This window comes from Streptomyces sp. NPDC107528 (assembly GCF_055639295.1).
The window spans coordinates 279,684-393,720 of sequence record NZ_JBVKAV010000008.1 but is presented as its reverse complement, the minus strand read 5'-3'; the positions used below and the strand labels follow the sequence as shown (position 1 = coordinate 393,720).

At 71.0% G+C, this 114,037-nt stretch carries 96 protein-coding genes, 1 tRNA gene and 3 pseudogenes (1 of these 100 running past the window's edge); 47 read left to right on the top strand and 53 right to left on the bottom strand.

What is annotated here, in order from left to right:
• Positions 1-1,784, bottom strand: the 5' portion of a protein-coding gene (locus ACZ7L5_RS26725) for a TIGR03767 family metallophosphoesterase (protein WP_471519387.1). The gene continues 4 nt to the left of window position 1, outside the view; only the first 1,784 of its 1,788 coding nucleotides appear in the window; it begins with the start codon at positions 1,782-1,784; its stop codon lies beyond the left edge, outside the window.
• A 232-nt stretch (positions 1,785-2,016) separates the two neighbouring features.
• Entirely contained in the window at positions 2,017-2,475 is a 459-nt protein-coding gene (locus ACZ7L5_RS26720) for an NUDIX hydrolase (RefSeq protein ID WP_471519385.1), read from the bottom strand.
• A 225-nt stretch (positions 2,476-2,700) separates the two neighbouring features.
• Here ACZ7L5_RS26720 and ACZ7L5_RS26715 point away from each other — a divergent pair, with 225 nt between their 5' ends.
• A complete protein-coding gene (locus ACZ7L5_RS26715) occupies positions 2,701-5,982 on the top strand; it encodes a S8 family serine peptidase (RefSeq protein WP_471519384.1) in 3,282 nt (1,093 codons plus the stop codon).
• 69 nt (positions 5,983-6,051) lie between these two features.
• Here the strand turns inward: ACZ7L5_RS26715 and ACZ7L5_RS26710 are convergent, their stop codons facing one another.
• Together ACZ7L5_RS26710 and ACZ7L5_RS26705 are read right to left on the bottom strand one after the other, a co-directional pair.
• Positions 6,052-6,828, bottom strand: a complete 777-nt coding sequence (locus ACZ7L5_RS26710) for a hypothetical protein (RefSeq protein ID WP_471519382.1) — start codon at positions 6,826-6,828, stop codon at positions 6,052-6,054.
• Between the two features lies 1 nt (position 6,829).
• Positions 6,830-7,378: an RNA polymerase sigma factor gene (locus ACZ7L5_RS26705; RefSeq protein ID WP_471519380.1), complete on the bottom strand. Its 549-nt coding sequence runs from the start codon at positions 7,376-7,378 to the stop codon at positions 6,830-6,832.
• 341 nt (positions 7,379-7,719) lie between these two features.
• On the opposite strand from ACZ7L5_RS26705, the gene ACZ7L5_RS26700 reads away from it, so the two are divergent.
• Entirely contained in the window at positions 7,720-8,736 is a 1,017-nt protein-coding gene (locus ACZ7L5_RS26700; RefSeq protein WP_328881610.1) for an aspartate-semialdehyde dehydrogenase, read from the top strand.
• Positions 8,737-8,811: 75 nt separating this feature from the next.
• On the opposite strand, the gene ACZ7L5_RS26695 is transcribed toward ACZ7L5_RS26700, so the two are convergent.
• From ACZ7L5_RS26695 to ACZ7L5_RS26685, 3 genes are all read right to left on the bottom strand, one after another.
• Positions 8,812-9,159, bottom strand: a complete 348-nt coding sequence (locus ACZ7L5_RS26695; RefSeq protein WP_362382133.1) for a type II toxin-antitoxin system PemK/MazF family toxin — start codon at positions 9,157-9,159, stop codon at positions 8,812-8,814.
• Positions 9,146-9,376: a ribbon-helix-helix domain-containing protein gene (locus ACZ7L5_RS26690; protein WP_471519377.1), complete on the bottom strand. Its 231-nt coding sequence runs from the start codon at positions 9,374-9,376 to the stop codon at positions 9,146-9,148. The genes ACZ7L5_RS26695 and ACZ7L5_RS26690 overlap by 14 nt, the downstream gene beginning before the upstream one ends.
• Before the next feature lie 68 nt (positions 9,377-9,444).
• Positions 9,445-9,918, bottom strand: a complete 474-nt coding sequence (locus ACZ7L5_RS26685) for a DUF1203 domain-containing protein (protein WP_471519375.1) — start codon at positions 9,916-9,918, stop codon at positions 9,445-9,447.
• A 112-nt stretch (positions 9,919-10,030) separates the two neighbouring features.
• Here ACZ7L5_RS26685 and pepN point away from each other — a divergent pair, with 112 nt between their 5' ends.
• Entirely contained in the window at positions 10,031-12,640 is a 2,610-nt protein-coding gene (gene pepN / locus ACZ7L5_RS26680; protein WP_471519374.1) for an aminopeptidase N, read from the top strand.
• Between the two features lie 104 nt (positions 12,641-12,744).
• On the opposite strand, the gene ACZ7L5_RS26675 is transcribed toward pepN, so the two are convergent.
• The 3 genes from ACZ7L5_RS26675 to ACZ7L5_RS26665 form a co-directional block, all read right to left on the bottom strand.
• On the bottom strand, positions 12,745-13,647 hold the full coding sequence (locus tag ACZ7L5_RS26675; RefSeq protein WP_471519372.1) for a LysR family transcriptional regulator: 903 nt from the start codon (positions 13,645-13,647) through the stop codon (positions 12,745-12,747).
• Positions 13,648-13,661: 14 nt separating this feature from the next.
• On the bottom strand, positions 13,662-14,606 hold the full coding sequence (locus ACZ7L5_RS26670) for a DMT family transporter (protein ID WP_471519370.1): 945 nt from the start codon (positions 14,604-14,606) through the stop codon (positions 13,662-13,664).
• 133 nt (positions 14,607-14,739) lie between these two features.
• Positions 14,740-16,203 carry an FAD-dependent monooxygenase gene (locus ACZ7L5_RS26665; RefSeq protein ID WP_471519368.1) on the bottom strand — a complete coding sequence of 488 codons (1,464 nt, stop codon included), beginning with the start codon at positions 16,201-16,203 and terminating at the stop codon, positions 14,740-14,742.
• Positions 16,204-16,358: 155 nt separating this feature from the next.
• Between ACZ7L5_RS26665 and ACZ7L5_RS26660 the strand changes: the two genes are divergently transcribed.
• On the top strand, positions 16,359-16,955 hold the full coding sequence (locus tag ACZ7L5_RS26660) for a TetR/AcrR family transcriptional regulator (protein ID WP_363041168.1): 597 nt from the start codon (positions 16,359-16,361) through the stop codon (positions 16,953-16,955).
• Between the two features lie 136 nt (positions 16,956-17,091).
• On the opposite strand, the gene ACZ7L5_RS26655 is transcribed toward ACZ7L5_RS26660, so the two are convergent.
• The 3 genes from ACZ7L5_RS26655 to ACZ7L5_RS26645 form a co-directional block, all read right to left on the bottom strand.
• Positions 17,092-17,349: a hypothetical protein gene (locus ACZ7L5_RS26655; RefSeq protein ID WP_328881601.1), complete on the bottom strand. Its 258-nt coding sequence runs from the start codon at positions 17,347-17,349 to the stop codon at positions 17,092-17,094.
• A gap of 105 nt (positions 17,350-17,454) precedes the next feature.
• Complete coding sequence (gene malQ / locus ACZ7L5_RS26650; protein WP_471519365.1) at positions 17,455-19,590, bottom strand: 4-alpha-glucanotransferase; 2,136 nt, start codon at positions 19,588-19,590, stop codon at positions 17,455-17,457.
• The gene (locus ACZ7L5_RS26645) at positions 19,591-19,869 is read right to left on the bottom strand and encodes a hypothetical protein (protein ID WP_471519363.1); all 279 of its coding nucleotides are present in this window, start codon (positions 19,867-19,869) and stop codon (positions 19,591-19,593) included.
• A gap of 197 nt (positions 19,870-20,066) precedes the next feature.
• On the opposite strand from ACZ7L5_RS26645, the gene ACZ7L5_RS26640 reads away from it, so the two are divergent.
• From ACZ7L5_RS26640 to ACZ7L5_RS26630, 3 genes are read left to right on the top strand one after another with little or no spacing between them, the layout of a single operon-like run.
• Complete coding sequence (locus tag ACZ7L5_RS26640; protein WP_471519361.1) at positions 20,067-20,600, top strand: PadR family transcriptional regulator; 534 nt, start codon at positions 20,067-20,069, stop codon at positions 20,598-20,600.
• Positions 20,597-21,295 (top strand): ABC transporter ATP-binding protein, encoded by a 699-nt coding sequence (locus ACZ7L5_RS26635; protein WP_471519359.1) that lies wholly within the window; start codon positions 20,597-20,599, stop codon positions 21,293-21,295. The genes ACZ7L5_RS26640 and ACZ7L5_RS26635 overlap by 4 nt, the downstream gene beginning before the upstream one ends.
• Positions 21,292-22,659 carry an ABC transporter permease gene (locus ACZ7L5_RS26630; protein ID WP_471519357.1) on the top strand — a complete coding sequence of 456 codons (1,368 nt, stop codon included), beginning with the start codon at positions 21,292-21,294 and terminating at the stop codon, positions 22,657-22,659. Before ACZ7L5_RS26635 ends, ACZ7L5_RS26630 begins: the two co-directional genes overlap by 4 nt.
• 104 nt (positions 22,660-22,763) lie before the next feature.
• Here ACZ7L5_RS26630 and ACZ7L5_RS26625 read toward each other — a convergent pair whose 3' ends face one another.
• On the bottom strand, positions 22,764-23,300 hold the full coding sequence (locus ACZ7L5_RS26625) for an HNH endonuclease (RefSeq protein WP_031476758.1): 537 nt from the start codon (positions 23,298-23,300) through the stop codon (positions 22,764-22,766).
• A gap of 317 nt (positions 23,301-23,617) precedes the next feature.
• On the opposite strand from ACZ7L5_RS26625, the gene ACZ7L5_RS26620 reads away from it, so the two are divergent.
• The 11 genes from ACZ7L5_RS26620 to ACZ7L5_RS26570 all read left to right on the top strand — a co-directional run bounded on the left by ACZ7L5_RS26620 (position 23,618) and on the right by ACZ7L5_RS26570 (position 37,501).
• On the top strand, positions 23,618-24,712 hold the full coding sequence (locus ACZ7L5_RS26620; RefSeq protein ID WP_363041156.1) for a mechanosensitive ion channel family protein: 1,095 nt from the start codon (positions 23,618-23,620) through the stop codon (positions 24,710-24,712).
• 189 nt (positions 24,713-24,901) lie between these two features.
• The gene (locus ACZ7L5_RS26615; RefSeq protein WP_471519501.1) at positions 24,902-26,167 is read left to right on the top strand and encodes an MFS transporter; all 1,266 of its coding nucleotides are present in this window, start codon (positions 24,902-24,904) and stop codon (positions 26,165-26,167) included.
• 160 nt (positions 26,168-26,327) lie between these two features.
• Positions 26,328-27,539, top strand: coding sequence for an ROK family transcriptional regulator (locus tag ACZ7L5_RS26610; RefSeq protein WP_471519355.1), 1,212 nt, complete (start codon positions 26,328-26,330; stop codon positions 27,537-27,539).
• Between the two features lie 134 nt (positions 27,540-27,673).
• Positions 27,674-29,011, top strand: a complete 1,338-nt coding sequence (locus ACZ7L5_RS26605) for an ABC transporter substrate-binding protein (protein WP_471519499.1) — start codon at positions 27,674-27,676, stop codon at positions 29,009-29,011.
• Between the two features lie 8 nt (positions 29,012-29,019).
• Positions 29,020-29,961 carry a carbohydrate ABC transporter permease gene (locus tag ACZ7L5_RS26600; protein ID WP_328881594.1) on the top strand — a complete coding sequence of 314 codons (942 nt, stop codon included), beginning with the start codon at positions 29,020-29,022 and terminating at the stop codon, positions 29,959-29,961.
• A gap of 2 nt (positions 29,962-29,963) precedes the next feature.
• Positions 29,964-30,854, top strand: a complete 891-nt coding sequence (locus ACZ7L5_RS26595; RefSeq protein WP_471519353.1) for a carbohydrate ABC transporter permease — start codon at positions 29,964-29,966, stop codon at positions 30,852-30,854.
• An 87-nt stretch (positions 30,855-30,941) separates the two neighbouring features.
• The gene (locus ACZ7L5_RS26590; protein WP_471519351.1) at positions 30,942-32,207 is read left to right on the top strand and encodes a 6-phospho-beta-glucosidase; all 1,266 of its coding nucleotides are present in this window, start codon (positions 30,942-30,944) and stop codon (positions 32,205-32,207) included.
• Entirely contained in the window at positions 32,198-33,169 is a 972-nt protein-coding gene (locus ACZ7L5_RS26585; RefSeq protein ID WP_471519349.1) for an N-acetylglucosamine kinase, read from the top strand. The genes ACZ7L5_RS26590 and ACZ7L5_RS26585 overlap by 10 nt, the downstream gene beginning before the upstream one ends.
• Before the next feature lie 323 nt (positions 33,170-33,492).
• Positions 33,493-34,977, top strand: coding sequence for a hypothetical protein (locus ACZ7L5_RS26580; RefSeq protein ID WP_471519347.1), 1,485 nt, complete (start codon positions 33,493-33,495; stop codon positions 34,975-34,977).
• Between the two features lie 14 nt (positions 34,978-34,991).
• Positions 34,992-36,068: a glutamate ABC transporter substrate-binding protein gene (locus ACZ7L5_RS26575; RefSeq protein WP_471519345.1), complete on the top strand. Its 1,077-nt coding sequence runs from the start codon at positions 34,992-34,994 to the stop codon at positions 36,066-36,068.
• 101 nt (positions 36,069-36,169) lie between these two features.
• A complete protein-coding gene (locus ACZ7L5_RS26570) occupies positions 36,170-37,501 on the top strand; it encodes a coiled-coil domain-containing protein (protein ID WP_467481047.1) in 1,332 nt (443 codons plus the stop codon).
• A gap of 45 nt (positions 37,502-37,546) precedes the next feature.
• On the opposite strand, the gene ACZ7L5_RS26565 is transcribed toward ACZ7L5_RS26570, so the two are convergent.
• Complete coding sequence (locus tag ACZ7L5_RS26565; protein ID WP_469407926.1) at positions 37,547-37,867, bottom strand: hypothetical protein; 321 nt, start codon at positions 37,865-37,867, stop codon at positions 37,547-37,549.
• Here ACZ7L5_RS26565 and ACZ7L5_RS26560 point away from each other — a divergent pair.
• The 4 genes from ACZ7L5_RS26560 (at position 37,842) to ACZ7L5_RS26545 (ending at position 44,685) form a co-directional block, all read left to right on the top strand.
• Complete coding sequence (locus ACZ7L5_RS26560; protein WP_471519343.1) at positions 37,842-40,058, top strand: serine/threonine-protein kinase; 2,217 nt, start codon at positions 37,842-37,844, stop codon at positions 40,056-40,058. The genes ACZ7L5_RS26565 and ACZ7L5_RS26560 overlap by 26 nt on opposite strands.
• A gap of 3 nt (positions 40,059-40,061) precedes the next feature.
• On the top strand, positions 40,062-41,663 hold the full coding sequence (locus ACZ7L5_RS26555) for a PP2C family serine/threonine-protein phosphatase (RefSeq protein WP_471519341.1): 1,602 nt from the start codon (positions 40,062-40,064) through the stop codon (positions 41,661-41,663).
• Positions 41,664-41,759: 96 nt separating this feature from the next.
• Positions 41,760-43,106 carry a vWA domain-containing protein gene (locus ACZ7L5_RS26550; protein ID WP_471519339.1) on the top strand — a complete coding sequence of 449 codons (1,347 nt, stop codon included), beginning with the start codon at positions 41,760-41,762 and terminating at the stop codon, positions 43,104-43,106.
• Positions 43,107-43,209: 103 nt separating this feature from the next.
• Entirely contained in the window at positions 43,210-44,685 is a 1,476-nt protein-coding gene (locus tag ACZ7L5_RS26545; RefSeq protein ID WP_471519337.1) for an FHA domain-containing protein, read from the top strand.
• A 102-nt stretch (positions 44,686-44,787) separates the two neighbouring features.
• Here the strand turns inward: ACZ7L5_RS26545 and ACZ7L5_RS26540 are convergent, their stop codons facing one another.
• Positions 44,788-45,774, bottom strand: coding sequence for a methyltransferase domain-containing protein (locus ACZ7L5_RS26540; protein WP_471519335.1), 987 nt, complete (start codon positions 45,772-45,774; stop codon positions 44,788-44,790).
• A 142-nt stretch (positions 45,775-45,916) separates the two neighbouring features.
• On the opposite strand from ACZ7L5_RS26540, the gene ACZ7L5_RS26535 reads away from it, so the two are divergent.
• Complete coding sequence (locus tag ACZ7L5_RS26535) at positions 45,917-46,321, top strand: globin (protein ID WP_328427595.1); 405 nt, start codon at positions 45,917-45,919, stop codon at positions 46,319-46,321.
• Positions 46,322-46,329: 8 nt separating this feature from the next.
• Here the strand turns inward: ACZ7L5_RS26535 and ACZ7L5_RS26530 are convergent, their stop codons facing one another.
• Genes ACZ7L5_RS26530 through ettA form a run of 3 tightly spaced genes read right to left on the bottom strand, consistent with a single transcriptional unit; the run spans position 46,330 to position 49,094 of the window.
• Entirely contained in the window at positions 46,330-46,998 is a 669-nt protein-coding gene (locus tag ACZ7L5_RS26530) for a DUF8185 domain-containing protein (RefSeq protein ID WP_363042581.1), read from the bottom strand.
• Positions 46,995-47,423 carry an acyl-CoA thioesterase gene (locus ACZ7L5_RS26525; RefSeq protein WP_363050329.1) on the bottom strand — a complete coding sequence of 143 codons (429 nt, stop codon included), beginning with the start codon at positions 47,421-47,423 and terminating at the stop codon, positions 46,995-46,997. Before ACZ7L5_RS26525 ends, ACZ7L5_RS26530 begins: the two co-directional genes overlap by 4 nt.
• 6 nt (positions 47,424-47,429) lie before the next feature.
• Complete coding sequence (gene ettA / locus ACZ7L5_RS26520) at positions 47,430-49,094, bottom strand: energy-dependent translational throttle protein EttA (RefSeq protein WP_328881580.1); 1,665 nt, start codon at positions 49,092-49,094, stop codon at positions 47,430-47,432.
• A gap of 354 nt (positions 49,095-49,448) precedes the next feature.
• Between ettA and ACZ7L5_RS26515 the strand changes: the two genes are divergently transcribed.
• A complete protein-coding gene (locus ACZ7L5_RS26515) occupies positions 49,449-49,733 on the top strand; it encodes a hypothetical protein (RefSeq protein ID WP_391395417.1) in 285 nt (94 codons plus the stop codon).
• 282 nt (positions 49,734-50,015) lie between these two features.
• On the opposite strand, the gene ACZ7L5_RS26510 is transcribed toward ACZ7L5_RS26515, so the two are convergent.
• From ACZ7L5_RS26510 to ACZ7L5_RS26495, 4 genes are all read right to left on the bottom strand, one after another.
• A complete protein-coding gene (locus ACZ7L5_RS26510; protein WP_471519332.1) occupies positions 50,016-51,434 on the bottom strand; it encodes a Cys-Gln thioester bond-forming surface protein in 1,419 nt (472 codons plus the stop codon).
• Positions 51,435-51,696: 262 nt separating this feature from the next.
• The gene (locus ACZ7L5_RS26505) at positions 51,697-52,215 is read right to left on the bottom strand and encodes a single-stranded DNA-binding protein (RefSeq protein ID WP_471519330.1); all 519 of its coding nucleotides are present in this window, start codon (positions 52,213-52,215) and stop codon (positions 51,697-51,699) included.
• A 316-nt stretch (positions 52,216-52,531) separates the two neighbouring features.
• Complete coding sequence (locus tag ACZ7L5_RS26500; protein ID WP_471519497.1) at positions 52,532-54,703, bottom strand: YfjP family GTPase; 2,172 nt, start codon at positions 54,701-54,703, stop codon at positions 52,532-52,534.
• Between the two features lie 354 nt (positions 54,704-55,057).
• Positions 55,058-56,665 (bottom strand): dynamin family protein, encoded by a 1,608-nt coding sequence (locus ACZ7L5_RS26495; RefSeq protein WP_471519328.1) that lies wholly within the window; start codon positions 56,663-56,665, stop codon positions 55,058-55,060.
• Positions 56,666-56,989: 324 nt separating this feature from the next.
• On the opposite strand from ACZ7L5_RS26495, the gene ACZ7L5_RS26490 reads away from it, so the two are divergent.
• Positions 56,990-57,062, top strand: a tRNA-Arg gene (locus tag ACZ7L5_RS26490).
• 178 nt (positions 57,063-57,240) lie between these two features.
• Here the strand turns inward: ACZ7L5_RS26490 and ACZ7L5_RS26485 are convergent.
• Positions 57,241-58,650 (bottom strand): tyrosine-type recombinase/integrase, encoded by a 1,410-nt coding sequence (locus ACZ7L5_RS26485; protein WP_471519326.1) that lies wholly within the window; start codon positions 58,648-58,650, stop codon positions 57,241-57,243.
• On the opposite strand from ACZ7L5_RS26485, the pseudogene ACZ7L5_RS26480 reads away from it, so the two are divergent.
• Positions 58,621-58,842, top strand: a pseudogene (locus ACZ7L5_RS26480) (UTRA domain-containing protein); the annotation flags it as partial. The gene ACZ7L5_RS26485 and the pseudogene ACZ7L5_RS26480 sit on opposite strands and share 30 nt — an antisense overlap.
• 50 nt (positions 58,843-58,892) lie before the next feature.
• Positions 58,893-59,090 (top strand): hypothetical protein, encoded by a 198-nt coding sequence (locus ACZ7L5_RS26475; protein ID WP_471519324.1) that lies wholly within the window; start codon positions 58,893-58,895, stop codon positions 59,088-59,090.
• A gap of 156 nt (positions 59,091-59,246) precedes the next feature.
• On the opposite strand, the gene ACZ7L5_RS26470 is transcribed toward ACZ7L5_RS26475, so the two are convergent.
• From ACZ7L5_RS26470 to ACZ7L5_RS26460, 3 genes are read right to left on the bottom strand one after another with little or no spacing between them, the layout of a single operon-like run.
• A complete protein-coding gene (locus ACZ7L5_RS26470) occupies positions 59,247-59,771 on the bottom strand; it encodes a WXG100 family type VII secretion target (RefSeq protein ID WP_471519322.1) in 525 nt (174 codons plus the stop codon).
• A 20-nt stretch (positions 59,772-59,791) separates the two neighbouring features.
• Positions 59,792-60,262, bottom strand: a complete 471-nt coding sequence (locus ACZ7L5_RS26465) for a hypothetical protein (protein WP_471519320.1) — start codon at positions 60,260-60,262, stop codon at positions 59,792-59,794.
• Between the two features lie 58 nt (positions 60,263-60,320).
• Complete coding sequence (locus ACZ7L5_RS26460) at positions 60,321-61,994, bottom strand: alpha/beta hydrolase (protein WP_471519318.1); 1,674 nt, start codon at positions 61,992-61,994, stop codon at positions 60,321-60,323.
• Between the two features lie 185 nt (positions 61,995-62,179).
• On the opposite strand from ACZ7L5_RS26460, the pseudogene ACZ7L5_RS26455 reads away from it, so the two are divergent.
• Together ACZ7L5_RS26455 and ACZ7L5_RS26450 are read left to right on the top strand one after the other, a co-directional pair.
• Positions 62,180-62,272, top strand: a pseudogene (locus ACZ7L5_RS26455) (GntR family transcriptional regulator); the annotation flags it as partial.
• 107 nt (positions 62,273-62,379) lie between these two features.
• Positions 62,380-62,577, top strand: coding sequence for a hypothetical protein (locus ACZ7L5_RS26450; RefSeq protein ID WP_471519316.1), 198 nt, complete (start codon positions 62,380-62,382; stop codon positions 62,575-62,577).
• A gap of 200 nt (positions 62,578-62,777) precedes the next feature.
• On the opposite strand, the gene ACZ7L5_RS26445 is transcribed toward ACZ7L5_RS26450, so the two are convergent.
• The 5 genes from ACZ7L5_RS26445 to ACZ7L5_RS26425 all read right to left on the bottom strand — a co-directional run bounded on the left by ACZ7L5_RS26445 (position 62,778) and on the right by ACZ7L5_RS26425 (position 67,171).
• Complete coding sequence (locus ACZ7L5_RS26445) at positions 62,778-63,275, bottom strand: pyridoxamine 5'-phosphate oxidase family protein (protein WP_363042595.1); 498 nt, start codon at positions 63,273-63,275, stop codon at positions 62,778-62,780.
• A 28-nt stretch (positions 63,276-63,303) separates the two neighbouring features.
• A complete protein-coding gene (locus tag ACZ7L5_RS26440; protein WP_471519314.1) occupies positions 63,304-63,744 on the bottom strand; it encodes a VOC family protein in 441 nt (146 codons plus the stop codon).
• Positions 63,745-64,289: 545 nt separating this feature from the next.
• The gene (locus tag ACZ7L5_RS26435; RefSeq protein ID WP_471519312.1) at positions 64,290-65,153 is read right to left on the bottom strand and encodes an enoyl-CoA hydratase/isomerase family protein; all 864 of its coding nucleotides are present in this window, start codon (positions 65,151-65,153) and stop codon (positions 64,290-64,292) included.
• A 64-nt stretch (positions 65,154-65,217) separates the two neighbouring features.
• Complete coding sequence (locus tag ACZ7L5_RS26430; RefSeq protein WP_471519310.1) at positions 65,218-66,189, bottom strand: SDR family NAD(P)-dependent oxidoreductase; 972 nt, start codon at positions 66,187-66,189, stop codon at positions 65,218-65,220.
• A 25-nt stretch (positions 66,190-66,214) separates the two neighbouring features.
• A complete protein-coding gene (locus ACZ7L5_RS26425; protein WP_471519308.1) occupies positions 66,215-67,171 on the bottom strand; it encodes an NAD-dependent epimerase/dehydratase family protein in 957 nt (318 codons plus the stop codon).
• A gap of 182 nt (positions 67,172-67,353) precedes the next feature.
• Between ACZ7L5_RS26425 and ACZ7L5_RS26420 the strand changes: the two genes are divergently transcribed.
• Complete coding sequence (locus ACZ7L5_RS26420) at positions 67,354-68,313, top strand: D-2-hydroxyacid dehydrogenase family protein (RefSeq protein ID WP_471519306.1); 960 nt, start codon at positions 67,354-67,356, stop codon at positions 68,311-68,313.
• Positions 68,314-68,322: 9 nt separating this feature from the next.
• Here the strand turns inward: ACZ7L5_RS26420 and ACZ7L5_RS26415 are convergent, their stop codons facing one another.
• The 5 genes from ACZ7L5_RS26415 to ACZ7L5_RS26395 form a co-directional block, all read right to left on the bottom strand.
• On the bottom strand, positions 68,323-68,925 hold the full coding sequence (locus ACZ7L5_RS26415) for a DUF2087 domain-containing protein (RefSeq protein ID WP_471519304.1): 603 nt from the start codon (positions 68,923-68,925) through the stop codon (positions 68,323-68,325).
• 59 nt (positions 68,926-68,984) lie between these two features.
• Positions 68,985-69,845, bottom strand: coding sequence for a tyrosinase family protein (locus ACZ7L5_RS26410; RefSeq protein ID WP_471519302.1), 861 nt, complete (start codon positions 69,843-69,845; stop codon positions 68,985-68,987).
• Complete coding sequence (locus ACZ7L5_RS26405) at positions 69,829-70,326, bottom strand: tyrosinase family oxidase copper chaperone (RefSeq protein WP_467481112.1); 498 nt, start codon at positions 70,324-70,326, stop codon at positions 69,829-69,831. Before ACZ7L5_RS26405 ends, ACZ7L5_RS26410 begins: the two co-directional genes overlap by 17 nt.
• A gap of 90 nt (positions 70,327-70,416) precedes the next feature.
• A complete protein-coding gene (locus ACZ7L5_RS26400) occupies positions 70,417-71,001 on the bottom strand; it encodes a vitamin K epoxide reductase family protein (RefSeq protein WP_471519496.1) in 585 nt (194 codons plus the stop codon).
• Positions 71,002-71,147: 146 nt separating this feature from the next.
• Positions 71,148-71,870, bottom strand: coding sequence for a glycoside hydrolase family 16 protein (locus ACZ7L5_RS26395; RefSeq protein ID WP_471519300.1), 723 nt, complete (start codon positions 71,868-71,870; stop codon positions 71,148-71,150).
• Between the two features lie 413 nt (positions 71,871-72,283).
• On the opposite strand from ACZ7L5_RS26395, the gene ACZ7L5_RS26390 reads away from it, so the two are divergent.
• The 4 genes from ACZ7L5_RS26390 (at position 72,284) to ACZ7L5_RS26375 (ending at position 74,088) form a co-directional block, all read left to right on the top strand.
• Entirely contained in the window at positions 72,284-72,553 is a 270-nt protein-coding gene (locus tag ACZ7L5_RS26390) for a hypothetical protein (protein ID WP_328881559.1), read from the top strand.
• Positions 72,554-72,985: 432 nt separating this feature from the next.
• A complete protein-coding gene (locus tag ACZ7L5_RS26385) occupies positions 72,986-73,324 on the top strand; it encodes a hypothetical protein (protein ID WP_363042612.1) in 339 nt (112 codons plus the stop codon).
• A 61-nt stretch (positions 73,325-73,385) separates the two neighbouring features.
• Positions 73,386-73,706, top strand: coding sequence for a hypothetical protein (locus tag ACZ7L5_RS26380; protein WP_362382697.1), 321 nt, complete (start codon positions 73,386-73,388; stop codon positions 73,704-73,706).
• Between the two features lie 61 nt (positions 73,707-73,767).
• On the top strand, positions 73,768-74,088 hold the full coding sequence (locus ACZ7L5_RS26375) for a hypothetical protein (protein WP_471519298.1): 321 nt from the start codon (positions 73,768-73,770) through the stop codon (positions 74,086-74,088).
• Positions 74,089-74,420: 332 nt separating this feature from the next.
• Here the strand turns inward: ACZ7L5_RS26375 and ACZ7L5_RS26370 are convergent, their stop codons facing one another.
• Positions 74,421-74,729 (bottom strand): hypothetical protein, encoded by a 309-nt coding sequence (locus tag ACZ7L5_RS26370; RefSeq protein ID WP_471519296.1) that lies wholly within the window; start codon positions 74,727-74,729, stop codon positions 74,421-74,423.
• Positions 74,730-75,049: 320 nt separating this feature from the next.
• On the opposite strand from ACZ7L5_RS26370, the gene ACZ7L5_RS26365 reads away from it, so the two are divergent.
• The 8 genes from ACZ7L5_RS26365 to ACZ7L5_RS26330 are packed head-to-tail and all read left to right on the top strand — an operon-like array spanning position 75,050 to position 84,510.
• Positions 75,050-76,189: a glycosyltransferase gene (locus ACZ7L5_RS26365; RefSeq protein WP_471519294.1), complete on the top strand. Its 1,140-nt coding sequence runs from the start codon at positions 75,050-75,052 to the stop codon at positions 76,187-76,189.
• Positions 76,186-77,649, top strand: coding sequence for an exopolysaccharide biosynthesis polyprenyl glycosylphosphotransferase (locus ACZ7L5_RS26360; protein WP_471519292.1), 1,464 nt, complete (start codon positions 76,186-76,188; stop codon positions 77,647-77,649). The genes ACZ7L5_RS26365 and ACZ7L5_RS26360 overlap by 4 nt, the downstream gene beginning before the upstream one ends.
• Positions 77,650-77,655: 6 nt before the next feature.
• Entirely contained in the window at positions 77,656-78,990 is a 1,335-nt protein-coding gene (locus ACZ7L5_RS26355) for an O-antigen ligase family protein (RefSeq protein ID WP_471519290.1), read from the top strand.
• Positions 78,987-80,768, top strand: coding sequence for a lipid II flippase MurJ (locus tag ACZ7L5_RS26350; protein ID WP_471519289.1), 1,782 nt, complete (start codon positions 78,987-78,989; stop codon positions 80,766-80,768). The genes ACZ7L5_RS26355 and ACZ7L5_RS26350 overlap by 4 nt, the downstream gene beginning before the upstream one ends.
• Complete coding sequence (locus ACZ7L5_RS26345; RefSeq protein WP_471519287.1) at positions 80,758-81,549, top strand: polysaccharide deacetylase family protein; 792 nt, start codon at positions 80,758-80,760, stop codon at positions 81,547-81,549. The genes ACZ7L5_RS26350 and ACZ7L5_RS26345 overlap by 11 nt, the downstream gene beginning before the upstream one ends.
• Positions 81,546-82,688, top strand: coding sequence for a glycosyltransferase (locus tag ACZ7L5_RS26340; protein ID WP_383246138.1), 1,143 nt, complete (start codon positions 81,546-81,548; stop codon positions 82,686-82,688). Before ACZ7L5_RS26345 ends, ACZ7L5_RS26340 begins: the two co-directional genes overlap by 4 nt.
• The gene (locus ACZ7L5_RS26335; RefSeq protein ID WP_328881549.1) at positions 82,685-83,362 is read left to right on the top strand and encodes a YveK family protein; all 678 of its coding nucleotides are present in this window, start codon (positions 82,685-82,687) and stop codon (positions 83,360-83,362) included. Before ACZ7L5_RS26340 ends, ACZ7L5_RS26335 begins: the two co-directional genes overlap by 4 nt.
• Positions 83,359-84,510 carry a GNAT family N-acetyltransferase gene (locus ACZ7L5_RS26330; protein ID WP_471519285.1) on the top strand — a complete coding sequence of 384 codons (1,152 nt, stop codon included), beginning with the start codon at positions 83,359-83,361 and terminating at the stop codon, positions 84,508-84,510. The genes ACZ7L5_RS26335 and ACZ7L5_RS26330 overlap by 4 nt, the downstream gene beginning before the upstream one ends.
• Positions 84,511-84,543: 33 nt before the next feature.
• Here ACZ7L5_RS26330 and ACZ7L5_RS26325 read toward each other — a convergent pair whose 3' ends face one another.
• The 10 genes and pseudogenes from ACZ7L5_RS26325 to iolC all read right to left on the bottom strand — a co-directional run bounded on the left by ACZ7L5_RS26325 (position 84,544) and on the right by iolC (position 99,685).
• On the bottom strand, positions 84,544-86,469 hold the full coding sequence (locus tag ACZ7L5_RS26325; protein ID WP_471519283.1) for an AMP-dependent synthetase/ligase: 1,926 nt from the start codon (positions 86,467-86,469) through the stop codon (positions 84,544-84,546).
• A 346-nt stretch (positions 86,470-86,815) separates the two neighbouring features.
• Positions 86,816-88,378, bottom strand: coding sequence for a vWA domain-containing protein (locus ACZ7L5_RS26320; protein WP_471519281.1), 1,563 nt, complete (start codon positions 88,376-88,378; stop codon positions 86,816-86,818).
• A gap of 147 nt (positions 88,379-88,525) precedes the next feature.
• Positions 88,526-89,389, bottom strand: coding sequence for an ABC transporter permease (locus ACZ7L5_RS26315; RefSeq protein ID WP_328881545.1), 864 nt, complete (start codon positions 89,387-89,389; stop codon positions 88,526-88,528).
• Entirely contained in the window at positions 89,386-92,037 is a 2,652-nt protein-coding gene (locus tag ACZ7L5_RS26310; RefSeq protein ID WP_471519279.1) for a CocE/NonD family hydrolase, read from the bottom strand. Before ACZ7L5_RS26310 ends, ACZ7L5_RS26315 begins: the two co-directional genes overlap by 4 nt.
• Positions 92,038-92,168: 131 nt before the next feature.
• Positions 92,169-93,566 (bottom strand): APC family permease, encoded by a 1,398-nt coding sequence (locus tag ACZ7L5_RS26305; RefSeq protein WP_471519277.1) that lies wholly within the window; start codon positions 93,564-93,566, stop codon positions 92,169-92,171.
• A gap of 217 nt (positions 93,567-93,783) precedes the next feature.
• Positions 93,784-95,286: a CoA-acylating methylmalonate-semialdehyde dehydrogenase gene (mmsA, locus tag ACZ7L5_RS26300; protein ID WP_471519275.1), complete on the bottom strand. Its 1,503-nt coding sequence runs from the start codon at positions 95,284-95,286 to the stop codon at positions 93,784-93,786.
• 14 nt (positions 95,287-95,300) lie between these two features.
• On the bottom strand, positions 95,301-97,184 hold the full coding sequence (iolD, locus tag ACZ7L5_RS26295; RefSeq protein ID WP_471519273.1) for a 3D-(3,5/4)-trihydroxycyclohexane-1,2-dione acylhydrolase (decyclizing): 1,884 nt from the start codon (positions 97,182-97,184) through the stop codon (positions 95,301-95,303).
• Between the two features lie 272 nt (positions 97,185-97,456).
• Positions 97,457-97,825: pseudogene (locus ACZ7L5_RS26290) on the bottom strand (5-deoxy-glucuronate isomerase); the annotation flags it as partial.
• 7 nt (positions 97,826-97,832) lie between these two features.
• The gene (locus ACZ7L5_RS26285) at positions 97,833-98,723 is read right to left on the bottom strand and encodes a Cgl0159 family (beta/alpha)8-fold protein (RefSeq protein ID WP_471519271.1); all 891 of its coding nucleotides are present in this window, start codon (positions 98,721-98,723) and stop codon (positions 97,833-97,835) included.
• On the bottom strand, positions 98,720-99,685 hold the full coding sequence (iolC, locus tag ACZ7L5_RS26280; protein WP_471519269.1) for a 5-dehydro-2-deoxygluconokinase: 966 nt from the start codon (positions 99,683-99,685) through the stop codon (positions 98,720-98,722). Before iolC ends, ACZ7L5_RS26285 begins: the two co-directional genes overlap by 4 nt.
• Before the next feature lie 425 nt (positions 99,686-100,110).
• Between iolC and ACZ7L5_RS26275 the strand changes: the two genes are divergently transcribed.
• Positions 100,111-100,311, top strand: coding sequence for a helix-turn-helix transcriptional regulator (locus ACZ7L5_RS26275; protein ID WP_362382724.1), 201 nt, complete (start codon positions 100,111-100,113; stop codon positions 100,309-100,311).
• 70 nt (positions 100,312-100,381) lie between these two features.
• Entirely contained in the window at positions 100,382-101,020 is a 639-nt protein-coding gene (locus ACZ7L5_RS26270) for a GNAT family N-acetyltransferase (RefSeq protein WP_471519267.1), read from the top strand.
• On the opposite strand, the gene ACZ7L5_RS26265 is transcribed toward ACZ7L5_RS26270, so the two are convergent.
• Together ACZ7L5_RS26265 and ACZ7L5_RS26260 are read right to left on the bottom strand one after the other, a co-directional pair.
• Positions 101,001-102,044 (bottom strand): zinc-dependent alcohol dehydrogenase family protein, encoded by a 1,044-nt coding sequence (locus ACZ7L5_RS26265; RefSeq protein WP_471519265.1) that lies wholly within the window; start codon positions 102,042-102,044, stop codon positions 101,001-101,003. The genes ACZ7L5_RS26270 and ACZ7L5_RS26265 overlap by 20 nt on opposite strands.
• Before the next feature lie 98 nt (positions 102,045-102,142).
• Positions 102,143-104,488 carry an MMPL family transporter gene (locus tag ACZ7L5_RS26260; RefSeq protein WP_471519263.1) on the bottom strand — a complete coding sequence of 782 codons (2,346 nt, stop codon included), beginning with the start codon at positions 104,486-104,488 and terminating at the stop codon, positions 102,143-102,145.
• Positions 104,489-104,650: 162 nt separating this feature from the next.
• On the opposite strand from ACZ7L5_RS26260, the gene ACZ7L5_RS26255 reads away from it, so the two are divergent.
• From ACZ7L5_RS26255 to ACZ7L5_RS26245, 3 genes are all read left to right on the top strand, one after another.
• The gene (locus ACZ7L5_RS26255; RefSeq protein WP_471519261.1) at positions 104,651-105,334 is read left to right on the top strand and encodes a TetR/AcrR family transcriptional regulator; all 684 of its coding nucleotides are present in this window, start codon (positions 104,651-104,653) and stop codon (positions 105,332-105,334) included.
• Positions 105,335-105,674: 340 nt separating this feature from the next.
• The gene (locus tag ACZ7L5_RS26250) at positions 105,675-105,914 is read left to right on the top strand and encodes a heavy-metal-associated domain-containing protein (protein ID WP_362382733.1); all 240 of its coding nucleotides are present in this window, start codon (positions 105,675-105,677) and stop codon (positions 105,912-105,914) included.
• Between the two features lie 8 nt (positions 105,915-105,922).
• Positions 105,923-108,184, top strand: coding sequence for a heavy metal translocating P-type ATPase (locus ACZ7L5_RS26245; RefSeq protein ID WP_471519259.1), 2,262 nt, complete (start codon positions 105,923-105,925; stop codon positions 108,182-108,184).
• Positions 108,185-109,721: 1,537 nt separating this feature from the next.
• Here ACZ7L5_RS26245 and ACZ7L5_RS26240 read toward each other — a convergent pair.
• The 3 genes from ACZ7L5_RS26240 to ACZ7L5_RS26230 all read right to left on the bottom strand — a co-directional run bounded on the left by ACZ7L5_RS26240 (position 109,722) and on the right by ACZ7L5_RS26230 (position 113,979).
• A complete protein-coding gene (locus ACZ7L5_RS26240) occupies positions 109,722-111,011 on the bottom strand; it encodes a citrate synthase (protein ID WP_214335589.1) in 1,290 nt (429 codons plus the stop codon).
• A 264-nt stretch (positions 111,012-111,275) separates the two neighbouring features.
• Entirely contained in the window at positions 111,276-113,531 is a 2,256-nt protein-coding gene (gene recD2 / locus ACZ7L5_RS26235) for an SF1B family DNA helicase RecD2 (RefSeq protein ID WP_471519257.1), read from the bottom strand.
• An 82-nt stretch (positions 113,532-113,613) separates the two neighbouring features.
• Positions 113,614-113,979, bottom strand: a complete 366-nt coding sequence (locus ACZ7L5_RS26230) for a cupin domain-containing protein (RefSeq protein ID WP_328881529.1) — start codon at positions 113,977-113,979, stop codon at positions 113,614-113,616.
• Positions 113,980-114,037 lie beyond the last annotated feature (58 nt).

Below are 114,037 nucleotides of genomic sequence, written 5' to 3'. Positions count from 1 at the left end.
GCCTTCTTCAGGACCAGTTCCGTGTTGCGGTCCCCCCGCTCGCCCGCCAGCGTCGACCGCGCGCCGGGGGCGTTGAGGGACAGCTCGCGGTAGAGGGCGGCCAGGCCCGTCTGGGAGAGGTCCGTGAAGTCGGTGGCGTGCGGGGCCGAGGACTCGATGAGGGTGGTGAACAGCGAGATCGTGCCGTCCTTGTTGTCCACCACCTCGATGATCCGGGCGAGTTGGGGGAAGTCGACGTGGGAGGCGGTGGAGATCTCCCAGAAGGAGCGGCCGCCGGAGGCGGAGTGCGGGGTGATGACGTTCTTGTGGATGTGGCCGTTCACCCAGGCCAGGACATTGCGGTGCCCGCCCAGCAGCTTGACCAGCTCGGCGCCGCCCACGCGCCGCTCGCTCGGACGGGCCGGGTCACGGCGGAGGTTGCCCATCGTCTTGCTGGTGTGGTGGCTGAAGATGATCGCGTACGAGTCCTTGTTCTCCCGCAGCGTCCTGTCCAGCCAGTTGAACTGGGCCGCCCCGATGGACCCTTCGTAGTGGCCGCCCGGGTCGGTGGTGTCGAGGCTGATGCCGATGACGTCGTCGGCGATGCGGAAGCTGTAGTACTGGGTGCCCGCGTCCAGGTTGGCCGTCGAGTAGCCGTGGCCGACGGGGCCGTGGCCGCGGAAGGCGGGGTCCAGGTGGGCCCGCACGTAGTCCTTCGGCGTGAACGGCGCCCGCTTCTCGTCCGGGGTGACCGAGCGCATCGAGCGGGCGTGGGCCTTGAGGAAGTCCTTGAAGACGGTGCCCCGCGGGTCCTTGTCCTGCTTGAGGGAGTCCTGGAGCTTCTTGGCGTCCGCGGCGGAGACGTTCATCAGCTTCTTGCCGCCGACGGCCAGGTCGGTCAGGTAGGAGTCGCTGTGCGAGGCGTACGTGCCGAGCGGCATCGCGTCGTGGTTGCCGACCGTCGAGTACCACGGGATGTTCAGACCGGGGCTGCGCGTCTCGCGGATCGCGGCGGCGAGGAAGCCCTCGATGTGCGGGAAGCCGACCTGCTTGTCGGCGTCGCGAACGCTGTCGTCGGCCTGCCAGTACAGCTTCAGGCCGCTGTTCTGGACGCCCTCGTACTGCCGCGGGTCACCGGTGTTCGGGGTGACGCGGCCGCCGCTCATCACCGTGAGGAACCACTCCAGCTCGGACTTGCAGTTGTTGTCCGTGTTGTCGCCGGTGGTCATCGCGAAGTGGAGCGGGGCGCCGGTGACGGGACCGCCCCGCAGGGCGTTGAGCCGCTCGACCAGCGCCACCGCGCCGGGCACGGTCAGCGCCTCCTGCGGCCGCCAGGCGTGCACGTCCGTGGAGCGCAGGTACTCCAGCCGCAGCGGGTGCTGGGCGTCGATCAGGTGCAGGTCGGTGAGCTGCACGAAGGCGGCGAGCGCCGTACGCCGCTTCGCGCGGTCCGCCTTGGGGGCAGCCAGGTCGTCACGGACGACGCGGCGCCAGCCGGGGCCGTCACCGAGCCGGCGGTAGCCGGGGGTACCGCGCGGGGTGGCGACATTGGCCAGCGTGGTGCCCCGCGTGTACGGAGCGAGCGCGACCGGCAGCTTGCGGGAGGCACCGACCGGCGCCTCGGCCGCGGCGTTGCCCGCACCGGCGCCCTGCGCGCTCGCGGGGCCCGCCGTGGTGGCGGCCTCGCTGTCGGTGGGCCGCAGGGTGTAACCGACCCCCGCGGAGAGGGTCACCGCACCGGTGGCGGCGAGCAGAGTACGGCGGTGGACCCCAGCGGAGCTGGCGACAGAGCGTATGCGCGACATGGCGCGATCTCCCCGAGTGCGAACGCGTCGGCAGTGGTCACGGGGCGCCCGCCGAAGCGAACATCCCGCTCACTGTGGATCGTTGGCACCGGGAATGACCTGCGCATGAACAGGGCGGCAACGCGCAACGCCGATCACCGTACGTGGATCTTGGGACACCCTCCGCGTTCACGGCCGCTCCTCGAACGGCCGGGACGCGGTCACTCCGTGTTCATCTTGCGGGGTAGTGAAGCTATTTGCCCGCGCCCTGGATGCGCCCCGCCGCCGGCCGCTCGCGCCACAGCGCCAGTCCCTTGTCGACCATGGAGACGCGAGTCAGGTCCGGGACGTCGTCCAGGGGATGCCAGGCCGCCATGTCGGTGGAGCCGTCGGCCTCGTAGCGCAGGTCGCCGCCGGTGACGCGGGCCTCGTAGACGAGGCGGACGCCGTGGTGGTCGACGTCGCGGCCGAAGCGCGCCGGGAAGACGCGGTGGGCGGAGTCGAGGCCGAGGAGGCCGGTCGGTTCGACGAGGTAGCCGGTCTCCTCCTCCACCTCCCGCACGACCGTGTCGTAGGGGTCCTCGCCGTGCTCCATGCCGCCGCCGGGCAGCACCCATTCGAAGCCGCCGCCGGGGGCCGGGGACCGGGCGAGGAGGAGTTGTCCGTCACGCACGCATATGGCGTAGGCCGCCACCCTCAACTTCTTCTGCACGTAGGGACATTAGAGGCGCGAGGCCCGGATCGGCAGGCGATTTTCCGGCTTGCGGGCGACTTGCCGCTTAAGACCCTTGCATCCCAAATGAACAGGGGGTTTCCCCCATTCCTCCATTGCGATTGGGTCAACTCTTCCCAAACATCCTTCCCTTGCGTAAGGCTGTGCGGTCGTCCGGGTTCACATACCGGACGGCCCATGCTCCTTTACCTACAAGGGATGCCGATGACCCTCACCCCCCAGCGCGAACCCAAGCCGGGCGCGAGACGCGCGGCCCGCATAGCCGTGGCCGCAGGTCTCGTCGCCGCGCTGTCCGCAGCCGGGCCGATACCCATGGCCATGGCCGGGGACCCCGCGCCCGCCGCGGACCCGAGCGTCAAGTCCGCGCACGACAAGCTCGGTTCGGACGACGCCGACCTGCTCGCCGAGGCGAAGTCCGACGGCGACAAGAACGTCACGATGATGATCGCGACCGCGCCCGGCCAGACCGAGAAGGTCGCCGAGCAGCTGGACGCGGTCGGCTCTGTGGGCCGTACCTACGACAAGCTCGGCTATGTCCGCGCGACCGTCCCCACCGGCAAGGCCGACTCGGCCATCGCCGCGGCGACGAAGCTCTCCTCGGTGCACGGCATCGACCTGCGCGAGGAGATACCCCTGGACGACCCCGCCGTCGACACGAAGAAGTCGACGGCCGCCGCCACCTCCTACTCGGCCCCGTCGAAGAGCACCCCGGCCGAGAACCCGTACAACCCGTCCTTCGAGACGGGCTCCGTCGACTTCGTGAAGAAGAACCCGAAGGCGGACGGCCGCGGCATCACCATCGGCATCCTCGACAGCGGCATCGACCTCGCCCACCCGGCGCTGCAGAAGACCACCACCGGCGAGCGCAAGATCGTCGACTGGGTCACCGCCACCGACCCGCTCGTCGACAACGACCGCACCTGGCGCCCGATGGTGACCTCCGTCTCCGGGCCCACGTTCAGCTACAGCGGCAAGACCTGGACCGCACCGGCCGGTTCCTACCAGGTCAGCACCTTCCTGGAGTCGTACACCACCGGCGGCGACGCGGCGGGCGACGCCAACCGTGACGGCGACAAGACGGACTCGTGGGGCGTGCTCTACGACGCCGCGAACGGCACGGTCCGGGTCGACCTCAACAACAACAACGACTTCGGTGACGACACCCCGATGAAGCCGTACAAGGACGGCTTCCAGATCGGGTACTTCGGCACCGACAACCCGGCCACCGACGTCGCCGAGCGGCAGCCGTTCGTCGTGCAGATCCGCAAGGACGTGCCGATGGACCCGCTGGGCGGCGACTGGGTCGGCCAGAAGCGCGACTTCGTCAACATCGGCGTCATCGAGTCCGAGCACGGCACCCACGTCGCCGGCATCACCGCCGCGAACGGCCTGTTCGGCGGGAAGATGAACGGCCAGGCCCCCGGCGCCAAGCTCGTCGCGTCCCGTGCCTGCACCTGGACCGGCGGCTGCACCAACGTCGCGCTCACCGAGGGCATGATCGACCTCGTCGTCAACCGTGGCGTCGACATCGTCAACATGTCCATCGGCGGTCTGCCGGCGCTCAACGACGGCAACAACGCCCGCGCCGAGCTGTACACGCGCCTGATCGACACCTACGGCGTCCAGCTCGTGATCTCGGCCGGCAACTCCGGCCCCGGCGCGAACACCATCGGTGACCCGGCGCTGGCCGCCAAGGTCATCTCGGTCGGCGCGACCGTCTCCCGTCAGACCTGGGCCGCCAACTACGGCTCGGTCGTGGAGAAGAAGTACGCGATGATGCCGTTCTCCTCGCGCGGTCCGCGTGAGGACGGCGGCTTCACCCCGACGCTGTCGGCGCCGGGTGCCGCGATCAACACCATCCAGACGTGGCTGCCGGGCGCACCGGTCGCCGAGGCGGGCTACACCCTCCCGGCCGGCTACGGCATGCTCCAGGGCACCTCGATGGCGTCCCCGCAGGCCGCGGGCGCGTCCGCGCTGCTGCTGTCGGCCGCCAAGCAGAAGGGCATCGCCCTCACCCCGGCGAAGCTGCGCACCGCGCTGACCTCGACCGCCGACCACATCAAGGGTGTTCAGGCGTACGAGGAGGGGGCCGGCCTCATCAACGTCCCCGACGCCTGGGACTCCATCCGTGACGGCGCGACCGCCCACGAGTACACGGTGAAGGCACCGGTCGACACCGCGATCGACCAGTTCCTGAAGACCCCGGGCTTCGGCACGGGCGTCTACGACCGCGAGGGCGGCCTCAAGGCCGGGCAGAAGAAGACGTACGACGTCACGATCACCCGTACGTCCGGCGCGGACAAGGCGATCCGGCACGAGCTGCACTTCGAGAACAACGCCGGGGGCACCTTCAAGATCGTCGGCTCCGACGAGATCAGCCTCGGCCTGAACAAGCCGGTCACCGTCAAGGTCGCCGCGAAGTCCTCCTCGGCGGGCATCAAGAGCGCGATCCTGGAGGTCGACGACCCGCGCACCGAGGGCATCGACAAGCTGGTCCTCAACACGGTCGTGGTCTCGGCGCCGGTCAAGTACACCTACTCGGCGGCCGGTTCGACGCAGCGCAACAGCACCAAGTCGTACTTCGTGACCGTCCCCGAGGGCGCGAAGTCGCTGGAGGTCGCGATCGGCGGGCTCAAGGACAAGAGCCAGACCCGGTTCATCGCCATCCACCCGTACGGCACCCCGTCGGACAACACCGGCACCCCGTACTGCTACAACAACTACCTCGACGGCAACGGCTGCAAGCCGGACGTGCGTTCCTACGCCGACCCGCAGGCCGGCGTCTGGGAGATCGAGGTCGAGGCGCGCCGTACGTCGCCGCTGCTCGACAATCCGTTCAAGCTGGACGTCACCGTCCTCGGCGCGGCCTTCGACCCGGAGACCGTGACCGTCCCCGAGGCCAAGGTCGGCACCCCGGCCGCCGCCTCCTGGAAGGTGACCAACAAGTACGCAGCGATCGACGGCAAGCTGGCCGGCGGCCCGCTCGGCTCGTCGAAGGCGGCCCGTCCGACCATCGCCGAGGGCGCCACGCAGACCACCACGGTCGAGGTGCCCGAGGGCGCCACCTCGCTCGACGTCTCCATCGGCAACGTCTCCGACGCTGCCGCGGACCTCGACCTGACCGTCTACGACGCGGCCGGCACCGAGGTCGGCAGCTCCGCCGACGGCGACTCGGAGGAGTCGGTCTCGATCGCGAAGCCGGCCGCCGGGAAGTACAGCATCGAGGTCATCGGCTACTCGGTGCCGAGCGGTTCGACGGCGTACGACTACCTGGACGTGTTCTTCTCCGCCGCGCTCGGCACCGTCACGGTGGACGGGTCGCCGGTGAAGCTCGGTACGGGTGCCACGGCCACGGTCGGCGGCAGCGTCACCGCGCTGGCGCCCGCGCCGGAGGGCCGTGAGTTCTTCGGTCAGGTCCAGCTGCTCAACACCCGTGGCACGGTCGCGGGCCTGGGCAACGTGAAGATCGAGAAGGTCACGCCGTAGTGGCGTAGTACGGCTCCGCCGCAGTGGCGGTGAGGGCGGGCGTCCGGTTCGGGCGCCCGCCCTTCGTCGTCAGCAGGTGAGTCCCCGCGACTCCGCCAGCGACCCGGTGATCCAGGCCCGTTCGGGGACGATGTTCTTCTCGCCGACGGCCCAGAAGTCGGGCTGGAGGGCGCCCTGCGGGATGCCGATGAGCACCTGGTCGCCCTCGCGCAGGCCCGGTACGAGGTTCTCGTCGACCACGAAGGCCAGCTCCTGCTCGCCCTTGTCCGGCTTGTAGTAGCGGGTCATGTGCAGGGTGACACGGACCGACCCCGTACCGGCGAGCTGTTCGACGGAGGTGGCCCTCCCCTCGGCCACCACACGGGAACAGGCGAGGTAGCGGGGGCTGCCGAAGGCGGAGTCGGCGTCAGCGGAGGCCTCGTCCTTCGCGGCGCTGCCGGAGTCCGCTCCCGAGCTCGCGGTGTCGCCGCCCCCGGCCTGGGTCAGCAGCCAGCCCATGCCGGCCAGCACGGACGCGGCGGCGGCCACGGCGAGGCTGCCGAGGGCGACGGTGACCACGCGGCGCCGGGTGCGGGAGGGCTGTCGTACGGGGGCAGGTGCCGGCGCGTACTCGGGCGCCGGTGCCGGGGGCACCGGCTCGGCGAGGGCGTGCCCGATGATCCCCAACTGCTCGCGCAGCAGCGCCACATCGGCCGCCGCGGACCGCTGCTCCGCCATGAAGGCGGCGTCCGCGCGGGCCTCGTCGGTGAGCGGGTCGCCGGTGATCGCGGCCATCAGGGCGTCGACACCGCCGCGGCCGTCGTCGTAGCCGTCGCGACCGGTGCGGTCTTCGTTCTCGGCGGTCACGTCACACCACCTCGTCCTCGTGCAGGCGGGCGCGCAGAGCCCGTACCGCCGTGTGCAGCCTGCTCTTGACCGTGCCCTCCGGGATGCCGAGCTCCTCGGCGATGTCACGGACCGGCAGGTCACCGTAGAAGCGCAGGACCAGGACCTGACGCTGGGTGTCGGGCAGTTCGTCCAGGCCCCGGGCGACGGCGAGGGAGAGCAGGCTGGTGTCCTCGCCGGAGGGGTGTTCGAGCTGGCGCAGGGAGGCGAGCCGCTCCCCGAGCCGCTCCTGGCGCTTCTTGGCCCGGTGCCAGTCCATGGCGAGGTTGGAGGCGACGACCGCCGCCCACGCCGACACGTCCCGCGGCGCCTCGCGGCCGCTGGCGGCCCGCTCCAGCAGCCGCAGACGGACCTGCTGCACCCCGTCCGGCAGGTCCGTCTGCGGCACTCCGCCCAGTGCGAGCACGGCCCGCACCCGGCGTTCCTGGGCCGCGTCCAGCGGATCGTCCGGTACGTCCCGGACGGCACCGCCCCCCTGGTCGCGGCGGGCCCTTCTGCGCAGCACAGCCACCCCTCCCCTCCCCGTGTGGTGACTTTGACGCCGTGGTGCGCCAAAACGTTCGGCCGGCTGCCCGGCAATTTTTCGGCGCCGGACGGAGTTGTACGTCACACCGCCGCGTAGCCCGGTCGCCGGTGGGCAGGCGAGCTTGCGGCGCCGGGCGGCCGTAGGACGAATTTCTCCAGCTCAGCATGGGCGTGAGCCGTAGGACCGGTGCCGCACCCGGTGCCCGTCGCGTCCCATTGGCCGGTCATCCATGCCAAACAATTGGACAGGCGGGCCGAGGCTGACCGCATGATGGAAACGCCTCGGCCATGCAGCAGTCACAGACAAGCCACGTAGAAGGAGTCGCCGTGAGGGTCGGAATCGTCGGAGCCACCGGTCAGGTCGGCACGGTCATGCGCAGGATCCTCAAGGAGCGCGACTTCCCGGTCACCGAGCTGCGCCTGTTCGCCTCGGCCCGCTCGGCAGGCTCGGTGCTCGACGGCGTGACCGTGGAGGACGCGTCGACGGCCGACTACACCGGCCTGGACATCGTCCTGTTCTCGGCGGGCGGCTCGACCTCGAAGGCCCTCGCCCCGAAGGTGGCCTCGCAGGGTGCCGTCGTGATCGACAACTCCTCGGCCTGGCGGCGCGACCCCGAGGTCCCGCTGGTCGTCTCCGAGGTGAACCCGCACGCGATCACCGACCGCCCCAAGGGCATCATCGCCAACCCGAACTGCACGACGATGGCCGCGATGCCGGTGCTGAAGCCGCTGCACGCCGAGGCCGGCCTCGAGGCGCTGGTCGTCGCCACGTACCAGGCGGTGTCGGGCTCGGGTCTGGCCGGCGTCGACGAGCTGTTCGAGCAGGTCAAGAAGGTCGGCGACGACGCGCCCAAGCTGACCCACGACGGCTCGGCGGCGGAGTTCCCCGAGCCGCACAAGTACGTCGCGCCGATCGCGTACAACGTCCTGCCGCTGGCCGGTTCGATCGTCGACGACGGTCTGCACGAGACCGACGAGGAGCAGAAGCTCCGTCACGAGTCCCGCAAGATCCTTGAGGCCCCGGAGCTGAAGGTCTCCGGCACCTGCGTGCGTGTCCCGGTCTTCTCCGGTCACTCCCTCCAGGTCAACGCCCGCTTCGCCCGCCCGATCAGCGTGGAGCGCGCCAAGGAGCTGCTGGCCGGCGCCCCCGGCGTCGCCCTCTCCGACGTCCCGACCCCGCTGCAGGCGGCCGGCCAGGACCCGTCGTTCGTCGGCCGCATCCGTGCCGACGAGACGGTCGAGCACGGTCTCGCCCTCTTCCTCTCCAACGACAACCTCCGCAAGGGCGCCGCGCTGAACGCGGTGCAGATCGCGGAGCTGGTGGCGGCGGAGCTGAAGGGCTGACGCCCGGTTCTACGTCGAGAGGGGCGCCCACCGGTGGACGGTGGGCGCCCCTCTCGCTGCGCTCGGACGCTGTGCTCAGAGCTCCAGATGCAGTCGGAGTGCCGCATCGATCTGGGCCATGCGCTGACGGGGTACCGCCCCGATCTGCCGCAGCAGTCGCTCCCCGGCCAGGGCGCGGACCTGCTCGCACTGCACCTTGGAGTCCTTGAGGAGGCCGCCCTCACCCGCGGGAAGCAGCACCTGGAACGGGAAGACGCGGGAGGTGTTCGTGGTCAGGGGAACCAGGGTCACGACGCCTCGCCCGGTGCGCTGCACCGCCGCGTTGGCACCGTCGTTCGAGACGATCACCGCCGGACGTGCCTTGTTGGCCTCGCTGCCGCGCACCGGCTCGTAGTCGACGAGGTAGATGTCACCGCGCTTCATCGGTCAGCCCGTCCCCCGAGAACTGGTCCCAGAACCCGGCGTCCTCGCTGCCGTCCCACTCGGCGAACGCCTCCGTGTACTCCTGCTCCAGGTGAGCCCGTCGCAGCAGCTCGATGGCGTCGTGAATCACCGCGGACCGGGAGTCCGCCGATTTCCTCGCGACGTACTCGTCGACGAACGCAACATCCTCCTGGGGAAGACTCACACTGATCTTCATACCCTGAGCATAGCAAGTGGTGATAAATGTTGCTACCACTAGTACTACCAGGAGTACTACTTCAGTACCTACCCCTTGCGCACCTCATAGAGGAAGCACCCGTACTCCACGGCCCGGACATGAACGAACGCCACCTCGGAGTCGGCGAACGCCTCCGCGAACGCCGCCTCGAAGTCCCCCGGCTCCACCAGCCGTCCCCCGACGATCCGCCCGTCGCCCGAGTAGCGGCGGACGGTCCGGTGGGCGTTGGCGAAGGGCAGCGCGTCCCCGTCCGGACCCGCGCACTCCTCGGCGTGGATGAACACCGGCCCCTGCTCGTCGTAGGCCCCGGGATCGACCCCGTGCTCCGCCGCCCGGCGCCGCTGCGGGGCGTACGAGACGAGGGCGATTCGCTCGCCGGGGGCGCTGCGGCGCAGGCAGCAGCGCAGGGGCGCCCCGCCTTCCTCGTCGGTCACGGGAACCGTCCGGCGTCCCGCGTCGTCAGCAGAGCGAAGCTCCTTCAGGGCCGTCGGATCGATGGGGTGTGCCAGATAGGTCGTCATGCCCCCAGCGTCACGCGTGTGCGCCCCGCCCACCGGCGGTAAACGGACATCGCGCTCCGTGCAGGTCCCATGGAAGGATGACCGAACCCACACATATCGAGGAGATGACCGCGTGCCTGGCACAAACCTGACTCGCGAAGAGGCGCAGCAGCGGGCGAAGCTGCTGACCGTTGACTCGTACGAGATCGATCTCGACCTCTCCGGCGCGCAGGAGGGCGGTACCTACAGGTCCGTGACCACGGTGCGCTTCGATGTCGCGGATGGGGGCACCTCCCGCTCGAGCGAAGCCGAGAGTGGGGGAGGCGCCGACTCCTTCATCGACCTCGTGGCCCCGGCCGTCCACGAGGTGACTCTCAACGGCGACGCGCTCGACGCGGACGAGGTCTTCAAGGACTCCCGCATCGCACTGTCCGGCCTGCTGGAGGGTCGCAACGTCCTGCGGGTCGTCGCCGACTGCGCGTACACCAACACCGGCGAGGGCCTGCACCGGTTCGTCGACCCGGTCGACCAGCAGGCGTACCTGTACACCCAGTTCGAGGTCCCGGACGCCCGCCGCGTCTTCGCTTCCTTCGAGCAGCCCGACCTGAAGGCCACCTTCCAGTTCACCGTGAAGGCCCCCGAGGGCTGGACGGTAATCTCCAACTCGCCCACCCCGGAGCCCCAGGACAACGTCTGGTCCTTCGAGCCGACGCCGCGTATCTCGACGTACATCACGGCGCTCATCGTCGGCCCGTACCACTCCGTGCACAGCGTCTACGAGAAGGACGGCCAGTCCGTCCCGCTCGGCATCTACTGCCGCCCCTCGCTCGCCGAGTACCTCGACTCGGACGCGATCTTCGAAGTGACCCGGCAGGGCTTCGACTGGTTCCAGGAGAAGTTCGACTACGCGTACCCGTTCAAGAAGTACGACCAGCTGTTCGTGCCGGAGTTCAACGCGGGCGCGATGGAGAACGCGGGCGCGGTGACCATCCGCGACCAGTACGTCTTCCGGTCCAAGGTGACGGGCGCGGCGTACGAGGGGCGCGCGGAGACCATCCTGCACGAGCTGGCCCACATGTGGTTCGGCGACCTGGTCACCATGGAGTGGTGGAACGACCTGTGGCTGAACGAGTCGTTCGCCACCTACACCTCCATCGCCTGCCAGGCGCACGCCCCCGAGTCGCGCTGGCCGCAGGCGTGGACGACGTTCGCCAACCAGATGAAGACGTGGGCGTACCGCCAGGACCAGCTGCCGTCGACGCACCCGATCATGGCGGAGATCCGCGACCTGGACGACGTGCTCGTCAACTTCGACGGCATCACCTACGCCAAGGGCGCCTCGGTCCTCAAGCAGCTCGTGGCGTACGTCGGACAGGACGAGTTCTTCCGCGGCGTCCAGGCGTACTTCAAGCGGCACGCGTTCGGCAACACGCGCCTGTCCGACCTGCTGGGCGCCCTGGAGGAGACCTCCGGCCGCGACCTGAAGGCCTGGTCGAAGCAGTGGCTGCAGACGGCGGGCATCAACATCCTGCGTCCCGAGATCGAGACGGACACCGCCGGTGTGATCACGTCCTTCGCCATCCGCCAGGAGGCCCCGGCGCTGCCCCCCGGCGCCAAGGGCGAGCCCACGCTGCGCCCGCACCGCATCGCGGTGGGCCTGTACAACCTGGACGCCGGCTCCGGCAAGCTGGTGCGCGACGAGCGCCTCGAACTGGACGTGGACGGCGAACTCACCGCCGTGCCGCAGCTGTCGGGCACCCGCCGTCCGGACGTGGTCCTCCTCAACGACGACGACCTGTCGTACGCGAAGGTCCGCCTGGACGAGGAGTCCCTCGCGTTCGTGACGGACCACCTCGGCGACTTCGACGCCTCCCTCCCGCGGGCCCTGTGCTGGGCGTCGTCCTGGGACATGACGCGCGACGCCGAGCTCGCCACCCGCGACTACCTCTCCCTTGTCCTGTCGGGCATCGGCAAGGAGTCCGACATCGGTGTCGTGCAGTCGCTGCAGCGCCAGGTGAAGCTGGCGATCGAGCTGTACGCGGCCCCGGGCACCCGCGAGGCCCTGCTGACCCGCTGGACCGACGCCACGCTGGCCCATCTGCGTGCCGCCGAGGCCGGCAGCGACCACCAGCTGGCGTGGGCACGGGCGTTCGCGGCCACGGCCCGTACGCCGGAGCAGCTCGACCTGCTGGAGGGCCTGCTCGACGGCTCCCAGACGATCGAGGGGCTGGCCGTCGACACGGAGCTGCGCTGGGCGTTCGTCCAGCGCCTGGCGGCCGTGGGCCGCTTCGACGAGGCGGAGATCGCGGGCGAGTACGAGCGGGACAAGACGGCCGCCGGCGAGCGCCACGCCGTCACGGCTCGTGCAGCCCGCCCGACCGCGGAGGCCAAGGCCGAGGCCTGGTCGTCGGTCATCGACTCCGACAAGCTGCCGAACGCCCTCCAGGAAGCGGTCATCGGCGGCTTCGTCCAGACCGACCAGCGCGAGCTGCTGGCCCCCTACGCGGACACGTTCTTCGAGGTGGTGAAGGACATCTGGGACGCCCGTTCCCACGAGATCGCCCAGCAGATCGCCATCGGCCTCTACCCGACGATCCAGGTCTCCGAGGACACCCTCCGCAAGACGGACGCCTGGCTGACCTCGGCCGAGCCGAACGCGGCCCTGCGACGCCTGATCTCCGAGTCCCGGGCGGGCGTTGAGCGTGCGCTGAAGGCGCAGGCCGCGGACGCAGCGGCGGAGTAGTAACCGTCGTCGTACGTACGCCCCAGGGGGCGCCCGGTGCAACACCGGGCGCCCCCTGTTCGTCCCGTTGAGCTTGCCGCGAACGTCCCGCCACGAGCCGCCCCTCAACCAAGCCCCGCGGCGACGGCCTCCAGAGCCGACAGCACCCTCCCCACCGCAGCCCCCGACTCGCTCCCCCTGCGCACCGCGGCCACCACATGCCGCACCGGCCGCTGCTCCCCCACCTCCCGCATCACGACCCCGCCCCTGGCCACCGCGGCCATCCGCGGCACCAGCGCCACCCCCATCCCCGCCTCCACCATGGCCAGGATCGCCGTCCACCCGGCGGCGGAGTGCCCCTGCCTGGGGCTGAACCCGGCCGCCTCACACGCCCCGCGCGTGATGTCCGACCACGGCCCGCTTCCCCCGAAGATCCACTCCTCCGCGGCGAGATCGGCGAGCCGCACCTCCTCGGCCCGCGCCAGCCGGTGGCCCCGGGGCAGGGCGACGTCCAGCGGGTCCGCGAGCAGCGGCACCCTGGTGAAGCGCACGTCGCCCACCGTCGGCGCCTGCGCCGCGAGCGACAGGGCGAGGTCCACCTCCCCGCCGGCCAGCAGCTCGTACGCCTCCTGCGCCTCGGCCTCGCGCACCCGTACGGTCACCCCGGGATGCGTCTCCCGCAATGCCCGCACAGCCGGTACGACCAGCGCCGGCACGGCCGTGGAGAAGGCGCCCACCCGCACCTCCCCGACCTCACCGTGCACATACGCCGCCAACTCGGCGTCCGCCCGCTCCAGTTGCTCGAACACGGCCTCGGCGTGCCGCAGCACCAGCCGGGCCGCGTCCGTCAGCCGCACTCGCCGGCCCTGTGCCTCCAGCAACGGCACCCCGACCTGCCTGGCCAGATTCGTCAGCTGCTGCGACACCGCCGACGGCGTCATGCGCAGCGCCTCGGCCGTCGCCGTCACGGTGCCCCGCTCCCGCAGGGTCCGCAGGATCTGCAGCTTCCGGATGTCCCACTCGACCATGGCGGCAACCTACGTCACCGCCGCGCTGCCGCCCCCAGGACGACTCCGCCGAGGATCAGCCCCATGCACAGCACCTGTGTCCAGCCGGTCGCCTCGCCGAGGACCGCCCAGGACAGCAGGGCCACGCACACCGGCTGGAGGTAGTAGACGACCCCGGCACGGCTCGGGCCGACCAGGGCGATCGCCCGGTTCCAGGCGAAGAAGGCGACGGCGGAGGAGGCGACCCCCACGTAGAGGATCGGCAGGACCGTGCCGGGGGTGGGCTCGAAACCGCCCTGCACCGCCAGGCTCGCCCCCTGCGCGGGCACCAGCAGGGCGGTACCCACCAGGAACGTCGTGAACAGGAAGGCCGCACCGCCCAGTTCGGCCGGCCGCCGCCGCAACAGGCCGCTGTACGACCCGAAACAGCAGGCAGCTGCCACCATCCACAGATCCCCGGCCGAGAACCCCGCCCCGCCCGCACCACTGCCGATCAGCAGCACGACCCCCGCACAGGCCACCAGCAGCCCCACCACCCGGCGCGCACCGAGCCGTACCCCCGCGGCCCGCTCGGACACCGCCATCAGCACCGGCGAAGCAGCCATGATCATGCCCATGTTGGCGGCGGGAGTGGTCAACCCGGCCTGGTTGACGAGGGTGTTGTAGGTGCTGACGCCGAGCAGCGAGGCGAGGAGCACGTAGCCGAGGTGCCGGCGGATCAGCTTCCGCTGCCGCCAGGCCTGCCGGGCGCCGAACGGAGCCACCGCGACCAACGCCACCAGCCACCGCCAGAACGCGTGCTGCACCGGCGGCACGCTGTCGTGCAGCGCCCGTGAGGTGACGAAGCTGCCGGACCAGACGACTGTGGCGAGAGCGGCGAGCGCGACCCCGAGGGCGGCGGCCGTCCTCGGGGTCGGGGTGGTGGAAGGGAATGCGGAAGGGGATGTCGTACGGGCGGTCCGCTTCAGGACTGCGGGCACAGAGGTCCTTTCGATGGGCGGTGACGATGACGGGTCCACCGTCGCAGCGCGCCACCCGTCACGTCCATCGAAACTTTTCGACCATTTCTTTCAGGAGAACTGAAAGGTACAGCGGGTCGCGCGAGGGCTCCGCTCACCCCACGTGCCCGGCGACCGCCGCCTCGACCGCCCCCGCGTGGGTGCCGTCCGCCGCCCACGCCACGTACCCGTCCGGTCGCACCAGCATGGCCGTACGGCGGTCGCTCGCCCAACGCGCCACGGTGAGCCGGTCCTTACGGCCGCTCCGCACCTCGGGCACCTCCCCGCCCCGCGGGAGGATCAGCACGAACCGCCCACCCCGCAGAGCCTCGTACAGGCGGCCGCTCCCCAAGGCCACATCCGGGACGCGGGAGCCGGCCAGGCGGTGGGAGCCGCGCGGGGCGGCGTACTGGTACCCGATGCCGGAGATCTGGGCCAGGGCCTTCGTCCGGGCAGGCCGGGCGGCGTTGACGAAGGCGGAGAACAGGGCCCGTACGGCACGCAGTGCCGGGCTCTGCGCCCGGGCCAGCCGGACCAGCCCGCCGCTGCTGCGCAGCACCGCCTTGCCGACGGGGTGACGTTCGGCCTGGTAGGTGTCCAGCAGGCACATGGGCCGGTGGCCGTTGATGACCGCGGCGAGTTTCCAGCCGAGGTTGGCCGCGTCCTGCAGGCCGGTGTTCATGCCCTGCCCGCCGGCCGGCGAGTGGACGTGCGCGGCGTCGCCGGCGAGGAAGACCCGCCCGACCCGGTACCGCGGCGCCTGCCGCTCGTCGCTGTGGAAGCGGGACAGCCAGCGCGCGTCATGCATGCCGTAGTCGGTGCCGAGGGCGCGGCGGGTGACCTCCTTGACCTCGGCGAGGTCGAGCGCAACGTCGTCGGGGACCTCGTGGCGGCGGTTCCAGCCCATGACGCGGTACCAGCCGTCGCCGAAGGACGCGATCATCGCGAAGGAGTCGCCGGCGCCGTTGACGGTGAGCACGCTCGCGGGCCGCTCGGCGAGCCGGACGTCCGCCAGGAACAGGGACTTGATGACGGAGACCCCGGGGAAGGGCAGGCCGATCGCCTGGCGTACGGCGCTTCGGTGGCCGTCCGCGCCGACGACGTAAGCCGCGCGGTGCGTGACGACCGCCCCGTCAGGACCGCGTACATCGAGGTCGACCCCGTCGTCGTCCTGCCGCAGCCCCACGACCTCGCTCTCGAAGAGGAACTCGACCCCGAGCTCGCGCGCCCGCCGCTCCAGCAGCCGCTCCACCTCGTACTGCGGGGTGATGAGCAGGAACGGGAAGCGCGACGGCAGCGTGCCCAGGTCGAGGGAGAGGCGGCGGAACAGGCGCAGCTCGGTGATGGTGCTGCCGGTGGCGATCAGCTCGTCGGCGAGGTTGCGGGCGTCGAGCTGTTCCAGGGTGCGGGCGTGCACGCCGAAGGCGCGGGAGAGGTTGCTGATGCCGTGCGGGCGCCGCTCGACGAGAGTGACGCGCACGCCTGCGGCGGCGAGGTCGCCCGCGAGGAGGAGGCCGGTGGGGCCGGAGCCGACGACGAGGACGGGGCGGGTGGAGCCGGTGCCGTTCGTGGCGCTCATGCGGGCCTCCTGAAGCCAACACCTGTGGGTCAACGCTTACTGGTCAACACTTGTTGGTCAACACTTGTTGGCAACCGTAGAACCGCCCCTCAAGTATGTCAACACTTGTTGGCCTACACTCGTTGGCATACGATTGTTGGCATACACTCGTTGGCATGACGCAGAGCAGCCCCGACGACTCCGCCCCCACCCCCGCCCCGCGCCGCTCCGAGGCCACGCGCACGGCGATCCTCGACGCGGCCCGCGAGCGCTTCGCGGCAGACGGTTACGAGCGCGCGACCATCCGCGCGATCGCCAAGCACGCGAACATCGACCCGTCGATGGTGATGCGCTACTACGGCAACAAGGAGGGACTCTTCGCGGCGGCCGTCGCCATCGATCTGAAGCTGCCGGAACCGGCGTCGCTGTCCCGCGACGACGTCGGCCGGGCGCTCGTGACCCACTTCCTGGCCATGTGGGAGGAGAACGAGGTGCTCACGGCCCTGCTGCGGGTCGGTGCGACCAATCAAGCCGGGGCAGAGCGCATGCAGGGCATCTTCGCGGACCAGCTGCTGCCGGTCGCCCGTCGGGTGTGCCCCGATCCCGAGCAGGCCCCGGCGCGGGCCGCGCTGGCGTCGTCACAGCTGCTCGGGCTGGCGCTCACGCGCTACGTCCTGCGGTTCCCGCCCGCCGTGGCGCTGGCGCCCGAGGAGATCGTGGCCTGGCTGGCGCCCACGGTGCAGCGCTATCTGACCGCGCCGTACCCGGCGTGACAGTCACCCGCACCGGCCCCGCACCGGCCCGGGAACGCACCGAGGGCGCCGGCCTCGTCGTACGTACGGCGGATGCGCGTACGCAGGACGGGGCCGGCGCCCTCGACAAAAGCGGGGTCGGCCGGAACCGCGCGGATCAGGCCTTCGCCTTGGCCTTCACCTTCGGCCGGCGGTCCGTGGAGCGGTCCAGGACCATCACGAGGCCCGCGATGACCGCGAACAGCACGATCGGGGCCAGAACGAACAGGCCCAGCGTCTCGATGACGCTCAGGCCCTGACCGGGGTCGTCGCCGTCGTCACGCGTGAGCGCGAGCGCGGGGGACGACATGAGCAGCATCATCAGCGTCGTACCGGCAGCCAGGGCGCCGGCGCGCAGGGCGTTCTTCTTGTCCACGGGGCCAAAAGTACCGAACGCCGCCGGGGGACGCGCGTCCGGGGGGTGCCGTAAGGAGCACCCGGCACCGCGGACGACGGACGCCGCAGTGCCTGACCGTGCCGGTCAGCCGTGCCGGCGTGCGTCTTCCCGCAGCACCTCCACCAACGCCCGCATCCGGGGCGACGCCGCCAGTTCCTCCAGCGTCATCGGCCTCCCCCGGGCGTCCGCGATCGGCAGCCGCCAGTTCGGGTACTGGTCCCAGGTGCCCGGCAGGTTCTGCGGGCGGCGGTCGCCCACGCCGTCGGGGAGCCAGACGCCGACCATGCGGGCCGGGGTGCGCAGCAGGAAACGGTGGACGGCCTGGATCTCGGCCTCCTCCTCCGAGGCGCAGTGCCCGCCGTGCGTGCCGTGCGTCAGCCCGAGGCGGGACAGCAGCTCCAGCCACTCGCCGGTGTCGGCCGCCGCTTCCGCGCGCTCCTGCTCCAGGGGGCGGGTCAACAGGCCGAGGCTGTCGCGCAGTTCGACGTGCTCGCCGGTGAGGCGGGCCGCGGTGGACGGCAGGTCGTGCGTGGTGGCGGTGGCGAGGCAGTCGGCGCGCCAGGTCTCCGGCGCCAGGGGGCGGCCGTCGCCGTCCCAGTCCCGTTCGAACCACAGCACCGAGGTGCCGAGCACGCCCCGCGAGCGCAGCGCCTCCCGCACACCGGGCTCGACCGTGCCGAGGTCCTCCCCGATCACCACCGCTCCGGCCCGGGAGGCCTCCAGCACCAGGATGGCGAGCATGGCTTCGGCGTCGTAACGGACGTACGTGCCCTCCGTCGGCGCATGCCCCTGCGGCACCCACCAGAGCCGGAACAGCCCCATGACGTGGTCGATCCGCAGCGCGCCCGCGTAACGGAAGAGCGCCCGCAGCAGACGGCGATACGGCTCGTACCCCGACTCGGCCAGCCGGTCCGGCCGCCAGGGCGGCAGCCCCCAGTCCTGGCCGCGGGCGTTGAAGGCGTCCGGCGGGGCGCCCACCGACATCCCGGCCGCGAAGTACTCCTGCTGCGCCCAGGCGTCCGCGCCGTCGGGATGCACCCCGACCGCGAGGTCGTGCACGATCCCGACCGGCATCCCCGCCTCCCGCGCGATCCGCTGGGCGGCGGTCAGCTGGGTGTCGGTGAGCCAGGCGAGCCGGCAGTGGAAGTCGACCCGGTCCATCAACTCGCCCCGTGCTCGGCCGGTTTCGGGCGAGCGCGGGTCCCGCAACCCCTGCGGCCACCGCCGCCAGTCCGGGCCGTGCACCTCGGCCAGCGCGCACCACGTGGCGTGGTCCTCCAGCGCCTGGCCTTCCTGCGCGAGGAAGTCGACGTAGGCGGCCCGCCGCCCGGGCCCGAGCGGCACCTCGCGCACCAGTTCCAGCGCCTCCCGCTTCGCCTCCCACACGGCGTCCCGGTCGATCAACTCCCCCTTCTCCAGCACCGCTTCCCGCAGCCGCCCGGCCCGCTCCAGCAGGGCCCGGACGCGCTCGGGGTCCTCGACGTGGGCGAACTCGGGCACGTCCTCGACCCGCAGATGCACCGGGTCGGGGAAGCGGCGGGAGGACGGGCGGTAGGGCGACGGGTCGGTCGGGGCTCCGGGTACGGCCGCGTGCAACGGGTTGACCTGCACGAATCCGGCGCCGAGCGCCCGGCCCGCCCAGGCGGCGAGCTCACCGAGGTCGCCCAGGTCGCCCATGCCCCAGGAGTGGCGGGAGAGGAGGGAGTAGAGCTGGACGAGAAGGCCGTACGAACGTGCGGTGGGCGTGGGCAGCCGGGGCGGGGCGACGACCAGGTGGCTGGTCGCCGTACGGCCGTCCGGTGTGGTGACGGTCAACCGGTGGACACCGGGCGGGAGTTGGTCGGCGGCGGGGAGCCGGTCGACGGCGGCGCGGGTGTCGCCCTGCTCGGTCTCGATGTGCAGCCGGGTGCCGGACGGCAGCGCGGCCGGCGCCAGGGGCTCGGCGCCGGGCCGGCACACCACTGTCGGCGGCAGCAGCCGCTCGCGCAGCTCGCGTTCCCGCGCGGCCAGCTCGGCACCGACGGACGCGGGCGTGCTCGCGTCGACGTCGAGGGCGGCCAGGGCGAGGGTGAGTGCGGTGGCGGAGGCCGCGACCGTGCGGTCGGCGGACGGCTGGTAGGAGGTGGCGACGCCGTGCAGCTCGGCGAGCCGCGACAGGTCGTCGGAGGGAAGGTCCTCGGGGCCCTCGGCTGGGGCTTCGGCCGACCGCTGTCCTGTCATCTACGGCCTCGTGGAGTCCATGTCCATGTCCATACCGATGTCCATACCCATGTCCCAGGTCGCTGCCTCACTCGTCAGCGGTGCCGCGTCCGCGAGCGGCGGTTCGCTGGTGAGGGGCTCGGCGTCGCGCAGGGGCGGTTCGCTGGTCAGCGGGGCCTCGGTGCAGGCGCCCTCGGAGCTGAAGATACAGGCGTACATCTCGGGTTCGGTGAGGGCGCCTTCGTACATCTCGGGCTCGCTGGGCGCCTCGGGTTTGGAAAGGGCCGATGCAGTGGCCACGGGGGCCTCCTCTTCGAGTACGGCGTGCGGGTTACCGCCGTCCCTACCCAGCGGGCGCGGCAACAGACGTATACCGACGAACAACGTGCCTCTCATCACATTCTGTTCCGCACATTCTGTTCCGCTCCTGCGGTTTCCCGGGCTTTCTTGCTGATCACTATTCACTCAGTACATGTACTCAGTACATAATGCTCGTCATGAGCACCCGCCACATCCTGTTGGGGCTGCTCGCCACGGGTCCGAGCCATGGCTACGACCTCAAGCGACGCCACGACGAACGCTTCCCGCAGGCCCGTCCGCTGGCCTACGGGCAGGTCTACACGACCTTGCAGCGGCTGGTCCGCGACGGACTCGCCGAGGTCGACGGCACCGACTCGGACGGCGGCCCGGAGCGGACCATGTACCGCGCGACGGAACAGGGCGCACACGAACTGGCCCAGTGGGCCGGGGAGATCGCGCCGCCCGCGCCGTTCGTGACGAACGAGATCTTCGCCAGGGTCGTCGTGTCGATCCTGTCCGGCGGCGACCCCGACGCCTATCTGCGCGCCCAGCGTGCCGCCCACATGGAGCGGATGCGGCAGCTCACGGCGGTCAAGACCGCGCCGGGCTCCGATCTCGCGACCGTGCTCTCGGCTGACTACGCCCTCAACCACCTCGACGCCGACCTCCGTTGGATGACGACCACGGCGGCCCGGCTCACCACTCTGACCGCGGAGGTCGACGCAGTATGAGCAACCCAGGGGGAAGCCCGGTGCCGCTTCTTGCGGCCCGTGACCTCGTGAAGGCGCACGGCAGGACCGAGGCCCTGCGCGGCGCCTCCGTCGAACTGCGGCCCGGTGAGATCCTCGCCGTCACCGGCGTCAGCGGAAGCGGAAAGTCAACGCTGCTGCACTGTCTGTCCGGCATCGTCCGCCCGGACACCGGCTCGGTGACGTACGACGGGGAGCGGCTGGACCAGTTGCCCGAGCAGCGGCTGAGCGAGCTGCGGCGTACGGAGTTCGGCGTGGTCTTCCAGTTCGGGCAGCTGATCCCCGAGCTGACGGCCCTGGACAATGTCGCGCTGCCGCTGCTGCTCGCGGGTGCCCGCCGGCCAGCGGCGCAGGCGCAGGCCGGCGAGTGGCTGGAGCGGTTCGGGGTGCGCGGGCAGGAGGAGCTGCGGCCCGGCGAGCTGAGCGGCGGCCAGGCCCAGCGGGTGGCCCTGGCGCGGGCCCTGGTCACCGGCCCGAGGATCGTCTTCGCGGACGAGCCGACCGGAGCGCTGGATTCGCTGGCGGGCGAACAGGTGATGACGGCCCTGACGCACACGGCCCGCGAGTCGGGCACGGCGGTGCTGCTCATCACGCACGACGCCCAGGTGGCGGCGTACGCGGACCGCGAGGTACGGCTGGCCGACGGCACCGTGACGCCGCTGGGGGTGGCGGCATGAGGAACCGGCGGACCCGCCTGAGCACCGACCTCCGGCTGGCCTGGCTGCTCACCCGGGGGTCCGACCGGCGGGAGTGGTGGCGGGTCCTGCTGACGGCGGTGGGGGCGGCGGGTGCGACCGGGATCGGGCTGGCGGTCGCCACGCTCGCCGCGCTGGACGGGCAGTACTCGGTGTCCTTCGGTGCCGGGCTCCTCAACCAGCCCAGCGACCGGCAGGGCGTGATCGTCGCACTGCTGATGCTGCTGGTGCCGGTGCTCGGGTTCCTCGGGCAGTGCGCCCGCGTGGGCGCGGTGCACCGCGACCGGCGCCTGGCCGCACTGCGGCTCGCGGGGGCCGCGCCCGCCCAGGTGCGGCGGATCGCGGCCCTGGAGGCGGGGCTGGCCTGTCTGGCCGGCTCGGCCGTGGCCACCGTCTTCTGCGTCCTCCTGCTGCTGCGCGTGTGGCAGGCCCCCGAACCCTTGGCATGGCTCGGCATCGCCCTGGTCGCCGTGACCGTCCCGGCGCTGGGCGCCGCCGTGAGCGCGCTGTCGCTACGGCGTGTGGTGTCCTCACCGCTGGGCCGGCTACGGCGGGTACGGCCGACGCGGGGTCCGGGGCTGGCGTTCGTGGCGCTCACCGGGCTGCTGGCGGCCACGGCGCTGCTCACCGGCCTGGCCACGGTCTACGGCGACTCCCTCGACCACGCCCTCGTCCCGCTGACGGTGCTCACCGCGAGCCTGCTGACCGGCGTCTCGGCGGTGTGGCTGGCGGGCTGGGCGTCCGGGCGGCTGGGCACCGCGCTCGCCGCCCGCGCCCAGCGCCCGGCGCTGCTGATCGCGGCGGAGCGGCTGCGTGACGACCCGTGGGCGGCGGCCCGTACCCATGCGGCGGTGCTGCTGGTGACGGTCGTGGGCACGGCCTTCGTCGGTATCCGCGAGGTGCTGACGCAGTTCGTGAACAGCAGCGACGATCTCGCCGAGTACGACTCCTACTACACCACCGGCCTCGACCTCTCCGGCGCCGCGATCCTCGTCGCGCTGGTGCTGACCCTGTCGGGCCTGGCCGTGGGCACCGCCGAGTCGCTGGTCACCCGGCGCCGGGGACTGGCCGCGCAGGCCGCGGCGGGCGTGCCGCATGGCGTGCTGGGCCGGGCGCTGCTCCTGGAGACCGCGCTGCCGCTGGCACCGGCGGTGCTGCTGGCGGGCGCGGGCGGCACGGCGATCCATATGGGCTGGGCCGGCATGCTCGACGACGCCGCCGTGGGCGTACCGCTGGTGCCCGTCCTGGTGCCGGTCGCCGTCTACGCCGCCTGTCTGCTGGCCGCGGCCACGTCCCTGCCGTTGCTGCGGCGCACGGTGCGGCCGGCGGAACTGCGGTACGTGTGAGAAACGGCCGTGCGGCCGCGTGAACGGACGGCCCCGGGGGGCACGGGGGACCCTCGGGGCCGGACGCCGGCCGCCGCACACCAGGTATGCGAAGGCCCGGGTCGTCAGGCGGAGATGCCGTCGATCCGGGCCATGGCGTCCTCGGCGCCGTACGGTTGCAAGTACGGCAGCCAGCGTGGGTCCCTATGCCCGGTGCCGATGATGCGCCAGGCGAGACCGGTGGGTGGAGCGGGTTTGTGGCGCAGCCGCCAGCCGATTTCGAACAGATGTCGGTCGGCCTTCACGTGGTTGCAGCGGCGGCAGGACGCCACCACGTTGTCCCAGACGTGCTTGCCCCCGCGGCTGCGCGGAATGACATGGTCGACGCTGGTTGCGACGCCACCGCAGTACATGCACCGGCCCCCGTCGCGCGCGAAGAGCGCCCTGCGGGTAAGAGGAACGGGCCCCCGATAGGGAACCCGGACGAATCGCTTGAGCCGGACCACGCTGGGTGCGGGGACTGTGACGGTTGCGCTGTGCATAAAGGCGCCGGACTCCTCGAGGCATACGGCCTTGTTCTCGAGGACGAGGACGAGCGCGCGGCGGAGCGGTACGACGCCGAGCGGCTCGTACGACGCGTTGAGGACCAGGACATGCGGCACGGATGCCTCCTTGGGCGTCGGCGGCGCGTGGCTCGCGCCGGGACGATCTGTAGTCAGTCTCCCCTCTCGCCTGGTGAAAGCGCCACCATGTCCCGGTAACGGGCTGAGAGTGTTTTCGACCACATCTGATTCATCCCCTGGGCGATGAACGGTTCATCCCACCAGTTCATCCCCACGTGGGCACGATTCCTCCCTCGAACATGGCGACGATCCACACACGATGCCCCGTTAGTGTGGTGAGCCTGCCCCGCCGGTGACCCTTTCGTGACCTTGACCAGCTACCGACGGGGCGGGCCGCTGCACTGGAGGTACCTGCCGTGTCCCTGTCCGCCGTCCTACTGGCCGCCGGCCCTACGCCGTCGCCGACCCCCTCGGGGACGACCACCCCGGCGGTTCCCACGATCAAAGACGCTCACGAGAGTGCGACCCAGGCCGCGACCTGGGTCGAGCAGAACTGGTCGACGTGGCTCGCGATAGGCCTGAGGGTCCTGCTGATCCTGGCCATCGCGGCGGTGCTGAGAGTGGTGATCCGGCGGGCGATCACCAAGCTCATCGACCGGATGAACCGCACCGCCCAGGCGGTGGACGGCACGGCCCTCGGCGGTCTGCTCGTCAATGTCGAGCGCCGCCGTCAGCGCTCGCAGGCGATCGGCTCGGTGCTGCGTTCGGTGGCCAGCTTCGTGATCATGGGCACGGCCGCCCTGATGGTCCTGTCCGCCTTCGAGATCAACCTCGCCCCGCTGCTGGCCTCCGCCGGTGTCGCGGGCGTCGCGATCGGTTTCGGTGCCCGCAACCTGGTCACGGACTTCCTCTCCGGCGTCTTCATGATCCTGGAGGACCAGTACGGCGTCGGCGACACGATCGACGCGGGCGTCGCCTCCGGCGAGGTCATCGAGGTCGGCCTGCGCGTGACCAAGCTGCGCGGCGACAACGGCGAGATCTGGTACGTCCGCAACGGCGAGGTCAAGCGCATCGGCAACCTGTCCCAGGGGTGGTCGACGGCCGGCGTCGACGTCACCGTCCGCTCCTCCGAGGACCTGGACAAGGTCAGGAGCACCATCGGCGACGTCGCCGAGCGCATGAGCAAGGAAGAGCCCTGGAACGAGCTCCTCTGGGGCCCGATCGAGGTCCTCGGCCTGGACAGCGTGCTGCTGGACTCGATGGTCGTACGCGTCTCGGCGAAGACGATGCCGGGCAAGTCCCTGACCGTCGAACGCGAACTGCGCTGGCGCATCAAGCTCGCCTTCGACGCCGCCGACATCCCGATCGTCGGCCGCGCCCCCCTCGCGCTGGACGCGGAGCCCACGGCGGACCCGACGGCGGGCATGGCGGCCCCCTCGGCCTACGCCAGCACCACCTCGCCACAGTCCGTGGCAGCGACCCCGCTCGCGCCGCCCAGCGTGACGAAGTAGCCGCAGCCGGTCATACGACGAAGGGGGCGCCCGCAACTGCCGGGCGCCCCCTTCGCGATGCGCAGGACATCTAGGGCCACGGCGTTTGCGCAGGTGCACAACGGTCGGTTGTGACCGCGCGGGCCGCCGGTTGTTTGATCCGCGCGATCGCCGCTCGCTTTGATGGCCTCCGTCGACGGAGGGCTGGGCATGGCGGGCGGGCGGGCGTTGGGGCGGCGCTTCGGGTGGCTGTGGGCGGCGTACGCGGTCAGCGCGTTCGGGACACGGCTGGCCTTCGACGCCTTCGCGTTGATCGCGGTCGTCGTACTGCACGCCGGGGCGACCGAGGTCGCGCTGCTGGCGGCGTCGGGCCTCGCGGTGGGGGCGGTGGTGGCGGTGCCGCTCGGGGCGTGGGTGGAGTTCCGCCGGAAGCGGCCGGTGATGATCGCGGCGGATCTGATCCGGTGCGCTGCGTTGCTGAGCATCCCCGCCGCGTTCGCGCTCGACGGGCTGGGGCTCGGCCAGTTGCTGGTGGTGTCGGTGGTGGTCGCCGCGGCGGACATCACGTTCGGCGCGGCGAGCGGGGCGTATCTGAAGTCCCTGGTGCCGCCGGAGGACCTGCTCGTGGCGAACGGCCGCTTCGAGGCCACGACCTGGACGACCACCGCACTCGGCCCGCCGCTCGGCGGGTTCGCGGTCGGCGCGTTCGGCCCGATGACGACCGTGCTGGTGGACGCGGTCAGCTATCTGTTGTCGGCCCTGGGGATCCGGGCGATCGGCGGTGAGGAAGGGCAACAGAGCCAGAGCCAGGAGACGCAACGACAGCGGCAGCCCGGCCCCGACACCCCCTCCGGGCTGCGGATGAGCGACCTCCAGGCCGGCTGGCGGCACATCCTCGGGCACCCCACCCTGCGCCCGCTGTTCCTCAACACGGTCCTGGTCAACGCCCTGATCATGGCCCCGGCGCCGCTGCTCGCCGTCCTGATGCTCGGTCAACTCGGCTTTCCCCCTTGGCAGTACGGCCTCGCCTTCGCCGTGCCGTGTCTGGGCGGCCTGCTGGGCTCGCGCCTGTCCCGGCGCCTGGTCGCCCGGCACGGCCGGCGCCGGGTGCTCCTGACCGCGGGCACCCTGCGCGCGATCTGGCCCGTGGGCCTGGCCTTCATCGGGCCGGGCACGCCGGGCCTCCTCCTCGTCATGGCCGTGGAGTTCGGCCTGATCACCTGCATCGGCGTCTTCAACCCGGTGCTCGCCACCACCCGCCTCGACCGGACCCCGCAGGACCGCACCACCCGCACCCTGACGGCGTGGTCGATCACCGGCAAGACGGCGACCGCGGCCGCGACGGCACTGTGGGGCCTGCTGGCCGCGCTGACCGGCACGCGCGCGGCGATCGCCCTCGCCGGGGTCCTGCTGCTGGCGACGCCGCTCCTGCTCCCGCGGCGCGAGCCGGCGGCCGACCGCAGCGCCCTCACGTAACGACTCGGTTGCCTGCCGGACCAGCTCTCTTGACGCCGCCTTCCTGCCGGGCTTACTTTCCTCGGCAGCAGATAGGAAACTTTCCTAACAGTGATCCTGGATGGACTTCCCTCGTAGATCGCTGAGAAGCTGGTCAGCCGAAAGGCAGGTGTCGACCCCCATGGCAGGAACCGCCGGTACGCCGGGCACCCCGCGCGTCCTGCGCGCCATGAACGACCGTGCCGCCCTGGACCTCCTCCTGGAGCACGGGCCGCTGTCCCGCACGCGGATCGGCAAGCTCACCGGCCTGTCCAAGCCGACCGCCTCCCAGCTGCTGGCCCGCCTGGAGGCCGCCGGCCTCGTCCTGGCGACCGGCACCACGGAGGGCCGACCCGGCCCGGGCGCCCAGCTGTACGAGGTCAACCCGGCCGCCGCGTACGCCGCGGGGCTCGACGTCACCCCCGAACGCATCCTCGCCGCCGTCGCCGACGTCACGGGCCGCACGGTCGGGTCGTACGAACTGCCCACCCCCGGCAGGCGCCCGGCCCAGCCCGTCGTCCGGCAGGTCACCGACGCCCTGGACGGCGCGGTGAAGGCGGCGGGCCTCGCCCGCGACGACGTCCACCGGCTCGTCATCGGCACCCCCGGCGCCTTCGACCCCAACACGGGCCGACTGCGCTACGCCTCCCACCTCCCCGGCTGGCACACCCCCGCGCTCCTGGACGAGCTCGCCGCGGCCCTGCCGATGCCGGTCGAGTACGAGAACGACGTCAACCTCGCGGCGGTGGCCGAGCAGCGGCTCGGCGCGGCCCGCGGCCACGAGGACTTCGTGCTGCTGTGGAACGAGGGGGGCCTGGGCGCCGCTCTGATCCTCGGCGGCCGGCTGCACCGCGGCTGGACCGGCGGCGCGGGCGAGGTGGGTTTCCTGCCGGTTCCCGGCACCCCCCTGGTCCGGCAGGTCGCCAAAGCCAACAGTGGCGGCTACCAGGAGCTGGCCGGTTCGCAGGCGATCCCCCGGCTGGCCCGCGAACTCGGCATCGGCGGCATCCCGTCGACGCCGTACGCCGAGGCCGCAGCCACCCTCGTCGAACGGGCCGCCACCGAGGACACCGTCCTGCACCGGCTGCTCCTCCACACCTACGCGACCCGGCTGGCCACCGGTCTCGCCTCCCTGGTCTCCGTCCTCGACCCCGAACTCATCGTCCTCAGCGGCGCCTCCCTCACCTCCGGCGGGGAGGTGCTGCGCGCCCTCGTCCAGTCCGAGCTGGAGGAACTGGCCGCGGCCCGCCCCAAGCTGGTCGTCGGCGACGTACGTGAACACCCGGTGCTGCGGGGCGCGTTGGAGAGCGCGCTCGCGACCACACGCGACGAGGTCTTCGACACCGCCCGCTGACGGCCCCGCTCCCCCGGCCCACTCCTCCTCGGCACCTCCTCCTCCGCACCTCCTGACCCACCCCCCGCCTTCCCTCACCCACCCCGTTCCCGCCCTTGGGAGACCTCGCCATGCCCGGAAAGTCCTGGAACGTCATACCCTCACCCACCCGCAAGGCAGCCGCCGCCCTCGCCGCCACCGCCTCCCTGGCCCTCCTCGCCACGGCCTGTACCGGCCAGTCGGAGTCCGCCGCCAGCGACGACCCCAACGCCAAGACGACGATCACCTTCTGGCACGGCTGGAGCGCACCCGCCGAGGCCAAGGCGATCCAGGAGAACGTCGACCGCTTCGAGAAGGCCCACCCGAACATCACGGTGAAGATCGTCGGCAACATCAACGACGACAAGCTCAACCAGGCCCTGCGCGCGGGCGGTTCCAGCGGCCCCGACGTGGTGTCGTCGTTCACGACCTCCAACATCGGCAAGTTCTGCTCCTCGGGCGCCTTCCTCGACCTGAAGCCCTTCATCGAGAAGTCGAAGCTCGACCTCGACAAGCTCATCCCGAAGCCGATGCTCGACTACACCCAGTTCGAGGGCACCCGCTGCGCACTGCCCCTGCTGGGCGACGCCTACGGCCTCTATTACAACAAGGACGCCTTCGAGAAGGCGGGCATCAAGTCCCCGCCGAAGACCTGGTCGGAGTTCGCGACGGTCGCCAAGAAGCTGACCGAGGCCAAGGGCGACAGCTACGAGCAGCTCGGCTTCATGCCGACCTACCACGGCTACGAGACGGTCGTGGACCACTACATGTCCCAGTGGGACCACACCTACTTCGACAAGGACGGCAAGTCCAACATCGCCAAGGACCCGGCCTTCGCCGAGATGTTCACGTACCAGAAGAAGCTCATCGACGACCTCGGCGGCTTCGCGAAGCTGGAGAAGTACCGCAACACCTTCGGTGACGAGTGGGGCGCCAAGCACCCGTTCCAGACCGGCCAGGTGGCCATGCAGCTCGACGGCGAGTGGCGCCTGGGCATGACCCAGCAGGCCGGCGTCGACTTCGAGGTCGGCACCGCCCCGATGCCCGTCGCCGACGACGAGGCCGACGAGTACGGCAAGGGCTTCCTCTCCGGCACGATCATCGGCATCGCCCCGCAGAGCAAGAAGCAGAACGCGGCCTGGGAGCTGGTGAAGTACCTGACGACCGACACCGAGGCAGTCGTCTCCTTCGCCAACGCCATCCACAACGTGCCCTCCACGTTCGCGGCCCTGAAGTCGCCCGATCTGAAGGTCGACCCCGGCTTCAAGACGTTCCTGGACATCGCCCAGAACAAGCACTCGAACACCCCTCCGGCCTCCGTCAACGGCTCGACGTACCAGACGACCCTTCAGGACTTCGGCTACCAGTACGAGTCCGGCAAGGTGAAGGACCTGAAGGCCGGTCTGGAGAAGACCGCCGAGCAGATCGACACCGACATCGAGCAGGCGAAGTAGCGCCGTCGATGTCCACGCACACGCTCCGCGCGAAGCGCCGCAGGTCGGCGCTTCGAACGGTGGCCTTCCTGTCACCGTGGCTCATAGGTTTCGGCGTCTTCTTCGCCTACCCGCTGGTGTCCACCGTGTACTTCTCCTTCATGAAGTACGACGGCTTCGGCACACCGGTCTTCCGCGGCCTGGGCAACTGGGCCTACGTCTTCAACGACTACCCGATGTTCTGGCCGGCGCTGCGCAACACGCTCTGGCTGGTGCTGGTGATGGTGACCTGCCGGGTGGTGTTCGGCCTCGGCATCGGTCTGCTCATCACGAAGATCAAGACCGGCGCGGGCGTCTTCCGCACCCTCTTCTACCTGCCGTACCTCGCCCCGCCGGTCGCCGCGACGCTGGCCTTCGTCTTCCTCCTCAACCCCGGCACCGGCCCGGTCAACTCGGTCCTCGACGGCCTGGGCCTGCCGACCCCCGGCTGGTTCACGGACCCCGCCTGGTCCAAGCCGGCCCTCACCGCGCTCGCGCTGTGGGGCGTGGGCGACCTCATGGTCATCTTCATGGCCGCGCTGCTCGACGTACCGAAGGAGCAGTACGAGGCGGCGGAGCTGGACGGCACATCCGCCTGGCAGCGGTTCCGCTACGTCACCCTGCCGAACATCTCGCCGATCGTGATGTTCGCCGTCGTCACGGGTGTCATCCAGACAATGCAGTACTACACGCAGCCTCTGGTCGCCGGAAAGGTCGCCTCCGGCATCATCGGCGGCTCCGGCCAGCAGTTCGAACCGGGCTACCCCGACAAGTCGACCCTGACCCTCCCCCAGCTCGTCTACAACCTCGGCTTCCAGCGCTTCGACTACGGCTCTGCCTGCGTGGTCGCCCTCGTGCTGTTCGCCCTCGCCATGGCCTTCACCGCGCTGCTGATGCGGCGCCGGGGCGGACTGATCCAGGCAGGTGACTGACCATGACCCAAGTACTGGACAAACCGGTGCAGTTGGAGGCCCCGACCATCGCCGAGCGCACGGCACGCCGCCGGGCACTCCTGGAATGGATAGCGATCCACTCCCTCGGCCTCGCGGCCGCGCTCTTCTTCACCCTGCCGTTCGTGTTCGTCGTCCTGACCTCGCTGATGAGCGACCAGCAGACGCTCACCCGCGACCTGATCCCGGACACCTGGGAGTGGAGCAACTACACCAAGGTCTTCGACACCCCCGGCTTCCTGACCTGGTGGAAGAACACCCTGCTCTACGCGGGCCTGGGCACGCTCCTCACCGTCGTCTCGTCGATCCCGGTGGCGTACGCGCTCGCCAAGTTCCGCTTCCGGGGCCGAAATCTGTCCCTGATGCTGGTCATCTCGATGATGATGCTGCCGCCCCAGGTGGTCATCATCCCGATGTACCTGTTCTGGGCGAAGCAGCTGGACCTCTCGGGGACCCTCTGGCCGCTGATCATCCCGATGGCCTTCGGCGACGCGTTCTCGATCTTCCTCCTGCGTCAGTTCCTGATGACGATCCCGAACGAGTACCTGGACGCGGCCAGGGTGGACGGCTGCGGCGAACTGCGCACGCTCCTTCGGGTCGTCCTCCCCGTGGCGAAGCCGGGCATAGCCGCCGTGGCCCTCTTCCAGTTCTTCTACGCGTGGAACGACTACTTCGGGCCCCAGATCTACGCGTCCGAGAACCCCGGCGCCTGGACGCTCTCCTACGGCCTGGAGTCGTTCAAGGGCGCGCACCACACCGACTGGAACCTGACCATGGCCGCGACCGTGCTGGTCATGGCCCCCGTGATCCTCGTGTTCTTCTTCGCGCAGAAGGCGTTCGTCGAGGGCGTCACGCTCACCGGAGTCAAGGGTTGAACCATTCATGCAGCATCTCCCCTGGGGACAACCCCCGGACCCCCGGCCGATCACCGTCACCCACACCCTGAAGCGAGGCATCTCGCAGTGAAACTCACCGTGGTCGGCGGAGGCTCGACCTACACGCCCGAACTCATCGACGGCTTCGCCCGCCTCCGGGACACCCTCCCGATCGAGGAACTGGTCCTGATGGACCCGGCGAAGGACCGCTTGGAACTCGTGGGTGGCCTGGCCCGCCGCATCTTCACGCGCCAGGCACACAACGGCAGGATCACCACCACGACAGACCTCGACACGGCGGTGGACGGCGCCGACGCAGTCCTCCTCCAACTCCGTGTCGGCGGCCAGGCGGCCCGCGAGCAGGACGAGACCTGGCCCCTGGAGTGCGGCTGCGTCGGCCAGGAGACAACGGGCGCCGGCGGCCTGGCGAAGGCCCTGCGCACGGTCCCCGTCGTCCTCGACATCGCGGACCGCGTCCGCCGCACCAACCCCACCGCCTGGATCATCGACTTCACCAACCCGGTCGGCATCGTGACCCGGGCCCTGCTCCAGGAGGGCCACCGGGCGGTCGGCCTGTGCAACGTGGCGATCGGCTTCCAGCGCAAGTTCGCGGCCATGCTCGACGTCCCCGCCTCCGAGATCCACCTGGACCACGTGGGCCTCAACCACCTCACCTGGGAGACGGCCGTACGCCTGGGCGGCCCCGAGGGCGAGAACGTCCTGCCGGGACTCCTGACCGACCACGGCGACACGATCGCCGCCGACCTGCACCTCCCCCGCCCCCTCCTGAACCGCCTGACCGCGGTCCCGTCGTACTACCTGCGCTACTACTACGCACACGACGAGGTCGTACGGGAACTGCGCACCAAGCCGTCCAGGGCCGCGGAAGTCGCGGAAATGGAACGCCAGTTGCTGAGCCTGTACGCCGACCCGTCCCTGGACGAGAAGCCGGAGCTGCTCGCCAAGCGGGGCGGCGCCTACTACTCCGAGGCAGCCGTCGACCTGGCGGCAGCCCTCCTCGGCGGATCAGGCAGCCCCTACCAGGTGGTCAACACCCTCAACAACGGCACGCTGCCCTTCCTCCCCGACGACGCGGTGATCGAAGTACAGGCAGCGGTGGGCGCGAAGGGCGCGGCCCCCCTCGCCGTACCGACCGTGGACCCGCTGTACGCCGGCCTGATGGCCCAGGTGACGGCCTACGAGCACCTGGCCCTCGAAGCGGCGCTGCACGGCAGCCGCGACCGAGTCTTCAAAGCCCTGCTCTCCCACCCCCTGATCGGCCAGTACGAGTACGCCGAAGCCCTCACCGACCAACTGATCGCACACAACCGGGAGCATCTCGCGTGGGCATGACCGCACGTGTCCTCGCCGTAGACGCGGGCAACAGCAAGACCGACGTGGCAGTGGTGGCCGCCGACGGAACCGTGCTGGCCACGGCCCGCGGCGGCGGCTTCCGCCCACCCACGGTCGGCGTGGAGCCGGCGATGGACACCCTGGCCGCAGCCGTCGAGCAGGCCCTCACCGCAGCGGGCGTGACGTCCGCCGACCACGTCTCGGCCTGCCTGGCCAACGCCGACCTCCCGGTCGAGGAGGAACAACTGACCGCAGCCCTTCACGCGCGCGCGTGGGGCACGACCGTCGAGGTCCGCAACGACACCTTCGCGATCCTGCGCGCGGGCGTGCCGGAACCCCGGGGCGTTGCCGTCGTCTGCGGCGCCGGCATCAACTGCGTCGGCATGCGCCCCGACGGCCGTACCGCCCGCTTCCCGGCACTGGGCCGCATCTCCGGCGACTGGGGAGGCGGCTGGGGTCTGGCGGAGGAAGCCCTGTGGCACGCGGCACGCGCGGAGGACGGCCGAGGAGCGCCTACGACGCTGACGCACACGCTCCCCGCCCACTTCGGCCTGCCCACCATGTACGCCCTGATCGAGGCCCTGCACCTCGAACACATCGCCCCCGCCCGCCGCCACGAGCTGGCCCCGGTCCTCTTCACCACCGCGGCGGCCGGTGACCCGATCGCCCGCGAGATCGTGGACCGCCTCGCCGACGAAGTGGTCACCATGGCGACGGTCGCCCTGACCCGGCTGGACCTGCTGGAGGAGTCGACCCCGGTGCTCCTGGGAGGAGGCGTACTGGCTGCCCGCCACGCCCAACTGATCGACGCCATCAACGACTTGCTCGCCACCCGTGCCCCCAAGGCCGTCCCGAACGTGGTCACGGCCAGCCCCGTACTGGGCGCGGCCCTGCTGGGCCTGGACGCGGTGGGGGCACTCCCGGAGGTACATGTCCGACTCCGTCACCACTTCGAGCCGTAGGCTCCGCCCCAGTCCCTCGCCCCCGCCGCCCCTACCCTTCCCGTCCTCCAGGGGCTCCGCCCCTTCAACCCCGCCAGGGGGCTCCGCCCCCTGGACCCCATCGGCCCGAACGGCCTCGTCCTCAAACGCCGGACGGGCTTGAACCTGGAACCGAACAGATTCCCCCGGCGTATTCATGGGCAGGGGGCTCGTGCACAGCGGTTTCGGTGTGCCGGAATTTCGGGATCCGCGCTGCGATCCGGTCAAGATCCAGCGAAGGCCGGTGCGGATGTCGGTCCCGGCAGCGATACTTGCGGCACGGATGGCCACGGGGGAGGTCAGCAGTGACACAGACGCCGAAGAGCAGCACGGCACCACCACCGGGCAACGACCCGGCACACGGCGCGCCCACCATGCCGTCCGTGCCACCCCAGTCCACACCCCCGGCACCCCTGGCACCCCCCGCGGCCAACGGCCGCCCCATCCCGCCGGCAACAGCCACACCACCCCGCCGCACCGCCTTCGCCGAGGGCCTGGACCAACTCCGCGCAGCCGCCACCACCGAACCGGGCCGCCTCCGCATCATCGGCGCCCTCCTCGCCGCCCTCGTCGTCGCCTTCGGCGCAGTAGCCGCCTGGCAGATGACCGACCGCGCATCGGCAGCCGACGACGTCCTCAACCGCAGCCAACCGCTGAGCTCGGACGCGGCCGACATCTACCGCTCCCTGGCGGACGCCAACACCGCAGCCGCCAGCGGCTACCTCGCGGGCCTGCAGGAGAAGCCCGCCATGCGCGAGGGCTACGAAAAGGACATCCGCACAGCCGCAGCCAAACTCGTCACGGCCGCAGCCAACTCCGAACCGGGCTCCCCCTCGGCGAAAACCATCGCGGACCTCAGCAGACTCCTCCCGGAGTACAAGGGCCTCGTGGAAACAGCCAGGGCCAACAACCGCCAGGGCTACCCCGTCGGCGGCGCATACCTGCGCGCCGCGAACGAGATGATGCAGCAGAACATGCTGCCCAGGGCCGAGAAGCTGTACCAGACGGAGAACCAACGCCTGAGCGACGACTACGCGGACGCGAAGTCGTTCCCCTGGGCCGCCGCAGGCCTCGGCATCGTCGCCCTCGCCGCTCTCACCTGGGCCCAGCGCCGCAACTACCGGCGCACCAACAGGGTCCTGAACCACGGCCTCGTCACGGCCACGGCCGCCGCGACGGTGGTCCTGCTGTGGCTCGCCGTCAGCCACATGGTCGCCCGGGCAGGCCTCAACGACTCCTACGACCACGGCGTCCGTTCCCTGAACGTCCTGCACGAGGCCCGCATCGCCTCACTCACGGCCCGCAGCGACGAGAACCTGACCCTGGTCCGCCGCGGCGCCGACACGAAGACCCTCGGCGACGACACGGTCGTGGACGCGTACGAGTGGGGCTACGACCAGCAGATCAGTCAACTGGGCAAGGCACTGAACCGAGCCGAGGACCTCGCGGACGACTCGACCGGCAAGAAGCCCGTCCAGGACGCGAACAGCTTCATGAAGGTCTGGAAGGACCGCCACGACGTCGCCCGTGACGACAACAACAGCGGCAACTACCAGGCCGCCCGCGATCGCGTCATCGGCGCCGCGAAGGAGCCGACGAGCGTGTGCTTCGACAACGTCGACAAGGCCCTCGCGGCAGCGCTCGCGCACGAACAGACCGAGTTCAAGCAGGCCGCGAGCGACGGCCGTGACTCGCTGACGGGCCTGCCGACCGGCGCCGCGGTCCTCGCGGTCCTGGGCGCGGCCGGCGCGGTCCTCGGCATCGGCCGCAGGCTGTCGGAGTACAGGTGAGAGGGGGCACGGCGATGAACGCACGCGATGGCTCGGGTTTCCCCCGGGCCGCGACCGGCCCATGGCAGAGCCTGCGCACCGGCCTGCGCGGCTGGGGCGGCGTAGGCGCGATGGCGCTCCTCGTCGCCCTGACGGTGACCTTCGCCCTGCTGCTGCCCCTGGCACAGCTCCGCGGCGGCGAGGACGTCCCGGCCACCGGGAGCCAGGGCCTCGCCCGGGTCAGCCAGGCGAAGGCGGAGGACTGCGAGAACCCGCAGGACCAGAGCCTCTCCCCGTCCGGCGGTAACGACGGCACCCCGACCGTCGACGCCATCAAGGCCCGTAAGGACCGCCGCCTGATCGTCGGCGTCGACACCAACAGCTACCGCTGGGGCTACCTCGACCCGAACAACCCCTCAGGCGAGCTGGAGGGCTTCGACATCGACCTGGTCCACCGGATCGCCGAGGACATCCTCGGCGACGGCGACGCGGTGCAGTTCAAGGCCATCCCGACCAGCCGCCGTGTCGAGGCGATCCAGAAGGGCGAGGTCGACATGGTGGTCCGCACCATGACGATCAACTGCGACCGCATCGGGCAAGTCGCCTTCTCCGCCCCGTACTTCGTCACCGGCCAGCAGGTCCTGGCCCCCAAGACCTCGAAGATCACCGGGTTCGACAACACCCTGGCCGACAGGAAGGTGTGTTCGGCGCAGGGATCCACCGCGTACGACAACCTGGAAGCAGGCCGGAAGTCCGGCGACCTTCCCGACTCCACCGACATCACGACCACCGTCCCCAACCAGCTCGACTGCCTGGTGAAGTTGCAGCTCGGCGAGGTCGACGCGGTCGTCACGGACGGCGCGCTCGCGGCCAGTCAGGCCGCGCAGGACCCGACGGTGGAACTCAAGGGCGGCCTGTTCACGGACGAGTACTACGGCGTGGCGATGAAACTGGGCTCCGACGATCTGGTACGCCAGGTCAACCGGACCCTGGAGAACTACGTCGAGGACGGCGGCTGGAAGGCGTCGTACGAGAAGTGGCTGCATCCGACCATGGACCAGGGTGACAAGAAGTCGGCGTCGGCGACCCCTCCCGACGCGAAGTACAAGTGACCGACCATCAACTGACGCACGATTGACGGGAACAGACGGAACGCAGCGAACAGACCGAACAGACCGATCCGACGGAACACGACAGCAGCGAGAGGTGATCGATGGGCGTCACGGACCCCGCCGGGCCGGTGATGGACCGGGACGAGGTGGACCGTGCGCTGGCGCGGCTCGGCGCGGAGCACGAGGCGATCGAGACCTCGCTCCTCGCGCTGCAGGACCACGCGGGCCGCCGACTTCTCGAGGGCGCCGAGCTCACAGGCGTCACCAATGAGCGGTGGACGACCGCGGAGGCGTCGATAACGCTGCTGTGGGCGTATTTCGACGCGTACACGGACGCGTTGCGCTCCGCCCGCGAGATCCGTTCCCGGCGCCGCTGGTCCAGCCGCGACGACCTGGTGGAGCTGACGGAACTGCTGCGCGGCGAGTCGGTGACCCTGGCGGGCTCGGCGACCGCCACGGCCAACGCACCGACCCTGCACGGCGGTTCGGGCAAGCTCAGCGAACAGTTCACGCTCGTCACGCTCGTGGACCGGATGAACGAGCTGTACGCGACGTCGCTGGACATGGTCGTCGCCGCCGACGCGGTGTGGTCGGCGCTGCCCGCCCGGATCGATTTACTGGCCGCGGAGCTCCAGCGCACCCGCCGGCTCGCACACTCCGTCGGCGTACGCCCCGGCGAGCACCCGGCGGGCGACGACCTGGAGCGCATCACACGCACGCTCACCAAGCTGCGCTCGGAGGTGGTGTCCGACCCGCTCGCGTACTGGATCCCCACGCAGGGGAGTTCGGCGCCGGGCGGCGGCAAGCCCGACACCACGGTCTACGACCGCGAGGCGCGCGCCCTGGAGGACGTACGCCGTGAGATCGACGCGGTGTTGACGGTCCGCCAGGACGCCGAGCAGCGGCTGGTGAGACTGCGTGACGTGCTGTCGCGCGCGGACCGCACGCTCGCCGAGGCGCGCACCGCGCGTGGCGAGGTGCTGGCGAAGATCGCCGCCACGGAGGTGCCGGTCGTCAGCGGCCCGCCGACCGTGCTGCAGGAGCAGCTGGCGACCGCCGCCGAGTACCGCAGACACGCCCAGTGGCACCGCCTGTCCCCGCTCCTGGAGTCCCTGGAGCAGAAGGCGGAGGACGAACTGCTGCGCGCCCGCGAGTCGTTGACCGCGGTCACCGCGCCGCTGGCGGTCCGCGCCGAGCTGCGGGGCCGCCTCGACGCGTACAAGGCGAAGGTGGCCCGGCACGGCCTGGCGGAGGACAAGTTCCTCATCGAGCGCTACGACGCGGCCCGCCGCATGCTGTGGAGCGCGCCCTGCGACCTGCGCGTCGCCGAGCAGGCCGTGCTGCGTTACCAGCAGGCGGCCGCCGAGCAGCTCGGCAGCGGGCGGGTGCCGGGGCCGCGCGCGCCCGAGGACCGGAGGGGGCCGGGATCATGAGGGTCAGGGGGGTGTCGTCGTCATGAGTCAGCCACAGCAGAGCTGTCAGCGACCGGACTGCGGCGGAGCGTACGAGGACGTGGGCGGCGGTGAGCTGTACTGCGACACCTGCGGGCTCGCCCCGGTCGTCTCGGCGACCGGCACGGTCGGCTCGCCGCCCACCGGGGTGACGGCCGGCGGCAAGGCGTCGCGCGGGTCGGCGGGCAGCGGCAGCTCCCGCTCCAGCAGCCGCGGCAGCTCCCGCTCGTCGTCCCGTACGTCGTCCCAGTCGTCGAAGTCCCGGCGCTCGGTGTCGGGACGGCTGTCGCGTTCGCTGTCGGGCCGTTCCACGGGCCGCTCGGTGTCGGTGCGCAGCTCCGGTTCCACGTCCGGCTCCAGTGGCCGCGGGCGGCTCGGTGTCGGCCTGGTCCAGGTCCCGGACGTGCCGCGCCCCGACCCGCGCGCGATGGTGCTGGAGAACCCGGAGGTGCCCGAGCGCAAGCGGTTCTGCTCCCGCTCGGACTGCGGCGCACCCGTCGGCCGGGCCCGCGGCGACCGGCCGGGCCGTACGGAGGGCTTCTGCACGAAGTGCGGCCACCCGTACTCCTTCGTCCCGAAGCTGAAGTCCGGCGACATCGTGCACGGCCAGTACGAGGTCGCGGGCTGTCTGGCGCACGGCGGCCTCGGCTGGGTCTACCTCGCCGTGGACCGCGCGGTCTCCGACCGCTGGGTGGTGCTCAAGGGCCTGCTCGACACCGGCGACCAGGACGCGATGGCGGCGGCGATCTCCGAGCGGCGCTTCCTCGCGGAGATCGAGCACGCCAACATCGTGCGGATCTACAACTTCGTCGAGCACCTCGACCAGCGCACCGGCTCCCTCGACGGCTACATCGTGATGGAGTACGTCGGCGGCAAGTCGCTGAAGGAGATCGCCAATTCACGCCGCACCGCGACGGGCAAGCGGGACCCGCTGCCCGTGGAGCAGGCCTGCGCATACGGCATCGAGGCGCTGGAGGCCCTCGGCCACCTGCACAGCCGCAACCTCCTGTACTGCGACTTCAAGGTCGACAACGCCATCCAGACCGAGGACCAGCTCAAGCTGATCGACATGGGCGCGGTGCGCAGGATGGACGACGAGGAATCGGCCATCTACGGCACGGTGGGCTACCAGGCGCCCGAGGTCGCGGACGTCGGCCCGTCGGTGGCCTCGGACCTGTACACGGTCGCCCGCACGCTCGCCGTCCTGACCTTCGACTTCCAGGGCTATACGAACGTCTACGCCGACTCACTGCCCGACCCCGACAACATCGAGGTCTTCCACCGGTACGAGTCCTTCTACCGTCTCCTGGTCCGCGCCACGGACCCCGACCCGGCCCGCCGCTTCGCCTCCGCCCAGGAGATGACGGAGCAGCTCACCGGCGTGCTGCGCGAGGTCGTCTCCCTGCAGACAGGCCGCGCGAGGCCCGCCCTGTCGACGCTGTTCGGCCCCGAAGTACGGGTCACGGACACCGAGTTGTTCCCCAAGCCGGCCGGGGAGGTCTCGCGGTTGGGGGCGCGGGTGGCACCCGCCGGGAAGGGGGCCGCCGCCCTCGCCGGCGCCCCCGCGAACGCGCCGGCCGCGGGCGCCGGCATCGTGCGGTTCGTCGACGCCCCCGTCGCCGCCCTCGCGCTGCCGGTCCCCCACGTCGACCCCGCCGACCCCAACGCCGGTTTCCTCGCCGGTCTGATGACCACCGCGCCGGCCGAGCTGCTCGGCGCCCTCGCCGCCGCGCCGGCGCCGTCGGCGGAGACACGGCTGCGGCAGGTGCGGGCCTGGCTGGAGAACGGCGACACCCGCACCGCGCACGAACAGCTGCTGGAGCTGGAGGACGAGCGGCCCGACGACTGGCGGGTCGTCTGGTACCGCGGCGTGGCGGCGCTCGGCACCGGCGACCACGAAGGCGCCGCGCTCGCCTTCGACGCGATCTACGACGCCTTCCCCGGCGAACCCGCCCCCAAGCTGGCCCTGGGCCTGTGCGCGGAGGTGCTGGGCCAGCTGGACAACGCCGCCGAGTACTACCGCCTGGTGTGGTCCACCGACCCGAGCTATGTGAGCGCGGCCTTCGGTCTCGCCCGCGTCCAGCTCGCGACCGGCGACCGCCGCGGCGCGGTCGGAACCCTGGAGTCGGTTCCGGAAAGCTCCATTCACTACACGGCCGCACGCGTGGCGGCCGTCCGCGCCCGGCTGCGTCAACGCACGGCGGCCGCCGCTGACGTACCGTTCCTGGACGACCTGACCGCCGCCGCGGGCCAGGTCGAGGCGCTGGACGCGTATGGTCTGGACCCGGCGCGCCGGGAGCAGTTGTCGGCGGAAGTCCTCGGTTGCGCGCTGGACTGGATACTCTCCGGTGGCCAGGGTTCCGCCCCGCCTGCCGCCGCCGGAGGACGGACGCTGCTCGGCAGCGGCCTGGACGAGCGGGGACTGCGTTTCGGCCTGGAGCGTTCGTACCGCACGCTGGCCCGGCTCGCGCGGGGCGGCGAGGAGAGGATCGACCTGGTGGAACGTGCCAACCGTTACCGCCCCCGGACGTGGGTGTAGTTGATGTCGCAGATGCCCCAGCTGTCCGCCTGCCCGAGCTGCGAATGGCCGCTCGAGTCGGGTGACCGTTTCTGCGGTGCGTGCGGATATGACCTGTCCGCCGTGCCCGAACGGCCGGACGACCATCCGACCATCGCCATGAACGGCTCGGTGCCGCCGCCCGCCACGGGCGCGCCCGGCGCGGACTGGCCCGTCGCCGCACCGGACGGTGCCGCCCCCGAGGCCGCCCATCTGCCGACGGACCTCCCCGGCACCGACTCCGGCGGCCGCGACCTGCCCCCGGGCACGCCGCCGCCCCCGCAGGTGCCGCCGGCTGCGACCGCTCCCGACGCCGCGCACGGCACACCGGGCGTCCCGGCGCCGGGCAACCACGGCATCCCGGGCGCCTCGCCGGCCCCCGACCACCAGGCACAGCCCGGCCACCACGCCTCACCCGGCCACCCGGCCGTCCCGGCCCCGGGCGGCCCCGCCGTGCCCAGCGGCCCGCAGACGCCCGCCGCCCCGGCCGGCCCACCGCCCTCGCCGGGCTCCCCCGACGCCCCGGCCTCCGGCGTCCGTTTCGACCGGCCTCCGGGGCCCGACGAGTACGCCCCCGCGGAGTCCGCCGGGTACGCTCCCGAGCCGGACGAGTACGCGCTGCAGGCGCCCGACCCGCGCGTGTCCCCCGCCGCGCCGACCCCGCCCGAGGGCACCAAGGTGTGCGTGGCGTGCCGCGCGGGCCGCGTCGACCACGACGGGTACTGCGAGAACTGCGGGCACGCCCAGCCGCGCGAGCGCGACCACATGGAGCAGGACGCCGGCCCCGTCGCCGCCGTCAGCGACCGCGGCCTGCGCCACCACCGCAACGAGGACGCGTTCGCCGTCGGCTGCACGGCGCTGCCCGACGGCCGGCCCGCGGTCCTGGCGATCGTCTGCGACGGCGTGTCCTCGGCGACCCGTCCCGACGACGCCTCGATGGCCGCGTCCCGGGCCGCGAGCGAGTCGCTGCTGGCCGCCCTGCCACGCGGCGCACACCCGCAGCAGGCCATGCACGACGCGATCATCGCCGCCTCCAACGCGGTCAACGCGCTCGCCAACGAGCCGGCCACGGCCCGCGAGCAAGCCCCGCACCAGAACGCGCCGGCCTGCACCTTCGTCGGCGCCATCGTCACCGCGGGTCTGCTGGTCGTCGGCTGGGTCGGCGACAGCCGCGCCTACTGGGTCCCGGTGGACCGCAGCACCCCCCCGGCCCGGCTCACCGAGGACGACTCCTGGGCCGCGCAGATGGTCGCCGCGGGTCTGATGAACGAGGCCGAGGCGTACGCCGACGAGCGCGCCCACGCCATCACGGGCTGGCTCGGCGCGGACGCCTACGAACTGGAGCCGCACACCGCTTCCTTCAAGCCGGACCGGCCGGGTGTGGTGGTGGTGTGCACGGACGGCCTGTGGAACTACGCGGAGGCGGCCGACGACATGGCCGACGTCGTGCCTCTCGACGCCGCCGCGCGCCCCCTGCACAGCGCCCAGGTCCTCGTCGGACACGCGCTCGACGGCGGGGGCCACGACAACGTAACAGTGGCCGTCCTGCCGTTCCCGGCGCCGCCGATGGGGGCAGGATCGGCCTGAGGCCGACTGCGGGGACGGCCTCATCGGACCGGAGGGGACCGGTCCGTCGACAGCCATGGCCCCACCAGGGGGTTCTTTAGGGGGATTTGAGAACGTATGGCCAACTTCTCGAAATCAAATGTGCCGCAGTTCTCGGTGGACGTGTACCAGAACGAGTACCTCCCGGAGGGCGGTCGCGAAGTCAACGCGATCGTCACCGTGACCGCGACCGGCGGCGGCACCGTCGGCAGCGCGGTCGCCGCGCCCCACCTCTACTCGCCGGGGCAGGGCCCGTCCGCGGGTGTGGCGATCATGGTCGACTGCTCGGGCTCGATGGACTACCCGCCGACCAAGATGCGCAACGCCCGCGACGCCACGGCCGCCGCGATCGACACCCTGCGCGACGGCGTGCACTTCGCGGTGATCGACGGCACGCACGTGGCCAAGGAGGTCTACCCGGGCGGCGGCCGTCTGGCGGTCGCCGACGCCACCACTCGCGACCAGGCCAAACAGGCCCTGCGCAGGCTCAGTGCGGGCGGCGGAACGGCCATCGGCACCTGGCTGCGGCTCGCCGACCGCCTGCTGTCCTCGGCCGACGTCGCCATCCGGCACGGCATCCTGCTCACCGACGGCCGCAACGAGCACGAGTCGCCTCAGGACCTCAAAGCCGCCCTCGACGCCTGCGCCGGACGCTTCACCTGTGACGCCCGTGGCGTGGGCACCGACTGGGAAGTGAAAGAAGTCACAGCCATCGCCTCGGCGCTGCTCGGCAGCTCCGACATCGTCGCCGATCCGGCCGGTCTCGCCGCCGACTTCACGCAGATGATGGAGACCGCGATGGGCAAGGAGGTCGCGGACGTCGCCCTGCGGGTGTGGACGCCGGTGGGCACGACCATCAAGTTCGTGAAGCAAGTCGCGCCGACCGTGGAGGACTTGACCGACCGCCGCGCCGAGGCCGGCCCGCGCGCCGGTGACTACCCCACCGGCTCCTGGGGCGACGAGTCCCGTGACTACCACGTATGCGTCGAGGTGCCCGCCGCCGGCCTCGGCCAGGAGATGCTCGCCGCCCGGGCCTCCCTGGTCATCCCGCAGTCCGACGGCACCGCACAGAACTTGGGCGCGCAAGGTCTCGTACGGGCCGTGTGGACCGACGACATGGTCGCCTCGACCTCGATCAACCCCCAGGTCGCCCACTACACCGGCCAGGCCGAACTGGCACAAGTCATCCAACAAGGTCTCGATCTTCGCAAGTCGGGCGATATCGATGGAGCAACGGCCAAACTGGGTCGCGCCGTTCAGCTCGCCGGCGCCTCCGGAAATGCCGATACGGCGAAACTCCTTGCGAAGGTGGTGGACGTGGTCGACGCCGCGGCGGGTACTGTGCGACTGAAGGCGAAGGTCGCGGAGGCCGACGAGATGACTCTCGAGACACGGTCCACAAAGACTGTTCGTGTAAAGAAGTGACCTAGCAGGACCCAGCAGGACCCTGAAAAGGATCGAGCCTGACCCCTTGGGGTTGGAGAAATCCGGTCGTGAGCGGCCGGAAAGGAGAGGGGGAAGCGCCGACATGCCGACCTGCCCGAACGGACACCAGTCGGGTTCCGACGACTGGTGCGAGGTCTGCGGTCACCGCATGGCCGGTGCCGTACCTCCGCCCCCTCCGCCGCCGCCCCCGCCCGGTGGCGGCTACGGCTTCCCGCCGCCCGGCGGCCCTGCTCCCGGTGGTCCGTTCGGCGGCCCGAACGCCGGCCAGCCCGGCGGCCCGCCGCATCCTTCCGCCGTACCGGAGCCGGAGCTGTGCCCGCAGTGCCGTACGCCCCGTGAGGGCGGTGCGCCGTTCTGCGAGGAGTGCCGGTGGAACTTCCTGACCAACACGGCGACTTCGTACACCCCCGCAGCCCCGCGCCCCCCGGCGCCCGGCGGCCCGGGCCTGCCCTCGCACTTCCAGCAGCAGTCGGGGCCCCCGCCGTCGTTCGGCGGCGGTGACTCGTACGACTACCAGGGCTCGCGTCCGTCCCAGATGAACCGCCCGGCCGAGCCGATCCCGCCGTTCGGCGCGGAGCCTGCGGGACCGGGCGGACATGGCGGACCTGGCGCCCCGGGTGGTCCCGGCGGACCTGGCCCCGGTGGCCAGGGCGGTCCCGCAGGCCCCGGTGGTCCCGGCGGTATGGGTGGCCCCGGTCCTGGTCAGGGCTACGGCGGCCCCGGCGGCTTCGGTCCCGGCCCGGGCGGCCCAGGTGCCACCAACCCCGGTCCCGGTGGCCCTGGCGGTCACGGCGGACCCGGCGGCCCGGGCGGCAACGGCCCCTCCGTCTTCGGTGACCCCGCGCGGCAGGTTCCGCCGCCGCCCGGTGGCCCGGGCGCGACCAGCGGTGGTCCGCAGGCCTTCCAGCAGGCAAGCCCGTCCGCTCCGCCGGCCCCGCCCGGGTTCCCGCAGGAGACGAACCGCCCGCCGCAGGGCGGCCCGGCCTTCGGCGGCGGTGACGACGACTGGGTGATCTCACCGCCCTCGTCGGGTCCCGGCGCTCCGGGTGGACCGGGCGCTCCCGGTGGCCCCGCTCAGGGCGGCTACGGCTACCCGCAGCCCGGCGCCACCCAGGCCCCGCCGCCGGGTCAGGGCTACCCGCCGCAGCAGCCGACGACCTGGCTGGCCACGATCGGCCCGGACCGCGAGTACTTCATGGCGATGATGCAGCGCTCCGGCCCCGAGGCCGCGGGCCTGAACCTGCCCGCGTACTCGCCCGAGCAGCAGCGCACGCTCACCGGCAACCAGGTCACCATCGGCCGCCGCCGCCACTCCACCGGCGAATCCCCCGACATCGACCTGTCGGTGCCGCCGGAGGACCCGGGTGTCTCCCACCAGCACGCGGTCCTGGTCCAGCAGCCCGACGGCACCTGGGCGGTCGTCGACCAGAACTCGACGAACGGCACCACGGTGAACGGCTCCGAGGAGCCGATCCAGCCCTTCGTGCCGGTGCCACTGCAGGACGGCGACCGGGTGCACGTGGGTGCGTGGACGACGATCACGGTCCGGCGCGGCTAGCCGGAACACCATCGTCCGGCTCCGGACGCGGCTCGATCTTGAGTCCGGGAGGGGGCGGTCGTACGGCGGGAAAGTGCCGTACGACCGCCCCCTCCCGGCGTTTCAGCCGGGCAGCGGCCAGGCGTACGGCCCCTCCGGGTCGTCCAGCCAGGCCCACTCGTGCTCGCCGCGCACGGTGATCCCGTACCGCTCCCGCTGCGGCTGCCCCTCGCGCTCCCACAGCGCGTACGCCTCCTGTGGATCGAGGCTGCCGCGGGTCAGGGCCAGCAGGAAGCGAAACAGCTCGTCCTCCCGGGCCCGGCGCGGCAGCCCGGCCACGGGCGAGGACTCCGGCTCGGTCCGGATCCCGCCGCGCAGCGGCACGAAGTACGCGGGCGTGTGCAGGAAGCGCCCTTCGGCGTGCTCGGCGTCCTGGACGGTGAGGGCGAGCAGTCCGGTGGCGAGCGGGGTCAGGATGCGGGCCCCGGGGCGGCACTGGGCGAGCCAGGCGCGCGGGATCGACGGCAGCGCGCAGGTCGCGATGATGCGGTCGAAGGGTGCGCGCTCGGGCACGCCGCGCGCCCCGTCGCCCGTGACGACGACGGGGTGGTATCCGGCCGCCGTCAGGTGCCGGCGGGCCGACTCGGTGATCTCCGGCTCCAGGTCGATGCTGGTGACGAGGTCGTCATCGCCGAGCCGGCGCGCGAGCAGGGCGGCGTTGAAGCCCGTGCCGGCGCCGATCTCCAGGACGCTGTCGCCGTCCGTCACCTCCAGCGCGACCAGCATCATCGCCATCAGGGACGGCTGGCTGCTGGAGGAGAGCAGCTCGCCGTCGCGCAGCCGGGTGGCGAGGGGGGTGTCCGCGTACGCGCCGCGCATCCACCGCTCTCGCGCGGCCGGGTCGGGGCTCTGGCCCCAGCGGCGTTCGTAGCCGCCGGCGACGCCGACGTAGTAGTACGGCACGAACAGATGGCGTGGCACGGCCGCGAAGACGTCCCGCCACCGCGGGTCCTCGCTCCATGCCCCGTCGGCCTCGATCGTGCGCACCAGCGCGGCCCGCGCCGAGGCGGCGAGGTCGTCCAGGTCGTTGTCGAGAGCGTGCGCGCTCATACGTCCACTGTCCTGCGCCAGGCGCCGCGAGGCGAGCACACCGCCGGACGATCCGGTACGCGTCACCCGGGGCGCCCTGCCCTTCACGACCGCTGGTCCTAAGCCTCAGGTCCTCCGTCTGCGCGTCTGAGACCATGGACGGGTGAATGAGATTCGGCGCGGCACGCTTCAGGAGCAGACCTTTTACGAGCAGGTCGGCGGGGAGGAGACCTTCCGCCGCCTCGTCCACCGTTTCTACCAGGGCGTCGCTGAGGACCCCCTGCTCAAGCCCATGTACCCCGAGGAGGACCTGGGCCCGGCCGAGGAGCGCCTCACGCTGTTCCTGATCCAGTACTGGGGCGGCCCGACGACGTACAGCGAGAACCGCGGGCACCCCCGCCTGCGCATGCGCCACGCCCCGTTCACCGTCGACCGCGCGGCCCACGACGCGTGGCTGAAGCACATGCGGGACGCCGTCGACGAGCTCGGCCTCTCCGAGGAGCACGAGCGGACGCTGTGGAACTACCTGACGTACGCGGCGGCTTCGATGGTGAACACCGCGGGCTGAGCCGACTGTCAGCGAACGCTGACATCCAGGGTGCCGAGTCCCGCCCGCCGTACGGCGATCGACCCGTACGGCGTGCGCAACCTCAGCCACGCACCGGACGAGAGCAGGGCCAGCTCCCTGGTGGCGCGCAGGAATCCCAACGACTGGGCCGCGTGCACGGCACGCACCGGCAGATGGGTGTCCCCGACGGTCCGGGACCAGATCTCCCGCCCGACCCGGTCGAGTTCGGCCCGGGTGCGCTGCTCGGCCGCCAGCTCCTGGGTACGCGACCGGAACTCCGCGACACCCGCACCGACCATCGCCCGCAGGGCATCGGGCTCGGGCAGCCCCGGCACCGCCCGCCATCCGCCGCGCGGCGGGAGCACCCCGGCCCACGGCGGCCCGGTCACGGCCCCCGGCACGACCGCGGTGGCCGCCGACTCGTCGACGGACTCCAGGAGTTCACCCGCGGAGACGGTCACGTCCAGGGTGACGTCGAGCCCGTTCTCATACGGTTTCGCGAGCCGTGCCGTGCGGATCGCCAGCACCTCGAAGGACGGTGGCCGTCCGAAGACGGCGAGCGCGGTGCCGGCCGCCTGCAGGCGCACCGCGGCTCCACGGTCGTAGTGGAGCAGCCGGGAGAGGAAGGCCGCGAGATCCGCCGCCTCCCCCTCGTCGGCGAGGTGGAGCACCGTCATGCGGCGACGGCCTCCTCCTCGTCGTCCTTGTCTTTCGCGTCGTCCGTGTACTCGCGGAGGAACTCCTTCTCCTCCGCGGTGAGCCGGCGCGGCCGTTCCGCCTCGAAGTCGAACGGCACGACCACGGTCGAGGCCCGGACATAGACCAGGTCGTCGTCCTTCACCTCGTAGGTGATGGTGAAGGACGCGGCCCTGATCTCACTGACCCACAGCTCTATGTCCACCGGGTGGTGCCGGTGGACGAGCTGCCGCTTGTAGTCGATCTCGTGGCGCGCCACCACCGACCCCTGCTTGAAGTCCTTCTCCGGACGGAACAGGAAGTCGATGCGGGCTTCCTCCAGGTAGCGGACGAAGACCGCGTTGTTGACGTGTCCGTACGCGTCCATGTCGGACCAGCGCAGGGGGCAACGGTAGATGTGGCGCAAGATCGATCAGCCCCGGGTCAGCTTCTTGTAGGTGGCGCGGTGCGGACGTGTGGCGTCCGCGCCGAGCCGCTCGACCTTGTTCTTCTCGTACGACTCGAAGTTGCCCTCGAACCAGAACCACTTGGACTCGCCCTCGTAGGCGAGGATGTGCGTGGCGACCCGGTCGAGGAACCAGCGGTCGTGGGAGACGACCACGGCCGCGCCCGGGAACTCCAGCAGCGCGTTCTCAAGACTCGACAGCGTCTCGACGTCCAGGTCGTTCGTCGGCTCGTCGAGGAGCAGCAGGTTGCCGCCCTGCTTGAGGGTGAGCGCGAGGTTGAGGCGGTTGCGCTCACCACCGGAGAGGACGCCGGCCGCCTTCTGCTGGTCGGGGCCCTTGAAGCCGAAGGCCGAGACGTACGCCCGCGAGGGCATCTCGACCTGGCCGACGTTGATGTAGTCGAGCTCGTCGGAGACCACGGCCCACAGGCTCTTCTTCGGGTCGATGTTCTCGCGGCTCTGGTCGACGTACGAGATCTTGACGGTGTCGCCGACCTTGATGCTGCCGGAGTCGGGCGTCTCCAGACCCTGGATCATCTTGAAGAGGGTGGTCTTGCCGGCGCCGTTGGGGCCGATGACACCGACGATCCCGTTACGCGGAAGCGTGAACGAAAGGTCATCGATGAGAACCTTCTCGCCGAAGGCCTTGCTGAGGTTGTTGACCTCCACGACGATGCTGCCCAGACGCGGGCCCGGCGGGATCTGGATCTCCTCGAAGTCCAGCTTCCGCATCTTGTCGGCCTCGGCGGCCATCTCCTCGTAGCGAGCGAGACGCGCCTTGGACTTGGCCTGACGCCCCTTGGCGTTGGACCGCACCCACTCCAGCTCTTCCTTGAGCCGCTTGGCGCGCTTGGCGTCCTTCTGGCCCTCGACCTTGAGACGGGTCTGCTTGGTCTCCAGGTACTTGGAGTAGTTGCCCTCGTAGCCGTGGAGCCGGCCGCGGTCGACCTCGCAGATCCAGCCGGCCACGTTGTCGAGGAAGTACCTGTCGTGGGTCACGGCCACGATGGTGCCCTCGTACTTGGCGAGGTGCTGCTCCAGCCAGTTCACGGACTCGGCGTCGAGGTGGTTGGTGGGCTCGTCGAGCAGCAGCAGGTCAGGTGCTTCCAGCAGCAGCTTGCACAGCGCGACGCGGCGCTTCTCACCACCGGAGAGGTTGACGACGGGCCAGTCACCGGCCGGGCACCCGAGCGCGTCCATGGCCTGCTCGAGCTGGGCGTCGAGGTCCCACGCGTTGGCGTGGTCGAGGTCCTCCTGGAGCTTGCCCATCTCTTCGAGCAGCGCGTCGGAGTAGTCGGTGGCCATCAGCTCGGCGATCTCGTTGAACCGGTCGAGCTTGCCCTTGACCTCGGCGACACCCTCCTGGACGTTCTCCAGGACGGTCTTCTCCTCGTTCAGCTTGGGCTCCTGCATCAGGATGCCCACGGTGTACCCGGGCGACAGGAACGCCTCACCGTTCGACGGCTGCTCCAGCCCCGCCATGATCTTCAGAATCGTCGACTTACCGGCGCCGTTCGGGCCGACGACGCCGATCTTCGCTCCGGGGAGGAAGTTCAGGGTGACGTCGTCGAGAATCACCTTGTCGCCGTGCGCCTTGCGCGCCTTGCGCATGGTGTAAATGAACTCAGCCAAGAGAAACCGTCCGGCAGCTTGAAATCAGGCAGTGGGCAGATACACCCCATCTTGCCGGATCGCCACCCCTCGGGGGAAACCCGTATCGCCGATGGGCCCTGACCTGGACTTTCGTCGCCGAGGGTCTCCGGCCGGGTGCCGAGCCGCGCGGGCGAGCTGACAGAAGCTCAGCGGGCGGTGCCGGCGCCGCAATTGCCGAGCCGTGGCGAGTTCGGGCGTCCGGGTGGGCGCACCCGCGTGCCGATATCGGCGTGCCGCCGGGACATATAGGAATTTTTCACATTAACCTCCCGTAACTGTACGGAGTCGATCTTTAACGGATCGCACCCACCACCTCACTCCATCGGAGAAGACATGCACAACCTTCGCAAGGCTGCCGTCGTGGCCGTCGCCATCGGCACCGTCGGACTCCTGGGCGCCGGCACCGCCACCGCCGACGGCCACGGCGGCAAGGGCGGGGACAAGGTCAGCGTCCTGCAGAGCTCGAACTGCAAGTCGCACGACCTGAACGTCGACGTCCTCGGCCAGGTCGGCATTCTCAACGGCGCGCTGGGCAACGCGCTCAACGGCGAGGGCGACACGGGCGCGCAGGCCACCCACATCGGCTCGACCATGGGCTGCGACAACAGCGCCTGGTAGACCGAGTCCGAGACGAGGTCTTCTCGCCACGTCTCACGCAGGGATGCCGGCGGGTGCGAATCGGTGCCCCATGGCGAGACCTACCGGTGGAGTACGGGCCGTGACAGACGGCCCATGGGTTGTTCCGCCGACGGCAGCGCACCCCCAGGCACCCCGTGAAACAGTCAGGGGCTTGATCCAGCGAAGTGGATCAAGCCCCTGATCTGGTGTTCTGTGATCTGGTGGTGTGTCGAGGTGTCCGGGCGGGGCGGCAACCAGGCGCCGGCCGGCCGGCCGCCTGCCTCAGTCCTGCGTCGGCAGCTGCTTCTTCCGTACGACGATCAGCGCCGCGCCACCGATCACGACCAGGCCGATGGCGATGCCCGTGATCAGGGGAGTCATCGCGGAGCCGCCGGTCGCGGCGAGGTTGGTGTCGTCGGTCGCCGTGCCGACCGTGGCGGGGCTCGGCTCGGCGAGGGTCTGGGTCAGCGCGCCCGCCGCCTCGGCCTCACCCATCTGCGTCATGCAGTCGAGCACTCCGGTGAACCGCTTCTCGAAGCCGCCCGGCCCCTGGATGGTGAAGTCGTACGCCTGGTCCTCCTGGAGCGGGACCGTCACCGTCCGTGACTCGCCGGCCGGAATGCTGTGCTCGACCCCGAGCAGCTCAAAGGTGAACGCCTCGGCGCCCTCGTTGGCGGCGGTGATGTCGACGCCGCCCTTGTCGCAGTTCTCCGTGGCGGAGAGCGCCGGTATCGCTCCGGTCTTCGCCCAGCTCGCGCTCGCCGTCGCCGAGACGGTCGACTCGCTGGAGCCGGCCAGGATCTGCGTCTGGCTGCGGCTCTCGGCGGCGAAGGCACGTCCCACCGGCACGGTGGTCGAGGCCTGCACGGTCAGCTCGGCCTGGCCGGCCGCCGCGTTCTCGGGGACCTCGAAGAACACCTGACCGCCGTCGGCCGCGGATGTGACGGCCTTGCCGTCCTTGTCCACGATCCGCACCCCGCTGGTGGCGGCGTCCGCCGGGGGCGTCAGCGTCACGCCGTCCGCGTCGGTGTGCACCGTCACCGGACCGAGCCGCTCACCGGGGTGGCCGGAGACCGCGGGCGGGTCGAGCCGCAGGGACGACCGGGGCTCCCCCACACCCCGCGCGCTCCTCTCCAGGTAGTCCGCGAGCTGCTCGGCCTGCGGGTCGACGGCGTCGACGTCCGCACCGTCCGAGTAGCGCCAGATGGCCACCTGCGTGCCGGCCGCCGCGTCCTGCTCGGTGAGGCCGCCCTTGACGCCCGCCTTGCCCGCGAGGGCGGCGAGATCGTTCACCTGCGGGTAGGAGTTCTGCAGGATCCAGCGGATCCTGCCCGCGTCCTTGTTGGCGCCCAGCGAGGTGCCGCTCCAGGGCGTCTCGTGATATCTGGCGTCGCGCTGCGTGGGGTTGTGGATGTCGACGCAGTACGTCTGCAGCATGCCGCCGCCGTCGACGGACATCTCGAACAGGCCGGCCGAGATCTCCTGGTCACCGGAGTCGGCGTGGACGACAGCGCCGCCGTAGGTCTTGAGGCCACCTATGGTCGCGGTCGCCCCGCCCTGGCTCCAGGCTGCCCCGTCGGCCGCGGCTGTGCCGGCACCGGCAACCACCGAGGCGGCGACCAGCCCGGACACCAGGGTCGAGACGGCCAGTCGAGCCGCCCCGCGCCCGCGCACCGACAGCGCAGAGAACGCAGCAAACACAGAATTCCCCTTCGAGCAGGACCCGTTGACGTGGGGGGCACGGTCCCACCAGCAGAAGCTTCAAGCCCCGAGAGCTATGTCCGGCATCCTAGGTACGCCGCGCACCACGCTTCCCTGTGATCCCGTCGGCGGCCCGATCCGACTCGGAATCGTTATCGCCAAGATCCCCTGCGAGCAGGGCTTATCGACAAATCCACCGGGGTCGTTCGGAACGCATTCGCCGATAAGCCGCACTTCGGTCAGCCTCTGCAAGTGACTGACGTCACGTCACCGCCACTGCCTCCTGGGCCTGTTGAGAGTCGGCCTGTTGGGAGTCCACGTCGGCGGGTGGTGTCTCCCACTCGGGCTCGGGTTCGGACAGCGCGGATGCGGATCCAGATACAGATGCGGAGCCGGCAGCCGAGACCCTGGCTCCCGCCTCCGGCCTGAGGGCGCGCCGGAAGGCCGACGTGCCGCGCGCAAGGTCGTGGCCGATCGCCGTCGCGTCGATGTCGGCCGAGGTCCAGCTCTGCCCCTCGCGTACGTCCGAGCGCACCTTCAGCCGGCCCTGCACCACGACGGGATCGCCCACGTTCAGCGATCCGGCGGCGTTCGTGGCGAGCTGGCGATTGGCCCACACCGTGAAGAAGTTGGTGTGCCCGTCGGTCCACTCGTTCTTCCCGCGGTCCAGGTAGCGCGAGGTCACCGCCAGCCGGAAGCGCGCGGACGGTCCCGTCGTCAGCTCCCGGTACACCGGCTGTGTCGCCACGTTGCCCACTGCGCAGATGATCGTCTCGTTCATCTCGATCCCTCCCCTCGCCCGGCCTCTCCCGCCGGGCGGACACGCGTACGGGCCCGTCCCGTACGGCTGCGTCCGACCGTCCTTCGCGATCGCCGCGAAGCCAGACTGCCTCCGTCGGGCCGAGCCCGCTGAGCCCTGTGGATCACCGCGTGCCTGTGGACAACTCCGCCACCCGAACGGGTGATCGCCGCACCCACCAGCCCCGGTGCCGACCGGGTCCGCGGTTCTCATGGGGCTCATGGGACTCGTGGGGCTCATGGGGCTCGCGGCCGCCCGAGGGTCACCCTGGCCCCCTCCACAGCCGTCGCTGCTCAGGTCACCTCCCGGCGGACCCCACCCCCATCACGCGCCCGTACTGCTCCCGGACCTCCCGGTACCGCAGCAGCTCCGAGGCCACCGGATCCAGTACCCGGGCCCGCCCGCACCCGGCCGCCGCCTCCCGCAACCGCCGTTCCGCCTCCAGGCCGTACCGCCGTGCCGGCCCCCGGGCCGCCATCCGGCAGCCCCACTCGACGAACGGGCCGCCGACGATTCCGGCCGTCATCAGCAGCACCGGTACGCCCAGGTTGGGCGCCATCACCCCGACGATCTGTCCCACCAGCCAGAGCCCGCCGATGACCTGAAGGATCGTCATGGACGCCTGCACCAGGACGGCCGCCGGCCACCAGCCCGGCCGCGGCGGCCGCCCGGGCGGCAGTCCCGCACGCGCGGCCAGCTCGTCCAGCGCCTCCGGCAGCCCCTGAGCGCCTCGTACGGCCGACTCGCGCACCGCCTGCGCCCACGGTGTGGGCAGCCCGGCCGACGCCCGGTCGGCGACCGTACGCACCGCCTGTTCGACGCGCTGCCGCGCGGTGGCCTCCTCGTCCGTCTGCGTCCGCACGGACAGACGTCCCGTCGTGGGCTCGCCCCGGTCCTGGTACCAGCGCCACAGCCGCAGCCAAGGCGTCCCGCACGCGCGGTTGGCGTTGCGCAGCCATGCCCGTTCGGCGGCCTCGCCCGCGGCGGTGGCGCCGATCGCGTCCGCGAGGCGCGCGGAGAACTCGTCGCGCGCCTCCTCGCTGAGCCCGGTCCGCCGCCGCGCGGCGTACACGGGCCGCAGCCGCCACCCTGCGGCGTCCACGTCGGCCGAGATCCGGCGCGCGGCCGACCCGCGTTCCGCCACGAACTGGCCCAGCGCCTCACGCAGTTCGCCGACGCCCTCGCCGGTGAGAGCGGACAGCGCAAGCACGATGGCGCCCGGTTCGCCGTGCTCGCCCAGCGCGATGCCGTCCTCGTCGAGCAGCCGTCGCAGGTCGTCGAGGACCTGGTCGGTGGCCTCTCCGGGCAGCCGGTCGACCTGGTTGAGGACGACGAACATGATCTCGGCGTGTCCCGCCATGGGCCGCAGATAGCGCTCGTGCAGGACCGCGTCGGCGTACTTCTCGGGGTCGACCACCCAGATGACGGCGTCGACGAGCCCCAGGACGCGGTCGACCTGCTCACGGTGCTGCACGGCGGCCGAGTCGTGGTCGGGCAGATCGACCAGGACTAGCCCGCGCAACTGCCCGTCCGCAGCCGCGTTCTGCGCGGGACGCCGCCGCAGCCGCGGTGGGATGCCGAGCCGCTCGATGAGGCCGACCGCGCCGTCGCTCCAGCTGCAGGCGAGGGGTGAGGCGGTCGTCGGGCGCCGTACGCCCGTCTCCGAGATGGTCACCCCGGCGAGCGCGTTGAACAGCTGCGACTTGCCGCTGCCCGTGGCGCCCGCGATGGCGACGACGGTGTGCTGCCCGGAGAGCCTGCGCCGTGCCGCCGCCTCGTCGAGCACCCGGCCCGCCTCGGAGAGCGTCTTGTTGTCGAGCCGGGTGCGCGAGAGCCCGACCAGTTCGCGCAGCGCGTCGAGCCGGGACCGCAATGCCCCGTCGTACGCGAGCGGCGTCACGACCTGCGCCCCGGAGGCGCGGGGTTCCACAGCGACGGGTTGTTCCGGAGCGGCGTTCTCATTCACCCGCCTTGCGATCAGCCCGTCGTCCCAGGGAGTCGCGGAGTCCGTACCGGAGGAGGGGTCGGTGCGGGCGGCGTCCGACCGCGCGGAGGAGTCCACCCGAGAGGCGGAATCGGCACGAGGAGCGGGATCCGTACGCGCGGGAGAGTCCTTACGGGACGGGGGCTTCGTGCGGGACGGGGGCTCCGTGCGGGACGACGGGGGCTCCGTACGTGCCGAGGAATCCGTACGCGCCGAGGAATCCGTACGTCGGGACGTGCCGCCGCTCTTACGGCCGCCCGGGTCGGAGGCAGCGCCACGCGCCGGCGTGTCACCGTCCCTGCGGCCCCCCGCGTCACGGCTCCCCTCACGCGCGGGCGCGACACCGCCCTCACGGGCGCCGGAGTCCGGGGCGTCCTCACACGCGGGCGGGCCGCTCTCCTTGCGGCCGCCGCGATCGGCCGCGCCCCCACGCGCGTGCGCGTCAACGTCCTTACGCCCCCCGGGCTCGGGGACACTCACCCGCATCTGTGCCTCACCATCCTCACGGCCGCCGGAGTCGAGGGCCCCCTCGCGCGCGGGCGTGTCACTGTCCGTCAGGTCCTCCACGCGCGCGTGGCCGTCGTCCGCCCGGCCGTCCCACTTAGCGAGCTTCCTCCAGAGCATGCTTCGGTTCTCCGGCTCCTCGACGGCTGCGGGACCCTCGCCCTCTGCGGGCGCTCCCGCCGCCTGATCGCCCTCCGCGGGCAGGCGGTTCCCGGAAACGCCCTCCAGAGGGACGTTCGCCGGGGTGCTGTTCTCGCGCACGGCGGGCCCCGTGGCGCCGTCCTTCTGCTGATCGGCGTGTTCCGTGTGGTCCTGGTCAGTGACGGCAGTCACCGGTCACCTCTCCTTCTGCAGTACGGACAGCGCGGCGATGAGTTCGGCCTGGGGTTCCGGATGAACCTCCAGGGCGTCGAGCGGGGCGAGCCGTCGCTCGCGTTCGTTGTGCATGACCCGGTCCAGGTGCTCGGTGAGCAGCCGCCCGGCCCGGTCGCGCAGCCGCAGCGCGCCGTGCGCGCCGATCCGTTCGGCGAGCCCCTCCCCCGCCGAACGCGCCCGGCGTCCGCCCAGCAGGGCGGTGGCGACGAGGGCGGTGACGACCTCGGAATCGGGGGCGACGCTGCGGTCGAGGACGCTCACCTCGTCCTCCGCGTACTCCTCGAGTTCCCGGCGCCAGCGCCGTACGGCCATACCGATGCGGTGTTCTACGCTCGCCGGCCGTGGGTCGCGGCCCGTCAGTTCGGGGGCCGCGGCGGCCGGTTCGCGCCGCCAGGCGTCGTCGACGCGCTCGTCGGCGGCGGTGACGGCGCACAGCAGGAGCGTGCTCAGGCTCTCCACCAGCGACTCCAGCAGCTCGCTGGCGGAGCAGTCGAGCGGGAAGGCACGCCAGCGCTTCAGCGCGTCACCGGCGAGCACGGCACCGGCCTGTAGCCGGCTCCGTACGCGCGCGTACTCGCTGTCGTACGCACTGTCCACGGCGCCGGTGAGCCGTAGCGCTGCCGCGTACTGGGCGGCGGCGGCGTTCGCCAGCTCGGGCATGCGGACCTTGAGCGAGTCGAGCAGACCGTTGGCCGTCCGGATGATGGCGTGTTCCCGTGCCCCCGGGTCCTGGGCCTGCTGGCTGAGCCAGGTGCGCAGCGGTGCCACCGCCGTCGCCGGCAGCAGCCCGCCGCCCCAGGCCGACTCGGGCAGCTCGGGCACGGTGAAGCGGGGGATGTGACCGAGGCCGGCCTTGGTGAGGAGCGCGCCGTACTGCCGGGACACCTCGGAGACGACCTGATGCGGAACCCTGTCCAGAACGGTCACCAGGGTGGCGTCGTACTCCTTGGCTGTGCGCAGCAGATGCCAGGGGACGGCGTCGGCGTACCGGGCGGCCGTCGTGACCATCACCCAGATGTCGGCCGCGCAGATCAGCTGAGCCGCGAGGGCTCGGTTGTCCGCGATCAGGGAGTCGATGTCGGGCGCGTCGAGCAGGGCGAGCCCGGGCGGCAGCGTGTCGGCGGTCTCGAGCCGCAGCACGCGCGCGGCATCGTCGCCCGGCGCCATCAGCTCCTCCGCCGGATCCTGATCGGGCATCCACACGCGCGTGAGGTCGGGCAGCACCCTCACCCCGCTGAACCAGTGATGGTCGTCCGGATGACAGACCAGCACGGGATTTCGCGTGGTCGGCCGCAGCACTCCCGCTTCGGTCACGCGCCGGCCCACGATCGAGTTGACGAGCGTCGACTTGCCGGCCCCGGTCGATCCGCCCACCACGGCAAGCAACGGCGCTTCGGGCTCTCTCAAGCGGGGCACCAAATAGTCGTCGAGCTGTGCGAGCAGTTCGTCGCGGTTGGCACGCGCGCGTGGCGCCCCCGCCAGGGGCAGCGGGAAGCGTGCGGCCGCGACACGGTCGCGCAGGGCGGAAAGTGCGTCGAGCAGCTGAGGCCGTACGTCCAAGGTCACCACATGCGAAGAATGCCCAATTTTAGGGGAATTCTGAAGCATATGAGCATGTCTGCGCGCCGACGGGACACAAGGGATGGAAGGGACGACTGGGACACAGGCACAGTCCAGGCATAACGAGTGCACAACACCCGGGGCGCGAGAGGCCAAAAGCGGTGCACGATTCGTACCTGCCTGCGATTATCAGGACCGCTTCACCGAACCTCCACATCGAGCCACGGAGGCGAAGCAACAGGGACACGGACGCGGGAGCCCTATCCTTGTCCCCGGCAACGTCACGGAATCAGCCCACACCCGGGCGCACCACGACCGAGGCCACCACAACCGGCCCCCGTAGCTCAGTGGATAGAGCAGGCGCCTTCTAAGCGCTTGGCCGCAGGTTCGAGTCCTGCCGGGGGCGCCCAGTCTCCGCCCTCCTTCGGGAGGGCGTTTTTGCTGTTCAGAGCACATGTCAGCTGTCACGACGAAGCCCCGGGCGCCCTCTTTATGATCAAGGGAAGACTCCGGGGCTGTCCGGCTGTCACCGGGTTTTCGCGGGTGGTCGTGTCGAATACGTGTCGAAGTTCTGGGCCTCGGCGTCAGCCGATGGACGGCCGCTCGGGGAGATCTCCGGCAGCTTCGAGCCGCCTCTTCAGGTCCGGCAGCTGGCCCTCGATGCATCGGGCGTAGGTCGCCAGGAGCACAGCCACGCTGTTCCCGGCCCAGTCGGCCACCTGGGCGGGCGGGATCCCGTCGTTCAGCCACTTCGTCAGGCGCGTGTTCCGGTTGTCGTAGACGCGCCGTCCGGTGGGCGACTCGAAGACGTGCGGGGGCAGTACGGCCTTACGTGCGCTGCGCCACGCCCTACGGATGACGGAGCCAGCGAGGACGCCGCCCGACTCGCCTTGGAACAGCAGGTCCCCCGGCTTGAGCTTTTCGTCCTCGATGTGCTGCCGAAGGATGCGTGTCAGGGCAGGATGCCCTGGCACAGTCCGTGTCTCGCCCTCCGCACGGCCCTTCAGGTCCCGTTGCTCGTGGATCTCCCCCGTATCGGTCCACTGCTTCCCGACCTCGGGGGTCGCGGTGTGGATCAGCAGCTCGCACCACTGGTCGTCAGCGTCGGGCTCGGGCAGGGACACGTCCTCCACCCGCATGGCTACGGCTTCCTCGGGCCGGGGGCCGCAGTAGTACAGCGTGGCGAAGAAGGCGTGAAGTCGCTCGCCGCCGCGCGGCCGGCGCCGTATCCAGTCGAGGATGGCGGCCGCCTGCTCGGGATTCAGCAGAGACCGCTTGTCCACGGCGTGCGTGGTCTTTACGGCGGCCGTCGACTCCTTGCCCTTGGGAAGGGGATTGGCCCGCAGAATGCGCCGCCGGATCGCGTGCTTCATGGCGACGTTGAGGATCCGGCGGTTGCGCTTGCGGGACCAGGCCGCCGCTTGCTTGCCGTCGAGGCGCGTGTCGATGGCGCGCAGGACCTGGTCGACCTTCTCCGGGTCCTCCCAGGCCGAGACGGGCAGGGCGTTCCGCTCGACCCATCGGAGGATGGCGACGACGTCTCGGGGCGCGTCGGGGCGTCGGTTCGTGTTGAACGCCCACTCACGTAGAGCGGTGCGCACGGCGGCAGGCGCGAACTGGGTGGGCTTGGCTCGCAGTAAGGCGACGGTCGTCGCAGTCAGGGTCTTGGCGATGTTCTTACGGCTGTTGCCGCCCAGCTGAGGCCAACGGGCATCCACATACTCGACGGCGAACTTGTACCAGCTCATGGCAGCCGACTTGGAACGGTGGGACACCGGAAGCCCAGTGGCCACGACGAACGCCTCGCCCTTGCCCGTGGCCCGGATGAGTTCGGAGCGGAAACCCTCTGCGAGCGCGACGGTGTCGAAGGGCTCACGCCAGCCCTTCCCCGCGACCACCCAGCGCACGGTGTACGTCGTCTTCCGGGCGCCCTTGTAGGTGAGGATCTTGTAGACCTTGACGTCGTGGCCGCGATCGGTGTCACCGTCAGCCACGCCGTGGAGCAACCGGAGCCGAGGGAGGCGACCGCCGATGAGGCGTCACTCCTTGGCATCCAGAAGGCCGCACTCGTGACGCACGTCCGGCGGACGTACTACAGCGACCAGGGGCGGCCCGTGGAGACGGCGGACATCGTGGTGCCCGCCGCTCACTGCGAGATCGTCTACGAGATCCCCATCAGTCGCTAGCAGGACGGCCCCGCGTCAGGTCGTAGCTCCTCCGCTCGTTTCGTGACCGCATGCGCAACGAGCGGCACGACGAGCAGCTTTCAGATGCGGAGTTGGAGCTGTTCCTCCAGTACCTCCACAGATTCGCGAACCACGACCTTGACCTCTACGCCCTCATACAGGTTGGAGACCCCGAGCACCCCGCCTGCGTGTCCATCAGCAGGACGCCAGAAGCGGGCGTCGACCCCTCGGCCTACCGGCGGCCGTGAACCGGCTCCGAGCCGTGTCGAATGTGTGGTGACGGCAGTGGCTCTGAAACCACGTTCCGAAAAGAAGCCCTGCCAGACGCTAGTTCCTGATAGTCGCTCATACAGACGCGACTGCCGATTGCGGCGGGTCTGTGACGGTGAGGCAGGAGTGTCGAGTCAGCCGAAGTCGTTCGTGCCGGGAGTGGGGCGAGTACTGATGGTCTCGTCGTACGTCGGCATAGTGGTGCCGTACGAGGTCCGCGGGTCCAGTGGTCCCGCGCCGGACCCCCGGCCCACTGGTTGGACGCCCGGGGCGCTGCCCGGATGCCCGAGCGCATGGCGCTCGCCCGTACCCGGGCGCAGAACCGCGGGCATTTCACCGGAGGTGGCCTGTGTCGCGGTGCCGGTCTTCTCGAAGTCCTGGGACGTCCGCTGGTCGTTCCATTCGTGGCCGTCCGCCGACGACCTGAGGTTGTCCCTGCCGGCCTGGAGGCGGGAGTGCAGACCGTCGAGAGCCGGTTTCCAGCTGGTGGCGATCTCTGTCAAAGCGGCGCCGATCGACCAGCCAGTGAGCGAGTTGCCCGCGGTCCTCGATTCCCTGATGGCCCTGTCGGCCGGTCCCTTCATGGTTTGGGATACACCGTCGCAGGCGCCGGCGGACGCACGCAGTTCGGCCGGGTCGACGTTGGTGCTCTGAGACACGTCCAGTTCCTCTCAATCGGTCAGAACTGCTGCTGCTTTGCTCCGGGTGGGAGCATGCAGGGAGTGCGTACGGAGAAAGAGAGCGCTTGGGGCTTCGTCTTGCCGGAGCCGACGGTCTCGGCCGTCACGCGATAGGAGTTCTCCTTGTTGTCGGCCCTGAACACCGCCGACTCATAGGCGTCCTTGAACTCCCGGTATCCCGTGACCTCGTACCCCTGCTTGGAGAGCTTCTGACGGAGCGTATTTACTACGCGCGTGTGCTCCGTGACGGGCGCCGGGGAGTTGACGTAGTAGAAGAGGCTGTACCGGCCGTCCTCGGCCACCTCGTCGTTCGCCCCGATGCAGGCCTCGAAGTGCACCTTGGCCGTCGAGGGGGTGAGCTCGACCTCGGTGATCCTGGCCATGTACTCGGTGTAGTCCTGGGCCCACTTCAGCGCGGCGTCCTTTTCCATCCGCGGCAGCGGGGTGTTCGCGTCGTCACTCTGGGACACACAACCTCCAGTTGAAAGCAGAACTGCGGAGACAGCGAGCAGCGTCCGGAGGAAGGGCCTACAGACCAGGGACGACATAGGCGTCCGGTGGCATCTCCGAGCCCTGCTTCGGAACCTCTGTGGGCTGCCTGCCTGCAATGATCGCTCCCTGGTTGTCGAGGGACTCGCTGGGTCCGTACGGCCCGCTGTCCCAATAGCCGCTATGGCCGTGGGTGTCGACCTCGAAGTTGTTGCCACCGAAGCCTCCAAGCGTCGGGTCACGGCCGAGGGTGTAGTCGGAGGTGTTGTTGGCGACAGCGTCGTCCTCCGCTGTACCGACCCACACGTGCTCGGGATCCATCTGCAGATCCTCGGCCTCGTCCACTGTCATCCCAGGACTACCGACTGCGACCACGTCGTCCGCGCCCAGGCCGGAGCCTCCGGCTGCGGCAGCACCCACGACTGTGGAGCCGTAGCTGTGTCCGATAACGGTGGTGTGACTCGGCGATCCGTCATGCGCGGCATGCGAGCCCGCCACGAACTGCCGCAGGTCAGGAGCGGCGTCCTCGGCTCGCCCGGTTCCACCGACACTGGTGAAGTCGGTCGCGGACGCCTCGGGGGCGTCGTAGCCGAGCCAGGTGATCATCGCCACGCTCTCGCCGTTGGACCGGCTCTCCGCCGCCGACTGAAGCCTGTCGATGCGCTCGAGCTGACCGGGTACGGCGTCCATGTTCGTGTTGGTGCCTGGCACCAGGATGCCGGTGTGCGCGGCCGTGTCCGGGTTGCCCATGGCGATGATGGCCCGTCCGTCGTCCTTGGAGTCGTAGCCGAGGAGGTACAGCTCCTTGCCCTTGGGCGCGGCATCCGCGGCTTCGAGCCGGTCGTTCAGCACCTGGAGGTTGCTCAGGCGCCTGTTGACGGTTTCATCGGTGTCCCCCGGGAACCCTTCGTCCCAGTTGCCCTCCTGGATCAGATTCATTTCCTGGGCGAGGCCCGTGCGATTGGCGTCGTCGCGCACGTCCGACGGCAGACCGTCGGTCGCTCCGATCTGCCTCGGATAGAGCGTGGTGTAGGTCTGACGCTCCTCGGGGCTGAGGGCCTTCCACCAGTCGGCGGCAGCCTTCGGGTCGTCCGAGGGGATCTGCGGGGCCTGCACACCCACAGCTTTCATCGCGTTCTTGACGTCCCGGGCGGATTCCGCCGCCGCGTCGCGGCTGAGCGGATCGGTGAGAATGTCGCCGTTCAGCTCGGCGAGGGCCCTCGCGCCGTCGTTACTGGCCTTGTGCGCGGCAGCCAGGGCCTCGTCGATGGCGGCGCGGTGCCCCCCGAGCAGGGAGCTGCGGTCCGCGATGATCTGCTGTGCGTCGGGGTCCTGGCGTGGAAGGCCCGAGGTCGTCGGATCGCTGACCCACCCGTCGTTGTCGACGTCGAAACCGTCCTGCTCCGCACGCCGCACCGCGTTACGGAGGTCGGTCTGGGACTGCTCCATCCAGAACCTTGTGGTGTTCAGGACCTCGGCGATGGCCATGGCCTCCGTCTCGACCACACCGATGCGCGTCTCGACGTCCTCCAAGTAGAAGAGGGCCGCGTCGGCGTCATCGCCCTTCCAGGACTGGTGCAGCGGCCCGGTGACCTGTCGGCGGTGGCGGTCGGTGAGCGAGTCCATGGTCGTCGAGAGCCCGCGCCAGGACTTGACCGCGGCTTCCAGGTCGGAGAAGTCCTGCTTCATCAGCCGGGAGAAGTCAGAAGCCACGTCGGCTCCCGCTCGGCCGGCCCGAGAGCCCCGCAGAGCATGGTAAGCCAACCCAACTAGGCATATGGCAACCCCCGTTGCTACTCATTCATGAGTTCGAGGCGCTCAGCCTAGCCGACGTCTTCTCGCCCTAGGCCGTTGCTTCTGGATCACCTCGTATCGAGTGGCAAGGCCCTGCCACTGCAATGAAAGCCGTAGGCAGGCAAGGGGGTTGGGAGAGCCGGGCCGACGCCAAGGTGCCGGCTCCGGCAGACATCACAGCGCGGCTCGGCGTCGCCGCCGACCCGGCATCGCTTCTGGGTATCCAGGAAGCCGCTCATCCCATCAACCGCTAGCAGGAAAGCCCTGCATCAGGTCGTAGCTCCTCCGCTCGTATCGTGACCGCATGCGCAACGAGAGGCACGACGAGCGGCTTTCGGATGCGGAGTTGGAGCTGTTCCTCCAGTACCTCCACAGATTCGCGAACCACGACCTTGACCTCTACGCCCTCATACAGGTTGGAGACCCCGAGCACCCCGCCTACGTGTCCATCAGCAGGACGCCAGAAGCGGGTGTCGACCCTTCGACCTATCGGCGGCCGTGAACCGGCTCCGAGCCGTGTCGAATGTGTGTCGACGGCAGGTGGCGAGCTGTGAGCGGAAGGCGGATCTGCCCAGGTCAATTACCGACCCCCGGCGATCGCACCAAGCGCCTTCTAAGCCTTGGCCGCAGGTTCGAGTCCTGCCGGGGGCGCCCAGTCTCCGCCCTCCTTCGGGAGGGCGTTTTTGCTGTTCAAGACGGGATTCAGGCGCCCTGGCGCTCGGCCCGCCGCCGGGCCAGCTCTTCGACCGCGGTCGGCAGCGTCGTCTCGAAATCGATCAGCTTGGCCCAGGTCGGGGTCACCACGATCCGGACCATGCCGTCGTACAGCGAGCGCACCTCGGCCTCCCATTCGACCCGCTGCTCCGCCGACATCTGGTAGCTGCCGTTGGCCTGCAGGTACTCCTCGGGAATGCCGTCGACGACGTCCAGCTCTGCCCGGCCGCGGATCAGCAGGATCTTCGGCGGGTGGACCTCGGTGTCGATCGTGAGCGCGACCATCGGGTTCGCCCGCAGCGACGGGAGTTTGGGCGCGTTCTTCGCCGTACACATGACGATGTGCGACCCGTTCCAGGTGAAGGCGATCGGTACGTTGCGCGGGGTTCCGTCCTTGGCGACGTAGGCCAGGCGGGTCACGTCACGGGCCAGCAGCTCCTGGCTGGTCGGGCGGTTCAGAACCTCGGTGATCTCGTTCGGTTGCATGGTTCGGTTCCTCCTTCTCAGCAAACACTCAGCGCAGCTGCTCAGCGAGTCCGACGATGATGCCCTCCGGGCCGCGGAGGTAGCAGAGCAGATAGCTGTCCTCGAACCGGGCGATCTCGCCGACGAGTTCGGCGCCGTGAGGGCGCAGGCGGGCAACGGTGTCCTTGAGGTCGTCGACGGCGAACATGACCCGGTGCGTGCCCAGCACGTTGTGCGGCCGGTTGCGCGGCCCGTCGCTGATCACCGCGGGGCTGTGGTACTTCGACAGCTCGAGCCGGCTGTGGCCGTCCGGGGTCCGGACCATCGCGATGTCACAGCGGACGCCGTCGAGTCCGGTGCTCTGGTCGGCGACGAGGCCCTCGACCTCCATCCTGCCCTCCAGCTCCATACCGAGTTCCACGAAGAACGCGATGGCGGCATCCATGTCCTCGACGACGATGCCGACGTTGTCCATCCGCTGAATCGCCATGCTTGTTTCTCCTTCTTCCTCTTCTTCCTCGTGCGGCCGGCGTTGGCCGCTGCTGTCCCTGGGACGGAGCCGGTCGCACGTTCTCGACATCCCCAGGCGGTGGAACTCCGAAAAAATCTGGATCGAGCCTCGGGTGAAGTTCATCCGGATGCACCAGCCCACCGCCGGCACGCTGAGAACGGTTCCACGAAGGAGGCCCACACCGTGGTAGCTGTGCTGTGCGAGGCAGACATCAGAGCAGGCTTGCTCAGCCGATCCAGCGCGCTCGGCGTCGGTGGCGCAGCAGGTCAGGAGGGGTGCGCCGACATTCGGCGGTATTCGCGGGGCTCGGGCCGGGTCGAGGGGTCCTTCCCGGCGCGCGCCGTCCATTCGACTCCGTTGCCCTCGTCATCGAGCCGGGATCTCGCCACCGTTGCCGACCTGGAGGCCGGCCCCCTGTTCCGGCACGCCCTGCTGGTTCTCTCCGACGAGCCGTGCCGCCGTGCACGCACCGGCGTTCACGAGCGTGCCGGCGTGGGCCCCCCGCTCGACTGTCCGCGACGGCCTCAGTCGACGGCCGGCAATTTGCCCAACGCCGCTCCGAGCGCGAGCTCCGTGGCGCCCCGGGACTGGAGGCCCTGCTGGAAGAGCTCGGCCGTACGCTGTGTCGCCTTCTCGCCGCGGACGAGTTGCTGGAACAGTGCGGCGTCTGCGCGCACTTCGGCGGGCGTGGGCAGGCTGATGGCGTTGATGGCCGACTTGGCCGCGATCAGGGCGTCGCGGGGAAAGCCGCCGATCCGCGCGGCGATGCCTGCCACGAGCTCGTCGAGTTCGGCGTCGGGGACGGCACGGTTGACCCATCCGTAGCGCTCGGCGAGGTCGGCGTCGAAGTCCGATGAGGTCAGTACGGCTTCGAGTGCTCGGCCCCGGCCCAGCAAACGGGTGAGGTGCTGGATCCCGCCCGCGCCCGGGGGTGTGCCGATTCCCACTTCGGGCTGGCTGAGGATGGCGTTCTCCCGCGCGGCGAAGCGCATGTCGCAGGCGAGGAGGAACTCACTGCCCGCTCCCCGGGCCCGGCCGCGCAGCTTGGCGATGGTGACGGCCGGGAGCCGGCTCAGCTTGCGGAACAGCATTCCCAGGGAGGCGTCGCCGGGGCCTCCGGCCTTCGCGGCCTCGGCGGTGTACTCGGCGACTTTCGTCAGGTCGACGTGCGGGAAGAAGAAGTCGGCGTCCGCGCTGTCGAAGATCACCACGCGGGGGGCGGTCGGGGCCGACAGTTCGTCCAGCAGCGCGACCAGGTCCCGCACGACCTCGGGGCCGATGAGGTTCAGCGGCGGGGCGTGGAACGTGGCGGACAGGACGTTGCCGTCCAGCCTGGTGATGATGGTTTCGTACGACGCGGTCATCCCGATCTTCCCGTCCTCACCCATCCTGAGCTTGCCCTGAGCTTGCCCTGAGCATCACAACATATCGGGCTATTGCGGTCAGTGCTGGTCAGAGGTCCGTGCCGCCGCCGACGTCGAGGTACTGGCCGGTGATCCAGCGAGCTGCGTCGGAGGCGAGGAACCCCACCACGTCCGCCACGTCGGCAGGTCTGCCGATCCGGTCGAAGACGGACCGTGCGGCCAGGGCGGCCCGTGCCTCGGGCGTCGTCCTGCGGCGGGCGTTCATGTCCGTCTCGATGAACCCGGGCCCGACCGTGTTGACGGTGATCCCGCGGCCACCCAGCTCCTTGGCCAGACCCAGGGTCATCGTGTCCAGCGCGCCCTTGGACATGGCGTACGCGAGGGACTCGGGGAAGGCGCGCCGTGAGGCGAGCGAGGAGATGTTGATGATGCGCCCGCCGTCCCGCATCCGCGGCAGCGCGCTCTGCACGAGGAAGAACGGCGCCTTGGCGTTGACGGCGATCATGCGGTCGAAGATCTCGGGAGTGGCCCGGCTCACGGGGCCCGAACCGCTCGTGCCCGCGTTGTTCACCAGGATGTCGAGCGAGCCTTCGTCGGCCGGCGCCGTTTCGCCCTCCTCCCGCTCGCCCTCCTCCCGCTCTCCCTCTTTCCGCTCTCCCTCTTTCCGCTCGCCCTTCTCCCGCTCGCCCTCCTCCCGCGCGCCCCCCTTCCGCGCGCCCTTCTCCCCCGCGCCGTACCGCTCGTACTCCCCCCGCTCGCCCCCCTCCCCCGCGACGTACCCCCCGTACTCCTCCCGCTCCTTCCGCAACCCCGCGTCGAACGCCTCGAAGACGGCCCCGGCGTCACCCGGCACCCCCAACTCGGCCCCGAGCGCGAAGGCACGCCCGCCGTTCTGCCGTATCTCCTCGACGAGTTCCAGGGCGGCGGCCTCGCTGCGGCCGTAGTGGACACCGACCAGCGCCCCGTCCTGGGCGAGGCGTCCGGCGATGGCTCTGCCGATGCCCCGGCCGGCCCCGGTGACCAGTGCGATCTTGCCCGTCAATGTGCTGTTGCTGTCCACGAAGTCCCTGCCCCTGCCCTGAGCCTCAGCGATCCAGGAACCGCCGGTACCAGGACGCCTGTTCCGCCATGGCCTGCGCGAAACCCGCCCCGGGTCCCACCCCTGCGGCCGTCCAGAAACCGTCGTCCGCGAACCAGTGGTCCACGGCGAGCATGTCGAGGTGGTGCAGTGCGCGCGGCTGCCCGGCGAGGCGGGCCCGCGCCTCGTCGATGTCCACGGGTACGCCCCTCAGGTGCGGGGCGAGGCGGTCGGCCACCGTGTCCAGCAGGTCCGAACAGGCAACGGGATCCGGGTGGTTGACGTGATGGACGCCGGCCAGGTCCCGGTCCGACAGACCGGCGGCGACCACCGCGCGTCCCAACGCCCGTACGTCGACGACCGAGTGCCGGGCGGCGCCGCCCTTCAGCCCCGCCGACAGCAGCCCCATCAGGCCGACCAGGCCGGGCACCACCCATCGGTCGCCGGCGCCGAGCACGAGGTGCGGGCGCAGTACGACGCCGCCCGCGTCCAGCACGTACCGTTCGGCGGCGGCACGGGCACGGCTGGTCGGCGAGGCCGGTGCGAGCGGCAACTCGCCCGGGAGAGCACCGGTGAAGGGCCCCCGGCCGTACACGGCGGCCGTACTGACGTAGACGACGCGGGACACACCGGCGCGCGTCGCCTCCTCGACAAGGGCGCGGGTGCCGTGGTCGTTGACGGCCTCGGTGAGCGGTCCGTCGTCGCCTATGTGGGAGGCACAGTGCAGTACGACGTCGACGCCGTCGCAGACTCCACGCAACGACGGCGCATCGGCCAGGTCGGCCCGGACGACGTCCGCCGCGCGGCCACCGTCCGCGCCGCCGCCGTCCGTTGGCAGGCTCGCCGGATCGCGCAGCAGGAGCCGCACCGGGTCCGGCGTGTCGCGCTGCGCCTCCCGGAGGGCGGTGACCACATGACTGCCGATGAAGCCGCTGCCTCCGGTGACGAGGATGCGTGGTGACAAGGTGGGCCCCTCCTTGACGGACTACGGACGAACGAACGACGGACGGCGGACGGCGGACGGCGGACGACGGGTCGCACGCGTGATCAACGGTCGGTGACGGACCCGCTGCTGGTCAATCCGCCCTCGCGCCACGCGTCGTAGAGTCGATCCAGTCGGTGCCCCGGCCATGGAGAGGAACCACCGTGCGGCTGCGCTGTGCTGTGCTCGACGACTTCCAGAACGTCGCGACCGAAGTCGCCGACTGGTCGCCGCTCGCGGACGACGTGGAGGTCGTCCAGTTCACGACCCACTTCCCCGGCGAGGACGCCCTGGCCGAGGCCCTCGCCGACTTCGACATCGTGGTCACCCTGCGCGAACGCGTCCCCTTCCCCGGCTCCCTGCTCGCCCGGCTCCCGCGGCTGAAGCTGCTGATCGCCTCCGGGATGCGCAACACGGTCATCGACTACGCCGCCGCCGAGGCGCACGGCGTCACCGTCTGCGGTACGGCGAGCTCCTCCACGCCGCCCGTCGAGCTCACCTGGGCCCTGCTGCTGGGCCTCGCCCGCGGCCTCGTCCAGGAGAGCAACGCCCTGCGCTCGGGCGGCCCCTGGCAGCAGACCGTCGGCGCCGACCTGCACGGTCGCCGGCTCGGCGTGCTCGGCCTGGGGAAGATCGGCAGCCGGGTGGCCCAGGTCGGTCTCGCCTTCGGGATGCACGTCAGCGCGTGGAGCCAGAACCTCACCAAGGAGTACGCGGACGAGGTCGGCGTCCACCTGGCCCCCTCCAAGGAGGCCCTGCTCGCCGACAGTGACTTCTTCTCCGTCCACCTCGCGCTGAGCGACCGCACCCGCGGCCTCGTCGGCACCGCCGAGATCGCCCTGCTCAAGCCGACGGCGTATCTGATCAATACCTCACGCGCGGCGATCGTCGACCAGGACGCCCTGCTCGACGCCCTGCACGAGGGCCGCATCGCAGGCGCCGGCGTCGACGTCTTCGACACCGAGCCCCTCCCCGCCGGCCACCCGATGCGCACCGCGCCGCGCCTGCTCGCCACACCCCACCTGGGCTATGTCTCGCAGGCCAACTACGCCACGTACTACGGCCACGCGGTCGAGGACATCCAGGCGTACCTGGCGGGTTCACCGGTGCGACGGCTGCCCTGACGGCCGCGGTCAGGCGATGTCGGCCGCCGCCCGCCCGGCCTCGGCCGGGCGCCGGTAGATGCCCTCGCTCCGGCGCAGGTGATGCAGGTCGACCAGGTAGCGCCGGAGCGTCACATGGTCGATGTCGTCGCTGTCCTCGCACCAGGCGCGCAGCTTCTCGTTGACGGTCCGCTCCGGGTACTCCACGCCCGGTTCGAAGGTCTGCTCGGCGATGTGCCGCAGCACCAGCTTCTTGCGGGTCCACCGCGCCGGGAGCCGGACCAGCCGCCCGTCCCGGACGAAGGTCCGCAGGACCATGTCAGTGGGCCCGTCACCGGAGGCGGGGCCCGGGTCTGCCCCGTTGCCGTCCTCCCGCCGCGCCGCCGCGCGCACCTGCTCCTTGAACAGGCCGTACGCCACGGCCAGTTCCCCGTCGTCCCCGGCCGTCACCACGCCCTGCTCCCGCAGCCGCCGCAGCGACACGGCCGTCTCCTTCGCGGACAGCCCCGCCGCCAGGGCGACCTGCTCGGCGCTCCGCGCCCCCAGCGCCACGGCGGCGAAGGCACGCACCCGGGTCTCTTCGGCGAACAGCCGGACCAGTTGTTCCGTTTGTTCCGTCGGATCGGTTGCCATGTCCGGAGGCTAACGGCCATGGACCGCGGGGCCGAGCGATTTTCCGGCGGGCCGGGGTGTCAGGCGTACCGGTAGATCCTGGACACGTCCTCCAGCTCGTCCGGGGTCACGTCCCAGGGCGGCAGCCGTTCGTCCCGGGCGACGATCCGGCGGTACTGCACGCTGTCCCGGCCGGGCGGCTTCGCCGGCAGATAACGGTGTTTGCGGTGGCGCCGCTGCCAGCGCTGCCACTGCATGTCCACGAAGGCGTGGTGCAGCCAGAAGACGGGGTCGTTGACGGACGCGCCGCCGAGCATGGCGCCCCCGACCCAGCGGTGCACCCGGTTGTGGTTGCGCCAGGAGTCCCTGCCGGTGCCCCACCCCTCCAGCTTGTTGCGGAAGCCCTTGGTGACCGTCGAGTCCCACGGGGCGGCGTCGTAGACCGGGTCGTCGAGGGCCTGCTTCAGGTCGGCCTTGGTGGGCAGGGCCATCGGGTTGCGGGAGCGGCCCAGGTCCCGGGTGAGGAAGTCGCCGTCGGTGACGCTCGCCCGGATGGTCCAGTTGCCGGTCCGGTAGGCGAACGGCCCGGTCATCACCTGCCGGTCGCCGGTCCGCCCGTTGCCGCCGAGCAGTTCGTCGGTCCACGGCAGCGAGGTGGTCTTCCGGTCCCGGGTCCAGTCCCAGTACGGCACGGTCACCGAGGAGTCGACCCGCCGCAGCGCGTTCTCCAGGTCCAGCACGAACCTGCGGTGCCAGGGCAGGAAGGAGGGCGCCATGTGGGCGGCGCGCAGCCCTCGGTGGCCGTCCCCGACGAAGTGCGCGATGTGCAGCCGTACGAACTCGTCGTACTCGCCGCGCCGTTTGATCTCCAGCAGCGCCTCGACGAACCGCCGCCGCTCGGTGCGCGTCAGCTTGGTCACGTTCTTACGCACGTACGCCATGCTGCGCCTCCCCGTGCGGGTGCCCACCACCGAACGGCCCGGGAGCCAGGTCACGCAGTCGCCCGCCGGACCCGAGTTCGTCGACGGCCGCGCGGGTCGCCTCCAGCGGAGTGCGGTACCAGCCGTAGTGGTCGACCATGCTCAGCCAGGTGCCGTCGGCACGGCGCATCAGGTGCAGCGGCCGGCCGTCCACGGTGACGTGCCAGGCGACGTCCAGGGCGGTGAGGCCGCCGAGGGACATGGCGGCGCCCTTGATACGGCGGCCGCGGTAGGTCTCGTCGAACGCGGTGTCGGTGTCCGGAGGTCGCTCCGCCGACCGGGAGGGCCGGGACGCGGTGACGACCGGGGCGAGCGCCACGGCGGCGGAGGCGAACAGCAGCCGCCCCAACTCCCGCCGTGTCCGCCGCTCCGGCCCGCTGCTCACCGCGGTGCCCGCCCCCTGTACCGCACCCACCGAGACCCCGTCTGCGCTGACGGCCATCGCTCACTCCTCGTACGGTTCGGCTGTTCGTACGAGTAACCGAGCAGGTAGCCCCGCGGTCACCGCCGAAGCGCCCATACGGTGCAATGGTCAGCTCGTCCAGAAGTCCCACCAGCGGGTCAGGATCAGCATTCCGACGATGCCGATGTGCAGCACCGGGAGCACCCAGGTGAACTCGGCGAGGAACGTCTTCACCGGGCCCGGCGCGGGCAGGAAGCCGTTGCGCACGGTGAAGGACGTGACGTACCAGAACAGCGGGATCGTCGCGAGCCAGGCCAGGCAGCACCACAGGCACAGGGCGTTGATCCGGTACAGGGACTCGAACTGCAGCCAGGACACGAACCCGACCCCGAAGAGACAGCCGGCCGCGAAGGTCAGCCAGTACCAACGCGGGAAGGCCGCCCCGGCCAGCAAACTGACGCCGACGCAGGTCACGACGGCGTAGGCCGCCAGGCCCAGCATCGGGTTGGGGAACCCGAAGGCCTCGGCCTGGTCGCTCTCCATCACGCTGCCGCAGGAGAGGACGGGGTTCAGGCTGCAGCCGGGGACGAAGTCCGGGTCCTCCAGCAGCTTGAACTTGTCGAGGGTGATGACCCAGGAGGCCAGCAGCCCGGCCGCCCCGCAGAGCACCAGCAGCAGGGCGAACGCCCGGCTGCCGCCGGCGGTCCGGCGCATCGGCCGCGCAAAGGCGCTTGGGTCAGGGGCCACCGCGCGACCTTATCGACGGCCCGCGGAGCGTTCCGGCGTCCGCTCACCCGACCGGCCGACGGCTCGGGGGGCCGTCCGCCCGAACGAGGGACGCGGACCGCTTCCGGATGTGGTCAGCGGTAGACGCGGAGGTAGTCGACGTCGAAGGTGATCGGAGCCGGGTCGCGGGGGGCCGCGTGGTACTGCCCGGCGCACAGCGACAGGTTGAGGATCGGATACGCCGACCAGCCGGGGCCGACGCCGGTGCCGTCGGAGAAGACGCGGTGGCCGTTGACGTACCACTCGACGCAAGTCGCGCCGAGGGCGGTGCCGATGGTCACCCACCTGTCGGGGCCGATCGCGTCGACGTCGGTGTGGTACGTCGAGGCGTGGTTGACGTGGTTGGACAGCTCCAGCAGGTGCGGGTTGTCCGAGTGGTACTCGAAGCAGTCGACCTCGTTCTCGCCGTCCTTCCAGGTCCACAGCGCCGGCCAGGCTCCGGTCCCGCAGGGCAGTCTGACGCGGGTCTCCATGTAGTCCCCGGCCCGGACCCGGAACTCCTCGGCGGAGTACTCGGTGGTGAGCAGGCCGGTGTGCCAGGCCTGCCGGCCGTTCTCCAGGGTGCGGCCGGCCGGAGTGGCGGTGAAGGTGGCCACGCCGCCTGAGACGGTCACGGCGCTGGGGGTGAGCCAGTCGAGCTTGTTGTCGTCGGGGTTGTGATCGCAGTAGCGGTAGGCGCTCGATCTGTCGCCGGTCCATCTGGCGCCCCAGGCGATCGGTGCGGTGAATTCCTCCGCCCAGATGAGCGACCTGCCAAGGGCCGCGGCCGGCGTGGAAACGTCGCTGTCGGTGGTCATGGCGGCGAGGGTAGGCCGCGGGACGGCCCGAACCGGACCGGCTCGACGAGAGTTCCGTCCGTCAATTCCGAAATTCATCTTTTTGATCGCGCAAGCGGCCCAACCCGCCCGGCACCACCATACGATGAATTGATTCGCCGACCAGATGCCAATCGATCCGAATCCCGTTGCGCATTCCATTCTCCACTCCGCCGACTTTCATGCGTATGGAGTAACGCGTCGCTTTTGCAGCGCTGTTGGACTGCTATGTTCTCCAACCGTCGGATCAGAGGTACTTTCAAGCGAGGTGAATGATGAAGAAGGCAGTTTTCACCACTGCGGCTTTGGCCATCGGTGCGGGTCTTGTGGGTGGCTCGGCCGCCGCGGCGGTGGCCGCCGGAGGATCGGGAAGCCCTGCCGGGCCGCTCGGTCTCATGTCCCCGACCAAGGTGACGCCGGCGGTGGTGCCCGCGGCCGACACCGTGGCGCGACTGGCCCGCGACGGCGGGATCGCCAAGGGCAGCGCGTTCGACAAGAAGAACTCGGGGGGCATGTCCGGCGTATACCTGGACGGTATGGACCCGGATGCCGCCAAGCGGCCCACGATTCCCGTGAAGAACCCGGCCGGCAGCGGCACCGTCCAGGTCCGCCCGCTGCAGGCCCCGACCGCGTCCGGTCTCGGCACCCTGCTCCCCAAAAAGTGACGACCCGGCAACCGTACGAGTCGGCCGTACCGGCGAAAGCCGGCCCCGGATTTCTGAGACTCTGATCCGGTTCTCGACAGCCGGAGGCCTTACGTAGGCCGGACGCTGGATCCGGACCGCAGCGCCACCTCCGCACATGGCGGGCCGCAAGCCCCCTGGCACCCGCGAACCACTGTCCCGGCCCACCGGCCCGCACCCTGTCGGTGGGCCGGACGCATGTCTGCGCCCGTTCCGAACGGCACCATTCAGCAAACGACCCAAGGCATTTCATGGAAGACCGCGCGGATTACCGCTCGACTCCCTGCGGACACTCGGCATTGCGCCATCCGATGGAATCTAGCCGCGTTTGAATGTTCCCACCGTGACTTATGCGTGCATATACGGGTTTCCTTTTCGTAAGCGTGCGCAACCGTGAATTCAGGAAGGAACCAAGTGCCCAAGAAGTTCGCGGTCATCACGGCCCTCGCCCTCAGCACCGTCGTCGGCAGCGCCGGCATTGCCTCTGCCGGCGGCTACCCGAGCAGCGGCGGCGACACCACCACCGTCAAGGGCGGTAGCGGTTTCTCGTCGTCCCCGGTCGTCGTGAACGAGCCCCAGCAGGGCGTTCTCGTCTCCAACGGGACCCTCGTCGACCTTCGCTGCGCCGTGCCGTGGTCCAACGGAGCCGTCCTCGCCGCCACGATCGCGCCGAACTCGAAGTACGTCGGCTGCAACACCGGCGAGATCGAGCAGGCCCGCAACTCCGTCCACAAGGGCGGCCTGCTGTTCTGACCCCTGCTCCGAGCGATTCGAAGCAGGTAAACACCAAGCGCAGCCCGGAAAGGCTCAGCACATGCTTAACAAGGTTACGGCCATTTCCGCCCTCGCCGCGGGCATCGCCCTCGCGACCGGCGGCACCGCCGCGGCCGACAGCAACACCACCACGGTCAAGGGCGGCACCGGCTTCTCGTCGTCCCCGGTCGTCGTCAATGCGCCTCAGCAGGGTGTGCTCATCGTCAATGGCACGCTCGTCGACGCTCGCTGCGCCGTGCCGTGGTCCAACGGAGCCGTCCTCGCCGCAACCCTCGCGCCGAACTCGAAGTACGTCGGCTGCAACACCGGCGACATCAAGCAGGGCCGTAACGAGATCCACAACGGCGGCCTGCTGTTCTGACCCCTGCTCCGAACCATTCGCAGCAGGTAATCCTCAAAACGCAGCCCGGAAAGGCTCAATCATGCGTAACAAGGTTACGGCCATTTCCGCCATCGCCGCGGGCATCGTCCTCGCGACCGGCGGCACTGCGGCGGCCGACACTGACACCACCACCGTCAAGGGCGGTAGCGGCTTCTCGTCGTCCCCGGTCGTCGTCAACGACCCGCAGCAGGGTCTCGCCATCGTCAACGGCACCCTGATCGACGGTCGCTGCATCGCCCCGTGGTCGAACGGCGCCGTCCTCGCCGCGACCATCGCGCCGAACTCGAAGTACGTCGGCTGCAACACCGGCAAGGTCGAGCAGGGCCGCTACTCCGCGCACCTCGGCGGCCTCCTGTTCTGATCCGTGCTTCACCCCATGGCGGTCCGCCGGTATGCCGGCGGACCGCCATCGGCGTTTCCGCGCCCTTTCTGATCCAAAGCCGCTGATCCAAGAAGCTTCTGATCCAAACCTCTGGTACAAAACCTTGGGCCCTGTCTGCGTCAGCGTGCAGACAGGGCCCAAGGTCAAGGAGCGCCAGCAAGGAGGAGGAAAGAGCGCCCATTCAATTGGTCCAACTGAGTTGCTCCGCCTCCGGTCACCCTGAATCCTCCATTTGGCCCAAGCCGAAGGGGCCGGCTCCGAGTTCGGAGCCGGCCCCTTCGGCGTAGAGGAACGAATGGTCTACCTGATGTCTACCGGAGCGGAAGTCCACCGAGCAGCTGGCCGTCGACGGGGTTCGGCAGGGCACCGCCGATGACAGGGGTCTTCACGACGCCCTGCGACTTCATGCCCTTCTTCACGTTGTCCGCCGTGCGCTTCACGTTGTTCCCCACGTAGCCCGTCGGCACCTTGGCGGCCGAGGGGAGGCTGCGGGCGACCGTCTTCCCGTTGTCCACGAGGCCCGACGCCGGCATGTTCACCGCGGAGGCGACGGGCACGGTGGCACCGGCGATGGCGAGGGAGCCGACGACGACGGCAGCAGCCTTCAGGTTCTTCATCATGTTCCTTTCCAGGAAAATCATCTTCGGTAACTCGCGTTCTCCTGGGCTAACGATGGCTACGCCGCTCTGGAAACTCTGCCGCCGCCAACTTCCGGGAACTCATACGAGAAGACCGATCGGCGGCTGCTGCGCAACCGCAGCGGGTCCGAATGGGTGATCCCCTGCGAGAAACAACTCCGAAAACGTCATCATTCCAACACACTTGACTGCTTCTCGGATAAGTATGGATAAGTGGCTGGTGTTGCTCGTCTCTTTGGTCCAGTAAGCCACACGTCGTGTCGCTGGTTCGGACTCTTTTCCTCGGAAGGGCAGCCTCGGTCATGCGCATTACGCCGCACATCCTGCATGTGGCCCAGCCCGTCGAGGGCGGTGTCGCGCGGGTCGTGACGGACCTGGTGGCGGCTCAACTGGCCGCGGGGCTACGGGTGACCGTGGCCTGTCCGCAGGGCGGCACCCTGACCGACGCCCTGCGCACGCTGGGCTGCACCGTGCGCCGTTGGGAAGCGACCCGTTCGCCGGGGTACCGACTCGCGGCCGAGGTACGGCAGTTGGCCCGGCTGTGCAGCGATGTGCGGCCCGACCTGGTGCACGCGCACAGCGCGAAGGCAGGGCTCGCGGCCCGGCTCGCGGTGCGCGGTGCCGTGCCGACCGTGTTCCAGCCGCACGCCTGGTCGTTCGAGGCCGCGGAGGGACTCGTCGCGCGTGTGGCGCTCGACTGGGAGCGTTTCGGGGCCCGTTGGGCGGCACGCGTGCTGTGTGTGAGCGAGGCCGAGCGGCTCACCGGGGTGCGGGCGGGCATCACCGCCCCGTGGCGGGTGGTCCCCAACGGGGTCGACACCCACAGGTTCCGGCCGGAGGGAGACAGCGCACGGTCCGGGGCAGGCCCACTGGTCGTCTGCGTGGGCCGGCTGTGCCGTCAGAAGGGGCAGGACGTGCTCCTGGCGGCCTGGCCCGAGGTGGCGCGGCAGGTGCCCGGGGCGCGACTGGTGCTGGTCGGCGACGGCCCGGACGCCGGCCGGCTGCGTGCCGGTGCGCCCGCGTCGGTGGAGTTCGCGGGCACCACGACCGACACCGCGCTGTGGTACCGGGCCGCCGACGTCGTGGTCCTGCCGTCGCGCTGGGAGGGCATGGCGCTCGCCCCGCTGGAGGCCATGGCGTGTGCCCGGCCGGTAGTCGTCACGGACGTGGACGGAGCGGGCGAGAGCCTTCCGCCCGGCCATCTGCCGTCCTGTCTGGTGCCGCCGGACGACCCGGCCGCACTGGCGCGGGCGCTCACCGCGCTGCTGCTCGACGAGCCGCTGCGCGCGGCGCTGGGCGCCCAGGGCCGCGCGCATGTGCTCGCCGGCCACGATCTGCGGCACGCCACGGACGCCGTGAGCGACGTCTACCGCGAGCTGCTCGACCTCGTCACCGCGCAGGTCGTCGGACCCAACGAGGGCAGGAAGTGCATCACCACATGACCGCGGACAGCACCGTTGCCTCACCGGGGCAGCAGCGGGCGCCCGAGGGCGCCGTCACCGTCCTTGCCCCGCGCGGCTTCACCGCCGGACGCCGGGGGCCCGCCGGACGGGAAGCCCGTCGTCCGCACCGGACCTCCCGGGTGCCTCTGTGGCTCGTCGACGGCGGCGGCGTTCTGCTGGGGGCCTGGGTCCTGCCCGCGTCCCACAGGTACCCGCTGGTCATCGCCCTGCTCGCGCTCGGTGTGCTCGTGCTGAACCGGCGGGCCTCGCTGTACGACACCCTCGTCGTCCCCGGTGCGCTCGACGAACTGCCCGCCGTCTGTGGCCGGATCGCCGTCGGCTGGGCGGCCGTCGTCGCGCTCTCCCCGCTGCGGTCGCTCGCGCCGGCCGTGCTGGTCACCGCTGTCGTGGTGCACTGCGCGGCAGCATGCGCGGGCCGGGCGGCGGTGCACGCGCTCCGGCACCGGGCACTGCGGCGGCGGCCCTGCCCCGCCCTGGTGGTCGGCCCGGTCGCGACGGCCCGGCGGGTCTCGGCCGCGCTGCTGCGCCAACCGGACTGCGGAGTACGGCCGGTGGGTCTCGTCGCCGACGACCCGGAGTTCCTCGGCGAGACCGACGACGAGCCCGCACTGCCGGTGCTCACCACGGCGCTGGAGGCACGCCGGGCGGCGATCCAGAACGGGGTGGAGGAGGTGCTCGTGGTGGGCGCCGGCACCCGGGAGGAGAAGGCCGCCGTGCTGCGGGCGCTGGCCGCGTACGGATGCGTGCTGTGGGAGCTCGACGCGGACCCGGCGGCGTACGGACTCGGCGGGCACCGCCAGGGGGCGGGGCAGTTGGCCGGCTTCTCGCGCAGGCTGCTGGGTGCGGAGCGCGGGCTGCGGCGCGGGAGCGCGGGCAAGCGGGTGCTCGACGTGGTGCTGTCGGGGGCGCTGCTCGTGCTGGCCGGCCCGGTTCTGCTGGTGTGCGCGGTCGTGCTGCGGACGATGGACGGGCCCGGCGTGGTGTTCCGGCAGGAGCGGATCGGCAAGGACGGGCGGCCGTTCACGATGCTGAAGCTGCGCACGCACCGGCCCGCGAGCGACCACGAGGCGGCGACGCGCTGGAGCGTGGCGAACGAGCAGGACATGAGCGCGTTCTGTCACTTCCTGCGCCGCACCTCGCTGGACGAGCTGCTCCAGCTGTGGAACGTCTTCCGCGGGGACATGAGCCTGGTCGGGCCCAGACCCGAACGGCCCTTCTTCGTCGCCAAGTTCAGCCAGGCCCATCCGGGCTATCCGGCCCGCCACCGGATGCGGACCGGCATCACCGGGCTCGCGCAGATCCACGGACTGCGCGGGGACACCTCGATCGAGGACCGGTGCCGCTACGACAACGCCTACATCGACAACTGGTCGCTGTGGCAGGACGTCTGCATCCTGCTGCGCACGGCGGCACAGTTCGTCCGGCCGACGGGGAGCTGAGCACCGGTGACCACTTCCGCGGCGCCTTCGCCCGCATTCGCGCTGCCGTGGCCTGCGGTGCGCCGGGTGCGGTCCGTCCTGCCCGTCCTGCCGGTCGTGGCGGTCGTCGTCCTGCTGGGGCTTCCCGTCACGCCGGGCAGGGCCGCGACGCCCGCCGACGCCGCCTCCGCACTGGCCGTGCTGTGTGCCGTCGTCCACGCCGTACGGCAGGCTCGGGCGCCGCTGACGCGGACGGCCGCGGTGGTGTTCGGGCTGCCCGTGGTGGGCATCGCGGTCGCCGCGGCGGGGGCGGTGACCACCGGCGACGCGGTCGCCGGACTGGCGCGCTATCTGCAGGTGTTCGTGCTGGTCCCGATCGCCGTGCTGCTGCTGGTGCGCGACCGGCAGGGCGCCCGGACGCTGCTGTGGTCGCTGGTCGGCCTCGCGCTGTGGCAGGGCGGGATCGGCGTGCGCCAGTACCTCACCGGGACCGGGGCGTCGTACCAGGGAGCCGACATCCGGGCGGTGGGCACGTTCGGGCCGTCCGACGTGATGGGGATGGCGACCGTCGTGTCGCTCGGGATGGTGGCCGCGATCGGGCTCGCCCTCGGGACGAGGGCGCGGCGGCAGCAGGTCGTGGCAACCGTGTGCGCGCTCGCGCTGCTCCTGCCGCTCGCGCTGTCCTTCAGCCGGGGGGCCTGGATCGCGACCGCGCTCACCGGCGGTGCGCTGCTGTTGCTGGCCGGGGTGCGGCGGGCGGCGCAGGTGTTCGCGGCGGTGGCCGCGGTCTGCGTGGTACTGGTGGGTGGGCTCGGTCTGGGCGCCACGGCGTTGGAGGAGCGGCTGACCAGCATCACCCAGGTCGCCGACGCGCCGGACCAGTCGGTCGTCGACCGCTACACCATGTGGGCGGCGGCGGGCGACATGTGGAGCGGGCACCCGGTGACGGGCGTGGGGCTGAAGGCCTTTCCCGCACACCGGGACGGCCACGCCTCGCTCGCGCTGTCGTCGGGCAGCGAGACGGGCGGGGCGGGCCAGGCCTACCGGCGCCAGCCGCTGCTCTCCCCGCACAACATGTACCTGCTGATCCTCAGCGAACAGGGCCTGCTGGGCCTGCTCACGGTCGCGGGCAGCTGGCTGGCCCTGCTGCTGTTCGCACTGCGCCGGCTGCGCCGCACCGTTCGCGCCCGTGACTGCGCTCTCCCCGCCTGCGGCCTGCTGCTCTGGCAGCTCGTCAACTTCCTGTACGCCGACATCGGCGGCCCCGCCACCATCCTGACGGGCATCTGCCTGGGCCTCGCGGCGTGGTGGGCGCTGGCCGCCCGGGACGGGGCGCCGACAGCACAAGCGAGCCCGCGATGACGGCCCACCCGGCGACGACGGGGGGCGCCCCCGACGGCGCGCCCGACGCCGAGGGTGCGCCCCCACCGGACGGCCACGTCGCCGACGCGACCGGCATCAGGGACCCGCGGCCGGTGGAGGACCGCCCCCACGATGCGCCGGCCTTCCCCGAGGGCCGGCGTGACATCCCGGCGGCCCGCCGGGGCAGTGCTCCCTCGGGGCGGTTTCTCGCCAGGGCGACCTTGCTGTCGGCCGGGTTGGCGATGGCCGCGGCGCTTCTGGGACTCGGGCGGGATCAGGCGCTTGCGCATCTGTTCGGGGCCGGGGCGGAGACCGACGCGTTTCTGGTGGCCTGGACGGTGCCGGAGATGGCGTCGACGCTGCTGATCGAGGACGGCATGGCGTTCGTGCTGGTGCCGGCGTTCAGCATGGCGTTGGCGCAGCGGGCGCGCGGAACCGGCGGGCCCGACCCCGTGCAGGCCCTGATCTCCGCCTCGTTGCCGCGGCTGTGCCTCGCCCTCGCCGGTACGGCCGCCGTGTTCGCGGCCGGCGCGCCGCTGCTGGTCTCCGTTCTCGCGCCGGGCCTGTCCGACCCGTCCCTGGCCGTGTCCTGCACCCGGCTGACCGCGACCTGCGTCCTGAGTTTCGGGCTCGCCGGGTACTGCAGCGCGGCGCTGCGGGCCCACCGCAACTACCTCGCGCCGGGCGCGATCTACATCGCGTACAACGTCGCGATCATCATCACGATGCTCGTCATCGGCGAGAGCTGGGGCGTACGGTCCGCCGCGCTCGGTGTCGCGATCGGCGGATGCCTCATGGCCGTCGTACAGGTACCGCCTCTGTGGCGGCGGATCGCAGGGCGCGACGAGCGGTGCGCGACGGCCTCCCGGTCCGAGTACGACGGGGACCGTGGCCGGTCGATCGTGCCGGCCCTCGTCTGTGCCGTCCTGCTCTTCGCGCTGTGCCGGCAGTCGCAGGTGCTCATCGAGCGGTACTTCGCCTCCGGGCTGCCCGCCGGTGCCATCTCGCACCTCAACTACGCCCAGAAGATCGCCCAGTTGCCGATGTCGCTGTCGATGATGGTGTGCGTCGTCACCTTCCCGGTGGTGGCGCGGGCCATCGCCGAGGGCGACACGCGGCGGGCCGGCGACCGGGTCGAGCGGGACCTGGCGCTGATGGCCTCCATCGTGCTGCTCGGCGCCGCCGTGGTCGTGGCCTGCGCGCCGCAGATCGTCCAACTGCTGTTCCAGCGCGGTGCGTTCACCGGCCAGGACACCGCCGCGACCGCCGCCGTCATGCGGGTCTACGCGGTCGGACTGCTCGGCCACACGCTCGTGGGGGCGCTGGTGCGGTCGTACTTCTCGACCGGCCGGATCACCTGGTTCCCGCTGGGCGCGATGGGCGCGGGCGCGCTCGCCACCGTCGTCCTCAGCGCCTGGGCCGTGGACCCGTGGGGTGCGCGCGGCATCGCCGCGGCCAACGCCGCCGGCATCACCCTCACCGCGCTGCTCCTGCTGCACGGGCTGGGACCCCGCGCCGTGCCCGTGCACGTCCGACGGGTCGTCGCCGAACTGGCCCGGCTGGTGTACGCGGCCGTGTGCGCAGGCGGAGCCGGGCTGGTCTGCGCGGAGCTGTTCGACTCGCCCGCGGCGGCCGTCGCCGTCTGCTGCATGTGCGTGACCGGCGTGTTCCTGCTGCTGGCCCGGCTCCTCGACGCGGCCGGCGTCCGGTCCCTCCTGCTTCCCGTCACGCACTTCGTCCGTAGCTCCGTCACACGAAAGCCTCGCCATGGTCGCTGACATCTCCGCCGCGCCCCGCGCGGACGCACCCGACACCGAAACAGCCGTGGGGGGACGCCCGAGACGGCGTGCCGCCGCCTGGGTGGCCATGTACCACTCGGTCTCGGACTGCCCGGACGACCCGTACAACATCACCGTCACACCGGAGCGACTGGACAGACAGCTCGCCTGGCTGGCCGGCCGCGGCCTGCGCGGGGTGAGCGTGCGCGAGCTGCTCGCGGCGCGCGCCCGGGGCACGGAGCGCGGCCTGGTGGGGCTCACCTTCGACGACGGCTACACCGACTTCGTCACCACGGCCGTGCCGTTGCTGCGCCGCAGGGGCTTCACCGCCACCGTGTTCGTGCTGTCCGGGCTGCTCGGCGGCGAGAACAGCTGGGAGCGGACCGGCCCGCGCAAGCCGCTCCTCGACGTGGACGACGTCCAGCGCGCCGCTGCCGCGGGCATGGAGATCGCCTCGCACGGGCTGACCCACGTCGATCTGACCATGGCGTCCGACCAGGTACTGCACACCGAGGTCAACGACAGCCGGCACCGGCTCGCCGCCATCACCGGCGGCGACATCGAGGGCTTCTGCTACCCGTACGGCCACCTCGACCGGCGTGCCACCGACGCGGTGCGCCGGGCCGGCTACGGCTACGCCTGTGCCATCGCCCCCGGCCCGGCCGGCTCCGGCGACTTCGCGCTGCCCCGCATCCACATGGGGCAGGCGGACACCTCGGTGCGGCTGGAGCTGAAGCGACGCCTGGCCCGGGTCCACGGCCGTGCCCTGGAGGCCGTGTGAGGGCCCTGCACGTCATCACCGGCCTCGGCGTGGGCGGAGCGGAACAGCAGCTGCGTCTGCTGCTGCGGCATCTCCCCGCGCAGTGCGACGTGGTGGCACTGACCAACCCCGGCCCGGTCGCCGCGGGTCTGGCCGCCGACGGGGTCCGCGTCACCCACCTCGGGATGGAGGGCAACCGCGACCTCGGCGCGCTGCCCCGGCTCGCCCGGCTGATCCGCGCGGGGCGCTACGACCTGGTGCACACCCACCTGTACCGGGCCTGTCTCTACGGCCGGATCGCGGCGCGGCTCGCGGGCGTCGGGACCGTCGTGGCCACCGAGCACTCGATCGGCGACACCCGCCTGGAGGGCCGCCCGCTGACCGCCGGCGTCCGCGCGCTGTACCTGGCCGGCGAGCGCCTCGGCCACACCACCGTGGCCGTCTCGCCGACGGTGGCGGAACGGCTGCGGCACTGGGGCGTGCCCGGGCCGCGCATCCGGGTCATCCCGAACGGCATCGACGCGCCCCGGTTCCGCTACGACGAGGTGCGCCGCAAGGAGGCCCGGGCGTTCCACGGGCTGCCGCCGGACGCGTACGTCGTCGGCGGGGTGGGGCGCCTGACGCCGGGCAAGCGCTTCGACCTGCTGGTGCAGACACTGCCCCAACTGCCGGGAGATGTACGGCTGTTGCTGGTCGGCGGCGGCCCGGAGGAGGCGGCGCTGCTGCGTACCGCGCGGGCGCTGGGCGTCGTGGACCGGGTGGTGCTTGCGGGCGAGCGGCCGTATCTGCCCGGACCCGGCGACGAAGCGCCCGGACTGGTCGCCCTGCTGTCCGCGATGGACGTGCTCGCCTCGCCGTCGCCGCAGGAGTCGTTCGGCCTGGCCGTGGTGGAGGCCCTGGCCGCCGGGCTGCCCGTGCTGTACGCGAGCTGCCCCGCCGTCGAGGACCTGCCGCCCGACGCGGCACCCGGTGCCCGGCGCGTCCGGGGCGGCGCCGAGGCGTACGTGCGGGAACTGCTGCGGCTGCGGGCGGCGGGACCGGCCGAGCGGACCGTCCCGGACGTCGTCCACCGCTATGACATCGAGCGCACCGCACGCCAACTGATGGATCTGTACACGGACGCTCTGTCCGGCTCGAACCTGGAAGCGAGTTCCTCATGACTGACAACCCCGAAGAGGCTGCCCGGCCGTTCGACCGTACGCGCGCACGCGTGACGCGGCTGTCCTCGTGGTGGTGGCTGCCGGCCGCCGCACTGGTCGGCGCCGCGGCAGGTGGCGCGTACGGCCAGCTCAGGCCGCCGCAGTACACGGCCACGAGCTCCGTCGTCGCCGTGCCGAACGGCACCACCGAGGCCGACTGCACCGACGCGCTCGGCTTCGCGCAGGCGTACGGCCGCGTGGCCACCCAGCTCGCGGTGCTCTCGGACGCGCAGATGTGGGCGGGTGTGCCCGTCTCGACGCTGCGCGAGAACGTGGAGGTGGCGACCTCGCCGGACGCGCCGATGGTGGCGATCTCGGCGACCTCGTCGAAGCCCGGCCAGGCCGTCGACATCGCCAACGCGGTGTCCCGCGCGCTGATCACCGAGGCGGACCACACCAAGGCCCGCACCGGCATCCGCCTCGAGCGCCTCTCCCGTGCGCTGAAGCCCACCGATCCGTCCTCCGCCTCGCCGGCGCTGACCTCGCTCGTGGGCGCGAGCGCCGGTGGCCTGCTGGGCGGCCTCGTGCTGCTGGCCCGGCCGCGGCGGACGCCGGACGGGGACGACGACGACCGCAGCCGCGCATCCGTACCCGGTCCGGCCGGTGCCGCCGACGCGCGCGGGACCCTTGGGTGACCGGGCAGGGGCGCGCGCTGTCGGTGGAGGTCTGCACCGACGAGCGCGCCTTCGGAGAGCTGACCGAGGACTGGGAGCGACTGCGCGGGGCGTGCCCGTCAGCGACGGCGTTCCAGAGCCACGCCTGGCTGCACTCGTGGTGGCTGTCGTACGGCAGGCCCGGCCGGCTGCGGGTCGTTCTGGTGCGCCGGCACGGTGAACTGGTGGCGGCGGCCCCGCTGATGCGGGTGCACCACCCGCTGCCGGCGCTGGTGCCGATCGGCGGCACCATCACCGACTTCTGCGATGTGCTCATCGACGAGGAGGAGGCCGCGGCGGGCGCCGGGGCACTGGCCGACGCCCTGGCCGGCCTGGCACGCACCGCCCTGGTCGACTTCGGTGAGGTGCGGCCGGGCGGTGCGATGGAGCGGGTCTACCTGTGCTGGCGCGGGCCGCGGCGCCGGATGAACGACTCGGTGTGCCTGGACCTGCCCGCCGTCCCCATGACCGAGCTGATCGGGCGGCTGCCGACGGGGCGTGCGCGGCGGATCCGCAGCAAGGTGAACCAGTTCACCCGGCTCGGCATCGAATGGCGCGTCGCGCGCCACGACGAGACCGAGGCCGCGCTGCGCCGGCTCCTCGAACTGCACCGCAAGCAGTGGCAGGGCAGGCAGGTGACCTCGGAGCACCTGCGGCCGCGGTTCCTGGAGCACCTGGTCCGGGCTGCGGTCCCGATGGCCCGGACCGGTGCGGCCGTGGCGACGGAGTTTTTGCTCGAAGGCACCGTCGTGGCGGTCAATCTGACGCTGCTCTCGGGCCGTCTGACGGGCATGTACATGTACGGCTTCGACCCGGTGCTGCGGGAGCGCAGGGTGGACGTGGCGACGATGCTGCTGCACGCGTCCACCCAGGATCTGGAGTCGGGCGGGCAGGTCGCGCCCGGCTCCGCGCGGACCCTGAGCCTGCTGCGCGGGGAGGAGTCGTACAAGTACCGCTGGTGTCCCGAGACCGTCCTCAACCAGCGGTTCCTGCTGGCCCGGCGCCGCACCGCCCCGCTGCTGGCGGCGGCCGTGGCCGAGGCGGCGACGCGGCGCCGTGCCAAGCGGCTCCTGCGGCGCGACGCCGCGGCGGCGGAGGGGGCGCAGGGGGGTGGCGCCGCGGCCACGTGAGACTGCTCCAACGGGGTGCGGTCGAGCGGACGCTCAGTTGCCGTACAGCTCCTCGATCTCGGCCGCGTACGCCGTCGTCACGGCATGCCGCTTGACCTTCAGGGACGGGGTGAGCATGCCATTGTCCTCGTTGAACTCGCCCTCGATCAGGGCGAAGGTGCGGATCGACTCGGCGCGGGAGACGGCCTCGTTGGCGTAGTCGACGGCCCTTTGGACGTCGGCGCGCATCCGGGGGTCCTGGATCACCTCGGACATCGGGGTGTCGGCGGGCATCTTTCGTACGGCCAGCCAGTGGCTCACGGCGTCCGGGTCGAGGGTGACCAGGGCGCCGATGAAGGGGCGGTTGTCGCCGACCACCAGGCACTGGCCGATCGGTGCGCGGCTGCGCAGGCGGTCCTCCAGGACGGCCGGGGAGACGTTCTTGCCGCCGGAGGTGACGAGGATGTCCTTCTTGCGGCCGGTGATCGTGAGGTAGCCGTCCTCGTCGAGGGCGCCGAGGTCGCCGGTGGCGAACCAGTCGTCCTGGAGGACGGCGTCGGTGGCGGCCGGGTCGTTCCAGTACGAGCCGAAGACGATGCCGCCCTTGATGAGCACCTCGCCGTCGTCGGCTATGCGCACGGCGGTGCCGGGGACGGGTTGGCCGACCGTGCCGGGGCGGGGGCGCAGGGGCGGGACGATGGTGGCGGCGGCGGTCGTCTCCGTCAGGCCGTAGCCCTCGTAGACGAGGATGCCGGCGGCGTAGAAGAACAGGTTGAGGTTGCGGTCGAGGGGGGAGCCGCCGCTGATGGCGTAGCGCATGCGGCCGCCGAGTTCCTTGCGGACCCGGCGGTAGACCAGGAGGTCGTACAGCGCCCAGGCGGCGTAGAGGCCGAGGCCGGGACCCTTGCCCGTGCCGAGGAACTTGTGCAGGTAGGCCTCGCCGAAGCGGACGGCTGTGCGGTCGGCTCGGTCGAACGAGGCGGCGCGGCCCATCTTCTCGGCCGTCGCGCGGCCGGTGTCGTGGATCTTCTCGAAGAGGTACGGCACACCGACGAGGAACGTGGGGCGGAACTCCCTGAGCGCCGGGCGGAGTTCGTCGGGCCTGATGCTCGGGCAGTGGCCGATCTCGATGCGGGCCATCAGGCAGGCGATCTGGAGGGAGCGGCCGAGGATGTGGGCGAGGGGGAGGAAGAGGAGCGTCGAGGCGGTCTGCCGGGTGACCTCCTTGAAGATGGGGTGCAGCAGCTCGACCGTGTTGGCCGCCTCTGCGTGCAGGTTGGCGTGGGTGAGGACGCAGCCCTTCGGTTTGCCTGTGGTGCCGGACGTGTAGCAGACGGTGGCGATGGTGTCCGGGGTCAGGGCCGTACGGCGCTTGGTGACCTCCTCGTCGGGGACGCCGCGGCCGAGCGTGATGAGGTCGGCGAGGCCGTCCGCGTCCAACTGCCAGGTGTGCGGGGGGTGGGGGTGGGCGGCGGTGCCTGTGGTCACCGTGGTGGTGTTCTCGGCGGTCTCCGTGACGATGTGGCGGGCGCCGGAGTCGCGGACGATCCACTCCACCTGGTCGGCGGAGGAGGTGGCGTAGATGGGGACGGTCTGCGCGCCGGCGGCCCAGATGGCGAAGTCCAGGACGGTCCACTCGTAGCGGGTGCGGGACATCACGGCTACGCGGTCGGCTTGTTCCACGCCCGCGGCTATCAGGCCCTTGGCGACGGCGGTGACTTCGCGGGCGAAGGCGGTGGCGGTTATGGGGTGCCAGGTGCCGTCGGGCTGGGGGCGGCGGAGGACTGTCGCGTCGGGGTCCTCGGTTGCGTTGGTGAAAGGGACGTCGGCGATGCTGCCGGATCGTGCCCGCGGCGCGAGGGGCGGCGTGCTCGCCTCGCGGACCACGCCGTCGGCGTCCTTGACGACCTGGACCCTGGTGCGGTCCATCAGATCGCTGCGACGCCGCTTCGCTCGCTTCAGGTCCTTGCGTACGCCCATGTCGGCTCCCGGTGCCAGGTGGACTTACTGGGGGGTCAACTTACTCGTGCGTAACGGAAGGTCAAGCCTCCGGCGGTGGGGGGTGGGGTGCCTGCGGCGGCCTGTGCGGGGGTGGGTGGGGGTGCGCGTAGCGCCTGCGGTGCGGTGGGTGGGTCGGGGCCGTGCCGGGGGGTGCGCCACCAACACGGCCGCTCCGCCGGTCACTTTTCAGCGCCGGCCAGGATCATTCAGCCCGTCCGGCGTTTGAGGACGAGGCCCGTTCAGGGCCGAAAGCGGGGGTCTGGGGGCGGCAGCCCCCCGGTACGGGACGGGTAGGGGCGGCGGGGGCGAAGGAAACTGGGCCGGGTCAGTCGGTGGGGGTCAGGTTGGTGGCCTGGTGGATGGCTGTTGCGAGGTGACGGACGGCCGTGTCCTCCGTTGTCGTGGCCAACTCGTCCGCTCGGTCGGCCAGTTCGCGCAGACGGGTGGCGCCGGGCAAAGAGGGTCGGCGGTCGTCGCCGAGGCGGAGGGCGTCGGCGAAGTACGCCGCCGTGGCCGTGACCTGGAAGCGGGGGCTCGCGTTCCAGACCGAGTCCTGGAGGGAGCCCGTCTCCAGTTGGCCGGACTCCTCGCGCGGAGCCCGGGACTTGGGGTCGAGCCAGCGGACGCTCGCCGTGGCGAGGTGCCCTTCCGTGCCGGGCTTGGTCCGGACGGCGTAGAGGGCGGTCACGGTGTGGCCGGGGCCGATCTCGCCGCCGTCGACGCTGTCGTCGCGGAAGTCCTCGTCGGCGACCTGCCGGTTGTCGTAGCCGACGAGCCGGAACTCCCGCACCGTCTCTGGGTCGAAGGCGACCTGGGCCTTGGCGTCGCGGGCGGTGAGGTCGATGTTCTGCGGGAGTTGGCGGCTGAAGACCTCGTGGGCGTCGTCCTCGTCCGAGACGTACACCGTGTGGCCGTCGCCCTTGTCGGCGAGGCGTTCCATCAGGGCGTCCCCGTAGTCGCTGCCGACACCGACGCCGAAGAGGGTGATGCCGTGCTCGCGGCGCTCGGTGGAGATGCGTTCGAGGATGGTGTCCGCGTCGGTGTCGCCCGTGTTGGCCAGGGCGTCGGAGACGAGGACCACGCGGTTGGTGGCTCCCTTGCGGAGGCCTTCGACGGCCGTCTCGTAGCCCGTCTCCATGCCCGCGCCGAGGTTGGTGGAGTCGGTGGGTTCCAGGGTGTCGATGGCGTCGTGGATCTCGGCGCGGTTGTCGTTCACGCGGGTCATCGGCAGGACCGTCTCGGCCTCGTCGCTGAAGGTGACGATGGCGACCGAGTCGTCGTCGCGCAGCCGGTTCGTCATGACGCCGAGGGAGTCCTTGGCGAGGTCCAGGCGGCCCGGTTCGGCCATGGAGCCGGAGATGTCGATGACGAACGTGAGGGCGGCGGGCGGGCGTTCGCCGGGGTCGGAGGCGGGGCGGGTGGCCAGGCCCACGCGGACCAGGGACCAGTCCTCGCGGTCGGTGCGGGCGCCGTCGACGGTGACCGAGAAGCCGTTGCCGTCGGGGCGGTCGTAGTCCTGGCGGAAGCTGTTGACGAACTCCTCGGGGCGGACCGTCGACGGGTTGGGCAGCCGGCCCTCGGCGAGGGTGCGACGGGCGTAGCCGTAGGAGGCGGTGTCGACGTCGAGGGCGAAGGTGGAGAGGAGGTCGGGCTCGGGCGCGAAGTCGCGGGAGGAGTCGTCCTGGTCGTCGTCGGGCCGGTCGTCCCCGTTGTAATCGGGGGCGGGGAAGGCGTCTCGGCTGTTGCCGCCTCCCTTGCTGGAGTCGTCCGCCGAGTAGCCCCCGCCGTCGCTGCTGCCGCTCCCACCGCATCCGGTGAGCAGCAGGGCGCCCGCCGTGGTGAGCGCCAGCAGGGTGACGTTCAGCCTTCGTGTTCGGTACCGCTTCATCGTCCGTGCCCCCTTGGTCCGTTGACGTCGACTTCTGTGACTGTGACGGGCCAGGGGGCCGGAACGTGCGCTACGGAGCGTTGCGGATGAGTCTCGAAGAGGGCACGGGGACGGCCCGTCGAGACCGGTGGGTGATCTTCCGGTGACCTACGACACCACGTCCTTGCGGGCGAAACCGCGGAAGGCCAGGGCGAACAGGATGAGGGCGTACGTTACGGAAATCGCGGTGCCCTGGATCATGCCGGACCACTCGGGGCGGGGCTGCACGGCGTCCGCCCACGCGAACTGCCAGTGCGCGGGCAGGAAGTGGCGCCAGTCGCCGAGGGCGGTCACGGCGTCGAGGACGTTGCCGACGATGGTCAGGCCGACCGCGCCGCCGACCGCGCCGAGCGGGGCGTCCGTCTTGGTCGACAGCCAGAACGCCAGGCCCGCCGTCACCAGTTGGGACACGAAGATGTACGCCACGACCACCAGCAGGCGCTGCGCCGCCGTGGCCGTGTCCAGTGAGCCGCCGGTCGGGATCTGCAAGGGGCCCCAGCCGTACGCCGCCGTGCCGACGGCCAGTGCGACCAGCGGCAGCAGCACCATCGCGGCCAGGCTCAGGCCGAGGGCGACCACGAGCTTGGACCACAGGAGGCGGGCCCGGGGCACGGGGGCCGCGAGCAGATAGCGCAGGGAGGACCAGCTGGCCTCGGAGGCGACCGTGTCCCCGCAGAACAGCGCGACGGGGATGACCAGCAGGAAGCCCGCGGAGACGAACAGGTTCACGGCGGCGAAGTTGGCGCCGGACGCCGTGGCCGTGTCCATCAGGGTGATGCGGTTGCCGCCGCCGTCCGGTTCGCCGCCGATCGCGAACGCGGCCACCAGCACGAACGGCAGCACGGCCAGGATGCCGAACATCACCTGCGTGCGGCGCCGCTTGAGCTGGCGGACCAGTTCGACCCTCAGGGGCAGCGTACGGCCCGCCCGGTAACCGGAGGCGACCTCGGTGCGCTCGGTGAGCGTGCTCATGCGGAGCCTCCGATCAGGGTGAGGAAGGCGTCTTCCAGGCGGCGGTGCGGGCCCACCGACTGGACTGGCACTTCAAGGCGGACCAGTTCGGTGACCAGGCGCTGTGCGCTGCCGTCGGCGTCGAGCCGGACCAGGATCCCGTCGTCGGTGCGCACGGCCGAGGCGACGCCCGGGAGGGCGGCGACCTTCTCGACGACCGGCTCCTCGACGGCCGTGGCCGTGCCGACGAGGAGCGTGTCGCCGGAGCCGATGATCTCGGCGACCGGGCCCGCCTGCACGAGACGGCCGCGGTCCATCACCACGAGGTGGGTGCAGGACTGCTCGACCTCCGCCAGCAGGTGGCTGGAGACGATCACTGTGCGGCCCGCCGCCGCGTAGCGGATCATCACCTGGCGCATCTCGCGGATCTGGGGCGGGTCAAGGCCGTTGGTCGGTTCGTCGAGGATGAGGAGGTCCGGGAGGCCGAGCATGGCCTGGGCGATGGCCAGGCGCTGCCGCATGCCCTGGGAGTACGTGCGCACCGCGCGGGCGAGTGCGTCGCCGAGGCCGGCGATCTCCAGGGCCTCGTCGAGGTGGGCGTCCTGCGGCGGGCGGCCGGTGGCCTGCCAGTACAGCTCCAGGTTCTCCCGGCCCGAAAGGTGCGGAAGGAAGCCGGCGCCCTCGACGAAGGCGCCGACCCTGGACAGCACGGGTGCGCCGGGGCGGATGGCATGGCCGAAGACACGGATCTCGCCGGCGTCCGGCTTGATCAGGCCCATCAGCATGCGCAGCGTCGTCGTCTTGCCCGCGCCGTTCGGGCCGAGGAGGCCGAGGACCTGGCCCTTCTCGACGCGGAAGGACAGGTCCCGTACCGCGAAACGGTCCTGTGAGCCCGCGTACCGTTTGCTCAAGTCGGTGATCTGGAGCGGCACTTCGGCCAGCTCCGGGTCGGGTGCGGGGGTGGCGGTGCGGCGGCGGGCCGTCAGCAGCAGGGCCAGGGCGACGACCACGCCGGTCAGCGGCAGCCACCAGACCCAGGCCGGCAGCGGGGCCTCAGCGGTGCTCACGCCGGGCGCGGTCGGGACCGACAGGTCGCCCTTCAGGGAGACCGTGTACGTCGCCGGGGAGGCCGGGGAGGCGTAGCCGAGGTCCGTGGAGGACAGGACCAGGCGCAGGCTGTGGCCCTTCTCGATGTCGTGGTCGATGGCGGGGAGCGTGACCGTCACGTCCTTGCCGGACTTGGCGCCCTCGACGCGCAGGGGCGTGACCAGCTGTGACGCCAGCACCTGCTGGGTGCCGTCGGGGCCGACGTCGTAGACCTTGCCGAACAGCACCGCGTCCTCGCTGGTCGACCTGACGTGGACGGTCGCCCTCGGGGAGCCGGTGATGTGCAGGTTGTCGTCGACCGGCGCCGACTCGAACGCGGCGAACTGGCCCGGGAAGTCCAGTGACACCCCGACGCCGAGCGAGGACAGCTGGGCGAGGCCGCCGGAACCGCCGAGGCCGGGGAGGGCGGAGACGGCGGGCGGGTTGGCGCCGGCCGGGTTGGCGAAGCTCTGCTCGCGGCCGGTGAGGGCGATGGACTTCCGCCCGCTCTCCAGGCCGGGGTAGGTGTCCGCGCTCGCGCCCCGCAGCATGGCCTGGCCGTCGGTGGAGTCGACGCCTCCGGTGCGGGTGACGCGGAAGGCCGGGCCGGTGTCGGCGCTCTTGTCGTCCTTGAGGTAGCGGTCGAACCAGGACTGCACGCGCCCCTGGATACGGCTCGTCTCCATGTCGCCGCCGTCATGGCCGCCGGAGATCCAGTCGACGTCGACGGGGGCGCCGTTGGCGCGGATCGCCTTCGCCGCCCGGTCGGCCTGGCCGAGCGTGAAGAGGGAGTCGGACTGGCCCTGCATGAGCAGGGTCGGCACGTCGATGCGGTCGCCGACCGCGGACGGCGAGCGCTCCTCCAGCATGGTGCGGGCCGGTGCGTCCGGGGTGCCGGACTCGGCGACCCGTTCGTACATCTCGCAGATCTGCGTCTCGAACTTGTCGCAGCCGCCGGCGGTGTTGACGAAGATGCCCGCCCAGAGCTTCTTGAAGACGCCGTTCGGGAACAGGGCGTCCGCGAGGTCCCAGTACGTGATCGCCGGGGCGATGGCGTCCACCCGGTCGTCGTGGCCGGCGGCCAGCAGTGAGATGGCGCCGCCGTAGGAGCCGCCCGCCATGCCCACGCGCGGGTCGCCGGCCTTGTCGAGTTCGACCTGGGGCTGCTTCGCCAGCCAGTCGAGCAGTCGGGAGACGTCGGCGACCTCGCCCTTCGGGTCGTTCAGGCCGACCTTGCCGGTCGACTTCCCGAAGCCGCGGGCCGACCACGTCAGGACCGCGTACCCGTCCCGGGCCAGGTCCTCGGCCTGCTGCCGTACGTCGTCCTTGCTGCCGCCGAAGCCGTGCGCGAGGAGGACGGCGGGGCGGCGTCCGCCGGATCCCGACGTGAAGTACGAGGTGTCCACGCGCACCCCGCCGCCCATGTCCATGACCCGGTCGGTGCTGCGCACCGGCGGCACGTCGTCGTCGGCGACGGCCGTCCATGTACCGGCGCCGGCGAGGACGACGACGGAGGCCGCGACGGCGATCCACCGTCGCGGCCTCCGCACGCGCCCACGCAGTCCGGGCAGTCGAAGATCCATGCTTCAACGGTACGGGGTGAACCTGTCGGCAAGTTATCGACCGAGGGCTGAATCGCGGGACCTTCCCTGGGGGTACGGCGGGGATTTTGTCTACCGCGTTCGTGGTACGACGGCGCCTTCCCCGCGCCCCTTCAGGTCTGTTGGTCTTCCGGAATCGTCACGAGCCACCGTGTCTGCCTGCGGGGGCGCAGGTACAGCGCCCAGTACAGGGTGGCGACCGCCGTGATGCCGCCCGTCCAGAGCAGGTGGCTCGTCTCCTGCTGGCTGAGGATGTACACGAGAACCACGATCAACAGCACCGGCATCACCGGCCACAGCGGCATCCGCCATGCCGGTGTGTGCTTGTGCGGGTTGCGGCGGGCCGCCAGCGCGGCGACCGCGACGAGCAGGTACATGCCGGTCACGGAGACGCCCGTGACGCCGTACAGGGTGTCGAGGTTGACGAAGCACAGTGCGGCGCCGGGCACGCCGACGGCGAGGGTGGCGACCCACGGGGAGCCGAAGCGGCCGAGCCTGGCGAGGACGTTGTTGACCGGCTCGGGCCAGGCCTTGTCGCGGGCCGAGGCGAACAGCACGCGGGAGTTCTGGATGACCATGACGATGCCCGCGTTGATGATGGCGAGGGCTACGCAGAGGCTGACGAAGGTGCCGACCGCGGAGTTGGACCAGGCGGTGACCATCGTGCCGATGTCGCCGCCGGTCAGTTCTCCGATGTCCGAGGCGCCCAGGGTGATGGCGGCGACCGGGACCAGGATGATCACGGCGGAGATCGCGAGGGTGGCCAGCACCGTGCGGGCGACGTTGCGGCGCGGGTTCTCCAGCTCCTCGGAGAGGTAGACGGCGGTCGAGAAGCCCTGGGTGACGAAGAGGGCGATCGCGAGCCCGGAGACGACCAGCAGGCCCGTCACGGTGTCCGTACGGCCGTCCGCGCCTGCCACCTCCATCGAGACCAGGCTCGCGGGGCCGCGCTCGGCGTGGGCGAAGCCCAGCACTGCCACCACGGCCGCGGCGATGACCTCCAGGACCAGGAAGACGCCGGTGATCCAGGCGTTGGCGCGCAGGTCGAGCAGGCCGGCGAGGGTGGCGAGGAGCATGACGCCGGCCCCGGCCATCGACGGGTCGAGGTCGACGATCGGGGCGAGGTAGTCGGCCGTGCCCATCGCGATCACCGGCGGGACGACCATGACGACCAGCAGCGACAGCACGAACACCAGCCAGCCCGCGAGCCGTCCGGCCAGCGTGGACACGATGGCGTACTCGCCGCCCGCGCTGGGGATGAGGGTGCCCAGCTCCGAGTAGCAGAACGCCACGGCGATGCAGAGCAGCGAACCGATGGCGATCGTCAGGGCGGTGGCGGTGCCGAGCGAGCCGAACAGGTCGGGGACAACCACGAAGAGGGTGGACGCCGGGGTCACGCAGGAGAGCGTGAGGAGCGTGCCGCCGACGACGCCGATGGAGCGCTTGAGCTTCTTGGGGCTGTCGGACGCCTCGACGACGGCGCCCTCGACAGGGGTGAGGGTGTCGGTCACGAGGGGGATGCAACATCGACGGAAACCATCACGTCAATGGGTGTTCACCTACGGAATCCGCAGCCATGCGCCACCATTTCACGCGTTAACGTTGCGTCAAGGCCGCCCGCAGCGCGACTTCCGGGCGTGCGGGAACCGCAGCGCGGGCCCGCAAAAAAATGGGGCCGTCCGCGATGCGGACGGCCCCGACGCCAGGCGTCAGTGGTTGCGCTCGGCGTCAGTGGTTGCGCGGGAACCCGAGGTCGACGCCTGAGGGGGCGTCGGCCGGGTCGGGCCAGCGGGTGGTGGTGACCTTGCCGCGGGTGTAGAAGTGCGTGCCGTCGTTGCCGTAGATGTGGTGGTCGCCGAAGAGCGAGTCCTTCCAGCCGCCGAAGCTGTGGTAGCCGACGGGGACCGGGATCGGGACGTTCACGCCGACCATGCCGGCCTCGATCTCCAGCTGGAAGCGGCGGGCGGCGCCGCCGTCCCGGGTGAAGATCGCGGTGCCGTTGCCGAAGGGCGAGGCGTTGATCAGCGCCACGCCGTCCTCGTACGTCTCGGCGCGCAGCACGCACAGGACGGGGCCGAAGATCTCGTCCTGGTACGCCTTCGCGCTGGTCGGCACCTTGTCGAGCAGGGAGATGCCGATCCAGTGGCCGTCCTCAAAGCCGTCGACCGTGTAGCCGGTGCCGTCGAGCACGACCTCGCAGCCCTCGGCCGCCGCGCCCTCGACGTAGGACGCCACCTTGTCGCGGTGCACGGCCGTGATCAGCGGGCCCATCTCGGACGTCGGGTCGTTGCCGGGGCCGATCTTGATCTTCTCGGCGCGCTCGCGGATCTTCTCCACCAGCTCGTCACCGATGGAGCCGACGGCGACGACGGCGGAGATGGCCATGCAGCGCTCGCCCGCGGAGCCGTAGGCGGCGGAGACGGCGGCGTCGGCGGCCGCGTCGAGGTCGGCGTCCGGGAGGACCAGCATGTGGTTCTTGGCGCCGCCGAGAGCCTGGACGCGCTTGTGGTTGGCGGAGGCGGTGGTGTGGATGTAGCGGGCGATCGGGGTCGAGCCGACGAAGGAGACGGCCTTGACGTCCGGGTGCTCCAGGAGGCGGTCGACGGCCACCTTGTCACCGTGCACGACGTTGAAGACGCCGTCCGGGAGACCGGCCTCCGCCAGCAGCTCGGCGATCTTGATCGACGCCGACGGGTCCTTCTCGGACGGCTTCAGCACGAAGGTGTTGCCGCACGCGATGGCCATCGGGAACATCCACATCGGGACCATCGCCGGGAAGTTGAACGGCGTGATGCCCGCGACGACACCCAGCGGCTGCCGGATCGAGGAGACGTCCACGCGGCTCGCGACCTGCGTCGACAGCTCACCCTTCAGCTGCACGTTGATGCCGCACGCGAGGTCGACGATCTCCAGGCCGCGCGCCACCTCACCGAGGGCGTCGGAGTGCACCTTGCCGTGCTCGGCGGTGATCAGCTCGGCGATCGCGTCCCGGTTGGCGTCCAGCAGCGCCCGGAACCTGAACAGGATCGAGGTGCGCTGGGCCAGCGACGACTGGCCCCAGGTCAGGTAGGCCTCCTTGGCGGCGGCGACCGCGGCGTCCACCTCGTCGACCGAGGCGAACGCGACCTTCGTGGTGACCGCGCCGGTCGCCGGGTCGGTGACCGGCCCGAACGTGCCCGACGCGCCTTCGGCGGTCTTGCCGCCGATCCAGTGGTTGACGATCTTCGTCATGCCCAGTAACTCCTTCACAGATGGCGGCGTCGGGTCGAGACGTGCCGTTCGTACAGCTCCCGTGCCTTGACCGCCGACGGTCGGGTCGCGGTCTCGGCCACAGGAACATCCCACCAGGCATGCGCCGGCGGCGGGCCCGACACAGTGTCTGCCGTTTCGGTCTCGACGTAGACACATGTGGGTGTGTCCGCCGCGCGCGCCTCGGAGAGCGCCGCGCGCAGGTCACGTACGGTCTTCGCGCGCAGCACCCGCATGCCCAGGCCGGCCACGTTGGCGGCCAGGTCGACGGGGAGCGGGGCACCCGTGAAGGTGCCGTCGGCCGCGCGATGGCGGTACGCGGTGCCGAAGCGCTCGGCGCCGGTCTCCTCCGACAGGCCTCCGATGGACGCGTACCCGTGGTTCTGCACCAGCAACACCTTGATCGCGACGCCCTCCTGCACGGCGGTCACGATCTCCGTCGGCATCATCAGATAGGTGCCGTCGCCGACCAGCGCCCAGACATTGCGCTCGGGCGCGGCCATCTTCACGCCGATCGAGGCCGGGATCTCGTAGCCCATGCAGGAGTAGCCGTACTCCACGTGGTACTGGTCCCGGGAGCGGGCCCGCCACAGTTTGTGCAGGTCACCGGGGAGGGAGCCGGCCGCGTTGATGATCACGTCCGACTCGTCGACGATCGCGTCCAGCGCGCCGAGGACCTGTGGCTGCGTCGGCCGTACGTCCGGCTCGTCGGCCTCGTAGCAGGCGTCGACGCGCTGCTCCCAGCGCTCCTTGTCCTCGGTGTACTCGGTGACGTAGGAGCCGGCGACCCGGTGGTCGTGCATCTCCAGCCTCTCGGTCAGCTCCTCCAGGCCGGTGCGGGCGTCCGCGATGAGCGGCATGCCGGCGAGTTTGTGGCCGTCGTAGGGCGCGATGTTGAGGTTGAGGAAGCGCACGCCCTCGCCGGTGAAGAGGGTGCCGGAAGCGGTGGTGAAGTCGGTGTAGCGGGTGCCGACGCCGATCACCAGGTCCGCGGTGCGGGCGAGTTCGTCAGCGGTGGCGGTGCCGGTGTGGCCCACTCCCCCGACGTCCTGAGGGTGGTCGTGGCGCAGGGAGCCCTTGCCGGCCTGCGTGGAGGCGACCGGGATGCGGGAGACCTCGGCGAACTCGGCGAGGGCCTCCTCCGCGCGGCTGTGGTGGACGCCGCCGCCGGCGATGACGAGCGGACGCCGGGCGTCGCGGATCATGCGTACGGCCTCGGCGAGTTCGGTGGGGTCGGCGCCCGGACGCCGTACGGCCCAGACGCGCTCGGCGAAGAACTCGTCCGGCCAGTCGTACGCCTCGGCCTGGACGTCCTGCGGCAGTGCGAGGGTGACCGCGCCCGTCTCGACGGGGTCCGTGAGCACCCGCATGGCATGGAGGGCCGACGGGATCAGGGCCTCGGGCCGGGTGATCCGGTCGAAGTACTTCGACACCGGGCGCAGACAGTCGTTCACCGATATATCGCCCGCGTACGGCACTTCGAGCTGCTGGAGGACCGGGTCGGCGGGGCGGGTGGCGAAGACGTCGCCGGGGAGGAGCAGCACCGGGAGGTGGTTGATGGTCGCGAGGGCGGCGCCGGTGACGAGGTTGGTCGCGCCGGGGCCGATGGACGTGGTCACGGCGTGCGTGGAGAGGCGGTTCGACTGGCGGGCGTAGCCGACCGCCGCGTGCACCATCGCCTGTTCGTTGCGGCCCTGGTGGTACGGCATGACCTCGCCGTACTCGACGAGCGCCTGGCCGATCCCGGCGACGTTGCCGTGACCGAAGATGCCCCAGGTGGCGCCGATCAGCCGCTGTCGTACGCCGTCACGCTCGGTGTACTGGGCGGACAGGAAGCGGACGAGCGCCTGTGCGACCGTGAGCCTCGTCGTTGAGGTCATCGGTAACCCCCTGTGCCTTCTGCGTGGTCCGGATGGAACCAGATCCGCCACTCCTGTACGGCTCCGCCGCTCCCTATGACTCGACGGCCCGCACCGCACCTCAGGTGATCAACGCTGTTGCGAAACCGTCTCCTTCGGCCCTCAGGCCGAGTTCGCGCCTTACGGCCTCGGCGCTGGACGCACACGGCACGCCACAGCCGGTGGCGACCGCGCTGCAGGCGCGAAGCTCTGCCATGGGGCGGGTGACGTAGTACATGTCGTGGCCGCAAAGGCTCTTCGACAAAGACCTCCGGCGCGGGGCCGTAGCGGGCGGGGAGTCTTCGCTCGCACTTCGCTCCTGCCAAAGCAAAGCGGCCACCCGCGCCGGAGGCGATCTGTGCCCGGGCGTCACGGGGCACGTAGGCGAAGTCGGTGACTCCACTGAATACGCTGTCCCGGCCCAGGAGTTGGTACTTCTCGTTCTCGATGTCCACGGTGCATCCACCGTTCAGCGGAAGCACGATCCATTCACTGTCCCCGGGGGTGAACATGTGCGTGCCACCGGGCTCCCACTCCACGATCCGCAGGCTGCTGTGGGTCCCGTTGCCCGTCCCGGCATGCGGCCCGCTGTTCGTCCCGTTGTGCGGCTCGTGGTTCGTCATAACGCCCTCACAGCAGCCCGACGGCGGTGTCGACGGCGCCGGCCACGTCCCCGTCCGCCGGGTAGAGCAGCGAGCGTCCGACCACCAGGCCCCGCACGGTGGGCAGTTGGAGTGCACCGCGCCACTTCTCGTATGCCCCGGCTTGCTCCTCGACGGAGCCGCCGACCTCACCGCCGAGCAGAACCGCCGGCAGCGTGGAGGTCCGCATGACCTCGGCCATGTCGTCGGGGTTCTCGGTGACCGGGAGCTTCAGCCAGGTGTACGCGGAGGTGCCGCCGAGACCGGAGGCGATCGCGATGGACTTGGTGACGGCCTCGGCGGACAGGTCGTTGGCGACCTTGCCCTCGGGGGTGCGGTGGCTGATGAACGGCTCGACGAAGACCGGGAGTTGACGCGCCGCCATCTCGTCGACGGCGCGGGCGGTGGACTCCAGGGTCGCGAGGGAGCCCGGGTCGTCGTAGTCGATCCGCAGGAGCAGCTTGCCGGCGTCGAAGCCGAGGCGCTGGATGTCCTCGGGGCGGTGGCCGGTGAAGCGGTCGTCGAGTTCGAAGCTCGCGCCCTGGAGGCCGCCGCGGTTCATGGATCCCATGACGACCTTGCCGCCGAGGGCGCCGAGCAGCAGCAGGTCGTCGAGGATGTCGGCGGTCGCGAGGACGCCGTCGACGCCGGGGCGACGGAGTGCGAGGCAGAGGCGTTCCAGCAGGTCGGCGCGGTTGGCCATGGCGAGTTTGCGGTCGCCGACACCGAGGGCGCCGCGGGCCGGGTGGTCGGCGGCGACGATCATCAGCCGGCCGGAGTCGCCGAGGAGCGGGCGACGGGCGCGACGGGCGGCCGCCTCCGCGATCGCCTCGGGGCGCTGGGTGCGCAGACGGACGAGTTCCCCGATGTCGACGCTCACTTGACGGCCCCCGCGGCGATCGCGGCCGCGATCTCGTCCGGCGTCGGCATCGCGGAGGAACACTCCAGGCGGGAGGCGACGATGGCACCGGCCGCGTTGGCGTGCCGCATGATCTTCTCCAGGTCCCAGCCTTCGAGCAGGCCGTGGCAGAGGGAACCGCCGAAGGCGTCACCGGCGCCGAGGCCATTGAGCACGTTCACGGGCAGCGGCGGCACCTCGGCCTGGTCGCCCTTGCTGTTGACGGCGAGGACGCCCTTGGGGCCCTGCTTGACGACCGCGACCTCGACACCGGTGTCCAGCAGCGCCCGGGCCGCGGCATGCGGTTCGCGCACGCCGGTCGCGACCTCCACCTCGTCGAGATTGCCGACGGCGACGGTCGTGTGCTTCAGGGCCTCGGCGTAGAAGGGGCGGGCCGCGTCGGGGCCACTCCCGGCTGTGTCCTTCCAAAACATGGGGCGCCAGTCGAGGTCGAAGACCGTCGTACCGGACTTGGCGCGATGGGCGAGCGCCGCCAGCGTCGCCGTGCGGCTGGGCTCCTCGCTCAGGCCGGTGCCGGTGACCCAGAAGATGCGGGCGTCACGGATGGCGTCGAGGTCCAGCTCGTGGGCGTCGATCTCCAGGTCCGGGGCCTTGGGCTGCCGGTAGAAGTACAGCGGGAAGTCGTCCGGCGGGAAGATCTCGCAGAAGGTGACCGGGGTCGGCAGGCCGGGGACCGGGGTGACCCAGCGGTCGTCGACGCCGAAGCCCTGCAGGGCCTCGTGGAGGTAGGTGCCGAAGGGGTCGTCGCCGGTGCGGGTGATCACCGCGGTACGGCGTCCCAGGCGGGCCGCGGCGACCGCGACATTGCTCGCCGAGCCGCCGAGGAACTTGCCGAAGGACGTGACCTGCGGCAGCGGGACGCCGGTCTGCAGGGGGTAGAGGTCCACTCCGATCCGCCCCATGGTGATCAAGTCGTACGCCATCGGCTTCCCTCGGTCTCCCTTTTGCAGCGGCGCTTCCGTCAGCGTTGCGCTTCGGCTCTCTTCGGCTTTCTAGCCTGACCGGGGAGGGCTGTCAATATTTTGTCCGGACATTCGAACGAGCCCCTCCGGGGAGAAGGGGGACGCCCAGACGTCTGCCGGGTTCTGCGGCAGCAGGCGTTGGCTGTCAATGTGCCGCGCCCTGTACGACTCTGGTGCCTTTGCAGCACTCGTGTCACAAAGGCACCTTCCCTGTCACACATGTCGCATGTACGCAGGTCTTGCGTCACACCCGGTGCACAGGCACTGTCCCCTTCTCACGGTGCGTCGTTGACGGGGCACAGGCTTTGTGATCGCCAGCGCAGCGCACGGTCCCCCCGACGACCGCCCCCGGTCGCCGCCGCGGCGCGCGCAGGGAGGTGCAACCGATGACCGACCGAAGGCTCTGGTCCTACAAGGAGATCGCGGCTCACATCAAGGTGCAGCCGGACACCGTACGGTCCTACCGCAAGCACGGTTTGCTGCCGCCGCCCGACCATGTGGAGAGCGGTAAGCCCTTCTGGTACGCCGACACCGTCCGGGCGTGGGTCGCGTCCCGCCCGGGCAACCGCGGGCGCAGATCGGATTGACCTCCCGGGAAGTCGTCCTCCCGGAAAAAATCGACTGTGCCCCCATCGCCCTGTGGGGCACAGTCGCCCCATGAGTTTCTCCGTCAAACCCACCCTGACCGGCGACAGGACCGTGCTCCGCCCGTTCACCGAGGCCGACGCCGAGGGGATGTGGGAGATCATCGGCGACCCGGAGGTCCAGAGCTTCACCGGGGATTCGCCCGACGAGCTCACCCCGCAGCGGCTGCGCTCCTGGTACGGCACCCGCTCCGACCAGCCCGACCGCCTCGACCTCGCCGTCACCGACCGCGCCACCGGCGAACTCGTCGGTGAGGTCGTGCTGTACGAGTGGGATCCCGACGCCCGCAGCTGCACCTTCCGCACCCTGATCGGACCGCGCGGCCGGGGCCGGGGCCTGGGCACCGAGGCCACCCGGCTCATCGTCGGTCATGGCTTCGAGCAACTGGGGCTGCACCGGATCCAGTTGGAGGCGTATGCCTACAACCTCCGTGCCCTGCACGTCTACGAGAAGGTCGGATTCGTGGTCGAGGGGATCAGGCGGGAGATCGAACTACGGGACGGCGCATGGGTCGACGAGGTGCTGATGGCTCTCCTCGACCACCAGTGGGCCGCGCTCAACTCCGCGGATCTCAACGCCGACCATCCCAGCTCCACCGGTCCCAGCTCCACCCATCCCGACTCCAGGGATCTCAGCTCCACGGCTCGATGACCGTCACCCCCGCCCCCGGCGCCGTCCCGAGCGCCGCCAGTGCCGACGGCGCCGCGTCCAGCGTGATCGTCGACGTCACCAGCAGATCGGGCCGCAACGCGCCCGACCGCACCAGCTCCAGCATCGGCGGGTAGGTGTGCGCGGCCATGCCGTGGCTGCCCAGCAGTTCGAGTTCGAGGGCGATCGCGCGGGCCATGGGGACGGGGGTCGTGCCGGACTCCGAGGGGAGCAGGCCGACCTGGATGTGCCGGCCCCTGCCGCGCAGGCTGTTGACGGAGGCGGCACAGGTGGTGGGTGAGCCGAGGGCGTCCAGGGAGAGGTGGGCGCCGCCACCGGTCAGGGCGTGGATCGCCGCCGCCGTGTCCGGTGTGCCCAAGGCGTCCACGCACTGGGCCGCACCGAACTTCCGCGCCAGGTCCAGGGCCTGCGGTGAGACGTCCACCGCGACGACCCTCGCACCCGACGCCGCCGCGATCATCACCGCCGACAGGCCGACCCCGCCGCAGCCGTGCACGGCGACCCACTCCCCCGCCGCCACCCTGCCCTGCTGCACGACCGCCCGGAACGCCGTGGCGAACCGGCAGCCCAGCGAGGCCGCCGTCGCGAACGACATCTCCTCGGGTACGGCGACGAGGTTGACGTCGGCGTGGTCCAGCGCCACGTACTGGGCGAAGGAGCCCCAGTGCGTGAAGCCGGGCTGGGTCTGGCGTTCGCAGATCTGCTGGTCGCCGGCTGCACACGCCGCGCAGCTGCCGCACGCGCACACGAACGGCACGGTGACCCGGTCGCCGGGGCGCCAGGCGGTCACCCGGTCCCCCACCGCCTCGATCACGCCGGCGAGTTCATGGCCCGGCACATGCGGCAGCAGGATGTCGGGGTCGTGGCCCTGCCAGCCGTGCCAGTCACTGCGGCACAGCCCCGTCGCCTCGACCCGCACGGTCACTCCATGGGGGGCCGGGTGCGGGTCGGGCACCTCACGCACCTCGGCCGCTTCGCCGTACCGCTCGAACACCACTGCCCGCATGCCGGTCTCCTTTCGGCCGCGCCCCGTGCACGGAGATCGTCCAGGAACGCTAGAGGCTCCACCGAGTTTGCGATACGGCACCCGCGCCCGCTGGGAGGTCAGCGGTGCGCGCTCACCTTGTCCCGCTCCTCAGCGGGCTCGGCCGCCGGGGCCGGCGTCGGTTCGTCGCCCGACTCACTGACTCCGAACCGCTCGTGGAAGCGCCGCAGCGGTCCCGGGGCCCACCAGGTGGCCCGGCCGGTGAGACGCATGACCGCCGGGACCAGCAGGCTGCGGACGATCATCGCGTCCATCAGCACCGCCAGGGCGATGCCGAGACCGAGCATCTTGGTGTTGGTCACCCGCGAGGTGCCTATCGCGACCATCACGACCGCGAGGATCACGGCAGCCGCGGTGATCAGTCCTCCGGTGCGCTGCAGACCGTGGCGGACCGCCTGGTCGTGGTCGCCCGTCGTGTCGTACTCCTCCTTGATGCGGGACAGCAGGAACACGCCGTAGTCCATCGACAGGCCGAAGGCGACGCAGAACATCAGCACCGGGAGGGTCGTCTCTATCGAGCCGGGGGTGGTGAAGCCGAGCAGGCCGGAGAGATGGCCGTCCTGGAAGATCCAGACCACCGCGCCGAACATCGCCGTCAGGCTCAGCGCGTTGAGCAACACCGCCTGGATCGGGATCAGCACGCTGCCCGTCAGCAGGAACACCAGCAACAGGGTGACGATCGCGATGAAGGCGGCGGCCAGGGGCAGGCGCTCGGCTATCGCGTCCTTGGAGTCGACCAGGACCGCGGCCGCGCCGGTCACCTTGGTGTCGAACGGGGCCTTTGTGGCGCGCAGTTCGTCCACCAGGCGCTGGGCCGGGTCGTCGACCGCCTCGCCCTTCGGGAGCACGGTGAAGTACGCCGAGTCGTCCCGCACCAGCGGCCCGTCGACCCGGAGCACCTCCGGGAGAGCGGCGATCCGCTGCTTGTAGTCGGCGTACTGCGCCTGCGTCGCGCGTCCCTCGGCGAGCACCTCCAGGCCGCCGCCGGGGCTGCCCGGGAAGCCGTCGCGGATGTGCTGCTGCACGACATGGGACTCGGCGCTCGACGGCAACTGGCGGTCGTCGGCGGTGCCGAACTTCACGCCCAGGAAGGGCAGGCCGAGAAGGACCAGCACGGCGGTGGTGCCCAGGGCGAAGAAGGGGGCGCGGCGCATGACGAGGTTCGCCGTGCGGGCCCAGGCCCTGCCTTCCGAGGCGCTGGACGGGCCGGCGCTGGACGGGCCGGCGCTGGACGGGCCGGTCGTGCCTGACGTGCCCGACGTGACGGACGTGCCAGAGGTGCCGGGCTCCTGAGTGGCCGCCTTCGGGTCCTGCCCCCCGCTCGCGCGCCGACCGCGGCGGAACAGGCCGCGCAGATCCAGGGAGTTCACCCGGTGTCCGAGCAGGACCAGTGCCGCCGGGAGGAGGATCAGCGCGGCGGCCGCGGCCAGCAGCACCACCGCGATCCCGGCGTAGGCGAAGGACCGCAGGAAGTACTGCGGGAAGAGCAGCATCGCCGCGAGGGACACCGCGACCGTGAGGGCCGAGAAGAGGACGGTGCGGCCGGCCGTGCGCAGGGTCGTGCCGACCGCGGTCAACGGTTCGGCGCCGGTGGTGAGTTCCTCGCGGAAGCGCCGGACGATGAAGAGGGCGTAGTCGACGGCCAGGCCCAGCCCCAGGGCCGTGGTGAGGTTCATCGCGAAGACCGAGACGTCCGTGACCTCGGTGAGGCCGCGCAGCACAGCGTTCGTGCCGAGGATGGCCACGATGCCGATGCCGAGCGGCAGCAGGGCCGCGACCGCACTGCCGAAGACCATCACCAGCAGCACCAACGTGACCGGCAGGGCGATCACCTCGGCCCGGATCAGGTCCTCCTGGATGATCGTCTGCATCTCGTGACGCACCGCGACCGGCCCGCCGACGCTGACGTCCACCGGGCCGTTCGCACCACGGAACTCGGGCGCGATGCGGTCCAGGGTCTCCCCCGCCTCCTTCTCGTCGCCGGTGATACGGGCGGCGATCAAAGCCTCATGGCCGTCCTCGGCGCGCAGGGCGGGAGCCGCCGAGGGGTCTGCCTGCCAGTAGGAACCGACTCCCGTGATCCCCTTCTCGCCGGCCAGGCGCGCGACGATCCGCCGCGCCTCCGCGGCGACCGCGGGGTCGTCCACGGAGGCGTCTCCCGCGTCCACGAGGAGCAGGAGGTTGGGCTGGGAGGCGGGGAACTCACGCTCCAGCGCCTTGGTCGCGTACGTCGACTCGGCGTGCGGGTCCTCCCAGCCGCCGCTGCCCAGCCGGTCGGCGACGCCGCTGCCGGCCAGCACGGCGAGCGCGGTGATCACCAGGGCCACGAGCAGCGACAACCGGGGGCGTGCCGTCACGAAACGGGTCCAGCCTCCGACGCGGGGCGGCCTGTTGACTTCGGTCATGGTGCGGTGTCCCCTTCACACTGATCCATGCTGTGCGCCGCCCGGGCAGCATGAAGCCGTCACTGCCATAGACTGACAAACACGAGAGATCGCTCGCGTTTCTCAAGAATGCGAGCGACCGCTCGCGTTTGTCAATCGCGTTCGGAGAACTGGGGATAACGCGTGTCCGCCAACCGGGAGAAGGACGACCAGGTCCAGCAGGAGAAGGAGCAGCCGCGCCGCCGCCAGGCCCGCGGCGAGCGCCGCATCGCCCAGCTGCTCGATGCCGCGGCGGCCGTCTTCACCACCACGGGCTACACGGCCGCCAGCACCAACGCCATCGCCCGCGAGGCGGGTGTCTCGCCGGGCACGCTGTACCAGTTCTTCCCGAACAAGGAAGCGATCGCGATCGAGCTGGGCGACCGCCTCATGCACGAGATGCGCGAGACGTACGGCGAGGCACTCGCCCCGGTCGACCCCGCGACTCCCCTGGACGAGGCCGTCGGCTCGGCCGTCGACCGGTTCATCGCCTTCAACTGCGAGCACCCGGTGTTCTTCGCGCTGATGCACGGCCCCGACATCCCCGGCCGCATCGCCGAGGAGCACGACGCCCTGCACGCGACCCTGCTGTCCCGGATCGAGGACCTGCTGTCCTCGTTCCTGCCCGATGCCGTCCCGGCCGACCTCACCCGGACCGCCCATATGTGCCTGGGCATGTACAAGGTGGGTCTGGAGCTGGTTCTCGGCCACGAGGGCGTCGAGCGCGACGCCTACGTCCAGGAACTGAAGAACGCCCTGATCCGCTACCTCGACCCGCTGGTGGGCGACCGGACCGGCCGCCCCGACCCGGCCCGAACGGCGACGTGACGCAGCTCTGCTGCAAGGTACGCATAGATCAGCTCCGGAGTACGAGGGCCCCCGCCTCGACCCACTGTCCGTCGCCCGGCGCCGACCCGCATCCCGGGACGATGACGCCGGACGCACTCATGTTCGGCCACGCCTCGGGCGGTTCGTGCCGCATCCTCGGGTGCCTCGCGCCGTACCGTCAGGCGCCGACCCCCCTTGGGGAAATACCCCGCAGGGGTATACCTTGGAGATGCGGGACCCCCTGGGTCCCCACAGCCCCACAGCCCCATAGACCCGCAGCCCCATAGACCCACAGCCCCACCGGCCCCACAGCCCCACCTGCCTCGACGAGGAGATCCACATGACCGCCCACACCGACACCCCGGGTTCCGTCACCGCCGTCTACAAGGTGAGCGGCATGAGCTGCGGACACTGCGAGGGCGCCGTCTCCGGTGAGCTGTCCGAACTCCCCGGTGTCAGCTCGGTGAAGGCCGTCGCCTCCACCGGCGAGGTCACGGTCGTCTCCGCTGCCCCGCTGGACGAGGAGGCCGTACGCGCGGCCGTCGACGAGGCGGGCTTCGAGCTGGTCGGCAAGGCCTGAGTCTGGCCATGACCCGCGCCACCGACCAACCTCCGATAACCGAGGCACCGGGCGCGCCCGCGACGGCCGCCGCCTCGCAGGTCGAGCTGCTCATCGGCGGGATGACCTGCGCCTCCTGCGCGGCCCGCGTCGAGAAGAAGCTCAACCGCATGGACGGCGTGACCGCCACCGTGAACTACGCGACGGAGAAGGCGAAGGTCAGCTTCCCGGCGGGCATACGGGTCGCCGACCTGATCGCCACCGTGGAGCGGACGGGCTACACGGCCGAGGAGCCGGCTCCCCCGGAACCCACGTCCGACGAGCCCCCGGAAGACGCCGAACTGACCGGCTACCGCCGGCGTCTGGCCGTCTCCGCCCTGCTCGCCGTTCCCGTCATCCTGCTGTCGATGATCCCGGCCCTGCAGTTCGACAACTGGCAGTGGCTCGCGCTCACCCTCGCCTCGCCGGTCGTCGTCTGGGGCGGACTGCCCTTCCACCGGGCGGCGTTCACGAACGCCCGGCACGGCGCGGCGACCATGGACACGTTGATCTCGATGGGCACCCTCGCGGCGTACGGCTGGTCGCTGTGGGCGCTGTTCCTGGGCGACGCGGGCACGCCCGGCATGCACGACACCTTCGAGTTCACCGTCTCCCGTGTGGACGGCGCCTCGCAGATCTACCTCGAAGTGGCCGCCGGAGTCGTCACCTTCATCCTCCTCGGCCGCTATCTGGAGGCCCGCTCCAAGCGCCGCGCGGGGGCAGCACTGCGTGCCCTGATGGAACTCGGCGCGAAGGATGTCGCCGTACTGCGTGACGGACGCGAGGTCCGCGTCCCGGTCGGGCGACTCGCGGTCGGCGACCGGTTCGTCGTACGGCCCGGCGAGAAGATCGCCACCGACGGCACCGTCGTCGAGGGCTCCTCCGCGGTGGACGCCGCCCTGCTGACCGGCGAGTCCGTGCCGGTGGACGTGACCGTCGGCGACGCGGTCACCGGTGCGACGGTCAACGCGGGCGGGCGGCTCGTCGTCGAGGCGACCCGGGTCGGCGCAGACACGCAGCTGGCCCGGATGGCGAAGCTGGTGGAGGACGCGCAGAACGGCAAGGCCGAGGTGCAGCGGCTCGCCGACCGGATCTCCGCGGTGTTCGTACCGGCGGTCATCCTCCTCGCGGTCGCCACGTTCGGCGCGTGGCTCGGCCTCACCGACGACACGGTCGCGGCCTTCACTGCGGCCGTCGCCGTACTGATCATCGCCTGCCCGTGCGCCCTGGGCCTCGCCACGCCCACGGCCCTCATGGTCGGCACGGGACGCGGCGCACAGCTCGGCATCCTGATCAAGGGCCCCGAGGTGCTGGAGTCCACCCGCCGGGTCGACACCGTCGTCCTGGACAAGACCGGCACGGTCACCACCGGCCGCATGACGCTCCAGGCGGTGTACGCCGCCGAGGGCGCCGACGAGGACGAGGTGCTGCGGCTCGCGGGCGCCGTGGAGCACGCCTCCGAGCATCCCGTCGCCCGGGCGGTCGCCGCGGGCGCGGAGCAGCGCGTGGGGCGGCTGCCGCAGGTCGAGGGGTTCGAGAACGTGCCCGGGCGAGGCGTACGCGGCCGCGTGGAGGGACGTGACGTGGTCGTGGGGCGCCTCTACGACGTGCTGCCCAGCGGGCTGGCCCGTGCCAAGGAAGAGGCCGAGAAAGGCGGTCGTACGGCCGTCGTGGTCGGGTGGGACGGGGCGGCCCGCGGTGTCGTCGCCGTCGCGGACGCGGTGAAGCAGTCCAGCGCCGAGGCGGTGCGCGAGCTGCGCGCGCTGGGGCTCACTCCGATGCTGCTGACCGGGGACAACCGGGCGGTCGCGGAGGCGGTGGCGGACGCGGTCGGTATCGGTGCCGATCAGGTGATCGCGGAGGTCCTGCCCGAGGACAAGGTCGAGGCCGTACGGCGGCTGCGGCGCGAGGGGCGCTGCGTGGCCATGGTGGGCGACGGCGTCAACGACGCGGCCGCGCTTGCCACCGCCGATCTGGGTCTTGCCATGGGGACGGGGACGGACGCGGCGATCGAGGCGAGCGATCTGACGCTGGTGCGCGGTGATCTGCGGGTGGTGGCGGACGCCATCCGGCTGTCGCGGCGCACGCTCGCCACGATCAAGGGCAACCTCGTGTGGGCCTTCGGGTACAACGTCGCCGCGTTGCCGCTGGCCGCGGCGGGGTTGCTGAATCCGATGCTCGCGGGGGCCGCGATGGCCTTTTCGTCGGTTTTCGTGGTGTCGAACAGCCTGCGACTTCGGACTTTTCGGTGAAGGCTACGGACTTTTCGGCGAAGTCCGAGTAAGAACCCCTCTGGAGTCCGGCGCCAGGCTCACATAAGCTCTTCACAAGACTCGCGCATCGTCCTTACGCTTGGGTCCCGATCGGCATATCGGGGCTCTTGCGTATCTAACGGACATATGCAAGAGACGCAGATCACAGTGATGTGAACGTAACCATCGAAGGGGTTCGACGGTCTAAGTTGACGATGTCAGGCAGCGTCTTGGGGGGCGTTGGTTGGCATCTGAGGATGTCTTGGGGGACTTCCTCAGAGTTGCGTTGCCGGGGCACGTACGTCGGGAAGCTTTGAGCGGCCCTCCCGACCGTGCGCTGTCCCGGCAGACCGCACACAGCAGTAGTACGGCGAGTTCTGCTCGTTTTGCTCAACTGCACGGCAGTAACACAGCGATTCAGGCGCTGTTCTCTCAGACGCCCGGCCGGATCCCGTGGGGGGAATCCGCACCGGGACATGGGAAGGCGCCCTGGACGTCGGCCCGTGGGGGGACCGCCGCCAGGGCGCCTTCTGCTATCCGCACCCACCGGAAACGAGTCGCGCCCCCGACGCCCGTGCCCTGCCGCCCCGGCGCACAGCCTCCGGCCAAGCCGCCCCGCGAAAACCCGGCCCCCGCACGCGCCGCCCGCCATGAGCCCCCCGCACCCCGACGCGGGGCCCCGAGAATCACCCCGGCACACCCAAGAGCCCCACCCCGACCGAAGCCACCCGCAGGCCTCCGCACACGTGACCCGAGCAACCGGCCGCCGATAGCACCCCGCCCCTCACCAGCAGATGCCGAGATCCCGGCCCGCCACTCAGCCCTGCCCCTCCCCTGGCCGCCCCCCCATGACCACGGCACCACCCGTCGGCCAGGCAGCACAGAACGACTCCCATACACGCCTGCCCGACCGGCCACCCGCGGCACCCCAAACCCGGCCCCGGAGCAGCCGCCCGCCGGCGGGACACCGACAAACACTCCGCCAGGGCGCCCTCCGCCACACGCACCGCACACCCAAGAGCCCCACCCCGGCCGAAGCCACCCGCAGGCCTCCGCACGCGGGACCCGAGCGACCGGCCGCCGAGAATCACCCCGCCCTCACCAGCAGATGCCGACACTCCCCGCACGCAACGCAGCCCCAACCCCCCGGCCGCGACCCACCATGACCAGGGCCCGCCCGTCGGCCAGGCAGCACAGAACGACTCCCATTCACGCCTGCCCGACCGGCCACCCGCGGCACCCCAAACCCGGCCCCGGAGCAGCAGCCCGCCGGCGGGACACCGAGGAACACCCGGCCAGGGCGCCCTCCGCCGCAGCAAACACAGCCCCGCCCTCCCCGGCCGCGACGGACCGTGACCACGCCGTCGTCGGCCAGGTAGAGGATCGTCTCCCGCGCAGACCGCCAGAGACCCCGCCCCCGACCCGAGAAGCACCCCGCACGCACAAGAGCCCCACGCCCGACCGAAGTCGTGCGCAGGGCTCTGCATACGGGATCCGTGTGACGGCGCCGGTGATCGCGGCGCCCCACCGGCAGGTGTCAGCGCTCCTCGACCGGGACGAAGTCGCGCTCGACCACGCCCGTGTAGATCTGGCGCGGGCGGCCGATGCGGGAACCCGGCTCCTTGATCATCTCGTGCCACTGGGCGATCCAGCCCGGGAGGCGGCCGAGGGCGAACAGGACCGTGAACATCTCGGTCGGGAAGCCCATGGCCCGGTAGATCAGGCCGGTGTAGAAGTCGACGTTCGGGTAGAGGTTGCGCGAGACGAAGTACTCGTCGGAGAGCGCGTGCTCCTCCAGCTTCAGGGCGATGTCCAGCAGCTCGTCGGACTTGCCGAGGGCGGAGAGGACGTCGTGCGCCGCCGCCTTGATGATCTTCGCGCGCGGGTCGAAGGACTTGTACACCCGGTGGCCGAAGCCCATCAGGCGGACGCCGTCCTCCTTGTTCTTCACCTTGCGGATGAAGGAGTCGACATCGCCGCCGTTGGCCTGGATGCCCTCGAGCATCTCCAGGACGGACTGGTTGGCACCGCCGTGCAGCGGGCCCCAGAGGGCGGAGATGCCGGCCGAGATCGACGCGAACATGTTCGCCTGCGACGAGCCCACCAGGCGGACCGTCGACGTGGAGCAGTTCTGCTCGTGGTCGGCGTGCAGGATGAGGAGCTTGTCGAGGGCGGAGACCACGACCGGGTCCAGCTCGAACTCCTGGGCCGGGACCGAGAAGGTCATGCGCAGGAAGTTCTCGACGTAACCGAGGTCGTTGCGCGGGTAGACGAACGGGTGACCGATCGACTTCTTGTACGCGTACGCCGCGATCGTCGGAAGCTTGGCGAGCAGGCGGATCGTGGAGAGGTTGCGCTGACGCTCGTCGAACGGGTTGTGGCTGTCCTGGTAGAACGTGGACAGCGCCGAGACGACCGACGACAGCATGGCCATCGGGTGGGCGTCGCGCGGGAAGCCCTTGTAGAAGTTCTTGACGTCCTCGTGCAGCAGCGTGTGCTGCGTGATCTCGTTCTTGAACGTCGAGAGCTCGTCGACGGTGGGCAGCTCACCGTTGATCAGCAGGTAGGCCACCTCCAGGAAGGTGGAGCGCTCGGCCAGCTGCTCGATCGGGTAGCCGCGGTACCGGAGGATCCCCTGCTCGCCGTCGAGGTAGGTGATGGCGGATTTATAGGCGGCGGTGTTGCCATATCCGCTGTCCAGCGTCACCAGACCGGTCTGGGCGCGGAGTTTGCCGATGTCAAAGCCCTTGTCGCCGACGGTGCTGTCAATCACCGGGTAGGTGTACTCGCCGTCGCCGTACCGCAGTACTACAGAGTTGTCGCTCACGTCTTCCCTCACCGACGTTGTGCCTCATCTTCGAGGTTGCCCTGACTGTCTCTACCCTCCCCCATTCGGCTCAGGAGAGTGCACTCGGGGTCGACCATTGGGCCTATTGGCGGCACTGAGTGCCGCCAACCTGTCATCCTGCCCCCTGTTTTCCCCATCTGGAAGGGCTCTGTGACCTTCACGACTCGTTTGATCGATCATTTTTTTCGACGTCTCACGAACCGCCAGGTCAGAAGCGTGCCCTGCGACGGGTCGAAAGCAGGTTCAGGAGCCCGCCAGCCGGAAGTCGAGCGCCGTGCAGCGCCGCCCCGCCGACACCGTCCGCACCGCCTGGCCGATCGCCTTGCGCGAACCGACGAGGACGACCAACTGCTTCGCCCGGGTCACCGCCGTGTACAGCAGATTCCGCTGCAGCATCATCCATGCTCCGGTGGTGACGGGGATCACCACTGCGGGATATTCACTTCCCTGTGAACGGTGGATGGTCACCGCGTACGCATGCGCCAGTTCGTCCAGTTCGTCGAATTCGTACGGAACCTCCTCGTCCTCGTCAGTCAGCACCGTGAGGCGCTGGTCGACCGGGTCGAGCGAGGTGACCACGCCCACGGTGCCGTTGAAGACGCCGTTCTTCCCTTTCTCGTAATTGTTGCGAATCTGGGTGACCTTGTCGCCGACGCGGAAGACCCGGCCGCCGAACCGCTTCTCCGCGAGATCGGGGCGCCCGGGCGTGATGGCCTGCTGAAGCAAGCCGTTCAGCGTGCCCGCGCCCGCTGGGCCCCGGTGCATGGGAGCCAGGACCTGGACGTCCCGGCGTGGATCGAGGCCGAACTTGGCCGGAACCCGACGGGACGCCACATCCACCGTGAGCCGGCCTGCCTCCTCCGTGTCGTCCTCGACGAAGAGGAAGAAGTCCTTCATGCCGTCGGTGACGGGGTGCTGCCCGGCGTTGATCCGGTGGGCGTTCGTCACCACCCCCGACTGCTGGGCCTGGCGGAACACGCGCGTGAGGCGGACGGCCGGGATGGGGCTGCCATCGGCGAGCAGGTCCCTGAGAACCTCCCCCGCCCCGACGCTGGGCAGTTGGTCGACATCGCCCACGAAGAGCAGGTGCGCGCCCGGCGGTACGGCCTTCACCAGCTTGTTGGCGAGCAGCAGATCCAGCATGGACGCCTCGTCGACCACCACCAGGTCGGCCTCGAGCGGACGGTCCTTGTCGTACACCGCGTCGCCGCCGGGCTTGAGCTCCAGGAGGCGGTGGACGGTGGAGGCCTCGGCTCCGGTCAGCTCGGCCAGGCGCTTGGCGGCACGGCCGGTGGGGGCGGCCAGGACGACCCTGGCCTTCTTCGCGCGGGCCAGCTCCACGATCGAGCGGACCGTGAAGGACTTGCCGCAGCCGGGGCCGCCGGTGAGGACGGCGACCTTCTTCGTCAGCGCCAGCTTGACGGCGGCCTCCTGCTCGGGGGCGAGGTCCGTGCCCGTGCGGCCCTTCAGCCAGCCCAGCGCCTTGTCCCAGGCCACCTCGTGGAAGCCCGGCATCCGGTCCTCGTCGGTGCGCAGCAGGCGCAACAGCTGGGCGGAGAGGGAGAGTTCGGCCCGGTGGAAGGGGACGAGGTAGACGGCCGTCACGGGCTCGGAGTGGCCGTCCGGACCGGGCACCTTCTCCCGCACGACACCGGGGTCGCCGCCCTCCTCCGGGACCTGGGCGAGTTCGGCCAGGCACTCGATGACGAGCCCCGTGTCGACCTGGAGCAGCTTCACCGCATCCGCGATCAGGCGCTCCTCGGGGAGGTAGCAGTTGCCCTGGTCGGTGGCCTGCGACAGCGCGTACTGCAGTCCTGCCTTGACCCGCTCCGGGCTGTCGTGCGGGATGCCGACGGACTGGGCGATCCTGTCGGCGGTGAGGAAGCCGATGCCCCAGACGTCGGCCGCCAGCCGGTAGGGCTGGTTCTTCACGACCGAGATCGAGGCGTCGCCGTACTTCTTGTAGATCCGCACGGCGATGGAGGTGGACACCTCGACGGTCTGGAGGAAGAGCATGACCTCCTTGATCGCCTTTTGTTCCTCCCAGGCGTCGGCGATCTTCTTCGTCCGCTTCGGTCCGAGGCCGGGGACCTCGATGAGCCGCTTGGGCTCCTCCTCGATGATCTTCAGGGTGTCCAGGCCGAAGTGCTGGGTGATCCGGTCGGCGAAGACCGGGCCGATGCCCTTGACCAGGCCGGAGCCGAGGTAGCGGCGGATGCCCTGGACGGTGGCCGGCAGGAGGGTCGTGTAGTTCTCGACGGTGAACTGCTTGCCGTACTGGGGGTGGGAGCCCCAACGGCCCTCCATCCGCAGGGATTCGCCGACCTGGGCGCCGAGCAGCGCACCCACGACCGTGAGCAGGTCGCCGCCGCCTCTGCCGGTGTCGACGCGGGCGACCGTGTAGCCGGTCTCCTCGTTGGCGTACGTGATCCGCTCCAGGACGCCTTCGAGCACCGCCAGTCGCCGCTCGCCCGTGGAAGTCCCCGCCTGATTGGACATGATCCGACGCTACCGGTCGGGTACGACAACGCGGGGCGGCTGTGGACAGCGCGGGAAGACCGTGGACCGCGGCCGGCAGCCGTCACCCGGCCTGTGACCTCACGTGGTCGATGACCCGCCGGAAGTCCTCGGTGGGCGAGAACTCGACGAACTCGCAGTCCGCCACGGCCACCGGGACATGGCCGGGCCCCCAGTAGTAGGCCTGGCCCGCCTCGTAGTACTCCGCGCCCGCCGGCGTCAGCATCCGCAGCCGGCCTTTGAGCAGGTAACCCCAGTGCGGGCACGGGCAGGCGTCACCTTCGAGGCCCTTGAGGGCGGGGCCCATGTCCGTGCCCTCCGGCAGGCTGATGTAGCTCACGGACATGCCGCCGCCGATCTCCTCGGTGCGCACCTCCACGCCGTCGCCGCCGAGGACGACGGGCACCTCGTCGCGAGTCGCTGCCGTCATGATCCCTCCGCTCCGGCCCTCACGGGCCTGGGGAAACGCCCCCGCACTTCCAGCGTGA

What these genes read in the sequence shown, in the direction of transcription:
- ACZ7L5_RS26545 (WP_471519337.1), top strand. Translation starts at nt 43,210, where the DNA reads ATGCCGACCTGCCCGAACGGACACCAGTCGGGTTCCGACGACTGGTGC.
- ACZ7L5_RS26270 (WP_471519267.1), top strand. Translation starts at nt 100,382, where the DNA reads ATGAGTTTCTCCGTCAAACCCACCCTGACCGGCGACAGGACCGTGCTC.
- ACZ7L5_RS26475 (WP_471519324.1), top strand. Translation starts at nt 58,893, where the DNA reads ATGCGCAACGAGCGGCACGACGAGCAGCTTTCAGATGCGGAGTTGGAG.
- mmsA (WP_471519275.1), bottom strand. Translation starts at nt 95,286, where the DNA reads ATGACGAAGATCGTCAACCACTGGATCGGCGGCAAGACCGCCGAAGGC.
- ACZ7L5_RS26440 (WP_471519314.1), bottom strand. Translation starts at nt 63,744, where the DNA reads ATGGCGATTCAGCGGATGGACAACGTCGGCATCGTCGTCGAGGACATG.
- ACZ7L5_RS26615 (WP_471519501.1), top strand. Translation starts at nt 24,902, where the DNA reads ATGGCGGGCGGGCGGGCGTTGGGGCGGCGCTTCGGGTGGCTGTGGGCG.
- ACZ7L5_RS26610 (WP_471519355.1), top strand. Translation starts at nt 26,328, where the DNA reads ATGGCAGGAACCGCCGGTACGCCGGGCACCCCGCGCGTCCTGCGCGCC.
- ACZ7L5_RS26665 (WP_471519368.1), bottom strand. Translation starts at nt 16,203, where the DNA reads ATGAGCGCCACGAACGGCACCGGCTCCACCCGCCCCGTCCTCGTCGTC.
- ACZ7L5_RS26505 (WP_471519330.1), bottom strand. Translation starts at nt 52,215, where the DNA reads ATGAACGAGACGATCATCTGCGCAGTGGGCAACGTGGCGACACAGCCG.
- ACZ7L5_RS26405 (WP_467481112.1), bottom strand. Translation starts at nt 70,326, where the DNA reads ATGGCCGTCAGCGCAGACGGGGTCTCGGTGGGTGCGGTACAGGGGGCG.
- ACZ7L5_RS26310 (WP_471519279.1), bottom strand. Translation starts at nt 92,037, where the DNA reads ATGGATCTTCGACTGCCCGGACTGCGTGGGCGCGTGCGGAGGCCGCGA.
- ACZ7L5_RS26315 (WP_328881545.1), bottom strand. Translation starts at nt 89,389, where the DNA reads ATGAGCACGCTCACCGAGCGCACCGAGGTCGCCTCCGGTTACCGGGCG.
- ACZ7L5_RS26380 (WP_362382697.1), top strand. Translation starts at nt 73,386, where the DNA reads ATGCTTAACAAGGTTACGGCCATTTCCGCCCTCGCCGCGGGCATCGCC.
- iolC (WP_471519269.1), bottom strand. Translation starts at nt 99,685, where the DNA reads ATGGCGTACGACTTGATCACCATGGGGCGGATCGGAGTGGACCTCTAC.
- ACZ7L5_RS26530 (WP_363042581.1), bottom strand. Translation starts at nt 46,998, where the DNA reads ATGACGGTGCTCCACCTCGCCGACGAGGGGGAGGCGGCGGATCTCGCG.
- ACZ7L5_RS26640 (WP_471519361.1), top strand. Translation starts at nt 20,067, where the DNA reads ATGAGCACCCGCCACATCCTGTTGGGGCTGCTCGCCACGGGTCCGAGC.
- ACZ7L5_RS26375 (WP_471519298.1), top strand. Translation starts at nt 73,768, where the DNA reads ATGCGTAACAAGGTTACGGCCATTTCCGCCATCGCCGCGGGCATCGTC.
- iolD (WP_471519273.1), bottom strand. Translation starts at nt 97,184, where the DNA reads ATGACCTCAACGACGAGGCTCACGGTCGCACAGGCGCTCGTCCGCTTC.
- ACZ7L5_RS26500 (WP_471519497.1), bottom strand. Translation starts at nt 54,703, where the DNA reads ATGCGGGTGAGTGTCCCCGAGCCCGGGGGGCGTAAGGACGTTGACGCG.
- ACZ7L5_RS26350 (WP_471519289.1), top strand. Translation starts at nt 78,987, where the DNA reads ATGACGGCCCACCCGGCGACGACGGGGGGCGCCCCCGACGGCGCGCCC.
- ACZ7L5_RS26630 (WP_471519357.1), top strand. Translation starts at nt 21,292, where the DNA reads ATGAGGAACCGGCGGACCCGCCTGAGCACCGACCTCCGGCTGGCCTGG.
- ACZ7L5_RS26325 (WP_471519283.1), bottom strand. Translation starts at nt 86,469, where the DNA reads ATGGGCGTACGCAAGGACCTGAAGCGAGCGAAGCGGCGTCGCAGCGAT.
- ACZ7L5_RS26260 (WP_471519263.1), bottom strand. Translation starts at nt 104,488, where the DNA reads ATGACCGAAGTCAACAGGCCGCCCCGCGTCGGAGGCTGGACCCGTTTC.
- ACZ7L5_RS26690 (WP_471519377.1), bottom strand. Translation starts at nt 9,376, where the DNA reads ATGAAGATCAGTGTGAGTCTTCCCCAGGAGGATGTTGCGTTCGTCGAC.
- ACZ7L5_RS26265 (WP_471519265.1), bottom strand. Translation starts at nt 102,044, where the DNA reads ATGCGGGCAGTGGTGTTCGAGCGGTACGGCGAAGCGGCCGAGGTGCGT.
- ACZ7L5_RS26335 (WP_328881549.1), top strand. Translation starts at nt 82,685, where the DNA reads ATGACTGACAACCCCGAAGAGGCTGCCCGGCCGTTCGACCGTACGCGC.
- ACZ7L5_RS26635 (WP_471519359.1), top strand. Translation starts at nt 20,597, where the DNA reads ATGAGCAACCCAGGGGGAAGCCCGGTGCCGCTTCTTGCGGCCCGTGAC.
- ACZ7L5_RS26275 (WP_362382724.1), top strand. Translation starts at nt 100,111, where the DNA reads ATGACCGACCGAAGGCTCTGGTCCTACAAGGAGATCGCGGCTCACATC.
- ACZ7L5_RS26445 (WP_363042595.1), bottom strand. Translation starts at nt 63,275, where the DNA reads ATGCAACCGAACGAGATCACCGAGGTTCTGAACCGCCCGACCAGCCAG.
- ACZ7L5_RS26660 (WP_363041168.1), top strand. Translation starts at nt 16,359, where the DNA reads ATGACGCAGAGCAGCCCCGACGACTCCGCCCCCACCCCCGCCCCGCGC.
- ACZ7L5_RS26675 (WP_471519372.1), bottom strand. Translation starts at nt 13,647, where the DNA reads ATGGTCGAGTGGGACATCCGGAAGCTGCAGATCCTGCGGACCCTGCGG.
- ACZ7L5_RS26550 (WP_471519339.1), top strand. Translation starts at nt 41,760, where the DNA reads ATGGCCAACTTCTCGAAATCAAATGTGCCGCAGTTCTCGGTGGACGTG.
- ACZ7L5_RS26230 (WP_328881529.1), bottom strand. Translation starts at nt 113,979, where the DNA reads ATGACGGCAGCGACTCGCGACGAGGTGCCCGTCGTCCTCGGCGGCGAC.
- ACZ7L5_RS26390 (WP_328881559.1), top strand. Translation starts at nt 72,284, where the DNA reads ATGTCCCCGACCAAGGTGACGCCGGCGGTGGTGCCCGCGGCCGACACC.
- ACZ7L5_RS26320 (WP_471519281.1), bottom strand. Translation starts at nt 88,378, where the DNA reads ATGAAGCGGTACCGAACACGAAGGCTGAACGTCACCCTGCTGGCGCTC.
- ACZ7L5_RS26400 (WP_471519496.1), bottom strand. Translation starts at nt 71,001, where the DNA reads ATGCGCCGGACCGCCGGCGGCAGCCGGGCGTTCGCCCTGCTGCTGGTG.
- ACZ7L5_RS26540 (WP_471519335.1), bottom strand. Translation starts at nt 45,774, where the DNA reads ATGAGCGCGCACGCTCTCGACAACGACCTGGACGACCTCGCCGCCTCG.
- ACZ7L5_RS26415 (WP_471519304.1), bottom strand. Translation starts at nt 68,925, where the DNA reads ATGGCAACCGATCCGACGGAACAAACGGAACAACTGGTCCGGCTGTTC.
- ACZ7L5_RS26395 (WP_471519300.1), bottom strand. Translation starts at nt 71,870, where the DNA reads ATGACCACCGACAGCGACGTTTCCACGCCGGCCGCGGCCCTTGGCAGG.
- ACZ7L5_RS26595 (WP_471519353.1), top strand. Translation starts at nt 29,964, where the DNA reads ATGACCCAAGTACTGGACAAACCGGTGCAGTTGGAGGCCCCGACCATC.
- ACZ7L5_RS26685 (WP_471519375.1), bottom strand. Translation starts at nt 9,918, where the DNA reads ATGACGACCTATCTGGCACACCCCATCGATCCGACGGCCCTGAAGGAG.
- ACZ7L5_RS26570 (WP_467481047.1), top strand. Translation starts at nt 36,170, where the DNA reads ATGGGCGTCACGGACCCCGCCGGGCCGGTGATGGACCGGGACGAGGTG.
- ACZ7L5_RS26365 (WP_471519294.1), top strand. Translation starts at nt 75,050, where the DNA reads ATGCGCATTACGCCGCACATCCTGCATGTGGCCCAGCCCGTCGAGGGC.
- ACZ7L5_RS26515 (WP_391395417.1), top strand. Translation starts at nt 49,449, where the DNA reads ATGCACAACCTTCGCAAGGCTGCCGTCGTGGCCGTCGCCATCGGCACC.
- ACZ7L5_RS26600 (WP_328881594.1), top strand. Translation starts at nt 29,020, where the DNA reads ATGTCCACGCACACGCTCCGCGCGAAGCGCCGCAGGTCGGCGCTTCGA.
- ACZ7L5_RS26345 (WP_471519287.1), top strand. Translation starts at nt 80,758, where the DNA reads ATGGTCGCTGACATCTCCGCCGCGCCCCGCGCGGACGCACCCGACACC.
- ACZ7L5_RS26715 (WP_471519384.1), top strand. Translation starts at nt 2,701, where the DNA reads ATGACCCTCACCCCCCAGCGCGAACCCAAGCCGGGCGCGAGACGCGCG.
- ACZ7L5_RS26360 (WP_471519292.1), top strand. Translation starts at nt 76,186, where the DNA reads ATGACCGCGGACAGCACCGTTGCCTCACCGGGGCAGCAGCGGGCGCCC.
- ACZ7L5_RS26410 (WP_471519302.1), bottom strand. Translation starts at nt 69,845, where the DNA reads ATGGCGTACGTGCGTAAGAACGTGACCAAGCTGACGCGCACCGAGCGG.
- ACZ7L5_RS26435 (WP_471519312.1), bottom strand. Translation starts at nt 65,153, where the DNA reads ATGGGTGAGGACGGGAAGATCGGGATGACCGCGTCGTACGAAACCATC.
- ACZ7L5_RS26370 (WP_471519296.1), bottom strand. Translation starts at nt 74,729, where the DNA reads ATGATGAAGAACCTGAAGGCTGCTGCCGTCGTCGTCGGCTCCCTCGCC.
- ACZ7L5_RS26555 (WP_471519341.1), top strand. Translation starts at nt 40,062, where the DNA reads ATGTCGCAGATGCCCCAGCTGTCCGCCTGCCCGAGCTGCGAATGGCCG.
- recD2 (WP_471519257.1), bottom strand. Translation starts at nt 113,531, where the DNA reads ATGTCCAATCAGGCGGGGACTTCCACGGGCGAGCGGCGACTGGCGGTG.
- ACZ7L5_RS26450 (WP_471519316.1), top strand. Translation starts at nt 62,380, where the DNA reads ATGCGCAACGAGAGGCACGACGAGCGGCTTTCGGATGCGGAGTTGGAG.
- ACZ7L5_RS26245 (WP_471519259.1), top strand. Translation starts at nt 105,923, where the DNA reads ATGACCCGCGCCACCGACCAACCTCCGATAACCGAGGCACCGGGCGCG.
- ACZ7L5_RS26250 (WP_362382733.1), top strand. Translation starts at nt 105,675, where the DNA reads ATGACCGCCCACACCGACACCCCGGGTTCCGTCACCGCCGTCTACAAG.
- malQ (WP_471519365.1), bottom strand. Translation starts at nt 19,590, where the DNA reads ATGACAGGACAGCGGTCGGCCGAAGCCCCAGCCGAGGGCCCCGAGGAC.
- ACZ7L5_RS26575 (WP_471519345.1), top strand. Translation starts at nt 34,992, where the DNA reads ATGAACGCACGCGATGGCTCGGGTTTCCCCCGGGCCGCGACCGGCCCA.
- ACZ7L5_RS26695 (WP_362382133.1), bottom strand. Translation starts at nt 9,159, where the DNA reads ATGAAGCGCGGTGACATCTACCTCGTCGACTACGAGCCGGTGCGCGGC.